At 63.0% G+C, this 114,659-nt stretch carries 99 protein-coding genes, 2 pseudogenes and 1 riboswitch (2 of these 102 cut by a window edge); of the genes and pseudogenes, 41 read left to right on the forward strand and 60 right to left on the reverse strand.

The window, feature by feature from the left end; all coding sequences use genetic code 11:
* Window positions 1–28, reverse strand: the 5' end (the start) of a protein-coding gene (locus tag P0D68_RS13805; RefSeq protein ID WP_408296954.1) for a hypothetical protein. It extends 524 nt beyond the left edge of the window; 28 of the gene's 552 nt are visible here — the first part of the coding sequence; its start codon is at window positions 26–28; its stop codon lies beyond the left edge, outside the window.
* A gap of 834 nt (window positions 29–862) precedes the next feature.
* The gene (locus P0D68_RS13810) at window positions 863–1,810 is read right to left on the reverse strand and encodes an ABC transporter substrate-binding protein (RefSeq protein WP_408296952.1); all 948 of its coding nucleotides are present in this window, start codon (window positions 1,808–1,810) and stop codon (window positions 863–865) included.
* 223 nt (window positions 1,811–2,033) lie between these two features.
* Between P0D68_RS13810 and P0D68_RS13815 the strand changes: the two genes are divergently transcribed.
* Window positions 2,034–2,945, forward strand: coding sequence for a LysR family transcriptional regulator (locus tag P0D68_RS13815; protein WP_408297014.1), 912 nt, complete (start codon window positions 2,034–2,036; stop codon window positions 2,943–2,945).
* 92 nt (window positions 2,946–3,037) lie between these two features.
* Here P0D68_RS13815 and P0D68_RS13820 read toward each other — a convergent pair whose 3' ends face one another.
* Together P0D68_RS13820 and P0D68_RS13825 are read right to left on the reverse strand one after the other, a co-directional pair.
* Complete coding sequence (locus P0D68_RS13820; RefSeq protein ID WP_408296950.1) at window positions 3,038–4,639, reverse strand: rhodanese-related sulfurtransferase; 1,602 nt, start codon at window positions 4,637–4,639, stop codon at window positions 3,038–3,040.
* Window positions 4,636–4,965 (reverse strand): annotated as a pseudogene (locus tag P0D68_RS13825) (cysteine dioxygenase family protein); the annotation flags it as partial. The pseudogene P0D68_RS13825 and the gene P0D68_RS13820, both read right to left, overlap by 4 nt.
* A 130-nt stretch (window positions 4,966–5,095) precedes the next feature.
* Here P0D68_RS13825 and P0D68_RS13830 point away from each other — a divergent pair.
* The gene (locus tag P0D68_RS13830; protein ID WP_091795055.1) at window positions 5,096–5,461 is read left to right on the forward strand and encodes a tlde1 domain-containing protein; all 366 of its coding nucleotides are present in this window, start codon (window positions 5,096–5,098) and stop codon (window positions 5,459–5,461) included.
* Complete coding sequence (locus tag P0D68_RS13835) at window positions 5,458–5,799, forward strand: hypothetical protein (RefSeq protein ID WP_286161952.1); 342 nt, start codon at window positions 5,458–5,460, stop codon at window positions 5,797–5,799. The genes P0D68_RS13830 and P0D68_RS13835 overlap by 4 nt, the downstream gene beginning before the upstream one ends.
* A gap of 62 nt (window positions 5,800–5,861) precedes the next feature.
* Here the strand turns inward: P0D68_RS13835 and P0D68_RS13840 are convergent, their stop codons facing one another.
* The gene (locus P0D68_RS13840) at window positions 5,862–6,695 is read right to left on the reverse strand and encodes a class II aldolase/adducin family protein (protein WP_408296947.1); all 834 of its coding nucleotides are present in this window, start codon (window positions 6,693–6,695) and stop codon (window positions 5,862–5,864) included.
* Window positions 6,696–6,706: 11 nt separating this feature from the next.
* Complete coding sequence (locus tag P0D68_RS13845; protein WP_408296945.1) at window positions 6,707–7,786, reverse strand: LLM class flavin-dependent oxidoreductase; 1,080 nt, start codon at window positions 7,784–7,786, stop codon at window positions 6,707–6,709.
* A 307-nt stretch (window positions 7,787–8,093) separates the two neighbouring features.
* On the opposite strand from P0D68_RS13845, the gene P0D68_RS13850 reads away from it, so the two are divergent.
* A complete protein-coding gene (locus P0D68_RS13850; protein ID WP_408186201.1) occupies window positions 8,094–9,089 on the forward strand; it encodes an LLM class flavin-dependent oxidoreductase in 996 nt (331 codons plus the stop codon).
* Between the two features lie 260 nt (window positions 9,090–9,349).
* Here P0D68_RS13850 and P0D68_RS13855 read toward each other — a convergent pair whose 3' ends face one another.
* The 3 genes from P0D68_RS13855 to P0D68_RS13865 all read right to left on the reverse strand — a co-directional run bounded on the left by P0D68_RS13855 (window position 9,350) and on the right by P0D68_RS13865 (window position 11,905).
* On the reverse strand, window positions 9,350–9,838 hold the full coding sequence (locus tag P0D68_RS13855) for an SRPBCC family protein (protein ID WP_408297012.1): 489 nt from the start codon (window positions 9,836–9,838) through the stop codon (window positions 9,350–9,352).
* A gap of 1,004 nt (window positions 9,839–10,842) precedes the next feature.
* Window positions 10,843–11,067: a hypothetical protein gene (locus tag P0D68_RS13860; RefSeq protein ID WP_408186202.1), complete on the reverse strand. Its 225-nt coding sequence runs from the start codon at window positions 11,065–11,067 to the stop codon at window positions 10,843–10,845.
* 226 nt (window positions 11,068–11,293) lie between these two features.
* Window positions 11,294–11,905: an NIPSNAP family protein gene (locus P0D68_RS13865; protein ID WP_091795067.1), complete on the reverse strand. Its 612-nt coding sequence runs from the start codon at window positions 11,903–11,905 to the stop codon at window positions 11,294–11,296.
* Window positions 11,906–12,023: 118 nt separating this feature from the next.
* Between P0D68_RS13865 and P0D68_RS13870 the strand changes: the two are divergent.
* Window positions 12,024–12,197 (forward strand): annotated as a pseudogene (locus tag P0D68_RS13870) (helix-turn-helix domain-containing protein); the annotation flags it as partial.
* A gap of 102 nt (window positions 12,198–12,299) precedes the next feature.
* Complete coding sequence (locus tag P0D68_RS13875) at window positions 12,300–12,890, forward strand: LysR family transcriptional regulator (protein WP_408468605.1); 591 nt, start codon at window positions 12,300–12,302, stop codon at window positions 12,888–12,890.
* A gap of 134 nt (window positions 12,891–13,024) precedes the next feature.
* On the opposite strand, the gene P0D68_RS13880 is transcribed toward P0D68_RS13875, so the two are convergent.
* Window positions 13,025–13,987, reverse strand: a complete 963-nt coding sequence (locus P0D68_RS13880; RefSeq protein WP_408296938.1) for a LysR family transcriptional regulator — start codon at window positions 13,985–13,987, stop codon at window positions 13,025–13,027.
* A gap of 130 nt (window positions 13,988–14,117) precedes the next feature.
* Here P0D68_RS13880 and P0D68_RS13885 point away from each other — a divergent pair, with 130 nt between their 5' ends.
* Window positions 14,118–14,837, forward strand: a complete 720-nt coding sequence (locus P0D68_RS13885; RefSeq protein WP_408296936.1) for an SDR family NAD(P)-dependent oxidoreductase — start codon at window positions 14,118–14,120, stop codon at window positions 14,835–14,837.
* Between the two features lie 92 nt (window positions 14,838–14,929).
* On the opposite strand, the gene P0D68_RS13890 is transcribed toward P0D68_RS13885, so the two are convergent.
* Window positions 14,930–16,093, reverse strand: a complete 1,164-nt coding sequence (locus P0D68_RS13890) for an alpha/beta fold hydrolase (protein ID WP_408296934.1) — start codon at window positions 16,091–16,093, stop codon at window positions 14,930–14,932.
* A gap of 510 nt (window positions 16,094–16,603) precedes the next feature.
* On the opposite strand from P0D68_RS13890, the gene glgC reads away from it, so the two are divergent.
* The 5 genes from glgC to P0D68_RS13915 all read left to right on the forward strand — a co-directional run bounded on the left by glgC (window position 16,604) and on the right by P0D68_RS13915 (window position 22,791).
* Window positions 16,604–17,869 carry a glucose-1-phosphate adenylyltransferase gene (glgC, locus tag P0D68_RS13895; RefSeq protein WP_091795080.1) on the forward strand — a complete coding sequence of 422 codons (1,266 nt, stop codon included), beginning with the start codon at window positions 16,604–16,606 and terminating at the stop codon, window positions 17,867–17,869.
* A gap of 55 nt (window positions 17,870–17,924) precedes the next feature.
* Window positions 17,925–19,385 (forward strand): glycogen synthase GlgA, encoded by a 1,461-nt coding sequence (gene glgA / locus P0D68_RS13900; protein ID WP_408296932.1) that lies wholly within the window; start codon window positions 17,925–17,927, stop codon window positions 19,383–19,385.
* Between the two features lie 275 nt (window positions 19,386–19,660).
* Complete coding sequence (gene pdxY / locus P0D68_RS13905) at window positions 19,661–20,527, forward strand: pyridoxal kinase PdxY (RefSeq protein ID WP_091795086.1); 867 nt, start codon at window positions 19,661–19,663, stop codon at window positions 20,525–20,527.
* A 160-nt stretch (window positions 20,528–20,687) separates the two neighbouring features.
* Window positions 20,688–21,149: a hypothetical protein gene (locus tag P0D68_RS13910; RefSeq protein WP_091795089.1), complete on the forward strand. Its 462-nt coding sequence runs from the start codon at window positions 20,688–20,690 to the stop codon at window positions 21,147–21,149.
* Window positions 21,150–21,639: 490 nt separating this feature from the next.
* Window positions 21,640–22,791 carry a branched-chain amino acid ABC transporter substrate-binding protein gene (locus P0D68_RS13915; RefSeq protein WP_091795092.1) on the forward strand — a complete coding sequence of 384 codons (1,152 nt, stop codon included), beginning with the start codon at window positions 21,640–21,642 and terminating at the stop codon, window positions 22,789–22,791.
* Between the two features lie 75 nt (window positions 22,792–22,866).
* On the opposite strand, the gene P0D68_RS13920 is transcribed toward P0D68_RS13915, so the two are convergent.
* Together P0D68_RS13920 and P0D68_RS13925 are read right to left on the reverse strand one after the other, a co-directional pair.
* Entirely contained in the window at window positions 22,867–24,768 is a 1,902-nt protein-coding gene (locus P0D68_RS13920; protein WP_408296929.1) for a DUF3857 domain-containing transglutaminase family protein, read from the reverse strand.
* A 38-nt stretch (window positions 24,769–24,806) separates the two neighbouring features.
* A complete protein-coding gene (locus P0D68_RS13925) occupies window positions 24,807–25,472 on the reverse strand; it encodes a hypothetical protein (protein WP_091795098.1) in 666 nt (221 codons plus the stop codon).
* 334 nt (window positions 25,473–25,806) lie between these two features.
* On the opposite strand from P0D68_RS13925, the gene P0D68_RS13930 reads away from it, so the two are divergent.
* Window positions 25,807–25,944, forward strand: a complete 138-nt coding sequence (locus P0D68_RS13930; protein WP_177204991.1) for a hypothetical protein — start codon at window positions 25,807–25,809, stop codon at window positions 25,942–25,944.
* A gap of 261 nt (window positions 25,945–26,205) precedes the next feature.
* Here P0D68_RS13930 and hutG read toward each other — a convergent pair whose 3' ends face one another.
* The 8 genes from hutG to P0D68_RS13970 form a co-directional block, all read right to left on the reverse strand.
* On the reverse strand, window positions 26,206–27,021 hold the full coding sequence (gene hutG, locus P0D68_RS13935) for an N-formylglutamate deformylase (RefSeq protein ID WP_408296927.1): 816 nt from the start codon (window positions 27,019–27,021) through the stop codon (window positions 26,206–26,208).
* Window positions 27,022–27,089: 68 nt separating this feature from the next.
* Entirely contained in the window at window positions 27,090–28,517 is a 1,428-nt protein-coding gene (locus P0D68_RS13940) for a formimidoylglutamate deiminase (RefSeq protein WP_408296925.1), read from the reverse strand.
* A gap of 10 nt (window positions 28,518–28,527) precedes the next feature.
* Window positions 28,528–29,751, reverse strand: a complete 1,224-nt coding sequence (gene hutI, locus P0D68_RS13945) for an imidazolonepropionase (protein ID WP_408296923.1) — start codon at window positions 29,749–29,751, stop codon at window positions 28,528–28,530.
* 85 nt (window positions 29,752–29,836) lie between these two features.
* The gene (locus tag P0D68_RS13950) at window positions 29,837–30,469 is read right to left on the reverse strand and encodes a HutD/Ves family protein (protein WP_408296921.1); all 633 of its coding nucleotides are present in this window, start codon (window positions 30,467–30,469) and stop codon (window positions 29,837–29,839) included.
* 2 nt (window positions 30,470–30,471) lie between these two features.
* On the reverse strand, window positions 30,472–32,160 hold the full coding sequence (hutU, locus tag P0D68_RS13955) for a urocanate hydratase (protein WP_408186214.1): 1,689 nt from the start codon (window positions 32,158–32,160) through the stop codon (window positions 30,472–30,474).
* A 61-nt stretch (window positions 32,161–32,221) separates the two neighbouring features.
* Window positions 32,222–32,917 (reverse strand): histidine utilization transcriptional repressor HutC, encoded by a 696-nt coding sequence (gene hutC, locus P0D68_RS13960; RefSeq protein ID WP_091795112.1) that lies wholly within the window; start codon window positions 32,915–32,917, stop codon window positions 32,222–32,224.
* A gap of 24 nt (window positions 32,918–32,941) precedes the next feature.
* Window positions 32,942–34,465 (reverse strand): histidine ammonia-lyase, encoded by a 1,524-nt coding sequence (hutH, locus tag P0D68_RS13965; RefSeq protein ID WP_091795115.1) that lies wholly within the window; start codon window positions 34,463–34,465, stop codon window positions 32,942–32,944.
* Between the two features lie 366 nt (window positions 34,466–34,831).
* On the reverse strand, window positions 34,832–35,728 hold the full coding sequence (locus P0D68_RS13970; protein WP_408186215.1) for a LysR substrate-binding domain-containing protein: 897 nt from the start codon (window positions 35,726–35,728) through the stop codon (window positions 34,832–34,834).
* Between the two features lie 106 nt (window positions 35,729–35,834).
* Between P0D68_RS13970 and P0D68_RS13975 the strand changes: the two genes are divergently transcribed.
* A complete protein-coding gene (locus tag P0D68_RS13975) occupies window positions 35,835–36,758 on the forward strand; it encodes an NAD-dependent epimerase/dehydratase family protein (protein ID WP_408296916.1) in 924 nt (307 codons plus the stop codon).
* 109 nt (window positions 36,759–36,867) lie between these two features.
* Window positions 36,868–37,050: a hypothetical protein gene (locus tag P0D68_RS13980; protein WP_091795123.1), complete on the forward strand. Its 183-nt coding sequence runs from the start codon at window positions 36,868–36,870 to the stop codon at window positions 37,048–37,050.
* Between the two features lie 85 nt (window positions 37,051–37,135).
* Here the strand turns inward: P0D68_RS13980 and P0D68_RS13985 are convergent, their stop codons facing one another.
* Together P0D68_RS13985 and P0D68_RS13990 are read right to left on the reverse strand one after the other, a co-directional pair.
* Window positions 37,136–38,491, reverse strand: coding sequence for an APC family permease (locus P0D68_RS13985; protein ID WP_091795126.1), 1,356 nt, complete (start codon window positions 38,489–38,491; stop codon window positions 37,136–37,138).
* Between the two features lie 195 nt (window positions 38,492–38,686).
* Window positions 38,687–39,523: a carbon-nitrogen hydrolase family protein gene (locus P0D68_RS13990; protein ID WP_408296914.1), complete on the reverse strand. Its 837-nt coding sequence runs from the start codon at window positions 39,521–39,523 to the stop codon at window positions 38,687–38,689.
* Between the two features lie 338 nt (window positions 39,524–39,861).
* Here P0D68_RS13990 and P0D68_RS13995 point away from each other — a divergent pair, with 338 nt between their 5' ends.
* The gene (locus tag P0D68_RS13995) at window positions 39,862–40,707 is read left to right on the forward strand and encodes a helix-turn-helix transcriptional regulator (protein WP_408296912.1); all 846 of its coding nucleotides are present in this window, start codon (window positions 39,862–39,864) and stop codon (window positions 40,705–40,707) included.
* A 53-nt stretch (window positions 40,708–40,760) separates the two neighbouring features.
* Here the strand turns inward: P0D68_RS13995 and P0D68_RS14000 are convergent, their stop codons facing one another.
* The 4 genes from P0D68_RS14000 to P0D68_RS14015 form a co-directional block, all read right to left on the reverse strand.
* On the reverse strand, window positions 40,761–41,498 hold the full coding sequence (locus P0D68_RS14000) for a DUF899 domain-containing protein (protein WP_408296910.1): 738 nt from the start codon (window positions 41,496–41,498) through the stop codon (window positions 40,761–40,763).
* An 86-nt stretch (window positions 41,499–41,584) separates the two neighbouring features.
* Complete coding sequence (locus P0D68_RS14005) at window positions 41,585–41,923, reverse strand: SRPBCC family protein (RefSeq protein ID WP_408186220.1); 339 nt, start codon at window positions 41,921–41,923, stop codon at window positions 41,585–41,587.
* A complete protein-coding gene (locus P0D68_RS14010; protein WP_408296908.1) occupies window positions 41,920–42,402 on the reverse strand; it encodes an ArsR/SmtB family transcription factor in 483 nt (160 codons plus the stop codon). Before P0D68_RS14010 ends, P0D68_RS14005 begins: the two co-directional genes overlap by 4 nt.
* A 213-nt stretch (window positions 42,403–42,615) precedes the next feature.
* Window positions 42,616–43,998 (reverse strand): NCS2 family permease, encoded by a 1,383-nt coding sequence (locus tag P0D68_RS14015; RefSeq protein WP_408296906.1) that lies wholly within the window; start codon window positions 43,996–43,998, stop codon window positions 42,616–42,618.
* Between the two features lie 463 nt (window positions 43,999–44,461).
* Between P0D68_RS14015 and P0D68_RS14020 the strand changes: the two genes are divergently transcribed.
* Both P0D68_RS14020 and P0D68_RS14025 read left to right on the forward strand, forming a co-directional pair.
* A complete protein-coding gene (locus P0D68_RS14020; RefSeq protein WP_091795146.1) occupies window positions 44,462–45,451 on the forward strand; it encodes a PRC-barrel domain-containing protein in 990 nt (329 codons plus the stop codon).
* Window positions 45,448–46,701: an MFS transporter gene (locus P0D68_RS14025; RefSeq protein WP_091795149.1), complete on the forward strand. Its 1,254-nt coding sequence runs from the start codon at window positions 45,448–45,450 to the stop codon at window positions 46,699–46,701. Before P0D68_RS14020 ends, P0D68_RS14025 begins: the two co-directional genes overlap by 4 nt.
* 864 nt (window positions 46,702–47,565) lie before the next feature.
* On the opposite strand, the gene P0D68_RS14030 is transcribed toward P0D68_RS14025, so the two are convergent.
* Complete coding sequence (locus P0D68_RS14030; RefSeq protein WP_408296904.1) at window positions 47,566–48,939, reverse strand: MFS transporter; 1,374 nt, start codon at window positions 48,937–48,939, stop codon at window positions 47,566–47,568.
* Window positions 48,940–49,004: 65 nt separating this feature from the next.
* Window positions 49,005–50,177 carry a M20 aminoacylase family protein gene (locus P0D68_RS14035; protein WP_408296902.1) on the reverse strand — a complete coding sequence of 391 codons (1,173 nt, stop codon included), beginning with the start codon at window positions 50,175–50,177 and terminating at the stop codon, window positions 49,005–49,007.
* Between the two features lie 117 nt (window positions 50,178–50,294).
* Here P0D68_RS14035 and P0D68_RS14040 point away from each other — a divergent pair, with 117 nt between their 5' ends.
* A complete protein-coding gene (locus P0D68_RS14040; RefSeq protein WP_408296900.1) occupies window positions 50,295–51,245 on the forward strand; it encodes a LysR substrate-binding domain-containing protein in 951 nt (316 codons plus the stop codon).
* Window positions 51,246–51,280: 35 nt separating this feature from the next.
* On the opposite strand, the gene P0D68_RS14045 is transcribed toward P0D68_RS14040, so the two are convergent.
* Entirely contained in the window at window positions 51,281–52,726 is a 1,446-nt protein-coding gene (locus P0D68_RS14045) for an aldehyde dehydrogenase family protein (RefSeq protein ID WP_408296898.1), read from the reverse strand.
* 212 nt (window positions 52,727–52,938) lie between these two features.
* Between P0D68_RS14045 and P0D68_RS14050 the strand changes: the two genes are divergently transcribed.
* On the forward strand, window positions 52,939–53,307 hold the full coding sequence (locus P0D68_RS14050) for a cupin domain-containing protein (protein ID WP_408296896.1): 369 nt from the start codon (window positions 52,939–52,941) through the stop codon (window positions 53,305–53,307).
* A 137-nt stretch (window positions 53,308–53,444) separates the two neighbouring features.
* Here P0D68_RS14050 and P0D68_RS14055 read toward each other — a convergent pair whose 3' ends face one another.
* The 3 genes from P0D68_RS14055 to P0D68_RS14065 form a co-directional block, all read right to left on the reverse strand.
* Window positions 53,445–54,836: an NAD(P)/FAD-dependent oxidoreductase gene (locus P0D68_RS14055; protein ID WP_408296894.1), complete on the reverse strand. Its 1,392-nt coding sequence runs from the start codon at window positions 54,834–54,836 to the stop codon at window positions 53,445–53,447.
* A 68-nt stretch (window positions 54,837–54,904) separates the two neighbouring features.
* Window positions 54,905–56,506 (reverse strand): purine-cytosine permease family protein, encoded by a 1,602-nt coding sequence (locus P0D68_RS14060; protein ID WP_408296892.1) that lies wholly within the window; start codon window positions 56,504–56,506, stop codon window positions 54,905–54,907.
* 269 nt (window positions 56,507–56,775) lie between these two features.
* The gene (locus P0D68_RS14065; protein ID WP_408296890.1) at window positions 56,776–57,747 is read right to left on the reverse strand and encodes a LysR family transcriptional regulator; all 972 of its coding nucleotides are present in this window, start codon (window positions 57,745–57,747) and stop codon (window positions 56,776–56,778) included.
* A gap of 207 nt (window positions 57,748–57,954) precedes the next feature.
* Between P0D68_RS14065 and P0D68_RS14070 the strand changes: the two genes are divergently transcribed.
* From P0D68_RS14070 to P0D68_RS14085, 4 genes are all read left to right on the forward strand, one after another.
* A complete protein-coding gene (locus P0D68_RS14070) occupies window positions 57,955–59,301 on the forward strand; it encodes an NAD(P)/FAD-dependent oxidoreductase (RefSeq protein WP_408297010.1) in 1,347 nt (448 codons plus the stop codon).
* A 281-nt stretch (window positions 59,302–59,582) separates the two neighbouring features.
* Complete coding sequence (locus tag P0D68_RS14075; RefSeq protein ID WP_408296888.1) at window positions 59,583–59,957, forward strand: hypothetical protein; 375 nt, start codon at window positions 59,583–59,585, stop codon at window positions 59,955–59,957.
* Window positions 59,958–59,980: 23 nt separating this feature from the next.
* Window positions 59,981–60,664, forward strand: coding sequence for a heavy metal response regulator transcription factor IrlR (gene irlR, locus P0D68_RS14080; RefSeq protein WP_091800626.1), 684 nt, complete (start codon window positions 59,981–59,983; stop codon window positions 60,662–60,664).
* Between the two features lie 47 nt (window positions 60,665–60,711).
* Window positions 60,712–62,154: a heavy metal sensor histidine kinase gene (locus P0D68_RS14085; RefSeq protein WP_408296886.1), complete on the forward strand. Its 1,443-nt coding sequence runs from the start codon at window positions 60,712–60,714 to the stop codon at window positions 62,152–62,154.
* Between the two features lie 62 nt (window positions 62,155–62,216).
* Here the strand turns inward: P0D68_RS14085 and P0D68_RS14090 are convergent, their stop codons facing one another.
* Window positions 62,217–63,110, reverse strand: coding sequence for a LysR family transcriptional regulator ArgP (locus tag P0D68_RS14090; RefSeq protein WP_408186561.1), 894 nt, complete (start codon window positions 63,108–63,110; stop codon window positions 62,217–62,219).
* Window positions 63,111–63,207: 97 nt separating this feature from the next.
* Between P0D68_RS14090 and P0D68_RS14095 the strand changes: the two genes are divergently transcribed.
* Window positions 63,208–63,825 carry a LysE/ArgO family amino acid transporter gene (locus P0D68_RS14095; protein ID WP_408296884.1) on the forward strand — a complete coding sequence of 206 codons (618 nt, stop codon included), beginning with the start codon at window positions 63,208–63,210 and terminating at the stop codon, window positions 63,823–63,825.
* Between the two features lie 8 nt (window positions 63,826–63,833).
* Here the strand turns inward: P0D68_RS14095 and P0D68_RS14100 are convergent, their stop codons facing one another.
* The 6 genes from P0D68_RS14100 to P0D68_RS14125 all read right to left on the reverse strand — a co-directional run bounded on the left by P0D68_RS14100 (window position 63,834) and on the right by P0D68_RS14125 (window position 69,013).
* On the reverse strand, window positions 63,834–64,052 hold the full coding sequence (locus P0D68_RS14100) for a DUF6566 family protein (RefSeq protein ID WP_091795184.1): 219 nt from the start codon (window positions 64,050–64,052) through the stop codon (window positions 63,834–63,836).
* Window positions 64,052–64,411 carry a hypothetical protein gene (locus tag P0D68_RS14105; RefSeq protein WP_408296882.1) on the reverse strand — a complete coding sequence of 120 codons (360 nt, stop codon included), beginning with the start codon at window positions 64,409–64,411 and terminating at the stop codon, window positions 64,052–64,054. The genes P0D68_RS14100 and P0D68_RS14105 overlap by 1 nt, the downstream gene beginning before the upstream one ends.
* Window positions 64,412–64,580: 169 nt before the next feature.
* The gene (locus P0D68_RS14110) at window positions 64,581–65,405 is read right to left on the reverse strand and encodes a hypothetical protein (protein WP_408296880.1); all 825 of its coding nucleotides are present in this window, start codon (window positions 65,403–65,405) and stop codon (window positions 64,581–64,583) included.
* Window positions 65,406–65,567: 162 nt separating this feature from the next.
* Window positions 65,568–65,969: a hypothetical protein gene (locus tag P0D68_RS14115; RefSeq protein ID WP_091795193.1), complete on the reverse strand. Its 402-nt coding sequence runs from the start codon at window positions 65,967–65,969 to the stop codon at window positions 65,568–65,570.
* A gap of 377 nt (window positions 65,970–66,346) precedes the next feature.
* Entirely contained in the window at window positions 66,347–67,333 is a 987-nt protein-coding gene (locus P0D68_RS14120; RefSeq protein ID WP_408296877.1) for a hypothetical protein, read from the reverse strand.
* 681 nt (window positions 67,334–68,014) lie between these two features.
* A complete protein-coding gene (locus P0D68_RS14125) occupies window positions 68,015–69,013 on the reverse strand; it encodes an NAD(P)H-quinone oxidoreductase (RefSeq protein WP_408296874.1) in 999 nt (332 codons plus the stop codon).
* A 184-nt stretch (window positions 69,014–69,197) separates the two neighbouring features.
* Here P0D68_RS14125 and P0D68_RS14130 point away from each other — a divergent pair, with 184 nt between their 5' ends.
* Window positions 69,198–70,094 carry a LysR family transcriptional regulator gene (locus P0D68_RS14130; protein ID WP_408296871.1) on the forward strand — a complete coding sequence of 299 codons (897 nt, stop codon included), beginning with the start codon at window positions 69,198–69,200 and terminating at the stop codon, window positions 70,092–70,094.
* Between the two features lie 281 nt (window positions 70,095–70,375).
* The gene (locus tag P0D68_RS14135) at window positions 70,376–70,831 is read left to right on the forward strand and encodes a hypothetical protein (protein ID WP_408296868.1); all 456 of its coding nucleotides are present in this window, start codon (window positions 70,376–70,378) and stop codon (window positions 70,829–70,831) included.
* A 144-nt stretch (window positions 70,832–70,975) separates the two neighbouring features.
* On the opposite strand, the gene P0D68_RS14140 is transcribed toward P0D68_RS14135, so the two are convergent.
* Window positions 70,976–71,134, reverse strand: coding sequence for a hypothetical protein (locus tag P0D68_RS14140; protein ID WP_408468554.1), 159 nt, complete (start codon window positions 71,132–71,134; stop codon window positions 70,976–70,978).
* A 193-nt stretch (window positions 71,135–71,327) separates the two neighbouring features.
* Between P0D68_RS14140 and P0D68_RS14145 the strand changes: the two genes are divergently transcribed.
* Window positions 71,328–72,473, forward strand: coding sequence for an aromatic ring-hydroxylating dioxygenase subunit alpha (locus tag P0D68_RS14145; RefSeq protein WP_408296865.1), 1,146 nt, complete (start codon window positions 71,328–71,330; stop codon window positions 72,471–72,473).
* A gap of 223 nt (window positions 72,474–72,696) precedes the next feature.
* Here the strand turns inward: P0D68_RS14145 and glmS are convergent, their stop codons facing one another.
* The 11 genes from glmS to P0D68_RS14200 all read right to left on the reverse strand — a co-directional run bounded on the left by glmS (window position 72,697) and on the right by P0D68_RS14200 (window position 90,861).
* A complete protein-coding gene (gene glmS, locus P0D68_RS14150) occupies window positions 72,697–74,514 on the reverse strand; it encodes a glutamine--fructose-6-phosphate transaminase (isomerizing) (protein ID WP_408296862.1) in 1,818 nt (605 codons plus the stop codon).
* Between the two features lie 63 nt (window positions 74,515–74,577).
* Window positions 74,578–75,600 carry a UDP-glucose 4-epimerase GalE gene (gene galE, locus P0D68_RS14155; protein ID WP_091795207.1) on the reverse strand — a complete coding sequence of 341 codons (1,023 nt, stop codon included), beginning with the start codon at window positions 75,598–75,600 and terminating at the stop codon, window positions 74,578–74,580.
* Between the two features lie 45 nt (window positions 75,601–75,645).
* On the reverse strand, window positions 75,646–76,566 hold the full coding sequence (locus tag P0D68_RS14160; RefSeq protein WP_408296859.1) for an endo alpha-1,4 polygalactosaminidase: 921 nt from the start codon (window positions 76,564–76,566) through the stop codon (window positions 75,646–75,648).
* 38 nt (window positions 76,567–76,604) lie between these two features.
* The gene (locus P0D68_RS14165; protein ID WP_408296856.1) at window positions 76,605–77,789 is read right to left on the reverse strand and encodes a glycoside hydrolase family 191 protein; all 1,185 of its coding nucleotides are present in this window, start codon (window positions 77,787–77,789) and stop codon (window positions 76,605–76,607) included.
* A gap of 138 nt (window positions 77,790–77,927) precedes the next feature.
* Entirely contained in the window at window positions 77,928–79,301 is a 1,374-nt protein-coding gene (gene pelG, locus P0D68_RS14170; RefSeq protein ID WP_408186572.1) for an exopolysaccharide Pel transporter PelG, read from the reverse strand.
* Complete coding sequence (gene pelF, locus P0D68_RS14175) at window positions 79,301–80,953, reverse strand: GT4 family glycosyltransferase PelF (RefSeq protein WP_408186573.1); 1,653 nt, start codon at window positions 80,951–80,953, stop codon at window positions 79,301–79,303. Before pelF ends, pelG begins: the two co-directional genes overlap by 1 nt.
* Complete coding sequence (locus P0D68_RS14180) at window positions 80,950–81,960, reverse strand: hypothetical protein (protein WP_408468558.1); 1,011 nt, start codon at window positions 81,958–81,960, stop codon at window positions 80,950–80,952. Before P0D68_RS14180 ends, pelF begins: the two co-directional genes overlap by 4 nt.
* A complete protein-coding gene (locus tag P0D68_RS14185; RefSeq protein WP_408296851.1) occupies window positions 81,953–83,365 on the reverse strand; it encodes a PelD GGDEF domain-containing protein in 1,413 nt (470 codons plus the stop codon). The genes P0D68_RS14180 and P0D68_RS14185 overlap by 8 nt, the downstream gene beginning before the upstream one ends.
* A 78-nt stretch (window positions 83,366–83,443) precedes the next feature.
* Window positions 83,444–83,995, reverse strand: coding sequence for an LpoB-related protein (locus P0D68_RS14190; RefSeq protein WP_408296848.1), 552 nt, complete (start codon window positions 83,993–83,995; stop codon window positions 83,444–83,446).
* A 37-nt stretch (window positions 83,996–84,032) separates the two neighbouring features.
* Complete coding sequence (locus tag P0D68_RS14195; protein WP_408296845.1) at window positions 84,033–88,088, reverse strand: tetratricopeptide repeat protein; 4,056 nt, start codon at window positions 88,086–88,088, stop codon at window positions 84,033–84,035.
* Complete coding sequence (locus P0D68_RS14200; RefSeq protein WP_408296842.1) at window positions 88,078–90,861, reverse strand: polysaccharide deacetylase family protein; 2,784 nt, start codon at window positions 90,859–90,861, stop codon at window positions 88,078–88,080. The genes P0D68_RS14195 and P0D68_RS14200 overlap by 11 nt, the downstream gene beginning before the upstream one ends.
* 617 nt (window positions 90,862–91,478) lie before the next feature.
* Window positions 91,479–91,558, forward strand: a riboswitch (cyclic di-GMP riboswitch).
* A 56-nt stretch (window positions 91,559–91,614) separates the two neighbouring features.
* Here P0D68_RS14200 and P0D68_RS14205 point away from each other — a divergent pair.
* A complete protein-coding gene (locus P0D68_RS14205) occupies window positions 91,615–92,493 on the forward strand; it encodes a spherulation-specific family 4 protein (protein WP_408296839.1) in 879 nt (292 codons plus the stop codon).
* Window positions 92,494–92,659: 166 nt separating this feature from the next.
* Here P0D68_RS14205 and P0D68_RS14210 read toward each other — a convergent pair whose 3' ends face one another.
* The 3 genes from P0D68_RS14210 to P0D68_RS14220 all read right to left on the reverse strand — a co-directional run bounded on the left by P0D68_RS14210 (window position 92,660) and on the right by P0D68_RS14220 (window position 95,887).
* Window positions 92,660–92,953 carry a GYD domain-containing protein gene (locus P0D68_RS14210; protein WP_408186580.1) on the reverse strand — a complete coding sequence of 98 codons (294 nt, stop codon included), beginning with the start codon at window positions 92,951–92,953 and terminating at the stop codon, window positions 92,660–92,662.
* 248 nt (window positions 92,954–93,201) lie between these two features.
* On the reverse strand, window positions 93,202–94,557 hold the full coding sequence (gene dctA / locus P0D68_RS14215; protein WP_408296836.1) for a C4-dicarboxylate transporter DctA: 1,356 nt from the start codon (window positions 94,555–94,557) through the stop codon (window positions 93,202–93,204).
* A 163-nt stretch (window positions 94,558–94,720) separates the two neighbouring features.
* Window positions 94,721–95,887 (reverse strand): mandelate racemase/muconate lactonizing enzyme family protein, encoded by a 1,167-nt coding sequence (locus P0D68_RS14220; protein ID WP_408186582.1) that lies wholly within the window; start codon window positions 95,885–95,887, stop codon window positions 94,721–94,723.
* Window positions 95,888–96,017: 130 nt separating this feature from the next.
* On the opposite strand from P0D68_RS14220, the gene P0D68_RS14225 reads away from it, so the two are divergent.
* From P0D68_RS14225 to P0D68_RS14245, 5 genes are all read left to right on the forward strand, one after another.
* Complete coding sequence (locus P0D68_RS14225; RefSeq protein ID WP_091795239.1) at window positions 96,018–96,977, forward strand: LysR family transcriptional regulator; 960 nt, start codon at window positions 96,018–96,020, stop codon at window positions 96,975–96,977.
* Window positions 96,978–97,216: 239 nt separating this feature from the next.
* On the forward strand, window positions 97,217–97,378 hold the full coding sequence (locus P0D68_RS14230) for a DUF1328 domain-containing protein (protein ID WP_091795242.1): 162 nt from the start codon (window positions 97,217–97,219) through the stop codon (window positions 97,376–97,378).
* Between the two features lie 266 nt (window positions 97,379–97,644).
* The gene (locus tag P0D68_RS14235) at window positions 97,645–98,697 is read left to right on the forward strand and encodes an aliphatic sulfonate ABC transporter substrate-binding protein (RefSeq protein ID WP_408468562.1); all 1,053 of its coding nucleotides are present in this window, start codon (window positions 97,645–97,647) and stop codon (window positions 98,695–98,697) included.
* A 54-nt stretch (window positions 98,698–98,751) separates the two neighbouring features.
* Complete coding sequence (locus P0D68_RS14240; protein ID WP_408296828.1) at window positions 98,752–99,618, forward strand: ABC transporter permease; 867 nt, start codon at window positions 98,752–98,754, stop codon at window positions 99,616–99,618.
* On the forward strand, window positions 99,615–100,382 hold the full coding sequence (locus P0D68_RS14245; RefSeq protein WP_408296825.1) for an ABC transporter ATP-binding protein: 768 nt from the start codon (window positions 99,615–99,617) through the stop codon (window positions 100,380–100,382). Before P0D68_RS14240 ends, P0D68_RS14245 begins: the two co-directional genes overlap by 4 nt.
* A 97-nt stretch (window positions 100,383–100,479) precedes the next feature.
* Here P0D68_RS14245 and P0D68_RS14250 read toward each other — a convergent pair whose 3' ends face one another.
* Entirely contained in the window at window positions 100,480–101,109 is a 630-nt protein-coding gene (locus tag P0D68_RS14250; protein ID WP_408296822.1) for a GNAT family N-acetyltransferase, read from the reverse strand.
* A 104-nt stretch (window positions 101,110–101,213) separates the two neighbouring features.
* Window positions 101,214–102,119 carry a LysR substrate-binding domain-containing protein gene (locus tag P0D68_RS14255; protein WP_408186122.1) on the reverse strand — a complete coding sequence of 302 codons (906 nt, stop codon included), beginning with the start codon at window positions 102,117–102,119 and terminating at the stop codon, window positions 101,214–101,216.
* A gap of 102 nt (window positions 102,120–102,221) precedes the next feature.
* Here P0D68_RS14255 and P0D68_RS14260 point away from each other — a divergent pair, with 102 nt between their 5' ends.
* On the forward strand, window positions 102,222–103,112 hold the full coding sequence (locus tag P0D68_RS14260) for an EamA family transporter (protein WP_408296818.1): 891 nt from the start codon (window positions 102,222–102,224) through the stop codon (window positions 103,110–103,112).
* 47 nt (window positions 103,113–103,159) lie between these two features.
* Here the strand turns inward: P0D68_RS14260 and rfbC are convergent, their stop codons facing one another.
* Together rfbC and P0D68_RS14270 are read right to left on the reverse strand one after the other, a co-directional pair.
* The gene (gene rfbC / locus P0D68_RS14265) at window positions 103,160–103,711 is read right to left on the reverse strand and encodes a dTDP-4-dehydrorhamnose 3,5-epimerase (protein WP_091795259.1); all 552 of its coding nucleotides are present in this window, start codon (window positions 103,709–103,711) and stop codon (window positions 103,160–103,162) included.
* 108 nt (window positions 103,712–103,819) lie between these two features.
* Window positions 103,820–104,815 (reverse strand): GlxA family transcriptional regulator, encoded by a 996-nt coding sequence (locus P0D68_RS14270; RefSeq protein ID WP_091795262.1) that lies wholly within the window; start codon window positions 104,813–104,815, stop codon window positions 103,820–103,822.
* A gap of 750 nt (window positions 104,816–105,565) precedes the next feature.
* On the opposite strand from P0D68_RS14270, the gene P0D68_RS14275 reads away from it, so the two are divergent.
* The 6 genes from P0D68_RS14275 to P0D68_RS14300 all read left to right on the forward strand — a co-directional run bounded on the left by P0D68_RS14275 (window position 105,566) and on the right by P0D68_RS14300 (window position 114,050).
* Window positions 105,566–105,940 carry a hypothetical protein gene (locus P0D68_RS14275; protein WP_408186124.1) on the forward strand — a complete coding sequence of 125 codons (375 nt, stop codon included), beginning with the start codon at window positions 105,566–105,568 and terminating at the stop codon, window positions 105,938–105,940.
* Window positions 105,941–106,259: 319 nt separating this feature from the next.
* Window positions 106,260–107,183 carry a LysR family transcriptional regulator gene (locus tag P0D68_RS14280; protein WP_408468566.1) on the forward strand — a complete coding sequence of 308 codons (924 nt, stop codon included), beginning with the start codon at window positions 106,260–106,262 and terminating at the stop codon, window positions 107,181–107,183.
* A gap of 16 nt (window positions 107,184–107,199) precedes the next feature.
* Window positions 107,200–107,874 (forward strand): response regulator transcription factor, encoded by a 675-nt coding sequence (locus P0D68_RS14285; RefSeq protein ID WP_091795272.1) that lies wholly within the window; start codon window positions 107,200–107,202, stop codon window positions 107,872–107,874.
* 243 nt (window positions 107,875–108,117) lie between these two features.
* Window positions 108,118–111,363, forward strand: a complete 3,246-nt coding sequence (locus P0D68_RS14290; RefSeq protein ID WP_408296810.1) for an efflux RND transporter permease subunit — start codon at window positions 108,118–108,120, stop codon at window positions 111,361–111,363.
* Window positions 111,353–112,567 carry an efflux RND transporter periplasmic adaptor subunit gene (locus P0D68_RS14295; protein ID WP_408296807.1) on the forward strand — a complete coding sequence of 405 codons (1,215 nt, stop codon included), beginning with the start codon at window positions 111,353–111,355 and terminating at the stop codon, window positions 112,565–112,567. The genes P0D68_RS14290 and P0D68_RS14295 overlap by 11 nt, the downstream gene beginning before the upstream one ends.
* Entirely contained in the window at window positions 112,560–114,050 is a 1,491-nt protein-coding gene (locus P0D68_RS14300) for an efflux transporter outer membrane subunit (RefSeq protein WP_408296804.1), read from the forward strand. Before P0D68_RS14295 ends, P0D68_RS14300 begins: the two co-directional genes overlap by 8 nt.
* An 85-nt stretch (window positions 114,051–114,135) precedes the next feature.
* Here the strand turns inward: P0D68_RS14300 and P0D68_RS14305 are convergent, their stop codons facing one another.
* Window positions 114,136–114,659: the 3' end of a porin gene (locus P0D68_RS14305; protein WP_408186129.1), read on the reverse strand. The gene runs 655 nt beyond the window's last position; the window shows 524 of its 1,179 coding nt (coding positions 656–1,179); the start codon falls outside the window, past its right edge — the gene reads right to left on this strand; the stop codon is at window positions 114,136–114,138.

The raw sequence follows: 114,659 nt of genomic DNA on the forward strand, positions 1-114,659 counted from the left end.
TGGCGACAGTAAGCAGTTTCAGGCTCACAGCGGATTTCCTGTTCGGATGTGGCCCGCGAAGGCCCGCATCCTGTTGTGTAGTGTCCGCTACAGGATAACCGCGCACGGGCAAAACCGCGAGCGGGCGCCGCACGGCGGTGTGCGCAGTCGCACAGGGTGCGCAACGGTGACGTAGGCAGAGGCGGAGACGGATGCCGCGGAGGCGAAGTTAGAAGCTGCGGAGTTAGAAGCCGTGAGGCGAAGTCGGCGGCGGCGGAAGGCCACGCGAAGGTGAGGCTCCGGCCGTACGGGCGACGCGCGGGCCACACGCGAAAATCGCGCGCGAAAACGGTGGCCACAAGCAAAAAGGCGACGCTGTGCAAAGCGTCGCCGGGTCGGTCGATACGGTCGACCGGGAAAGTAAAATCGGCCGTCCGGCCGACTAAAAACGAAGCGCCACGGACGACGCGCAGCGGTCTGGTCCCGGACGAAGCGGTGAGCAACCTTGGCTGCTCACCTCGCGCCATCGCCGGAATGGCAAACCGCTGCTTGACTGGCCGCCCTGGTCCCTCGATAAGCCTTCCAAGTGCAGCTAATCTAAACGGATTGGCGGATTTAGACGAGAGCGCGTTTACACCGAATCGGCAGATGATTTGCTTTGAGTGGCAGCGCTTTCATAGGAATGCCGACCGCGCACGCGCAGCGCGCGAGATTGGCGTGCGGGAATTCAGCCTTGCGGTCGCGGTGCGCGACGCTTGCGGCGAACTCGTTCATGAGTTGCGTCAGCAAGCGTCGAATGCATGGCTATCGAGCGGGCGATGACGCCGTGTCACGGCGCTGTCGGCAATCACGGGCATTCATGCGCAAATGCCTGTCGGCCGCATCAAGGCAAAGGGAAACTGCGGTCGAAGCTCGGCCGCACGTCCAGATGCGCGCGGATCACATTGGCCGCTTCGTAGGTGTCCGCCGTGCGCTGCTGCGCGGCCACGACGCTGTCGTCGATCGCCACCGGATGCACCTGGCCGCGCTGATAGACGGTCTTCAGCACATCGGTCGGCAAACCCGTGACGCGCGACTGCATCGCCGCGACCTCGTCGGGATGCGAGAGCGCCCAGCGCTGGCCGATCGCTACGCGCCGCAAAAAGTCGGCGAGCTGCGTGCGCTTGTCGGCGATCGCGCGTTCTGTCGCCACCTGATAGCTGAGACCTTCCGAGAGGCCCACGCCGTTGGCGATGATGCGGTCGTGATCGCGCGCTTCGCCGAGCGCGGTGTACGGGTCCCACACCGACCAGGCGTCGACGCTGCCCGAGGCGAGCGCCGCTTTCGCGTCGGCCGGCGCGAGGAACACGAAGGTGACGTCGGCGAGCGGCACGTTGGCTTTCTTCAACGCGGCGAGCGCGAGGTAGTGGCCGATCGAGCCGCGCGTCGTGGCAATGCGTTTGCCCTTCAGACTCGCGGCGTCGTTCAGCGGCGAATGCGCGCCGACCACGATCGCCAGATCCAGCGGCGTCGAGCGTGTCGCCGCGACCGCTCTCACCCGCGCACCCGCGGCAAGGGCGAACACCAGCGGCGCATCGCCGAGACCGCCGACGTCGACCGCGCCCGCATTCAACGCTTCGCCGAGCGGCTGCGCGGCCGGAAAGTTGAACCATTCGATCTTGTACGGCAGGTCTTTCAACTGGCCTGACGCTTCGAGAATGCCGCGCGTTTGCAAGGACTGGTCGCCGACCTTGAGCACGGGGACATCGGCCGCATAAGATGGCGCGGCACATAGCGACGCTGACACCGCAAGCGCGGCAGCGCCAGCCGGCAGCAACTTCACGCGTTGCATAACAGATCGGATTGCAGAAGAAAAACGAGAAGTCGTCATGGCAGCGCGTACATCGTCGCATCGAGTGGATTTGCAACGACGATAAGGCACGCCTTTGTATAAGACAAACGCATTATTCTGCTAAGCAAATATGCGAATTTTCTTCGGCGACAAGCGGTGAGCGCGAACCGATACGGGTATGATCGAGCGCATTCTTTCGCGCCATCATTGGTCACCGCTCATCATGAAGATCGACGAAATCGACGCCTACGTCACCGTGATTCGCTGTGAGTCGCTGCAGCAGGCGGCGCTCTCGCTCGGCCTCACGCAACCGGCCATCACGCGCCGTCTGCAAAATTTCGAAGAAGCGCTCGGCGTCGAATTGCTCGACCGTAATACGCGGCCGCTGAAGGCAACGGCCACGGGACGCATCGTCTATGAGCAATGCCGTGTGATCCAGCGCGAACTCGACGTGCTGCGCGAGATCGTCGCCGCCGACACGCCGCCGGTCGGCACGCTGCGCCTCGGCGTCGCGCAAACGATCGCCGATATCGCGCTCAGCGAAGCGATACGCGGCCTGAAAGGGGACTATCCCGGCCTGCAGGCGCGTGCCTCGACCGGTTGGGGCGGCCAGTTGCTGCAACGCGTCGAACAGGGCGAACTCGACGCCGCCGCGATCCTGCTGCCCAGCAACAAGACCTTCGACGTGGCGCTATCGGCCCGCTCGCTTGGCCGCATCAAACTGGCCGTCGTCGCGCAGAAAGGCCTGCTGAAAAAACGTGCGCACACGCTGACGGAATGCCAGTCGATCGGTTGGGTGTTGAATCCGGACGGCTGCGGATTCCGCGATGGTTTGCAGCGCGCACTCACCGGCCTCGGGCTCGCTCTCAAGCTGAACCTGGAAACGCCCGGCACCGAGTTGCAATTGCAGCTCGTCGCCGACGGCAACGGCCTCGGTCTCGTGCCGCTGCCGCTCCTGCAGGCAAGCGCTCATGCGAATGCGCTCGATCTCGTCTCGATCAGCGACTTCAAGCCACTCATCGACATCTGGCTCGTGCAGCCGCGCGTGCTCGGCAAATTGCAGCAGCCTGTGGAGCGCTTCGGCGCCGCGATCGAGCGGCAGTTCAAGGAAGCGCGAGCGCAGCGCGCGGCCTGAAACGCGCGCGGCGCCCTGCTGTTTCGATTATCTGACTCAACTGCTGCTGCGAGCGTTGCGAGCACTTCGAGCACTCGCTGCAAGCCAGCCGCTCAGATCACGCGGAACCCATGCGTACCATCGCGCCCAAGCTGCGCGACAAGACCATATTCCCACTCCAGATACGCATTCATCGCCTCGCGCGCGTTATCCGTGCCCTCATAAGGACGCCGGTAGCGATCGATACGCGGTGACGCCAGTCGCGTCTCGCCGCTCTCGACGGGCAAGCCGGCCTCGATCCACGCCGCCGTGCCGCCGCTTAGCACCTGCACCGGCTTGCCGGTCAATGCCGCGACGTCAGGCGCCGCAAAACGCGCGAGCAGACTACTTCCGCAGGTCACCACGTAGCGCTGCGCATCGGGAAGCTTGAGCAGCGCCTTTTCCAGTTCGCCGCGAATCACGAACCACGCGCCGGGAATATGCCGCTTCACGTAATTGGCGCTGGTAGTGAAGTCGAGCACCGCCGTGCCTGGCGATTGCAACAGCGTGACGAGTTCAGCCGCGGCAATTTCGTCGGCATCGGGCGGCGTGGGCGCATGACGGGCCGTGGGCGCCGCGCCTTTTTCGCCGAAGTCGGCGGCCGTCAAACCATCGACGACATACACGTCGACATTCATCTGCGCGAGCCACGACGCGGTCATGTTGGCACGCACGCCGTCGTTATCCGCAAGGATCACGCGCGCGCCGCGCACCGGCGCGAACATATCGGTTTCCTGCACGAGCTGGCCGCCCGGCGCGCTACGAAAACCGGGCACGTGACCCGCTTCGTATTCTTCCGGCGTGCGCACGTCGAAGCGATACACGGTGCGCACGGCTTCGCCGGCCCAGCGGCGCGCTTCGTCGCGTGAGGTGCGGCCCACCCTCGCGCGATCCGCCACCGCGCGCGCGGAGTCGGCGGCGGCCAGACGCACCTTATCGTCGACGATCGGCTCGAAGCGGCGCGAACTGCCGTGCGCAAGCGCCTGCCCGGCCAGCGTCCAGCCGATCGTGCCATTGCGCAGCGCCGCAACCGGATTCGGCACGCCCGCATTGATCAGCGACTGCGCGCCGATAATGCTGCGCGTGCGCCCCGCGCAATTGACAATGATCCGCGTAGCCGGATCCGGCGCGAGCTGGCGGGCGCGCAGCACCAGTTCGGCGCCCGGCACGCTGACGCTGCCGGGAATATTCATGGTGTGATATTCGTCGAAGCGGCGGGCGTCGAGCACCACCACGTCGGCTTCATGGTCGAGCAGCGCCTGCACTTGCGGCGCGGCGAGCGACGGCGTATGGCGCTCGCTTTCCACCAGTTCGCCAAATGCCTTGCTCGGCACGTTGACGTCCTGGAACAACTCGCCGCCGGCCTCGCGCCAGCCTTGCAAACCGCCTTCAAGCAGGGCGACGTCGGTATAACCCAACTCGGTCAAACGGCGCGCGGCGCGCTCGGCGAGCCCTTCACCGGCGTCGAACACCACAATCGGCACGGCCTGGCGCGGCAAACGCACCGGCGCGTCGAGTTCGAGCCGCGAAAGCGGCAGATTCGCTGCAAACAGCGGATGACTGCGGGCGTGCGGATCTTCCTCGCGCACGTCCACGAGCGCGATTTCCTCGTGCTCGAGCAGTGCGTAGCGCACATCTTCGAATGATCGGGTACGAAATGCCTGAACGAAACTCATGAGATCGGAGACTCCTTCGCTACATTCCAGATATTCGGCAACACGTCGTTTGCGTAGCCGGAAATAAACAGCTTGCGGGCGGCGCCGCCCGGATAGACGGACCGTTTCACCGCGCCGATATTTGCACCGTACACGTGAATGCTGATCGACGTACGGTCACCAAAAGCGTTACTCACGCGATGGATATCGCCAATGCTCGGCGACACCGCATCCACCGCGCCGGCATCGAGCCGTTTTGCCGCACCCTCTTCCTCTAGCGCGCCGTCGGCGGTGACACGATACCCCTGCGCAATTTCCGCGCCACGTAGTACGCCGATCAGCCCCCAGCCGACACGTAGCGGGAAATTGCTCAAACAAATGAGCGACACATGTTTATTCCCAACCTGCATACCAATTCGATTTTGAGACACCGGAGTCAGTAATATCTCGATCCTTACATGCCAATGAGGTGAACGAATGCCTTGGATCTACCGTCAGAACACCGGTCGAATCGAGCACGACGGCACTCTTGCCGGAGTCGGATATAGCGGACGCGGGCGAGGAAAAAATAACCCGTCGCGACAAAATGAGGCCATGATCGGACCCATTCCGCGAGGAACCTGGACGATCGGCGCGCCATTTACTCATCCACATGCCGGTCCTTACGCAATGCGACTCACACCTTTACCTGGCACTGTTACCTACCGCCGCTCAGGCTTCATGATTCACGGCGACAGCACCGCTCATCCGGGCGCTGCGTCCGACGGCTGCGTGATCGTCAATATCGTCACGCGCCGGTGCATCTGGGAAAGCGGCGACCATACGATCGCGGTGACCCTGTGAGGGCCGCCGCCATTGTGGCCATGCTGACGGCCCCTGCCCTGTGTTTCGCCGGCTCGCCTTCGCAATGCGCGAGTTGGCCAAAAAATATAACGCCGCTCATTCTGAAAAACGTCGGTATCACGGATCCGGTCAAAATCGACGACTCGAAAACCAAGGCAGTGCGGATCGCCTCGGAAAAAATCGGCAAAGACCTTTGGCGCGATGTCTACGACATCACCTTTTACGAACAAACCGGACACGCAATTGAGGTCATCACGTCAAGCGAAGCCAGTTCGGCAGAGTGCTCAATGTCCGATCCCGTCGTGTGGGTCGTGACGCAAAAAATCGACATCAAGTAGTCTGATCATTTCAGCCCTTTGCCAGTGCCGCAGACATGCTGCGAGCGCGCATCGCGAAAGGTTCAGGTAAGCACCTCGGGTTCGTGCTCGACCAGTCCCTCCAGCAGGCTCTGGAACGCGAACAGCGCGCCGCCCGGGCGGCCGACCTGCTCATGCGTGAGCGTGGCGATGTCGTGTGGAATCGCTTGCGGCGTGCCCGCGGCTTCAGCGAGCAGTTGCGCGTGGCACGCGTTGTCGAGCGCGATATACCACCACGCCGCGGCTTCCACGCTCGGACCGGCCGTGAGAATGCCGTGATTCTTCAGGATCACCGCCTTGCGCTCGCCGAGCGCGGCGGCAATGCGCGCGCCCTCATCGGTATCGAGCACGACGCCGCGAAAATCGTCGAACAACGCGTGGTCCTGATAGAACGCGCACGAGTCCTGCGTCAGCGGATCGAGCGTGCGGCCGAGCGACGACCACGCCTTGCCATACAGCGAATGCGTATGGGCCGCCGAGACCACGTCGGGGCGCGCTTCGTGAATCGCCGCGTGAATCGCGAACGCGGCCTGATTCACCGGGCCCTCGCCGACCACGATCTCGCCCTCGGCGTTTACGAGCAGCAGATCCGACACACGAATGCGGCTGAAATGCTTGCCAAACGGATTCACCCAGAAGTGATCGGGCCACTCCGGATCGCGCGCGGTAATGTGGCCGGCGAGCCCCTGATCGAAACCGTAGCGCGCAAACAGCCGGAACGCGACGGCGAGCCGCTCCTGCCGGTGGCGGCGTTCCGCTGCGAGGCTCTCGCGCGGCGCAACCTCGTCGAACCAGAATTTGCGCAGCGGCGCGTGACGCTGGATTGCCGGCGGCTCGTCGGCGGTCTTGGTGGCAACGGTGGGAGAAAGGTCGGTCATCGCGCCTCCGTTCACGCCGCCACGCGCTCGTCGCGCGCAATCCGTTCACGCGTGGCGGGAATCAGTTCACGGCCGTAGTCGATGGCGTCTTCCAACGGATCGAAGCCGCGCACGAGGAACGTCGACACACCGAGCGCGTAATACTCGGCGAGCGTATCGGCCACCTGTTCCGGCGTGCCGACGAGAGCCGTCGAATTCGAGCGGCCGCCGATTTCCTTCGCGACGCCGGTCCACAAGCGCTCGTCCACACGATCCGAGTCGCCCGATGCCGCAAGCAACCGCCGCGCGCCTTCGCTTTGCGCCGGACCGCCCCGGCCAATCCCCTGCGCCGCGCGCAGCCGCCTTGTTTCTTCGAGGATGTGTTCCGCGCGCTCCCAGGCCGCCGCTTCGGTGGCCGCGAGAATGGGCCGGAACGACACCGAGAATCGCACCGTGCGGCCGTGCTTCGCGGCTTGCGCGCGCACTCGCGCGACCTGCTCGCGCACCTGCGCCTTGGACTCACCCCATAGCGCATAGACATCCGCGTGACGGCCGGCGATTTCGAGCGCAGGCGCCGACGCGCCGCCGAAATACACTGGAATATGCGGCTGCTGCACAGGCTTCACTTCGGAGAAGCCCTGCTCGAAGCGGTAGTACTGGCCGAGGTGATCGAAGGGTTTGGCCTCGGTCCAGATGCGCCGCAGGATATGCAGGTACTCGTCGGTGCGGGCGTAGCGTTCGTCGTGCGACAGGAAGTCGCCGTCGCGGCGCTGCTCGGCGTCGTCGCCACCCGAGATGATGTGAACCGCGAGCCGGCCGCCCGAATAGTGGTCGAGCGTCGCCAGTTGACGCGCGGCGAGCGTCGGCGCGACAAAACCCGGCCGATGCGCGAGCATGAAGTGCACCTTGCTGGTCACGCTCGCCGCATGCGCGACCGTCAACAGCGCATCGGGACTCGTTGAATGATGCGGTACGAGAACGCGGTCGAAGCCGGCGGCCTCATGCGCGCGCGCAAACTGTTCGACATAGTCGATGTCGATGACCGGTCCTTGCGCCGCGTGCGTTTCGGACACCTTGCGGGTCTGGATCATGCCGATGAATTCGATGGACACGTGCGTGTCTCCCTGAATGGTTGCTGCCCGGCGGGACGGTGACGCGGCTGGCCGGATGCATGGTTCGCTTCGAGGCGTTTAAGGTAGCAGCGCGGCATGCGCATGTTAAATATTGATCGGCCATATCTATATCGGATTTGCATGTAACGGTCCGGGCTTCGATCTATGCGTCTCGCCTGCCTGGCGCCGCGCGCTAGCAAACCCCCTTTCGTGAACGTGGACATCGCGGCACCGTCAGCAGGAAAGCGGAACCTTTGCGAGAATGCCCCATCGCGCGAAAGCGCCGGAAACAACAAGTGAACAGACAATGATCCCCTTCTCGGTCCTCGACCTCTCGCCGGTTACCGCGGGCGCCACGCCGGCGGACGCGTTCAGGAATACGCTCGACCTCGCCCAGCATGCGGAAAACTGGAACTACCAGCGTTTCTGGCTGGCGGAACATCACAACATGACAGGCATTGCCAGTGCGGCGACCTCGGTGGTGATCGGCTACGTGGCGGGCGGCACCAAAAAAATTCGCGTCGGCTCGGGCGGCATCATGCTGCCGAACCATGCGCCGCTCGTCATCGCGGAACAGTTCGGCACGCTTGCCTCGCTGTACCCCGGCCGGATCGATCTGGGCCTCGGCCGCGCGCCCGGCACCGATCAGAGCACCGCTCGCGCGCTACGCCGCGATCTGCAAAACAGCGCGGACTCGTTCCCTGACGATGTGGTCGAATTGCAGCGTTATTTCGCCGACCCCGTGCCGGGCCAGCGCATTCGCGCGGTGCCGGGCGCGGGGCTGAACGTGCCGCTGTGGCTGCTCGGCTCGTCGCTCTTCAGCGCTCAACTCGCCGCGGCGCTCGGCCTGCCGTTCGCGTTCGCGTCGCATTTCGCGCCGGATTACATGCTGACCGCGCTGCAGGTGTATCGCGCGCAATTCCGTCCGTCGGCGGCGCTGGAGAAACCGTATGCGATGGTCGGCGTCAATCTGTTCGCCGCCGATACCAACGAAGAAGCGCAGCGTCTTTTCACCTCGCTGCAGCAGCAGTTCATCAATCTGCGGCGCGGCACGCCGGGTCAGTTGCAGCCGCCGGTCGAGCGGCTCGAGGCCTCGGAGATGGAATTGAATAACGTGGCGCACTCGCTCGCCTGCACGGCACTGGGCGATCGCGATACGGTGCGCGAAGCGTTGAAGTCGATCATCGATCAAACCGGTGCGGACGAGTTGATGCTCACCGCGCAGATCTACGATCACAAGGCGCGGCTGCGTTCATTCGAGATCGGCGCGCAAGTGCGTGAGGAGTTGGCGGCCGGTAGGTAAAGGCGTCGCACGGATGTAGCGTGAGCATCGGGTGTCAGATGTGAAACGCTCGTGTGAATGCCCGCATAACGGCAATGGCAACGGCGAGGGGCTGCTGCTGGCCGAACAGCGACCGATGGGTCGATCGTCATCTGGCGGCGCCCAGCTTCAGATTCCGTTCCGCCCGACCGTCTGAAGCACATCATTTGCATCGATGCCAGGAGACGCCATCGAGGTAAAGGCGAAACGGCGCAGCGCATTCAGTCTGCGCCGCGCTGGCTTCATCCATGTTCGATACCAAGCAGCCGTGCGTCCAGCCTCCGCGCTAGCGCTGCGCCGCCTTCGCGCATCACGGCGTCGTGGTTCCATTGAAAAGCGGGCCGCAACAACGGTGCCAATGCATTCATCCACGCGCGGTTCGTGCGCACACACCAGTCATAGCGGACCTTCGTATGGTTGCGTGCGTCGGTCGAAAAGCTCCACCTGCCGGCGCCGTCGACGTCGCCACTGGCTTTTCCCTCCAGCGCGACTAATGGGTCGACGCGCGTCACCCGCATATCGAACACGAGGCGATACGGCAAGCGGCCTTTCCATGTATAGCGTTGTACAAGGCCCACGCCCTGATCGGAGCCTGCTTGAAGCTGTTCCACGCGCTCGACGCTACTCCACCACTCAGGCCAGCGCGCAGAATCCTGGATTGCCGCCCAAACTTCCTCCACTGGCGCGTCGATGCGCCAGATGGTGGAAAAGCGGTATTCGACCGTCCGCAAACTGCCTCCGTTCTTAGTATTCTTCTCGTCCACCGCGCTCTGACTTCCGGCGCCGCCCAGCCTGCCGCCCCGGAGCCGCACTATCATCGAGAGCGCGAGGGCGCCCGACGCGATACGGATCGACGTAAAACTCGCTGCATCGATGCCGGTGCCCTTGAGGGCCAGCCGGCATAGCAACGAATTCGCTGCAAACGCGACCATTGCAAGCAGCGTCAGCACAGTGACACGCACGGGCGACACAGCCCTCCAAAAACGCTGAATCTTCCGCCAGTATCCGGTCATTGCGCCGCCTGTACGAGCGTCAGTGACCGGTCGTCTCTGCCCGAGCGCGGCCTTTTGCAACCGGCCCATGTCGCCCCGTTGCAGCGCTTCGCCCCTCGAAACCTGAACGATTGCTTCCTGGGCCGCCCTGTCATTCCTGAAGGCGAAGCGCACGTAACATCAATGTAATGTGAGCGTCAGCGTGCATCAACCTTCGCTGTACAGAATAAGGGTACTCACTCCCGTTTCCACGCGGTGGTGAGATCGAAGGCTTCCGTCACGGCGGCGTGAAGCTGACCAAAACCAGGTTCGGGAGGTAATTCACCTTCAAGGCCGTTAGATATGTAGCGCTGATCTTGAGTCGCTGGCCGGCTGAGGGTGGGCGATCGAAGGTGCGCCCCGGATCGCGCGCCCCTTGATGATCGGCCCGCTGGCCGTTCTACGACGCGCCGGACAACTTCGACGTGCAAAGGTTCGTCAACCCAGCGAAGGCGCCATTCGAACGTCCGTATGAAGACGCGGCCCAACGGCCGTCGATGACCGGTCACTGCCCGAGGCGGTCGATAGAAGTCGACCCCGAAGCAGACATCGCTCGCGGCTAAATGCAGGCACAGTAGGAAGGTTCTCGAAAAAGCAAAAGACGCGCAGATTGACCTGCGCGCTTCGATCCATTGCAACTACAGAATGCTCACGGCCTAAAGCAAGAACGACAACAGTGGCCTGCAGCATTCGACACCGGTGATTTACGAACCGAAGTAAATCGGCTTCATCCCATGGTTTGCATCCGGACGAATTGAGCCTTGGATTTTGTGCCCCAAGCGAGAAACATCGTTACGGAGCGAATGCAGATGTTGATGGGTTCCCGACAGAGAATTGACCGGCGGAGCCGCTTCATTCGATTGAGCGAAAGACGATACAGCCGGAATAGCGAGAGCGGCGGCCACAACCAGTGATTGAACAAGTTTCATGATCCTTACCTCCAAGACTTGATTTTCCGCAAACACCCGTTTGCGTTTCAGTGCTTTCAGTCTAGGCCGGAGGCGGCTTGTGATTAAGCTCTTGTAGAACAATTGACAGTTGCCGGAATAGGTACAAACCCTTGGTGATTCAAGGGCTGCCTGTCGGCGAAGTCCGGTTGCGCCGCGCCGCTGCTCTGTCCAAACATCGTCCTAAGCGCTCCTCGTATAGTCAAACTCATCGGAGCGGAGAATTGTTTGCAGGTATCCAGATCGTCGAGGTCGCTTCGGAAAATTGCTCCGGGCCACCTTTCGGTGGCCAGATACCATCGGCGTACGACTTGGCGCGAATCGCAATGCGCTCGTCCAGACTCTCCCAAGGCCAGATATGAGTGATGCGTGGCGCGCCATCGAGCGCGTACATGTTGACCGTTAAGCGCGAGCGCTTCGAACGTTCGGGCATTGCGGATTCCCATGCTTTCATCGTCGGCACGAGTCCACCCGGCCGCAACCAGTAAGTCCGAAACTCATAGTATTTGCCGAAGGCCCCCGGCTCTACCGGGGGAAGAAAAGGAAAGGCGGCGTAGCTTTCCATCTCGATTGCGCACTCGCTCGTGGCTGCCCCGAAAGGGTCGTCGTGATGCAGCGCGCGCCTTCTCTCACGTGCGAGTTCCTCCGCGTCTTCGAATCTTCGCAGCATGCGCACGCTTCCGAGCGTTCCGTTTTCCGAGGTCCAGGTGCCAAGCCAACGGCCGAGCGCTACACGCTGATGGAGGTATGTCTGCGCGTTCGCAATGACCTGAGGCACTTTGAGGATGTGAGACGAAAGGGTAGTCAGTTCATACAGCACGTCATTCTCCAGAGTGATCCGAATCTTCGCGGGGTACCTGTCTGCGAACTAGATTAGACTCATCCGCTGCCGCAGCGGTATTCCCTGTTCGTTCACAGCCTCTGGGAAAAAATTCACCATGTTCGACTGGCAAGATCTGCGCTACTTTCATGAGCTCGCGCGCGCCGGGTCGCTCTCCAAGGCAGCGACTGAGCTGTCGGTTGAACACGCAACGGTCGGGCGTCGCATTGCGTCACTGGAGGCGACACTTGGATTGAAGCTCGTTCATCGGCTACCCCGAAGCATTCGGTTGACCGAAGATGGACTGGTCGTCGCCGACTTTGCCGCCACGATCTCCGAAAGCGCACAGGCCATCGAGTCGTTTGCGCTACGGGCGAAGTCGGCATTGTCTGGCGTGGTGCGGATAAGCGTTCCGCCCACAGTCGGCAACTTTTGCGTCGCGCAGTACATGCAGACATTTCACGAGGCGCATCCGTCTTTAAAGATTGTCATGGCGAACACGCCAGACATCGCAGCACTCGACCGGGGCATCGCGGATATAGCGATTCGCATGGTGAAGCCAGAAGAGCCGAGCCTTTTGACGCGCCGGATCGGCATGATTCGCTTTGGCTTGTATGCGAGCCGTGCCTATGCGAGCCGGCCCGCCGCGCAGTGGTCATTCATAGCTTACGATGCGTCGCTGAATCACGTGAAGCATCAAACATGGCTGCGACGATTCGTGGATGGCAGGCCGATCGTTTTCGAAACAAGCGATGTGATCGCCCAGCAGATGGCCGCACGCAACGGTGTTGGCGTCGCGGTTTTGCCAACGGTGCTCGGCGAACGTGACGCTGAACTCGTCAGGCTCGACGTCGAAGGCGGGCCTCCGGAAACAGCACTGTGGCTGGTAACCTACCCCGACCTGCGACGCGCGCGAGCTATCAAGGCTGTCATGGCGTTCCTCGTGGATTGCATCGACCGCGAACCACTGCTGAAGTCGGCGTGAATGAGGTTGAGGTTCTGGAGTCGGAAAACAGAACACGGCCACCTATGCGCATTGACGGGAGAGCGCCATACGGAACTGTCGCGTCGCCAATCACAACGAGCGAATGACGCACAGCCGCGAAGCGTGCAACAGTACTAGCGAATGGATTGCAGCGGGTCTGCCGCGTTCGGCTCTCGCGGATACGCCGCCAGGCACAAGTCGAGCACCTCAGCGCGCAGCCACCGATGGGCCGGATCCCGGTCGAGGCGCGGATGCCAGATCGCCGAGACGTCGAAAGCGGGTGTCAGCACAGGCAGTTCGAAGCCCTGAAGCCCGTTTGCGGCGGCATGATCAGGCGTGAACGGGTTGCCGAGGCAGGAATGCGGAATGACGGCGAGCAGGTCCGAGTGGCGGGCTAGTTGCATGGCACTCGTATAGGACGGCACCACCATCACCACCTTCCGGCGCAGGCCCGGTGCCTCCAAGGCCGCGTCCACCGGGCTGACTCCATCTTTGATACGCGAGGTCGCCACATGGCCGCACGTAGTCCAGTGCTCCGCACTGATGCCGGTGCCGCTCATGTTGGGATGGCCGAGTCGGCACACGCCCACGTATCGGTCGCGAAAGAGCAGGCGTGTACGGATCTCGGGGGCCGTGGTCCTGACAGTGCCGATCTCGAGATCAACCGTGCCTTCGCGTAGTGGCTGCGCGTCCCAGTCAGGCTTGGGCGTGAAGCAAAGCCGCACGCCAGGCGCTGTGCGGTGGATCCTCTTCATCAAGGGTGCGCCGAGCAGATCGATGAAGCCTTCCCCCGCTCGCAGCGTGAAGCTTTGCTCCAGGGTGGCGACTTCGAATGTATGGTCGGCGGGGCTCAGTAAAGCCTGCGCTTCGCGGGCCAGGCCGGGAAGACGCTGGCTCAACTGCTCCGCGTAAGGTGTGAGCACCAGCGTGCGGCCGGCCTGCAGCAGCAGGCGGTCGCCCGTGGCCGCACGCAGACGCGTGAGCGTGCGACTCATGGCGGAGACGCTCAGGTTCAGTCGCCGCGCCGCGCCCGTAATGCTGCGCTCGGTCAGCAGCGCATCCAGCGCGGTCAGGAGGTTGAGGTCGACGCGTGACATCCCTCCAGCATAGCCGAAGCTGGTCAGGTATGGCGTTTGACGCAATCGTGGATTGTAGGCGGAGCGTCTGGTGCAAAGGTGGAGCGATCCCCCAGAATTCACTGCATCACCCGACGAAGAAGGAAAGCTCATGCCCCAAGCACGCAACCCGGCTCACAGTCCCACGATTCTGCTCATCGGCGCCTCGCGCGGCCTTGGCCATGCGATGGCGGCCGAGTTTCTGAAGAAGGAATGGAACATCATGGGCACCGTCCGCGCCGGCAGCGGCCGGACCCTGCTGCACGCCCTGGCCGATGCGCATCCGGACAGGGTCGAGATCGAGACGCTGGACATCACCCGGCCGGATGAGATCGACGCCCTGCACTCGCGCTTGTCCGACCGGACGTTCGACATTCTGTTCGTCAACGCCGGCACGACCAATCCGGATCCAACCGAAACCATCGGCGAGGTATCGACCGGGGATTTCGTCAACCTCATGGTTGCCAATGCACTCAGCCCGATGCGGGTGGTGGAGCGCCTTGCCGATCTTGTCCCGCCCACCGGACTGATCGGGGTCATGTCGTCCGGGCAAGGCAGCATCGCGGACAACGAGTCCGGTCAGCGAGAGGTCTATCGCGGCAGCAAGGCGGCGCTGAATCAGTTCATGCGCTGCTTTGCTGCGCGCCAGGCTCGAACGCCCCGCGCCATGCTGCTAATGGCACCGGGCTGGGTGCGCACCGACCTGGGTGGACCGGAGGGAAGACTGTCGATCGAGGAAAGCGTGCCCGGGGTCGTCAATGTACTGCTGGCCAAGCAGGGCCGTCCCGGCCTGGAATATCTCGATTATCGCGGCCGCACCGTCCGGTGGTGACGGAGATACGCCGGTATACTCAGCCAAACCCTGATCGAGCGGACCGCCGCGACCTAGCAGCGCCGTGACGGCACGGAAAGCCGTTTGGATGCCTACCGATTCGTCGGCACCGCCGCCAGCCCCGCCAGCAAGGCCCTGTGAAACGCCTTCGGGTCCTGCATCTGCGGCGCGTGCCCCAACTCCGCGAATTCGACTAGCGTCGCGTGCGGAATCGCCTTCGCTGCCGCTTTACCCAGTTCCGGATAATGGCCGATCTTCGCCCGCACCTCGGGTGGCGCCGCGTCCTTGCCGATCGCGGTGGTGTCCTTCTGGCCGATCAGCAACAGCGTCGGCATGCTCAATTGTCCCAACTCGTACACCACCGGCTGCGTGCAAATCATGTCGTACAGCAGCGCGGAATTCCACGCCACGATCTGTTTGCCAGGACCGCGGTACATGCCCGCCAGCATCTGCACCCACGGCTCGTAATCCGCGCGCCATTGCCCCGCGTAATAGGTGGCCTGCTCGTAGCGACGAATGCCGTCGGCGGTCGTCTTCAGTTCGCGCTCATACCATTGGTCCACGGAGAGCGAGGGCACGCCCTTCGCCTTCCAGTCCTCCAGACCGATGGGATTGACCAGTACCAGTTGCTGCGTCTCGTGCGGATACATCAGCGCGTAGCGGATCGCCAGCATGCCGCCCGTGGAGTGGCCGATGACGGTCGCGTCGGTCACGCCGAGCGATTGCAGCAGCGCGTGCGTATTGCGCGCGAGCTGTTGAAAGCTGTACTGATAGTGCTCGGGCTTGCTCGATTTGCAAAAGCCGATCTGGTCCGGCGCGATGACGCGATAACCCGCGTCGCTCAGTTGATGAATGGTCGCCTCCCACGTGGCTGCGCAGAAATTCTTGCCGTGCAGCAACACCGCTGTGCGGCCGTTCGGATGCGCCGGTTTGATGTCCATGTAGGCCATGTGCAGCGCCACCCCTTGCGAGGTGAAGTCGTACTGGCCGACGGGCGCCGGGTAGTCGAAGCCCTGCAGCTCGGGGCCGTAAGCCGGCCCGGCATCGCCGCCGGTGCTGCCGGCATTAGTGGCGTTGGTGGCGTTATTGGCGTTAGCGGTGACCACAGCGGCCGCACTGGCCTGACTGTCCGTGGTCTGCGCGGTGGCGGCGTTCGCCGGCGTGGCGTCAGAAGCAGCGAAAACGGCGGACGCGCAGGCGCAAGCTAGCGTGCAAACGCCTACGGTGGCGAGCAAGGAAAGGCGGCGAAAACTCATCGAGGTTTTTTTACAAAGGAAAAGCAACGGGGAGCCTGCGAGGCAGGCGCACGGCGAGGCCAGCGCCCCAACCAGCGGCCGGGAGCGGACGATTCTACGACGCCCCGCCCGACCCTGCCGCCGCCAGCGCAAGCTCATGCCGCCTCGGGCGGGCGTGGCACGCATATTGCGGCGGCTCACCTTGCGCTCTATGTGTCGTGGCGCACGGATCGCCGGGATGCAAGGGGCGATCGTGCGCAAGGTGGGCGCGTGAGCGGCGTCGGCACAATTCAGACTATTCGCCCACGGCAAATCAGTGCTAGAACTAGCAGACGGGCCCGCGAAGACGGAGCCGCCTGGCAGCACGAATGATCGGGGGAGCAAGCGACCCAAGCATCCGGGGCATACTAACCAGCAATCATCTTGCATGGGACCGGAGCAGGTGCTTTAGCTGTCGACCAGCGTTCGCGCGCAAGCGCGCTACCCGGGTCTCCTGCAAAGCGCCAAGCCCGGTCGACAAAGGAGACAGACATGGATACTCCGGCACGGCTGAACGATCTGCAGCGCACCACCCTCGCCATCGTCCTCGCGGGCGGACGGGGCACGCGGCTCGGCCCGCTTACCAACAAACGCGTCAAGCCGGCCGTGCACTTCGGCGGCAAGTACCGGATCATCGACTTCGCCCTCTCCAACTGCCTGAACTCCGGCATTCGGCGCATCGCGGTCGTCACGCAGTACAAGGCGCACTCGCTGTTGCGCCATCTGCAGCGCGGCTGGAGCTTTCTGCGCGGCGAATTCGGCGAGTTCATCGACCTGTGGCCCGCGCAACAACGGGTGGAAGGCGCGCACTGGTATCGCGGCACCGCGGACGCGGTGTTCCAGAACCTCGACATCATCCGTTCGATCCGGCCAAAATACGTGGTGGTGCTGGCGGGCGACCACATCTACAAGATGGACTACACGCGCATGATCGCCGACCACGCGGAGAGCGGCGCGGATTGCACGGTCGGCTGCATCGAGGTGCCGCGCATGGACGCCGTGGCGTTCGGCGTGATGCACGTCGACGAAAACCGCCGGGTGACCGGCTTCGTGGAAAAGCCCGCCGACCCGCCGGCCATTCCGGGCCGTCCGGACACGGCGCTCGCCAGCATGGGCATCTACGTGTTCAGCGCGGATTACCTGTATTCGCTGCTCGAAGAGAACATTTCCTCCATCGACACCGATCACGACTTCGGCAAGGACATCCTGCCGCGCGTGGTCACGCAAGGCACGGCGATCGCGCATCCGTTCAGCATGTCGTGCGTGTCGTCGGACCCGAACGTGGAACCGTACTGGCGCGACGTCGGCACGATCGACGCCTACTGGGCCGCCAATCTCGACCTCGCCTCCACCATCCCGACACTCGATCTCTACGATCGCACCTGGCCGATCTGGACTTACCAGGAGCAGTTGCCGCCCGCCAAGTTCGTGCGCGACCTGAAAGGGCTGCAAGGCTCGGGCAACAATCTGATCGTGTGCGGCGGCTGTGTGATCTCGGGCTCGCAGATTTCGCGCTCGGTGCTCTCGTCGAATGTGAAAGTGAGTTCATTCTGTAACATCAATGAGGCAGTCTTGTTGCCGCAAGTCACCGTCGGCGCGAGTTGCCGATTGCAGAAAGTGGTGATAGACCGCGGCTGCGCCATACCGGACGGCACGGTGATCGGCGAAGATCCGGTAAGCGACGCCGAGCGCTTTTACCGAACCGACGACGGCGTCGTGCTGGTCACGCCGGAAGCGTTACGGCAGACGGTGAAGTAAGGCCGGTGCCGGTGTCAGACTCAACCCGCATTCACACAGGATAGAGACGGAGCCTATGACGATTCGCGCCCTGCACGTCGCAAGCGAGCTGTATCCCCTCCTCAAAACGGGCGGTCTCGCCGACGTCGCGGGCGCGTTGCCGCCCGCGCTGATCGAGCGCGGCGCGGACGTGCGGGTGCTGTTGCCCGGCTTCCCGGCAGTGCTCGCCGGTTTGGCCGATCTCGCGCCGGTCGCGCAACTGGGCCGCCGGTTCGACGCACCGGGCGTCACGCTCGAGCGGGGCACGCTGGCGTCGAACGGCCTGGTCGTCTACGTGATCCGCGCGGACACGCTGTACGACCGTCCCGGCAATCCCTATCTCAATGACGAGCACGTGCCCTACGGCGACAACGCCCAGCGTTTCGCGCTGCTCGGCTGGGTCGCCGCGCAGCTCGCCCAGCAGTTGGACCCCACGTGGTCACCGCAGATCGTCCACGCGCACGACTGGCATGCGGGGCTCGCACCCGCCTATCTGAAAGCGGCGGAGCGCCAGCACGGCCGATCTTTCGCGCGCAGCGTCTTCACGGTGCACAACCTCGCCTATCAAGGCGTGTTTCCCGCTCATCAGTTCGGTCAATTAGGGCTGCCCGCCGATTACTTCAGCATGCACGGCGTGGAGTTTTACGGGCAACTGTCGTTTCTCAAGGCAGGCCTCTACTACAGCGACCGCATCACCACGGTCAGCCCGACCTACGCGCGCGAAATCCAGACGCTCGCCCAGGGCGGCGGACTGGACGCGCTGCTGCGCCATCGCTCGCACGATCTGAGCGGCATTCTGAACGGCGTCGACTACTCAGTCTGGAATCCCGCCAGCGACGCGCTGCTCGAAAACCACTACAACGCCACGCGCCTCGCCGGCAAACTAACGTGCAAGGAGGCGCTGCAAAAGCGCTTCGGCCTTGCGCAGAAAAGCGACGCATTGCTGTTCGGCGTGGTGAGCCGCCTGACCGAACAGAAAGGCCTCGATCTGCTGCTCGAGGCAGTGCCTGAAATTATCCGGCACGGCGGGCAACTGGTCGTCTTCGGCACCGGCGACCCGGCGTTGGAAAACGGCTTGAAGCGGGCCGCGCAGGCGCATCCGGAATCGGTGGCGGTGGAACTGGGATTCGACGAGACGCTCGCGCACACCATCGTCGCGGGCAGCGACGTGATCGCGGTGCCGTCGCGCTTCGAGCCTTGCGGGCTGACCCAGCTGTATGCGCTGGCTTATGGCTCGCTGCCGCTCGTGCATTGCGTAGGCGGCCTGGCGGACACGGTGGTGGACGCATCCCTCGAAAATCTCGCCGACGACCTCGCCACCGGCTTCGTGTTCGAACGCTTCGAGCTGAAGGGGATCGGCGCCGCGATCCGCCGCGCGTTCGCCCTGTATGGACGCCGCACCGAATGGAAAGCGACGCAGCGGCGCGCAATGCGCCAGGACTTCGGCTGGGGCGCCTCGGCGGAGCGCTATCTGGCGCTGTATCGTGAGCTCGTGTGAGGTTGGCTTGAGGTCGGCTTGAGGTCGGCTTGAGGTTCGCTCACGGCCGCCCTCGCCGCCCGCACGTTTGATGGTTCGACGCAACAACACGGGGACGGATCGACTCGCGCGCGGCAAACTCATGTATTGTTGCCTGACGATGCACAGTGTGCCGATTTCCCGCATCATCTGAAGCAGTCCTGCCGCATGAGGCGTCCCGCACCCGACGGATCGCCACCGCGGCGCAACCTTCCCGTTTTCTTTGATCGCGCCTATCCGTTCGCGCGGGCCATACCATGACGAAAAACGTTCTGAGCATCCAGTCACATGTCGTCTTCGGACACGCCGGCAACAGCGCGGCTGTGTTTCCGATGCGTCGGCTCGGGGTCAATGTCTGGCCGCTCAACACCGTACAGTTTTCCAACCACACGCAATACGGACATTGGACCGGTGGCGCGATCGACGCCTCGGAAATGGAGGATCTGGTCGACGGCATCGGCGCGATCGGCATGCTGCCGCGCTGCGACGCCGTGCTGTCCGGCTATCTGGGCACGCCCGAGCAGGCCCAGTCGGTGCTGGAAATCGTCAAGTCCGTGAAGGCCGCCAATCCTCGCGCGTGGTACTTCTGCGATCCGGTGATGGGTGCCGCGAGCGGCTGCAAGGTCGAGCCGGGCATCCAGGAGTTTCTCGTGCGCACCATGCCCGAGTTCGCCGACGCGATGGCGCCGAACCACACCGAACTGCAACGTCTGGTGGGCCGCGAGATCGAGACGCTGGAAGAAGCCGTCACCGCATGCCGCGAGATCATCGCTCGCGGGCCGAAGCTGATCCTGGTCAAACACCTGCTCGATCGCAACAGCCTCGCCGACCGCTTCAACATGCTGGTCGTCACTGAACGCGAAGCGTGGATGGGTCAGCGCCCGCTCTATCCGTTCGCACGGCAGCCGGTGGGCGTGGGCGATCTGACGAGCGCGGTGTTCGTCGCGCGTACGCTGCTCGGCGATTCGATCCGCGCCGCCTTCGAGCACACGCTCGCCGCCGTGAATGCGGTGGTGAAGGCGACCTGGCAGGCCGGGCGTTACGAACTCGAACTGGTGGCCGCGCAGAACGAAATCGCGCAGCCGCGCGAGTGGTTCGATGCGTGGGTGGCGGAGACGGCGTAAGTAGCGTGAGTCACCCGTTTGACGTGTCGTGCGCGGAACGCGACGCGGCTCGTTGGGCTCGGCCTCGGCCACCCGTCCTATAATGCGTGCCGCGTGGACGAGGTACCTGCCCGCCCGCGCCGCATTTTCAGGCATCCGGCATTCAGCAGACGAGGCATCGATGGACGGTTATATCCGCAGCGAGCGGGAAGAATATTTTGAGCAGTTGTGCATCAGCGTCGACGCTGACGAAGCACACGAACAGGAAGCGATCGAGTTCTTCGAGAATCAGTTCGACCAGGCCGACTTCGATCCCGCGCAATGGCTCGACATTGCGCTCTACTATTCGCCGGCCGTGGCGCGTGGCATCGTCGATATGGTCACGGCGGACGACAAGGCGCGTAGCAACATCGCCGAAGTGATCGCCGACAATCTCGACATCTCCTACGGCGAAGACGAATGCCAGCAATTCGCCGAGACCATCGAATTCGCGCTGAACAACGGCGTGCCGGTGGACCTCGACCTCGTGCTCGACGGTTGCCAGCGCGCAATCGACGATCTCGACACATGGGCCGACGACGACACCAAGGCGCCGCTTCTGCGTCTGCGTGAAGAGTTGTTGCGCCAGCAGGGCGAGCATTGAGCGTCCCGCTTTAGTTCGCAAGACACACTCTCCGCGGCGCATGCCTGCGGGTTCATTCCCGCCGCTGCGCCGTGGACACCCGGCCGGCGCATTCGCGCCGGTCTCTTAAGCATGTGCCGCAATCCGCACTCTCGCGACGGCATCCACACGCTATCAGCGAATGCGCTGTGCCCGCTGTGCCGAAATGCTCATTCAAAACGCCTTGAACTGCCAAGACGACAGTAAATTGGCTTTCTATATTCGGGCCAGATTGACGGACGGATGAACGCGACTGTGCGCCGGCAAAAGGAATGGGTTCGGGAAGCCCCCTAAGGGACTTCCTTCAGGCGCCTCGAAGGGAGCGTCCTCTGGCGTATTCCACTATTGTTTATGGCGCCGGATCATCCGTAGTCTCTCGATGCGCGCCGTGAGATGACCACGCTCGCGCGTCGATCCAGCGTTACTGCCTTGCCGCTTTCACAACCTGAAACTGTCGATGGAAGGAGAGACCATGAGTCTTCGCAACACGCTGAAACCGCTCGCCCTGTTAGTTGGCGCTATCTTCGCCGTCGCGCCGCCGGCCACGTTCGCCGACGATCTGCCGGTGAAGATCGGTTTTGCCGCGCCGCTGACGGGCGCCAACGCCGGCTACGGCAAGGACCTGGAGAACGGCGTCCGGCTCGCGATCGAGGAAGCCAACGCGCAGAAGATCAAGATCGGCGACAAGGTCGCGCAATTCCAGATCGTCTCCCAAGACGACCAGGCCGACCCGCGCATCGGCGTGCAGGCCGCCCAGAAACTGGTCGACTCGGGCGTTTCCGTCGTGGTGGGCCACTTCAACTCCGGCACGACAATTCCGGCCTCGCAGATCTACGAGCAGTCCGGCATTCCGGTGATCGACCCGGCTGCCACGAATCCGGTCATCACGGGACGCGGCTTCGCGAACACCTTCATGGTGATTTCCACCGACGCGCAAAACGCCGGCAACGCGGGCGTGTATGCCGTGGAAGTAACCAAGGCCAAACGCATCGCGATCATCGACGACCGGACCGCGTTCGGCCAGGGCGAGGCCGACGAGTTCGAGAAAGCAGTGAAAGCGCACGGCGGCAGCATTGTCGCGCGTGAGTACACCGACAATAAAGCGGTCGATTTCAGCACGCAGATCACCAAGCTCAAATCGACCAACGCCGATCTGATTTTCTTCGGCGGACTGGACACGCAGGCCGCCGGCTTTGCGAAGCGCATGAAGCAGCTGAACATGACCGCGCAGTTGGTGGGCGGCGGCGGCGTGATGGATCAGGACTTCATCAAGCTCGCCGGCGATTCGGCTGAAGGCGTGATGGCCTGGGAATACGGACGCCCCCTCGCGCAACTGCCAGGCGGCAAGGATTTCTCGGCGAAGTTCAAGAAGCGTTTCGGTGTGGATATCCTGTCCTACGCACCGTTTGGCTATGACGGCGCATGGGCCGCGATCAAGGCCATGCAGCAGGCCAAATCCAGCTCGCCGAACGACTACCGGCCCGTGCTGAAGGCGATCGATTTCGAAGGCGTGACAGGCAAGATTTCCTTCGATGGCACTGGCGCGCTGAAGAGCGGCGCGTCGACGCTGTACCAGGTCAAGAGTGGGGCCTGGGTGCCGATCGTAACGAAGAGCGGAAGCTAAGACAGGTTCCGGCACGGGTTCCAGGGCGGTGTCCCGCTTTTTGCGTCCGCTTTTTCCCCCGTGCCGGCGCCATCGCTACCGGTTCTTCGAATCGGCAACCTTGACCACCAGGCCGGCATCGAGATCCCGCTCGATTTTCACCAGGTCGTCGTGCATTTCGGCGAATTCATTGGCAGAACACATCTGATGTCCAAAGGCGGCGCGCAGGTGCCGCCTGACCTGCAAGAGGCGCGACACGGGATCGAAAACGTAGCTGGATGAAAACGTCAGAAACCGGTCTTGCACCGCTGTGTCCGCCGGCAAATCCGTCACTCGCACGAAGCGCGGCAGCGTCATTTCCAGCGTCTCGTCGAACTCTCCGCCAATGCACGCCCACGGCTGAGTCCTCGCAGGCTCCGCAAGCCACGCCTGCACCTGCGAACCCATGCCGCCCGCGAAACTCGTCAACGCCGGTATTGCCGTCGTGCCCTCGGTCCAGACGAAGTGCTCCACTTTCCCTTGCATCGATGTCGCAAACGGTCCCGTCGTCGTAGTGAGATCCGCCGTGCGCAATTGCGCGGTGCCGTGCAAACCCGTCTGCAATAAACGGTTCGCGGCGATCTGCTGCGTGCGTTGCCGCGTCGCGCGACGAAACGTGTTGCGTTCGATCTCTGCCGTGAAACCCGTGTCTTCCACGCGGTAAGCGTAGTGCGCCGCCCCGCTTTCATCGACGTCGATCTGCACGCGCGCATTGCGTTCGCGCAATTGAGTGGCCGGCGTGCGAGACAGGACGCCCTCGCCCACCAGCAACACCGGCCTGTCCATCACGCTCGGCGGCAGATAACCGAATGCCGTGCCGCCGGCTGTCGTATCCGCGAACAACGACAACTCAGGAATCCAGATAATCGCGTGATTGATCGCGCTTGCGCCGTAGCCGGGCACGTCCGGCAAACTGTAGTACGGCCCGAGATTGAGGAGCACCGCTTCGCTGCGGATGCCGAGCGCGGCCAGCAACGCGCCATAGAGCGCGACATGATCCTTGCAATCGCCATAGCGATTGCGCAGGATATCGATCGCCTTGTGCGGGATCGCCGCCGTCTCGCCGAGAAACAAGGCCACGTAGCGGATATTCAGGCGCATCCAGTCGTACAGTAACTGCGCCTTCACGCGTGGGTCGGCGGTGCCGGCGCTCAGCGCTTGCGCGAGGCGGACAATCGCCGGGTCGCTCATCGTCGCGTCGACCGCGGGCCCGCGATATCGCGCGGCAAAACTCGCGAAGTCCGGCACCGTCGATACCATCAACCGGTCGCCCCAGTTGGCGTAGCCCACCGCGCCCGCTTCGAGCGGCGCATACGGCCCGTGTTGATAGTCGAACTCGTAGCGCGTACGGCCATTTTCCGTGACCGGCGGCACGGCAACGTAGCCGCGCGCGTCGGCATAAAGCGGCACGTCGGCGGGCAGGTCGAAAATCAGGCGTTGCAGTTCGATGGGGTCGCGAGTCGGCTCTACCAGGTACGCGAAGGTGCCCACCTGCAACGGCTTCGTGCGGGTCTTACGAAACGCCAGATGCACGCGCGAGCCAGGTTCCACGCCCGGGAAGATCACCGTGCGCAACACGCCGTCCTCGAAACTCGGCGCGCCGGCGGAGCGTGGCTCCTGCACGTCGCGGATCGCCTCGGGACCGACCGGATGCGCGACGCCGCCCGCGTCGATGGTCTCGGCGGCCAGCAACTGCACCTGCTCGATGTCCTTGTTGAACCACACGTAGCGTTGCGCGATATCGTCGACGCCGCTCGTCGTGTTGGCGCGCAAGACCGTGTCGTCGTGCTCCTCGACGGAGCCGTCTTTCTGGATCGTGAAGAGATGAACGTCGCGCTCGATCGTGGAGGGTGCGCGATCGTCGCCGGATGCGGTGGACGCGCTATCGTCGGCGAACGCGATGGACAGCAGACACACACCCAGCGCCAACCCGAAGGCCAGCCTGAGAAAGTACGCCATGCTGGCGACGTTGCTACGCCACCTCCTCGCGCGCAGCATCACTCCGTTTCGCCGAGTTGCCCGAGTAAAGCCTGCAACCGCTCCACGTGCCTGAGCAGAAGATGGCGATGTTTTTCTATCTGCTCCAGCCGTCCCGCGAGATCGGCCTGAATCGGATCGTCGAGATCGGCGGCGGCGATCACGTCTTCCACCTTGGCGCGCATCGACGCCAGTTCCACCGGCGCATGGCTCAGATGCCGCTCGAAACGCCGCACTTCCTGAATCGCCACGTCGCGCACTTTGCGAAAGTGCGCCTGACGCCGATGCGTTTCGGCGTCGAGAATTTCTTCTTCGACACGTTTGGCCGGTCCCGGCTGGCCGAAAATCGGCTCGGGCGGCCGCAGCACCGTCTTCTTTCGCACGGGATGCGCCGTGCCGCGAAACCGCGCGAGCGGCTGTTCGTTATCGATCGCCTCGCGCGCGTTGGACGGTATGTCATGCTCGGTGTGCGGTGCGTTCATCCAGCCAGCCGGCAATCCGGTGACCGCTTCGATCCCGCGCACGAATTCCTCGCTGAATTCGCGCTGACCGGACAACATCAGCTTCAGATAGCTCGCGGAAAAGGTCATCATGCGCGCGAGGCGCGACGCCGCACCGACCTCGCGGGTCAACAGCACCAGGTTCGCTCGCCAGACCGGGAGCAGCAATTCGTCGGAATCTTCCATCGCTGGGTCTTCCATTTTTTTGCCCGATGTGAAGATCACGCGCTTAGGCGCGTCATCGTTTTGAAAGGGTAGCCGCTTCAAGCCATGACGCGCAATCCCGGCATCACATCGCATGCGCGTCGATCTGTCGTTTTTACACGCCACTGCGCGATTTCACGCCGTCGCACGCCAGTCACCGCCAGCGGCCGCTCGCGGCGCTCGTCGTTGTGAATTGACCAGCGCATTTGTCCAGCGTTCCTCCGCTCTGAACGCGCAATGTGGCATGCTTGCGAACCGTTGCGGCACGCGCCGTGCTTCAACGCTAATACCCCAACACCGAATTAAGGATTCTGTAATGAAGAAGTTTGTTCTCACCATCGCCGCTGCCGTCGCCGCTCTGAGCGCCATCGCGCCCGCACAAGCGTATGAGCATCATCACCGCGAATGCCACAAGGTGCACGTCCATCATCATTGGGAAAAGCGCTGCCATTAATGGTGCTGCCATGCCCTAACCGGCGCGGCACGTGGTGAAGCCCCGCTACTCGCGGGGCTTTTTTTCGCCGGCAGGTAGAAGACAGCGCAACGTGTTGGACGCGCTCTATACGTTCTGCGCGAAAACGGCAGCATGCAATCACGGACACATGCTGTTACACCTTTGCGGTGTCAGCCGACGCGGACACGGCTTTGCGCACCTTGCGCAGCACCGTGAACCGAGTGGAAGGAAAGATAAAACGACCGCGCGATAACGCGTGCGTCACGCCGCCTCGACGAGCTCCAACGCTTTGACGACGAGCGCTTCCAGCAAAGGCTCGACTTTCGCAGCCAGCGTTTCGTCATACGCATAGGGCATGTGCTCTTCCATATACGTGATCTGCGACAGTTCGAGCTGCAATGCATGCACGCCTTGCGACGGCTGCCCATACTCGCGCGTGATATACCCACCCTTGAAGCGACCATTGGCAACAGCCGAATAGCCGCCGTCATGTCGCTCGACGAGCGCAGCCATTTCTTCGGCCAATCCCGCCACCGCGCTCGCGCCATTGGACGTGCCGAAGTTGAAATCGGGCAGACGTCCTGCGAAGAAACGTGGCACATGCGAGCGGATCGAATGCGCTTCCCACAGCAGCACCTTGCCGTGTTTCGCTTTCAGCGCTGCAAGTTCTCCTTGCAACGCCTCGTGATACGGCTTCCAGTACGCTTCGCGACGGCGCGCGACTTCAGCTTCAGTCGGCAGTTGGCCGTCGGGATACAACGGTTCCTTGTCGAAGGTATCGACCGGCAGCAGACCGGTCGTGTCCTGCCCCGGATAGAGGTTCGCGCCATCGGGCGGACGGTTCAGGTCGATCACGTAACGCGCGTAGGTCGGCGAAAGAATCGACGCGCCCATGCGTTTTGCGAACGCGTAGAGACGGTCCAGATGCCAGTCGCAATCGTCGGTGCGCCGCGCGACGGGCGTCATCGTCGCGGCGATGTCGGCGGGGATCTGCGTACCCAGATGCGGAATCGAAATAAGGAGCGGCAGGCTTCCCTGATGCAGCGAGAAAACCGGCGTTGGGTTCGAATCAGTCATATCAGTCCGGAATCGATAAGATCGAAGAATCAGTTCAGCGGATCATGCAAGGCGCGCCGGCAGCCGCGTTATTTGAGCAGGTCCGCAAGCGCCACACGATAGCGTGCGTACGCGCCCTCTTCATCGCGATGCCGACGATTGTCCACGACCTTGTCGCCGCCTGCATACACGTCGCGAATCGGTGTTTCGCCATGCTCGCAGAATACAACGCCCGAGAGCCAGGCGTGCGGCGCATGCTCGGCAATGCTCGAATGATCCACGTCGAGCACGAGCCAATCGGCACGGCAACCCGCCTGCAAGGCGCCAACCGCGCGGCCCGTCGCGCGCGCGCCGCCTTCGAGCGCAGCGTCGTACAGACGGTCGGCGACATGCGTGGTCTGCGCCGACGCCAGCACATTGCGTTGCCGGCGCGTGAGACGCTGGCCGTATTCGAGCAAGCGCAGTTCCGCGCGCCAGTCGACGCCGATATGGCTATCCGAGCCCACGCCCATGCGTCCTTGCGCGTCGAGATATTCCTGCGCGGGAAAAATGCCGTCACCGAGATTGGCTTCGGTCGTCAGGCATAGCCCGGCAACCGCGCCACTCTTCGCGAGCGCCAGCGTTTCGCTCGTGTCGACGTGAGTGGCATGCACGAGGCACCAGCGGCTGTCTACGACGAAACGATCGAGCAGCCACTGCACCGGACGCGCGCCTTCAGTTTCGAGGCACGCGTCGACTTCAGCGGTCTGCTCGGCAATATGGATATGAACGGGCGCAGTGCTGTCGATGCCGCCGAGCAGCGCGCGCAATGAATCCGCGGATACGGCGCGCAGCGAATGCGGCGCCACGCCGTAGCGCAACGCGGCGCTTTCGGGGCGTGCCGCGCGCAACGTGCCGAGCAGATCGAGCAGACTCTCCGGCGTGTTGATGAAACGCCGCTGATCGTCACGCGGCGCGCGCGAGCCGAAGCCGCCGTACTGATACAGCACCGGCAGCATCGTCATGCCGATACCGCTCGCCGATGCCGCATCCACGACACGTTGCGCGAGTTCCGCCTGATTCGCATAGCGGCCGCCCTCAGGCGTGTGGTGCACGTAGTGAAACTCGCATACCGACGTATAACCCGCCTTCAGCATTTCGATGTACAGCCACTGCGCGACGCTCGCCAGGCCTTCCGGCGTGATGCGCGCGGCAAAGCGATACATCAGGTCGCGCCAGCTCCAGAAGTTGTCCGTAGCGCCCGCGCCGGACGCCGCGCGATATTCGGTGAGACCGGCCATTGCGCGCTGAAACGCATGCGAATGAAGGTTCGGCATGCCAGGCAATACCGGACCGACGGCCTTCTGCACACCGGCGGGCGGCGCGGACGTATCCGGCGTGACGGACGTCAACGTGCCGTTCGTGTCCCACTCCAGCAGCACGTTGCGACGCCAACCGTCGGGCAGATAAGCATGCTCGGCGAACAGCGATCGTTTCGATTGTGTTTGTGTCTGCGGTTCTGTCTGCGTTTGTGTCATCTCTCAGGTCCTAGCTCAATTCGCGCCGCTTATAAACGGTTTCACCCGCGCGTACGACTTGCGCGCACAACGGACGTCCAATCCAGTAAGCCAGCTCGGCCAGCGAATCGACCGACCACACCGCGAAGTCGGCCGCTCGTCCGGCCTGCAGCGAGCCGTGCCGATCCGCCTTGCCGAGCGCGCGCGCCGCGTGCGAAGTCACGCCTTGCAGCACTTCGGGCACGGTCATGCGGAACAGCGTGGTGGCCATGTTCATCATCAGCAGCAGCGAGGTGGCGGGCGACGTGCCGGGGTTGCTGTCGGTCGAAATCGCAATCGGCACCTCATAGCGCCGCAGCAATTCCAGCGGCGGCAACTGCGTCTCGCGGATGAAGTAATACGCGCCCGGCAGCAACACGGCCACCGTGCCGGCTTCTTTCATCGCAGCCACGCCGGCTTCGTCGAGAAATTCGAGGTGGTCGGCGGACAGCGCATGGTGGCGCGCCGCGAGTGCCGTGCCGCCGCCGTTCGACAGTTGCTCGGCATGCATTTTCACGGGCAGCTTGTAACGCTCCGCCGCCTCGAAAACGCGCTCGCTTTGTTCCAGCGAAAAACCGATGCGCTCGCAGAACACGTCGACGGCGTCGACGAGACCTTCGTCGGCAAGCGCGGGCAGCATGGTGTTGCAGACTTCGTCGATATACACGTCGGCGCGGCCGGCGAATTCGGGCGGCAACGCATGCGCGCCGAGAAACGTCGTGTAGACCGTTACCGGATAGCGCTCGCCCAATTGCCGCGCAACGCGCAGCATCTTGCGCTCACTGGCGAGATCGAGGCCATAACCGGACTTGATCTCGATCGTCGTCACGCCTTCGGCAAGCAAGGGTTCGAGCCGCGCGGCCGACTGACGCAGCAGCGAGGCTTCATCCGCGGCACGCGTGGCGCGCACCGTGGAGACAATGCCGCCGCCCTGGCGCGCGATTTCTTCGTAGCTGACGCCCGCGAGGCGCTGCGCGAATTCGTCCGCGCGCTGCCCGCCGTACACGAGGTGCGTGTGGCAATCGACGAGACCCGGCGTGACCCACGCGCCGTGCAGATCTTCGCGCGGCCATGCGGCGTATTCGGCGGGTAAATCGGGGGCCGCGCCGAGCCACACGATCGTGCCGTTTTCAACGGCGATCGCGGCATCCGGCAGCGTGTGTTGGGGATCGCCCTGCGGGCAAAGTTTCAGGTGATGCCAGACGGTTTGCTTCATCGCGTGCTCTTTGCAGCTTGTTGCGTGTCTGTGGTGGTTCGCGTGCGCGCGCCGTGACGCATCTGGGCGTGCATACGAATCGTCGTCAGCCTTGTGCGTAGCGGATACTGATGGCGAGCAAGGCGCCCTCGCCTTCTACCACGCATGACAGCGCGTTCGGTGTGTCGATACGCAGCGTGTCGCCCGCTTCGAGCGATAGCGGTTGCGCGGCGCCCGGCGTGACCCGCACGGCGCCTTGCGCGCAGTACAGCAGGACCACGTCGGCGCAAAGCGTGCGCCGCGCTGCGCCGCGCCATACTTCCACCTCACCCTGCGCCGCATCGCGACGCACCATCAGGTTGAAGTCGCGCGTCGCGCCGTCGACAAGGCGCGCGTCGATGTGCGCTTCGCCGGCGAAGCGCGCCATGTCGAGCGCTTGCGTCAACGCGTGTGTCTTCTCGCCGCCGGCTTCGTCGAGCAGCATGCCCGCACCGGACAACAACACGAGTGTGCGATCGATACCGGCAAAGCGCGAGAACGGCCCGGCTTGCGCGACATCGGCAACGCTCACCCGCCACACGAACGCGTCGAGCCCCGCGCCTTCGGGAAAAGCCGCCACTTCGCGGGTGACGCCGCCGCCGTTCTTCCACGGCGCCGCCACGAGGTCGGCGCCGCGAATCAGCGTGAGGGTTGCCCCGCTGCCGATTGGCGTGCTGTGAAGCGTGCCGTGAAGCGTCACGATCAGCGGCCCAGCATCGGCAGATTGAGACCAGCCTCGCGCGCTGTTTCCTGCGCGAGTTCATAGCCCGCATCCGCGTGACGCATCACGCCGGTTGCCGGATCGTTGAACAGCACGCGGCCGAGGCGCTCTTTCGCGGCATCCGTGCCGTCCGCAACGATCACGACGCCCGAGTGCTGGCTAAAGCCCATGCCCACGCCGCCGCCGTGATGCAGCGACACCCACGAGGCGCCGCCCGCGGTGTTCAGCAGTGCGTTGAGCAGCGGCCAGTCGCTGACCGCGTCCGAACCGTCCTTCATCGATTCGGTTTCGCGATTCGGGCTTGCCACCGAACCGGTGTCGAGGTGATCACGGCCGATCACGATCGGCGCCTTCAGTTCGCCGTTCCTGACCATTTCGTTGAACGCCTGGCCCAAACGATAGCGGTCCTTCACGCCGACCCAGCAGATTCGCGCCGGCAAGCCCTGGAACGCGATACGTTCGCGCGCCATGTCGAGCCAGTTGTGCAGATGCGGATCGTCGGGAATCAATTCCTTGACCTTGGCATCGGTCTTGTAGATATCCTCGGGATCGCCCGACAGCGCGACCCAGCGGAACGGCCCCTTGCCTTCGCAGAACAGCGGCCGGATATACGCCGGCACGAAGCCCGGGAAATCGAAGGCGTTTTCTACGCCCATTTCCAGCGCCATCTGACGGATGTTGTTGCCGTAGTCGAGCGTGGCAGCGCCGCGTTCCTGCAGCGTCAGCATGGCTTGCACCTGCTTGGCCATCGACTGCTTGGCCGGCAGGATGATGCTGTCCGGCGCGGTCTTCATCCGCTCACGCCAGTCTTCAACGCTCCAGCCTTGCGGCAGGTAGCCGTGAATCGGATCGTGCGCGCTGGTCTGGTCGGTCACGCAATCCGGCGTGATGCCGCGCGTCACGCACTCGGCGAAGACGTCGGCGGCATTGCCCAGCAGGCCGATCGACACCGGCTTGCCGGCCTGCTTCGCTTCGTCGAGCATGGCGAGCGCTTCGTCGAGCGTCTTCGCCTTTTTATCGACGTAGCGCGTCTTCAGACGGAAGTCGATGCGCGTCTCGTCGCATTCCACCGCGATCATCGAAAAACCAGCCATGGTGGCCGCGAGCGGTTGCGCGCCGCCCATGCCGCCCAGACCGCCGGTCAGAATCCAGCGGCCCTTCGGCTCGCCGTTGAAGTGCTGGTTCGCTACCGAGAAGAACGTCTCATAGGTGCCCTGCACGATGCCCTGGCTGCCGATGTAAATCCAACTGCCCGCCGTCATCTGGCCGTACATCATCAGGCCCTTGCGATCGAGTTCGTGGAAGTGTTCCCACGTCGCCCAATGCGGCACCAGATTCGAATTCGCCAGCAGCACGCGCGGCGCGTCGGCATGCGTGCGGAACACGCCGACCGGCTTGCCCGATTGAATCAACAGCGTTTCGTTTTCTTCCAGATCCTTCAGCGACTTGAGAATCTGATCGAAGCAATCCCAGTTGCGCGCGGCACGGCCGATCCCGCCGTACACGACGAGCGCATGCGGATGCTCGGCGACTTCCGGGTCCAGATTGTTCTGGATCATCCGGTACGCGGCTTCCGCGATCCAGGTCTTGCAGGTCTTTTCCGCGCCGCGCGGTGCGCGGATCGTGCGGGTGGGATCAAGACGCGGATCGATGTGTTTCGGGTTGTTCATGATGGCCCTCGGAATGCTTGTAGATAGTCGAAAAAGAATCGGATTCGGAAAAGACGGCGTGTTAGAAGTGTCCGGTAAAGCGATAACGGCTGCCGGGATGCCAGAGATTGGCGATCGAAGCGACCTGGCTTTGCGACCATGTGCGCCGATGCAGCACAAGGCACGGTTCGAGTTCGTCCATGGTCAGCAACTCGCGCGTATCGCCGTCAGCGGCGAGCGCTTCGATGCGATACTCGACGCGCTGCAACGGCGCCACGCGCACGAGATACTGGTTCGGCGTGGTGTTCGTAAAGTCCTGCAACGCGTATTCGGGCGCAACCGCCGGATTGACCCAACGCTCTTCGAGCTGCACCGGCTCGTCGTTTTCAAAATGCAGCACGCGCGAATGAAACACCGGGCTGCCCGCGCTCACCTGCATTTCCTCGGCGAGCGCTTCGTCAGCGATACTCGCGCCGATGTGCAGCACGTTCGCCTGATAGCGATGACCGCGCGCGACGATTTCGTCGGAAATGCTGCGGATCGCCACCAGTGTCGATTCGTACTTGGGACGGGCCACGAAGGTGCCCGAACCTTGCACACGCGTGAGCACCTGCTCCGAAGTCAACTCGCGCAATGCGCGGTTGACCGTCATGCGCGCAACGTTGAATTCGCGCGCCAACTCGTTTTCGGAGGGCACCTGGTCGCCTTCGGCCCATTCGCCCGCATGGATGCGCGCGAGGATGAAGTCCTTGATGCCCTGATAGGCCGGTGCGTTCATTGGCTTGATATGCGTGCTTGAGACTTACTGTTCGGACACGAAAGAGAACGGGCTCAGCTTCGCGATCGTGCCGTTCTGCACGAGACGCGTGACCGCCGCGATATCCGGTGCGAAGTAGTGGTCGAGCTCGTAATGCGCGACGTCCTTGCGCACTGCGTCCATCGCTTTCTGCAGGCTCGGGCTGGTCTTGTGCGGCGCGCGCAGATCGACGCCTTGCGCGGCGGCGAGCAACTCGATCGACAGAATGTTCGCGGTGTTTTCAGCAATGTCGCCCAGCTTGCGCGCGGCGAACGTTGCCATCGACACGTGGTCTTCCTGATTCGCCGACGTGGGCAGCGAGTCGACCGATGCCGGATGCGCGAGCGTCTTGTTTTCCGAGGCGAGCGCGGCAGCCGTGACGTGAGCGATCATGAAGCCCGAATTCACGCCACCGTCGCGCACGAGGAACGGCGGCAGGCCCGACAGCGTCGCGTCGATCAGCAGCGCGATGCGGCGTTCGGCGAGTGCGCCGATTTCAGCGGCGGCGAGCGCGAGGTTGTCGGCCGCGAAGGCAACCGGCTCCGCGTGGAAGTTGCCGCCCGACAGCACTTCGCCGGTGTCGGGGAAAATCAGCGGATTGTCGGAGACGGCGTTCGCTTCGAGCAGCAGCACGTTGGCGGCGTGGCGCATCTGATCCAGACACGCGCCCATGACTTGCGGCTGGCAGCGCAGGCTGTACGGGTCCTGCACCTTGTCGCAATCGGCGTGCGAGACGTTGATGCCGGAGCCTTGCAACAGCGAGCGGTATGCCTCGGCCGCGTCGATCTGGCCTTGATGGCCGCGCAGTTCGTGAATGCGCGCGTCGAACGGCTTGACCGAACCCATGGCCGCATCCACCGACAATGCGCCCGACACCAGCGCGGTGCGGTACAGGTCTTCAATGGCGAACATGTTGTAGAGCGCGAGCGCGGTCGAAGCCTGCGTGCCGTTCAGCAGCGCCAGACCTTCCTTGGCTTGCAGCGTGAGCGGCTTGAGGCCGACGAGCGCGAGACCTTCGGTGGCCGGCATGCGCTCGCCCTTCGCGAACACTTCGCCGACGCCGAGCAGCACCGCCGACATATGCGCGAGCGGCGCGAGGTCGCCCGATGCGCCGACCGAACCCTTGACCGGAATCACCGGCAGCACGTCGGCGTTGTACAGCGTGATCAGCGCTTCCATCACTTCACGGCGAATGCCCGAATGGCCGCGGCCGAGGCTCGAGAGCTTCAGCGCGATCAGCAGACGCACGACCGGACGCGACATCGGCTCACCCACGCCAACCGCGTGCGAGAGCACCAGATTGCGCTGCAGCAGTTCGAGCTGGTCGTGCGGAATATGCGTGCTGGCGAGGCGCCCAAAACCCGTGTTGATGCCGTAGGCCGGCTCGCCCTTCGCGGCGATGTCGGCAACGGCTTGCGCGCAGGCGTCGATCGCGGCATGGCTGGCGGGATCGAGTTGCAGCGCGACGTGTTCGCGTGCGATCTGGCGCAGTTGCGGGAGGGTCAGGTGGCCGGGCTTCAGATTCATCATGGTTGTCGTCCTGTCTATACAATTTGAAAGAAGTCTAGCGGCGTCGGCTTGTATATACAACTTGTTTTTGGAGGTTTCGGCCCAGGGGTTTCCATTAGGGCGAGATGCAGGCTTGGCTTGGATCTTGCCTTTGCGATGTCTTCAATTGACCACCCGATGTGTAGCGCCTCTCCGCTTCGAAGATCTCAACTTGTATATACACGTTCAAAAAGCGAGGCGCGAGGGGGACAAAAAGATTCCGGCCCCGACCGGCGACGACTCCGCGCCATAAGAGCGTTATAGGCGAGGCGGCTCGCGGCGTAAAAAAGCCCGCGGACTCTGGCAAGCCGCGGGCTTCGTATCAGGCCGATGAAGGGAATAACGCGGCTAAAGCTTCACGCGCGCCGCGATAAAGTCCAGAAAGCACTGCACGCGCCCCGCCAGTGACGCGCTCTGGTAATACACCGCGCTCACCCGCTGCCGCTCGTCGGCGAGCACGTTGCCGAGAATCGGTACGAGACGCTTCTCGCGCACGTCGGCGGCACTCATGAAGTCGGCCAGACAGGCGATGCCCCATCCCGTCAGCGCCAGTTGCCGCAGTGTCTCGCCACTCGACGCGGTGATCGCCGGTTCGATCTTCAGCGTTTCGGAGCCGCCCTTGCGCCCTTCCCGCAACGGCCAGCGATTCAGATGCTCCGGTGCCGTGAAGCCGATCAGCCGATGTTCCCGCAAGGCTTCCACCGATCTGGGTTCGCCATATTCGGCCAGATACGCCGGGCTCGCGAGCACCCGCAGCTTGCTGGTCCCCAATGCACGCGCATGCAAGGTCGAATCCTGCAACTCGCCGATGCGGATCGCGATATCCACCTTCTGCTCCAGCAGATCCACGATCCGTTCGTTGCTGGTCAATTCCAGCCTGATTTCCGGATATAGCGCCGAAAACGCCGTCATATGCGGCGCCACGCAATGCAGCATGAAGGGCGACGCCGCATCGACACGCAAACGCCCCGAGGGTCGCTCGCGGCCGCGCGTGACGGACTCCTCGGCCTCTTCCATCGCGTGCAGGATGGCCCGGGCGCGCTGCAGGAAAGCTTCGCCCTCTTCGGTGAGCTGCAAACGGCGCGTGGTGCGCCGCACCAGCGCCGTATCCAGCTTCTTCTCCAGGCGCGTGAGCGCGCGGCTCACGCCCGAGACCGTTTGACCCAGTTTTTCCGCAGCCGCGGTGATCGAGCCGCTGTCGATCACCGTGACGAACACCAGCAACTCGTCAGTCGAAGTTTTCATTGTTGATTTCAAATCAAGTTTGATTTGAGACTAACACGCTTTTTGCGAGAATCAAGTCGGTGGATACTGCCTGCATGTCATCGTGTTTCTCAACAAGGAGAACGACTTGAAGATTTTCATCACTGGTGCAAGCGGTTTTATCGGCGGGTCCATTGCAGCGCATCTTGCGCGCGCCGGCCACTCCGTCCGCGGTCTGATCCGCAACCCCGAACAGCGCGCCGAGCTGCAACGGCTAGGCATCGAACCCGTCATCGGCACGCTCGACGACAGCGCGTTGCTGATCGCCGAAGCAAAAGCCGCCGACGCCGTCATCAACGCCGCGAGCAGCGACCATGAAGGCGCCGTGAAAGCGTTGATCGAAGGACTCGCCGGGTCCGGCAAAACGTTCCTGCACACGAGCGGTTCGAGCATTGTCGGCGATGCATCGGGCGGCGAAGCGGGTCAGGCGCGTATCTATCACGAAGACGCGCTGCCCACGCCGAGCGCCGACAAGGCCGCGCGCGTGGCCATCGATCAACTCGTGCTCGACGCCGCGCAGCAGAACATCCGTTCGGCCGTGCTGTGCAACACGCTGATCTACGGCCACGGTGCGGTGTCCGGCAGCGCGAGCGTGCAATTGCCGCGCCTCGTGCGTCAAACACTGAAGAGCGGCGTGGTGCGCCACGTGGGCAGCGGCGGCAATATCTGGTCGAACGTGCATATCGACGACGTCGCCGAACTGTATCGCCTCGCTCTCGAAAACACGCCCGCGGGCACCTTCTACTTTGTGGAAAGCGGCGAGGCGTCGTTCCGCGACATGAGCGCCGCGATTGCGCGCACGATGGAGCTCGGCGAACCGCAAGACTGGCCGCTCGAAGAAGCGCAAAAGGAATGGGGCTACGAAATGGCCTCGTATGGCCTCGGCTCGAACAGCCGCGTGCGCGGTGAGCGCGCCCGCAAGCTGCTTGGCTGGCAACCGAAGAGAACTTCCGTGATCGACTGGATCGAGCACGACATGATGTCCGCGAAGAAGGCTTCTACCGCGGCGTAATCCATGTAAGCGCCGCCGTTGCGAATCCGTAAGCTCAACTCGATAGAATCGCGCTCACCTGATCGCGCGGCTCGACAAACCGGGTCGCGCATGAGCCCGGATTTGATCGATGACTATGGCGCTGAATTTCGATTGGCTGACCAATCTGCTGGCGATTCTTTTCGTCGTGGCGTGTCTCTACGATGCACGCTACGACGAATACGGCACGTTGACGCTGTCGGCGGCAGCGATGGGGCTCGTCGTGATGGCGATCGAAGTTTTCCTCAAGCCCGCTTTCGACATGTCGCTTTGAAGCGACAGCGCTTCGCATGTGACGCCGTGCATCGCGACGTCACACCTGTCGCGGTTGCGCGCACAACGAGCGCGCAACCGTTTGATCACACCGCGACTTCCGGCGGCGCCTGGCGAAAGCAGCGCGTAATCCAGCCGAGATAGCACAAGCCCAACACGAACCACACCGCGCCTAGCACCAGCGCCGTCTTCTCCAGACTCACCAGCAGCCACACGTCGGCGAGCGCGCCGGCCAACGGCAACAGCAGCCCGCCGATCACGCCTATCGCGTTCGCACTGCCCCGCGCGTTGAAGAACTGACGGATCACGCACAGATTGACGGCCGTGAACGCAAGGAACGCACCGAAGTTGATGAACGATGTCGAAGTGGCCACATCGAGCTTCAAGGCGACGAGACCGACAGCGCCCGCAATCGCGATGTTCAGCGCCGGCGTCTTGAACTTAGGATGCACGAAACCGAAGATGCGTTTGGGCAGCACTTCGTCACGGCCCATTGCATACAACAGACGTCCCACGCTCGCCTGCGCCGAGATGCCCGAGGCAAACTGCGCGAGAATCAGGCCCGCCAGAAACACCGTGACGAATATATCGCCACCCACTTTGCGCGCGACTTCGAAAGCCGCCGAATCCGGGTCCTTGAACACCGCGCCCGGGTGCGCGAGCTGCACGGTATAGGCCGCGATCACGAAGATCGCGCCGCCGATCAGCGCAATCAGCACGATGGCTCGCGGCATGGTCCTTTCGGGGGCGATGGTTTCTTCAGTCAGCGTCGAGACCGCGTCGAAGCCGAGATACGAATACGCGGCGATCGCCGCGCCCGCCATCGTCGCCGAGAACGGCACGTGCGGTTTGAAGAACGGCTCGGCCGACACGAGACCGCCAGGTCCGGCGGCCGCCGTCACATAGTGGCAGCACAGCACGACGAACAACGCGACGATCGCCAGTTGCACCACCATCAGCACGATGTTGAAGCGGTTCGCGAGTTCGATGCCGAGAATGTTCAACGCACTGGTCAGCACGATAAACGCGACGATCCAGATCCACGCCGGCACGTGCGGGAACGCGGCGCTCAGATACGCTGCGCCGATCAGCCAGATCACCATCGGCAGGAAGAAATAATCGAGCAAGGTGGCCCAGCCGATCATGAAGCCGAGATGCGGGTTGAAGGTCTTGCGCGTGTACGTGTAGGCCGAACCGGCCACCGGAAAGAGCCGCGCCAGTTTGCCGTAGCTGAGCGCGGTGAATACGATCGCGATCAGCGCGATCAGATAGGCGAGCGCCGCGGTGTCCTGGCTGGCGCTCGCCAGCACGCCATAGGTGCCGTAGACGATCAGCGGCGCCATGTAAGCCAGACCGAATAGCAGGACCGACGGCAGGCCGAGTGTGCGCTTCAGGTGCGCGCTGCGTGGGGCCGCGGGTTCGGCGGCGGATGATGAAGTCATACGGTGTCTCCTCTTGCGAATGGGCGAGCATCGTCCCGGGCGCGGCATGGCACGCGCCCCGGTCGAGCCGGGTCGATCGGACTTGCTGGCGGCGCGCGATTCGCGCCGATGGTCTTTGCCTGATGCGCCGGGCAGGTCCGCACCGCCGTTCAGGCGGCATGCCGGCCCGGTCGCGTGTCGGCCTGAACGTTCGCTTCAGCGCGCGCGAATCACGCGCGCACGTTGGCCGTGCGCGCCGTCTTCGGTAGCGAGATCGAGCGCAATGCGCGCGTCGTGCAGATAACGATAATGTTCGCGAGCGCCTTCGAGGCGCGCGCGCTCGAGCGTTGCGCGCAGCACGACTTCCTGCCGGCCCGCGTCGCACACCACGTCGCCGAACGGATCGATCAATGCCGACTCGCCGGGAAACGTGAGGTTGTCGTCGCCGGATCCGATGCGATTGACGAGCGCGGCGAACATCTGGTTTTCCATGGCGCGCGCCACGATCGCCCGGCGATGCACCGGCCCGAACGGGTCCATGTTGCCGTTGGTCACAACCAGCAGATCGGCGCCCAGCGACGCAACCGCGCGTGCCGTTTCGGGAAATTCAATGTCGTAGCAGATCAGCAGACCGACCGTCATGCCTTTGAAGCTGCACACTTCGAAACGGTCACCCGGTTCGAACACGCCGACGTCCGACGCCCACAGGTGAGTCTTGCGATAACGCAGCGCGATCTCGCCGCGTTCGTCGATCAACACGGTGGTGTTGAAAAAGCGGCTGCCGTCGCGTTCGGCGAGGCCCACCGCAACCGCCACGCGCGCTTCGCGCGCCGCGTCGCGCACGGCGCTCAACGAAGGGCCGTCGATCGGTTCTGCCATTTCGGCAACGTTATGCCGCGTCGGAAAGCCCGACAACGTGGTTTCGGGAAACACGATCAGATCGGTTTCGGCCGAACGTTGGCCGATGATTTGCAGCACGCGTTGTACATTCGCGCCGCCGACACCTACCGCGCCATCCACGACGGGAATTTGCGCCAGTTCGAGTTGAAGCATTCTGTCTCCTGTCGACCAGAGTTAGTGCTTTAGCACTTACTCTGGTCCCATGCAAAGCGGTCGACCAGAGTTAGCGCTTTAGCGCTTACTCTGGTCCCATGCAAAGCGGTCGACCAGAGTTAGCGCTTTAGCTGTCGACCAGAGTTGGCGCTTTAGCGCTTACTCTGGTCCCATGCACAGCTCTTACTCCGGTCCCATGCAATATTGCTATCCATCCCGATTACCTTCGCGTTGAATGACAGCCGTTCTCGACCACCCCGCGATCAGGTTGGGCCTATTATTACCAGACATATTTTTGTCCGTAATTACCCTGCTGGGTTACCCTCATCGGAGCACGCATGGAACTCGAATGGCGCGATCTGGCCTTTCATCGCGAGATCGGCGCGGTTATCGAAGCCCTCGATAGCACGCAATTCTGGACTCGCCTCACGCGCGCGCTCGAACGTTATGTCGCCTTCGACAATTGGGTCGCATTGCGCTTCACAGCGGGCGAGGCACCGCTCGTGTGCGCCGAATCGCCGATGCCGGACGGCACCGTCGACACGATGTTCCAGGACTATCTGGCTGCGCTCTATCAACTCGATCCGTTTTATATCGCCGCCACCGAGAAACCCGCATCGGGCTTCGTCACGCTGGCCGATGTCGCACCGGACAACTTCTCGATGACCGATTACTACCAGCGGTACTTCAGAAAAAATATCGTCGGCGACGAGGTGCACTTCAACTACATGATCGACGCGCAACACACGCTCGCCTTTTCGCTCGGCGCGACGCATCGTTATGCCGAGCGCGATCTGGCCGTGCTCGCGCTGTGCGCGCCGTGGGTAATCGCGCTGCTGCGGCAACGCTTGCCCTACGAAGCATTCCACGCTGCGCAGCCAGCCTCCAACGAAGCAGTCGCCGAGACGGTCACGGAATCGCTCGCCGCCACCGACGCCCCCGCCTACGCGGCGCGCTTCGAGCAGGTCGCGTCGGCGGGCGGCCGCGCCTCGCTCACCGCGCGCGAAGTGGAAGTGGCGATGCTGACCTTGAGCGGATTTTCGACGCGCGCCATCGCGGAGAAACTGGCGATCTCGTTCGAGACCGTGCGCGCGCACAAGAAACACATCTATACGAAACTGAACGTCAATTCACAGTCGGAACTGTTCGCGCTGTTCTATGAAGCGGGACGCCAGGGCGCATAACGTCCCGCTCTTTTCTCGAAAGGTTGCGCTAGCGCTGCGTTCTCCGCGCTCTATCAGGAACCGCATGCAGCGCAGCCGCCTTGCGCCTTTTCTTCATAGCGGTCGTGATGCCTGACCCAGTCGGTCAGATTGCTGTCTTCATTGCGGCCCTTCGGCGTGACGTCGAGATGCGCATAGGTATTGATGAAGCGTTCGTCACCGCGTCCATAGCAGGAATACGTGTGATACACGTCGCCGTTCTCGTCCTTGTAGAAGACACTATGGCCGTGTTGTTCGTCGATGCCGACATCGTCCTCGGTGAAGTTGTAGAACGCTTTCTTGCTCGCCAACTCTTCCGGGGTGAACGACACGTGATAATCGAAATTGAAATCACTGCCGTTCGAGGACACCCAAGGGAAGGTCCAGCCCATGCGTTTCCTGAAGCTCTCGATCTTCGCGAGCGGCGCACGCGACACCGTCACGTAAGACACATCGTGATGTTCGAGATGCGTGACGATCCCTGTCATGTGATCCGACAGGAACGAGCAGCCGACGCAGCCCTCCTCCCAATCCGGGCCCAGCATGAAGTGATAGACGATCAACTGGCTGCGCCCGTCGAACAGATCGGCAAGCGTCTTGCGGCCTTGCGGCGTATCGAAGGTATAGGTCTTGTCGATCCTGACCCACGGCAGCGCGCGGCGTTTGCGAGCAAGTTCGTCGCCGGCGCGCATGTGCGCTTTTTCTTCGGCCAGCAATGCCCGGCTGGCAGCCAGCCATTCCTCCTGCGAGCCAATACGGTGTTGCGGTTCCATCTGCGTCTCCTTTGCCTGCGTCGTGCAGGTCAAACAGCACACCCCGAAGGAATTCCCCGTGGGGACTTTGGGGACATGCAAACCACTCAGGCCACGTAGCGTTCGAGCGAATCGATCCCATCTGTCCAGCCGCGACGATGATCTTCGCGCTGAGCTTCGTCGGCAAGACGTTCATGTGTGAGCGTGAGCCACGTGCCGTCACCGTCCGGCTCCAGCAGCAACGTGACCTGCGATTCATGCTCCGGGCTATAGCGCCATACCCACGAGAAAACCAGCTTGCGGTCGGGCACCACCTCCAGATACTGACCGTTGACCTCGACTTCGTTGCCGTCCGGCTTGCGATACACGATCGCGTAACGCCCGTCGACGCGCACATCCAGTTCCGCGCGCACGACGTCCGCGCCGCCCGGATGCATCCACGTCATGAATTGCGCCGGTTCCGTCCACGCGCGGAAGACTTTGGCGGGCGCGGCGTTGAGACGCCGCTGGAGGGTGAGGCTGGGCTGGGCGGACATGGGCTTTGCTCCTCTTCGACGAAAGCGGCCAGACGATCGAGTGATTCGGACCAGAAGCGCTGATAGCGGCCAAGCCACTCCATGGCTTCCTCCATCGGCCCGGCGCACAGGCGGCACGCGACCGTGCGGCCGGTTTTGCTGCGCGTGATGAGACCCGCCTCGGACAGCACGTCGAGGTGTTTCATCACCGCGGGCAAGGAGATCGCAAACGGCTCGGCGAGTTCGCTGACCGACAGATCTTTCGACGACAGACGCGCGAGCAGCGCCCGCCGAGTCGGATCGGACAGCGCGGCAAAGGTGCGATTCAATAACGCTTCATCAAACTTAACCATGAGGTTAACTATAGAAACGAAGCGACGAATGTCAAGGACAGGTACGCGTTTTCGCAAAAGCGCACCGCAAGCGGCGTGGGGAGTACGATAAAAAAGATACGCGGCGCACCGCAGATGAAGCCTGCCGCACGCCGCGTCAAGGTGGAGAACAACCGACTACAGGCTCGAGCAATGCGGCCGGTATCGCGCCACGTTGCTCTCGCTTTCCAGCACGAATTCAATCGCTTGAAGCGCGGCGTCAAGCAACGCCCCGCTCACTGCCTGCCACGGTCAGATCGCCCAACCGCCGAGATAGAAGCCGACCAGCACGATAGCGATGGCAACCGTGCCCACGTTCAGCTTGCGGTACTCGCCGCTGACCACACGGCCGATCACGAGCGTCGCGAAGCCGAGCATGATGCCTGTCACGATGTTGGCGGTCAGCACGATGAACACCGCGCACATCAGGCCCGACATGGAGTCGACCATGTCGTCCATATGCAGCTTGCTGACGTTCGAGAGCATCAGCAGGCCGACGTACATCAGCGCGGGGGCCGTCGCATACGAAGGCACGAGGCCGGCGAGCGGCGAGAAGAACATCACCACGAGGAACAGCAGACCGACCACCGCGGCCGCCATGCCGGTCTTCGCGCCGGCGGCCACGCCCACCGTCGATTCGATATACGCCGCCGCCGGTGCGCCGCCGAGCAGGCCCGAGAAAATCGAGCTCAGCGAATCGGCCGTCAGCGCGCGGCCACCGTTGATGATGCGGCCGTTTTCATCGAGTTGCCCGGCTTGCCCCGCGACGGCGCGGATCGTACCCGTCGCGTCGAACACCGCGGTCATCACGAGAGCCAGCACGCTCGGCAGCACTGCCATCGACAACGCGCCCTTGATGTCCATCGCGCCGATCAGCGAAGCGTGACCCGGCGCGCTCAGCGACGGCACGGCGAACACGCCGTGGAACGACACGGCCGGATCGATGGCGAGCGCGATCGCCGAAATCGCCACGATCACGATCAGGATCGAGCCCGGTACGCGGCGGCGCACCAGACCGAAGATGGCCGCGAGTCCCGCCACCGACATCAGCGCCGGCAGCGCCGTGATATTGCCGAGCGACACCGGCAGACCCGCGCCGGGATTCTTCACGACGAGACCCACGTCGTTGGCGGCGATCAGAAGCAGGAACAGGCCGATGCCGATCCCCGTGCCGTGCGCGATGCCTGTGGGCAGATTGCGCAGAATCCATGAACGCACGCCCGTCACCGAGATCGCGGTGAATACGACGCCCATCAGGAACACCGCGCCGAGCGCGACGTTCGGCTGCAGCCCCTTGCCGAGCACGAGGCCGAACGCGGTGAACGCCGTCAGCGAAATCGCGCAGCCGATCGCGATCGGCAGACGCGCCCACACGCCCATCAGCAGCGAGCCGAAGGCCGTGGTCAGACACACGGCGACGAACACCGCACTCGTGTCGAAGCCCGCTTTGCCGAACATGCCCGGCACGACGAACACGGAATAGACCATCGCGAGGAAGGTCGTGATACCCGCGACGATTTCCTGACGCTGCGAACTGCCGCGTGAAGAGATTTCGAAATAGCGGTCGAGAAAGCCCTTTCCGTCGAATGATTCGGCGCCGACTTCAGAAATCGGTTGGGCGTGGGGTTCCATCATGATGAGTGCCTCCTTTATCAGCGTGCTGAAACGGCCGTCGATACGGCCGCCATCAGGTTCGTCTCGTTGCGTTGATTTAATGTGGGATGTGATCTTTTTTTGCTGTCTCGAAATGTAGGGCAACACAAATATGTCTCCCATCGCATGATTGGCATGCCCGACATGTCGCGACGCTTATATCGTTCAGGGGACGGCAAACCCGCTTCATAGCCCGCGCGTTTACACCTACGGTCTGTCACAAAGATGTGAAAGGGTTTTGAGAGGTTCGACGCGTCTCAATGGACCGCGGCCATGCGACCGTGCGAACAATCGGCCCGGTGCGGCATGAACCATGCTTGGGGCAACCTGTCAGACTGCCTGCAAAACCGGAGCCGCCCAACGTCGCGGGTTACACTCTGGCCCGTACCTGTCTTAACTGCGGCGGCCCACGGGCCGTTCGCACCGGCCCATGGAGTCCTTCTTGATGAGCGGCGGTTTTTCGCGTCCTGCCTGGCGTCTCTTGCTTCTTGCTGTGTTCGCGCTTTTCGCGCTGTCCGGTTGCAGCAGCTTGCTGTGGGGTCCGCAGCAGGCGCCGATCGTGGACGCCACGGTGATGCCGGTCGAACCCGCGAGCGCGCCGGTGGCCGCCTCCGCGCCCGAACCGGTCGAGACCGAAGCGGCCGAACCCGAGCAGCCGAGAAAGCCGAAGAAACCGGTCGTCAAGCCGCACAAGGTCGAGCCTCCGCCGCCGGTTGTCACGCCTGCGCCACCGCCTCCCCCGCCCGCGCCGCTGATCGTGCTGCGCACCATCGAGCGCAACGAGGCGCGCGCGCTGCTCGACAGCGAAGTGCAGAAGCCCGACGGCAAAGTGGTCGGCCGCGCGGTCGATCTGATCGCGGACGCCGGCGGCAAGCCGCGCGAAATGGTCGTGAATCTGCAGGGTTTCCTGGGGGTCGGCGACCGCAAGGTGAACTTCCCGTGGGGCGCGTTCCGCTTCACGCCGACTGCGAAAACCGCGCCCATCACGCTCAACGCCGCCGCGATTCCGGCGAATGCGGCCAAAGCCGCTGCCGTTTTGCAATTGCCGCTGATCGACGCCACCGTCGAGCGCTCGAACGGCGCCAAGGTCGGCCGCGTGATCGACGTGCTGATCGACGCCAACGCACAGCCGCAGGCGGTCGTGCTCGACGTCAACGGCATGGTCAGCACCGAACGGCGCACGATTGCCGCCAGTTGGTCGGCGCTGCGCTTCGTCACCAAAGACAAGGAGCTGCATCCGCTACTCGAGTTGAGCGATGCGCAGATAAACGCAACGCCGCCTTATGCGAGCGACAAGCCGATCCGCGCGGTGTCGCCGGCGCCGCCTCCCGCGCCGGCGCCTGCCCCTGCTCCGGCTTCCGCGCCCGCCGCCGTTGCGGCGCCTGCGGCCGCGGCCACGACCACGGCGGTTTCCAACGCACGGGCGGCCCGATGACAGGCCGCACACTGGTAACAGCGCGCAGCTTGCGCGCGCTCGATTGGCTGAATTTTTTCGTCGCCAACGTGCAAACAGGGTTTGGACCGTTCATCGCGTCCTACCTCGCCTCGCATAAGTGGACGCAGGGCGAGATCGGCATGGCGCTGTCTGTAGGCACGATCAGCGCGATGGTGAGCCAGGTGCCTGGCGGCGCCGCCGTCGATGCGTTGCGCAACAAGAAAGGCGCGGCCGCCTGGGCGATTTTCGCGATCATCCTGAGCGCGGTGCTGCTGGCTGTCAGTCCGACGGTGCTGCCGGTGATCGCCGCCGAGGTGTTTCACGGCTTCGCGAGTTGCATGCTGACGCCGGCGCTCGCCGCGATTTCGTTCGCGCTGGTGGGACGGGCGAATCTCGGCGACCGGCTGGGGCGCAATGCGCGCTGGGCGTCGATCGGCAGCGCGGTCGCGGCCGGACTGATGGGCCTGTTCGGCGAGTACTACTCGCCGCGCGCGGTGTTCTGGCTGACCGCCGCGCTCGCCGTGCCCGCCCTCTTCGCGCTGACGATGATCCAGCGCACCGACACCGTCGAATTACCGAAGGCCGCGCCGACGCCGCAGCAGATCGAGCGGCGCGAGAGTCTGCGCGAGTTGCTGCGCGACAAGCGGATGCTGCTGTTCGCGGCGTGCATCGTGCTGTTCCATTTGTCGAATGCGGCGATGCTCAATCTTGCCGCCGGCGAAGTGACGGCCGGCATGGGCGACAACGTGCAACTCGTGATTGCGGCGTGCATCATCGTGCCGCAGGCGATCGTGGCGATCATGTCACCGTGGGTCGGGCGCTCGGCCGAACGTTGGGGACGTCGGCCGATTCTGCTGCTCGGGTTTTCAGCGCTGCCGATACGGGCGTTGCTGTTTGCCGGAATCAGCAGCCCTTATTTGCTCGTGCCGGTCCAGATGCTCGACGGTTTGAGCGCCGCCGTGTTTGGGGTGATGCTGCCGCTGATTGCCGCCGATGTGGCCGGCGATAAGGGACGCTATAACCTGTGTATCGGATTGTTCGGGTTGGCGGCCGGGATTGGGGCTACGTTGAGTACTACGGCGGCTGGGTTCGTGGCCGATCATTTTGGGAATGCCGTGAGCTTTTTTGGTCTCGCCGCGGCTGGGGCGTTGGCTGTTTTGCTCGTGTGGGCGGCCATGCCGGAGACTCGCGAGGCGGCTGCTGACGGGGAAGCGCCGGTGGCGGATGGGGAGAAGTCGGCGGCTCGGTGATGGTGGTGCTTTTTTGCCTGGCGGCGGTTTGTTTTTTTGTTGTGGTTTTTGGGTGTTGGCCTTTCCTTGCTTTGTTAGTGGTCTATTGGCGTTGCCCCTGTGCGGGGCGGCACCTCCTTTCTTTGCCGCGGCAAAGAAAGGAGGCAAAGAAAGCCGCTTTACACCGCCAGCTCATAAGCGGGTCTCCCGCACAGCCACGGTAGTGGTGCATCTGGAATCCGTGCTCTCGCACACTCCGCGTTTGTGACAAGGCCGTCATTCTTCCGGCGGCGCTGCGCGCGCCGTCGCGGTAGTTCGGCAAAACGTTTGTAGTTCAGGGATCGGTCTGCGATGCGCGGCCGCGATTTTTTGATCTCTTTCGGCGGCCACAATAGTTAGGAGAACTGAGCGCGAATAGAATTCATCGCTTCTTTCCTAATCGGATTCGCCATGGTGGCTGCCGTCTCCGCGGCAGTCGCCAGCTTGGCAAGAGGATCTGGATTGACGACGCTCGCAAGGAAAACTGACGAGATTCTGGCTGCTTCGCGGGCTGATCGCGGGCCTTCAACCGATGGCGCCTGCATCGGTATAGGCACGAATGACCGCGACGGCGCGCGCAGCGCCGCCGGAAGAATGACTGCCTTGTCACAAGCGCCGAATGTGCGAGGGCACGGATTCCAGATGCACCACTACCGTGGCTGCGCGGGGGACCCGCTTATGAGCTGGCGGTTCAAAGCGGCTTTCTTTGCCTACTTTCTTTGCCGCGGCAAAGAAAGTAGGTGCCGCCCCGCACAGGGGCAACGCCAATAGACCACTAAGAAAGCAAGGAAAGGCCAACAACCAGAAGCCCACAGCCCCGAAAACCAAAACCAAAAGAAAAAACCACTACCCAATATCCCGCCCAGCAGTCTCCCGCATAAACGGCAACGGCAACAAGGAAACCACCCCACACCCAATCAGATACCAAGCCGGCGCGAGATTACTCCCGGAAACCTGAATCAACCAGGTAGCAAAAAACTGCGCAAACCCACCAAAAATAGAAACCCCGAGACAATAAACAATCGACATCCCGGTAGCACGAATCTCACGCGGAAACATTTCCGGCAACATGACGATATTAGGCACCGCGGTAAACGCAACCAGCACACCCAGCACCGCCACCACCGACAACAAAACCGGCACCGTAGGCGAAGCATTGATAATCATGAACGCAGGATAAACAGCCACGATCAGCAGCACACGAGAAACCCACAACACGCGCTTACGCCCAACACGATCCGACAACGCGCCAGCAAAAGGCGAGCAGATCACCGTCACTACCGCAGCACTCCACGCGGCCCAGAGCGCCGACGACATCGGCAAATGCAGAATCCGGATCGCGTACGTGGACAGATAAAACAGCACGATATAGTTCGCCGCCGTACCGCCGATCGTCGTCAGAACGCCCGTCGTAATCACGCCGGAATGCTCGCGAAACAGCTTGCGCACCGGCTGCGAGGCGGGCTGTAAAGCCGCCGCACTCCCGCCTGAGTGCGGCGCCGAGCCGTCTTCGATACCCGGCAGCGTCTCATCCAGATGCCGCCGGATATAGATGCCGATCGGCCCCATCGCCATGCCGATCACGAACGGCACGCGCCAGCCCCAGCTCTCCAGCGCCGCGGTCGAAAGCGCCGCCGCCAACGCGACACCCAGCAGCGATCCGCACACCGTGTTCAAGCCCTGGCTCACGAACTGCCAACTGCCGTAGAAGCCGCGCGTTTTATTGCTACCGTATTCAAGCAGCAGCGACGTCGATGCACCAATCTCACCACCCAGAGCAAAGCCCTGAATCAGCCGCGCGAGAATCACCAGCAGCGGCGCAGCGACACCAATCGCCGCATAAGTCGGCGCGAACGCGATGATCGCGGAACCGAGCGTCATCAGCCACAGGGTGAGGCTCATCGCGGCCTTGCGGCCCGCGCGATCGGCATACGCCCCGAGCACGATGCCGCCCACCGGCCGCATGATGAAACCCACGCCGAACGTGCCGACCGCAAGCATCAGTTGCGCAAGTTGCCCTTCCACCGGGAAATACAGCTTGCCGATGATCGTCGCAAAGAAGCTGTAGATCGTGAAGTCGAAAAACTCGAGACCGTTGCCGAGCGTAATCGCGGCAATCGCTTTAGCGTGGCTCGCGCGCCTCGCCGGTTGCGCTGCCGTCGCACTCTGCATGCTCAACGCTTCGGTGCCCGCGGGTTGCGGTGTGGCGGAATAGTCCATCTGTGTCTCCGTGATGTGCTTCCTGCAGATGCGCGGCTTGACCCGCCCATGCAAACGCTGCTGCGTCAGACCAGAAACGCCTGCGCGAGTCTCACCCAGTAAGCCGCGCCAGTGGCGAGGCAATCGTCGTTGAAGTCGTAGCCGGGGTTGTGGACCATGCAGCCGCCCTCGCCGTCACCATTGCCGATGATGAGGTAGCTGCCGGCGCAACGCTCCAGCAGGAACGCGAAGTCTTCGCTGCCGGTGAGCGGCTGCATATCGGCGATCAGGCCGCCTTCGCCGAGCCAGTCGAGCGCGACTTGCCGCGCAAGACCGGTCATTGCCGCGTCGTTGACGAGAACCGGATAGCGGCGCTGATAATCCACATGCGCCTGCGCGCCGAACACGGCCGCCTGGCCGCACGCCACCGCCGTGATGCGCTCCTGCAAGTAATCACGTACCTCGGGTTTCAACGCGCGCACCGAAAGACGCATCTCGGCCGTCTCCGGAATCACGTTCGGCGCTTCGCCCGCGTGAATCGCGCCGACGGTAATGATCGCCATATCGAGCGGCGCGATGTTGCGCGAGACGATGGACTGCAACGCGAGCACGATTTGCGCGCACACCACCACCGGATCGACCGCCTTATGCGGCACCGCGCCATGACCGCCGCGCCCGGTCACCTTGATGATCACCGTATCCGACGAAGCCATGAAAGACCCGGGCAGGAAGCCGAACTTGCCGGTCGGGAAACCCGGCATGTTGTGCATCGCAAACACGGCGTCGCACGGAAATTTGTCGAACAGGCCGTCTTCGAGCATTTTTTTCGCGCCGGCCAACCCTTCTTCAGCGGGCTGGAAAATCAGATTCAACGTACCGTCGAAGCACTTTTCCTGCGCCAGATGTTTGGCCGCGGCGAGCAGCATGGCCGTGTGACCGTCATGGCCGCATGCGTGCATCTTGCCGGGCACCTTGCTCGCGTACGGCAGTCCGGTGGTCTCGTGAATCGGCAGCGCATCCATGTCGGCGCGCAGCCCCAGTTTGCGCGTGCTGGCGCCAACTTTCAGTTGCCCGACAACACCCGTTTGACCCAGCCCGCGGTGCACGGTGTAGCCCCACTCCTGCAAGCGTTCGGCGACCAGATCGCCGGTGGCGAACTCTTCGTAAGCCAGCTCGGGCTGCGCGTGAATGCGGCGGCGCAGCGCGATCATTTCGTCTTCGAGTTCGGCGATGCCCGCCGGAATGGCCATGGTGTTCACGTCGTGTCTCCATCAATGAAAGCGTGAACCCAGCATAACGACGCCGATTTTCCAGCGGCAGGCGTAGAATCGTTGCGGCAGCAACCGCTGGTTGCCACCCTATTCGCTCATTGTCAGATGAAACTGCATCAACTCAGCACATTAGCGGCGATTGCCGATACTGGAAGTATCCGGGCCGCCGCCCGTTCGCTCGACCTGTCGCCCGCTGCCGTGACCAAGGCCATGCGCGAACTGGAAGCCGATCTACAGGCGCCGCTGGTGGTGCGCAGCGCAAGCGGCGTCGCGTTTACCGAGTTCGGCCGCGCGCTGGTCGTGCATGCGCGCGTGGTGCTCGGGCAATTGCAGCGGGCGCAAGCCGAGATCGAAGCGCTACGCGGCGCCGCCGCGGGCAAGCTGTCGATCGGCGTCACGCCGTGGGTCGCGCTGACGTTTCTGCCGCTTACCGTGCAGCGGTTCCGCCAGCGCATGCCGGAAGTGCAACTGGAATTCTTCGAAGGCTTGCTCGCGGTCGTGCAGCCGCGTCTGCGCGACGGCAGCCTCGATTTTTCGATTGGTCGGCCGCCGCCCGCGTCGCCGCAATCGGAGTTTCACAACGTGCCGCTGTTCTCCACGCATTCGGCCGTGGTCGCGCGGCGCGATCATCCGAAAGCCGGTTGCCGCACGCTGCTCGAACTGGAAGACGCGGAGTGGGTATTGAACTGGGACCCGGCAAGCCGCGAGTCGATCTCGGACAATGTGTTCCGCAAGCGCGGCATGCAGGTGCCGCACACCATTCATCTGGCGCACTCGCTGGCGGTCGTGCTGGGTTTGCTCGCGCGCACGGACATGCTCAGCATTTTTCCGTGGCCGCTCGTTGAAGTGACGCTCGCGAAGGAGCAGTTGTGGGCGCTGCCGCTGCGAGAGACGGTCGACGAAACCATTGTCAGCATCACGTCACGCCGCAGCGCGCCGACGAGTCCGGCGGCCGCGTGCTTTCTCGAATGCCTGCGTGAAGTCATAGACGAAGGAGCGCGCTCGCAAGATGCCGAGCAGCGCCGCTTGTTTCATTCGATCGAATTGCTGCTTTAGTCGCGGCATGCGTGGGAGCATGCCGCTGCGCACACTCAGGCGCCGTAACCGACCACGCCCTTGATCTCCAGAAAGTCTTCCAGACCGAACTCGCCGTACTCGCGGCCATTGCCCGATTGCTTGAAGCCGCCGAACGGCGCGTCGGGATTGTAGTCCGCGTAGTTCAGATAGATCGTGCCGGTGCGCAGGCGCTTCGCCACCGCGCGGGCGTGCTCGAGCGAGCCGGATTGCACGTAGCCGGCGAGACCGTAGAGGCTGTCGTTGGCCATCGCGATGGCTTCATCTTCGGAGTCGTATGCGAGGATCGACAGGACGGGTCCGAAAATTTCCTCACGCGCGATCGTCATCTCCGGCGTGACCTTGCCGAATACCGTCGGCCGCACGAAGTAGCCGTTCTTCGATCCTTCCGGACGGCCCAAGCCGCCGGCCACCAGCGTGGCGCCCTCTTCCATGCCCACGCCGATCAGCCGCTGGATCTTGTCGAACTGCTGCTCGCTGATCACCGGCCCGAGATCCGTATCCGCCGCATTGGCAGGACCGACGCGCAGCGCTTCGGCGGCCTCTTTCGCATAGGCCAGCGCTTCGGCTTCATGCGCACGCGGCACGAACATGCGCGTGGGCGCATCGCACGATTGGCCGCTGTTGTCGAAACAGGCACGCGTGCCACGCATGACGGCTTCTTTCAGGTCGGCGTCTTCGAGAATCAGGTTGGCCGATTTGCCGCCCAGTTCCTGATGCACGCGCTTGACCGTATCCGCCGCGGCCTTCGCGACCAGCACGCCCGCGCGCGTCGAACCGGTGAACGACATCATGTCGATGTCAGGATGCGACGACATTGCTTCGCCCACGGTGCGGCCCTCGCCGTTCACGAGGTTGAACACGCCGGCCGGCACGCCCGCTTCGTCGAGGATCTCGGCGAAGATGATCCCCGACAGCGGCGCCAGTTCCGACGGCTTGAGCACCATCGTGCAGCCTGCCGCGAGCGCGGGCGCAACCTTGGTGGTGATCTGCAAAGCCGGCCAGTTCCACGGCGTGATCAGCCCGCACACGCCCACGGCTTCCTTGCGGATCAGAATGCCGTTTTTCAGAGACTCGAACTCGAACGTGTCGAGCGTGCGGATCATCGTTTCCAGATGCGCGACGCCGGTCCACGCCTGCGCGTCGTTCGCGTACTGGAGCGGCGCGCCCATCTCGCGGCTGATCGCATGCACCATGTCGTCGTAGCGCTTGCGATAGACGTCGAGGATCGCTTGCAGCAGATCGATGCGCTCCGCGATCGTCGTTTCGCTATAGGCGGGAAACGCGCGCTTCGCGGCCGCGACGGCGCGATCGACATCCGCCGCGCTGCCGAGTGATATCTGCGCGAACGCGGTGGCGGTGGACGGATCGATAACGTCGAGCGTGGCGGCGTTGGCCTGCTCGATCGACCCGAGCGGCTCGACCCATTGACCGTCGATATAGAACTGCTTGGCGTGTTGCATGAGGCTTGTCCTTTACGTGAATGTTTCAGGTCAGACGGGGGGCCAATCGCACCCGCGGCGGCGTCACCCGCTTTACATCGACGCCGCTCAATCTGAATGTCTTCAAATCGAAATTCATCGCTACGCAGCTTTGGCTCAGACTCCGGCTTCGAATCCATTTTTCGCATCGACTCAACGATAGCGACATCGATCCATTCCACCAGGAGAGACACATGAGCACCACTTTCACCCGCATCGACGCTAAAGGCCCAGGCGCATCCGGCCTGAACCCGGCCCTGCACGATCCGGCCGACGTCATTCTCGAAGGCGCCAGGGCACCGCACGCCCTCAATGCTTACTCCGACGCCACCAACATGTTGTCCGCCGGCGTGTGGCAATGCGATGCGGGCACGCTGAAGCTGGCCGACCTGCCGATCCACGAAGTCTGCGTGCTGATCGAAGGCGAAGTCGTGATCACCAGCGACGACGGCCGCAGCGAACGCTATGCAGCCGGCGACGCCTTCATCCTGCACAAAGGCTTCTCGGGTACGTGGCACATGCCGGTGGCGACCAAGAAGTACAGCATCGTGTACTGCGGTTGATTCACACTGCATCGCTGCATTGCTTCGTTGCTTCACCTGCAACCGCACCCGCACCTGTACCCGCTAAGGTGCGGTTTTTTTATTCCGGCGGCAACACAAAAAAAACGCGTCCGCCACCACTGCGCGGAAGCCATGGGCTACATCGGAAAACCCAGCGCCTTGATCGAATTGATCCACAGACGCCGCCAGCCGCCGCGATCGTCCGCGCCGTCGAACGCATTGAAAGTGATCTTCGCGGCGATCCAGCGCACGGGTTCCGGCGGTATATACGACGGCCCCTTGCGCGAGATGTCGAGCGACGTGATCACCGTATCGCGATGCCATAGCATGTCGAGCCCCATCTTCGCGCCGAAGCGGCTGCCCGCCACGCCGAAGCCCGTATAACCAGCGACGAACACGCTCTTGCCGCCGTGATAGCGGCGCGCGAACACGGCTCCGCGCGAGCAGTAGTCGATCGGGCCGCCCCATGCATGCGTGAAACGCACGTCGTCGAGTTGCGGGAAGGTGCGGTAGAACGCTTCGGCGAGTTTGTAATAGGTGCTTTCGTCGCGATCGGCTGCGGGATTCGGGTCGCCGCCGAAGTGATAGCTCACCCGGCCGCCAAAGATGATGCGATTGTCTTGGGTGAGCCGGAAATAATTGAGCTGCGTGCGCGTGTCGTAAATGCCCTGGCGATTCTTCCTGCCGATGCGCGCCATCTGCTCTTCGCTCAATGGCGCGGTCGCGATGATGTGATCGCGCACCTGCATCACCCGGCGCTTGATGTCGGTCACGCCGACGTCCGCGGTGCCGGTGCCGAGCAGCACGCGCGGCGTTTCGATGCGGCCCGCCTGCGTGTGCACGATCATCGTCGCGCCGCGGTCTTCGAGGCGCGTGAGCGGCGAATGTTCATGCAGGCGCACGCCGAGTTTCAGCGCCGCGCCCTTCAGCCCCCACGCGAGCTTGGCCGGATGAATCGTGCCGCTGCGGTTGCGTGACCACATCGCACCCGCGAAGAGCGGCGAATCGAGCTGCTCGCGCGCGCCTTCGCTGTCGAGCAACACCACGTCATGTCCATGCGCGATATGCAGTTCGTAGTCACCCTTCAGGTGGCCCAGGTGGCCCGGGTCGACCGCGACGGTCATCTCGCCGTTCCATTCGACATCCGCTTCAATGCCGTAGCGCGTCAACGACGCCTTGAAGCCGTCGAGATTGTCCTGCCCCAGCTTTTCGAGCACGTCGAGGTCTTGCGGAAAGACCCGTGTCGCATTCGGCAGACCGTGCATCACCGAAGTCGAGATGATGCCGCCCGGACGGCCCGAAGCGCCGTAAGCCACCTTGCCCGCCTCGATCAGCACGACGTCGAGCGACGGGTCGGCTTCTTTCGCCTGAATCGCGGCCCATAAACCGGTAAAGCCGCCGCCCACCACGACCAGATCCGCGCAAGTCGGACCGATCAGTTCCCGTTCGACAGCCAACGCGCGCGGATTGTCCAGCCAGAACGGAAATAGCTTTACCCCTTCAAACGCGCGCTTTACTGACTCGCTCATGCTGTTTGCCTGCCTGATTTGAAAACCATTACTCGTACCGCACGATTCTGCACGCATCGGCGCGCGCTTCAACCTGCGTCCTGCGTGTCCAGCACCGCTTCTTCACGTTCCGCACGCGTGGCGCGCTGCGCTTTCGCCTGCCCTTGCGCGGCTGCTTTGAGCCGGCTCGCCGGGACCACCGGATGCACGTTCATATTGCGCTGCGAACCCGCACGCAACCAGCGTCGGCCTTGCGGTCCGTACACGCCGTCCGGCTCCGGGAAACACTGCAGCAACGTGAGGTAGAGCGTGCAGGCCAGCGTCAGCGAAACCGGCATGCTGATGTCGAGGCCGCCGGCGAGCTGCCCGAGCGGGCCCACGAACTGATCCGGCAGATTGACGAAGCACAGGCCGATCACCGCGCTCGGAATCCACGCGCCCATCGCGCGCCAGTTCCAGCCGTGCGTGAACCAGTAGTGGCCGCCTCGACCGCCGCGATTGAACACCTGCAAATCGTCGGACAGGTAGAAGCCGCGCCGGGTCACGAAACCGATGATCATGATCATCATCCATGGGGAACTGCAGACGTTGATCAGCACCGAGAACGTCGACACGCTTTCCACCAGATTGAACGCGAAGCGGCCGAGAAAAATGAAGCCGATTGCGAGACTGCCGATCAGCAACGTGGCGCGCACACGGTTCAGGAATGTCGGAAACATGCTCGACATGTCGAGCCCGGTGCCGTACAGCGCCGTCGTGCCCGTCGACATGCCGCCGATGATCGCAATCAGGCACACCGGCAGAAAGAACCAGTTCGGCGAGATCGCCAGCAACCCGCCCACGTAGTTATTCGACGCGATGAAATCCGGCGCCTTGCCGGCGATGATCGTCGCCGTGGCGAGGCCGAAGAAGGACGGCACGAAGGTGGCGAGTTGCGCGAGCATCACGGCGAGAATCGTGTTCTTTTTCGGCGTGTCCCGCGGAATATAGCGGGCCCAGTCGCCGAGCGTCGAGGCGAACGACACGGGATTGCTCATCGCGACCAGCACGGCGCTCACGAACGCCGGCCAGAAACCCGCCGAACCGAGCGCGACCTTGCCGGCATACGCACTGTCGAACGGACCGGCGAACGCGGCGATACCGACCACGAACAGCAGGCTCGCGGCCCACACCGCAATCTTGTTGACCCACAGCATGAAGCGGAAACCGTAGATGCACACCGTCAGCACCAGCACCGCGAAAAGACCGTAAGCGAAGCTCAACGTCATCCCGTTGACCGGCAGGCCGAGCAGATGATTCGCGCCGCCCACCAGCGCATCGCCCGAACTCCACACCGCCAGCGAGAAGAACGCGACCGAGGTCAGCAACGCGAGAAACGAGCCGACGATCCGCCCATGAATGCCGAAATGCGCGCCGGAGGAAACCGGGTCACTGGTGCCGTTACGCGGACCGAACAGGCTCATTGGCGCGAGGATGCACGAACCGATCAATACGCCGATCAAGATGGAATAGACGCCCGCCTTGAACGACAGGCCGAGCAGCACTGGAAAGCTGCCGAGCACCGAGGTGGAAAAGGTATTGCAGCCGCCGAACAGCAAGCGGAACAGATCGATCGGCCGCGCATATCGCGAGCGATCCGGAATGCGTTCGAAACCAAATGTTTCGACTTGAGTGATGCTGTTGCTGCTCATTGTCTCCGATTCCTGTAACGGCCAGGTCAATCACAATGGCTCGCCACAGGGGTGCGGCGTCCACTTTTCTCAGATGTCTGGACGCCACTGTAAAGACAATCGCCGCGGGCAAAAATATCGTCCGCCCAACCTTTACTTCGATCGCCGGCGATGTAACGGAAAAGCCTTTTCCCATAAGGCTCTACGGGTACGCCGGAAGGTCGCCTCGCGACTCGCCAGGCGGCACGGCCGGCGCAAACGTCGAAGCGAATAGCGAGAATCGATGCGTGTTACGCGCCGCCCGCCTGACGCGCCTGGCGGCGCTTTTTTGCCGCGGCGACGGTTGGCAGCGGCACCGGCACCGCGCCGGACATGCCGTGCTCGATCAAAAAATCGCGGAACAGACCGGCGACGTGCGGCAAGCGTTTGTCCGACATATGCATCACGTACCAGTCGCGTTCGATCGGATTGGCGGGCAGCGGCAGCAACGCGAGCAGGCCCGCCTGAAACTCCAGCGAACAGGCGTGCAGCGACAGGAACGCGATACCCAATCCAGCCTCCACCAGTTGCTTGATAGCCTCGTTGCTCGACAACTCGGAGCCGATGTGCAGCTTGTGCCCGGCGAGGCGAAACAGATTCTCGACGGTCGAGCGCGTGCCCGAACCTCGCTCCCGCACGAAAAGATTCGCGCTTTGCAGGTCGTCGAGCGACAAACGTTTTTTCTTCATCAACGCGTGCGCGGGCGAGGCGACGAATGCCATTGGATGCCTCGCGAACGCGGTCGCCGCCGTGCGCAATTCGCGCGGCGCACTGCCCATCACCGCGAGATCGATTTCATGCGTAGCCAGCATGCGGATGATGTCGGCGCGATTGCCGACCTTGAACTGCACTTTCACTTGCGGACGCGCTTCGGTAAAACGCACGAGAAACGGCGGGATCAGATACTCGGCCGTGGTGATCGCGCCGATGCGCAGCGTGCCGCCCTGCTCGCCGTGCAACGCGGCCAGATCGTCCGCCGCGCCGTTCCACAGGTCGAGGATTTCCAGCGCATAGCGGGCGAGAATCTCGCCGGCCGCGGTCAACTGCACACCACGCCCCACGCGCTGCAAGAGCGGCGCGCCCGCGGCCTCTTCCAGCAAACGCACCTGGAGCGAAACGGCCGGCTGTGTGAGCCGCAATTCCTCGGCCGCGCGCGACACGCTGCCGAGCTTCGCAACCGTATGCAAGGCCTTCAACTGACGAAACGTGGCGACTTTTAACATAAGTGAAAACCTATATGTTCTTCATAAACATTAAATTGTGCTGCGGTTTCCGCCGATTTTATACTGGCCTCACAGATCAACCGGAAATCTTCGGTATCGCGCTCCACGCAGCGCCATCACCGGCCCGGCAGGAATAACGTTCGGAGGAAAGCGATCATGGTCGGAATCGATCAGCAGGCAGGCGCAACAACGCAGCGTGCGCAGCATATGCAACACGCGCAACGGACGGACAACACGGCGGCGCATCGGATCGTCATCGTCGGTGGCGGCGTGGGCGGACTCGGGCTCGCCACGCGACTGTGCGAATCGCTCGGGCGCGCCGGTCTCGCGCACATCGTGCTGGTCGACCGCTGGCCCACGCACTTCTGGAAGCCGCTGCTGCACGAAGCCGCTTCGGGCCAGCTCGATCCCGCCACGCATCAACTGCAATATGCGGTACAGGCGCAACGGCACGGCTTCGAATTCGAACAGGGCGAGCTCACTGCGCTCAATCGCGCGCAGCGTCATATCACCCTGAGCGCGCTGCGCGATGCCAACGGCCGCGAAATCCTGCCGTCACGGCAGATCGCCTTCGACACACTGGTGCTGGCCATGGGCAGCGTCACGCAGTATTTCGGCGTGCCCGGCGCCGCCGAACATGCATTGCCGCTCGAATCGGTCGCGCATGCCGAAGCCTTCCGCCGCAAGCTGCTCGACGCCTGCCTGCGCGCCAACCACGCACGCCGGGCACGGACCGCGCAAGCGGACACGCCGGTGTCGATCAACATCATCGGTGCTGGCGCGACCGGCGTCGAACTCGCCGCGGCGCTGCGCGACACGGTGCGCTTGCTGAATCGCTACAGCCCGTTTTCGCTCGATCCGGTGCGCGACTTTCGCATCCGCCTGATCGAAAGCAGCGGGCGCGTACTGCCCGCGCTGTCCGAAACGATTTCGGCGCGCGCGCAGCGGATGCTCGACAGCCTCGGCGTGGAAGTGTTGAGCGCGACACGTGTCACCGAAGTACGCGCCGACGCCGTGCTGACTGAAGGCGGTGCGCCGCTCGCCAGCGACATCGCGATCTGGACAGCGGGTATCGCGGGGCCGCCGGTATTGCGCACGCTCGACGGCATCGCGGTGAACCGCAACGCGCAGGTGAGCGTGAATCGCACACTGCAGTGCACGAACGACGCGAACGTGTTTGGTCTGGGCGATTGCGCGGCCTGCCCCGCCGACAACCCAGGCGCGTTCCTCGCGCCGCGTGCGCAGGTCGCGCACCAGCAGGCGATGTTTCTCGCGCGCGCATTGAAGTGCCGCGTGGCGGGTGAAGCGCTGCCGGAGTTCATCTATCGGGACGCCGGTACGCTGGTCGGCTTCGGGCGTGAAGGCGCGATTGGCAGCCTCAGCAGCAGCCTGCTGACGCAGCCGGTGTTCGTCGACGGTTGGCTCGCTACTGCCGTCTACAAGCTCATTTATCGGCGCCACGTCATGTCGCTGACCGGTTTCGCACGCATGGCGCTCGACACGGCGAGCCACTGGCTGCGCAGACGCGTGCATCCGGTGATCCGTCTGCACTGAGCGAAACGAGGCGACTCACGGGTATCGTGAGTCGCCACAGGCCATCGTCCACCGACACCCTTCACCGTGGCGCAATCCGGCGCCTACCGCGCAAGCCACTCCGCGTGCCACGCGGAAGCCACCATGCGCATCAAGTACCGCAACCGAGGATGCATGCGCGATATATGACGAAATTGTCATCTTGCTCTCATCTTGAAATCGAGCAGCAAATCGTACGATGAGGCCGTTTCACTTTCGACTCGTACCGTATGCGGCATTTTCAAAGAATGCGAAGCCTGACAATGCGCATCGCCCATTTCGGCGCGGGCTTCCCGGCACAATGGGAACGGCTTCAGATCGAACGGCCGGTCTCGCTGGCGGCCGCCCTGGTTGTCATTGCGATCAGCTCCCTGGCGTTCTGGTGGAATCAGCCTGACGGGTTGTTCGACGGCGGCCAGCCGTCCTGCGCATCCTCGTCCGCATCCGCATCATTATCCGGGAAGCCGGGTGGCCAGGACGGCGCGTTGTTCACGCGCGGCCTGCTCTCGCTCGAAGTGTTTTCCGCCATGGCGCGCACGTCGACCCGCCCGTCGAACCCTCTGCCCGCAGCAGATCAGAGCCTGGAGGCATCTCATGCCTCCCTGTCATGCAGTCCCGTCACGCGCATGGGCCGCTGAAAAGCGTCACCGGAGAAAACACCATGCGTATCCTGATCGTCGAAGACGAAATCAAAACCGGCACGTACCTGCGAAAGGGATTGACCGAGGCGGGCTTTACCGTCGACTGGGTGGAAGACGGCGTGACGGGCCAGCATCGCGCGCTGACGGAAGACTACGACCTGATCATCCTCGACGTCATGCTGCCCGGCCAGGACGGGTGGACGGTGCTGAAAAACCTGCGCCGCACGCATTCGACTTCGGTGCTGCTGCTCACCGCGCGAGACGAGGTGGACGACAAGGTGCGCGGCCTCGAAATGGGCGGCGACGACTATCTCGGCAAACCGTTCGACTTCGCCGAACTGCTGGCCCGTGTCCGCAGCATCCTGCGGCGCGGACAAGCCCGCGACGCCGCCTCGTTGCAAGTGTCGAATCTGGTGCTCGATCTGACGCGCCGCAAGGCCACGCGCCAGGGCGACACGATCCTGCTCACGGCCAAGGAATTTGCGTTGCTGTGGCTGCTGATGCGTCGTCAGGGAGAAATCCTGCCTCGCTCGACCATCGCCTCCCAGGTGTGGGACATGAACTTCGACAGCGACACGAACGTCGTGGACGCCGCGATCCGGCGCCTGCGCGCGAAAGTCGACGACCACTACGAACCGCGGTTGATCCACACCGTACGCGGCATGGGCTACGTACTGGAAGAGCGCTACACGTCCCTGCCATGATGCGAAGTCTATTCGCGGCAATGCGTCCGCGCGCGACAGCGCGGATCATGAAGCCGCCTGTGCGACTCCTGCCACGCACCTTGCGCGGCAGGCTGTCGATCCTGTTCGCCCTGTCGACCTCGGCAGTGCTGGTTTTCAACGGCCTGTTGCTGTACCACGGCCTGAAAACGCGCCTCGAAGCGACGTCGGGTCACGAGATGGCCACCACCCTCGCCACGCTGCAAACGCGCCTGCGCACCATGCCCGATCTCGCGACGGTCAGCGCCGATCGTGCGACCTGGCACAACCAGTTGCACGGTCACAAGAACCTCGATATCGCATTGTTCGACACGCGCAGCGCACCGCTCATCCGCACCAGTGGCTATTGGCCGAATGCGGAAACGATGACCGTGCGCGCCGGCGCCGCTCCCGTACCCGTGTCAGCGAGGACACAGCCGCTGCGCTTTCTGGTGGCGACGGCGCCGCTCGGCGACCTGTCCGGCACCGAGGTGCGCGTGGTCGTGCAATACGATGCGACTAGCGAACACGCGTTATTGCGCGCTTACGCGCTCAACGTGCTGTTTGTCATCGCGACCGGGACGCTTGTGAATGCGCTGCTCGCGTGGTCGATCGCCCGTTTGGGCCTGCGGCCGCTAGCCTGTTTGACGGCGCGTGCCGAACGGATTTCCAGCAGCCATCTTGCGCGGCCGTTGCCCGAGCACGACATGCCGGGTGAACTGAAGGAGTTGAGCCGCGCCTTCAACCGGATGCTGGCCCGCCTGCACGAGTCCTTCACGCGCCTCACGCAGTTTTCTTCGGATCTCGCGCACGACATGCGCACTCCGCTCACCAACTTGCTGGCCGAAGCCCAGGTGGCGCTATCGCAACCGCGTTCCGCGGATGAATATCGCGGCGTGATCGAATCGAGCGTGGACGAATTCCAGCGCCTCGCGCGTCTGATCGACAGCATGTTGTTTCTCGCCCGCGCGGATAGCGGTCACCACCGGCTGGCGCTGCAGTCTGTCGACGCGCGCAGCGAGGCGATGCGGATCGCCGGCTACTACGAAACCATGGCTGCGGATGCCGGCGTCGAGATCGTCGTATCGGGCGATGCACACTTTCAAGGCGATGTGCCGCTGGTGCAACGGGCGCTGAGTAATCTGATTTCAAACGCGTTGAGCCACGCGCCGCGCGGCAGTGTTGTCAACGTGCAGTGCGACGAGCGCCGGCGCTATGCTCTGCTGTCGGTGTCGGATAGCGGGGCGGGTATCGCCAGTCCGCATCTGGAGCGGATCTTCGACCGGTTCTACCGGGTCGATCCATCACGCCATAACTCGGCGAGCGGCACCGGTCTCGGACTTGCCATCGTCAAGTCGATCATGGACGAACATCAAGGCGAATGCAGCGTGGAAAGCGTGGCGCATGTGCGCACCACTTTCAGTCTGCGCTTTCCGAAGCACCCGCCTCATCCCTTTTATCCCTCTCATCCCCCTCATCCGCCTGGTATTTGAGCGAAACGCAGGTCGGCTTGCGTCGGCGATTCGCCGCGAGTCGGGTTACGCCGGGCGGACTTTCAGTCCAGAAACTCTGCCGCCCGCTTGCGCAGCACCGCGCCGAAGTCGTCGAGCCAACCGATCGACAAACGCCAGCTCTGCCAGTACAGGTCGACATCGATCGGCTTGCCGGGCGCCATTTCCACCAGTTCGCCGTTGGCCAGATGCGGGGCGATCATGCGCTCCGGGCACATGCCCCAGCCGAGGCCCGTCACGCAGGCGCGCAAAAAACCGGCGACATGCGGAATCCAGTGCAACGGCGGATCGAGTTCCGCGCGCGTGATGCGGCGCATGAAGCGCTTTTGCAACTGGTCCTTGGGATTGAAGTCGACGCACGGCGTGTGGCGCAAGCTCTCGCGCGTCACGCCGCCTGCAAAGTGACGTGCGAGAAAGTCCGGTGAACAGACCGCCAGATAACGCATCCGCCCAAGACGCGTGGAGCGGCAACCTTGCACCGGCTCGGCTTGCGTGGTGACCGCGCCTTGCACGCTGCCGTCGCGAATCCGCTCCGCTGTATGGTCCTGATCGTCGATTACCAGATCGAGCAACATCTCCCGCTCTACGCAAAATTGCGCGACCGCATCGATAAACCAGGTGCCGACGCTGTCGTCGTTGACGGCCACGCGCAGCGCCGGCCATGGTTCGACCAGCGCGCCGGGCAGCGCCGGCAGGCGGCCGGTCAACTCCGCTTCCAGCAATTGCACGCGTTCGGTGTGCCGGCACAGCAGCGCGCCCGAAGTGGTCGCGACGCAGGGCTGGCCGCGTTTCACCAGCACGCTGCCCACGCGCTCTTCGAGCAGCTTGACCCGCTGCGACACCGCGGACGGCGTCACGTTCAGTTCGCTGGCGGCGCGGTCGAACGAGCCGTGACGCACCACGGCGGCCAGCGCGTCGAGCAACGCATAGTCGAGCATTAGCGTTCCTTAATCGGCGTTAAGTAAATTAGCTTCTCTTATTCCAAGCAAACCCGCAGACTAGCCCCGTTCGCTTCTCCCGTCTACTGGATCGATTATGAACTGGCTGTCTTTTTCCCACGGCGCCGCCTTGTGCGCATCCCTGATCGTCACCATCGGCGCGCAAAACGCCTTCGTGCTGCGTCAGGGCATCATGCGTTCGCACGTCGGCAAGATCGTCGCGCTGTGTGCGCTGTCGGACTTCATTCTGATCGGCGCGGGCGTCGGCGGCGCATCGGTGCTGGTCGAGCGTTATCCGGTGTTCGTGCACGCCATGCTGTATGTCGGGCTCGCCTATCTGGCGTGGTTCGGATTCAACGCGTTGCGCCGCGCGGTGCGGCCGGAACACGCGGTGCTGGAAAGCGACGGCGGTGGCGCGGCACCTGTGCAGCGCGCCGTACCGATCATTCTGATGACGCTCGCCTTCACGTGGCTCAATCCGCACGTGTATCTCGACACGTTCCTGCTGATCGGCACGGCCGGCGCACGCGAACCCGAAGGCGCGCGGGTTGCCTTCGCGCTGGGCGCGATGGCGGTCAGCGGAATCTGGTTCATCGGGCTGGGTTACGGCGCGCGCGCCCTCGCGCCGCTCTTCAAGCGGGCGACGGCCTGGCGTGTGCTGGATGGCGCGATCGGCAGCATGGTGTTGCTGCTCGCGGTGACGCAACTGCGGTGAAGGCCGGGTTACCCGTGACTGTCGATCCAGGCGCGCGCCCATTCCAAACCTGCGCGTTGCGCTTCTTCTTCAGTATCGAAGTGGGCGAGAATGCCCGACGCCTCGATCAGCTTGCCGGCTTGCGTAATGGTTCCGCTCGCTCCATACCGCTCGGGCTGCAATATGCCCTCCTGCTGCAGGATGGCATGCCCCCAGACGGTGTAGCCGTGATAAGTCTCGGATTCCATTAGCGCATGACCTCAGCCGTGGCACCGCGCGAATCCACACGCAATACATTGCCCTCCGGCGTTATCTGCCGTGGAATCTCGGTCATGTCCGGTACGTGCACGGGCACGTTTTCTCGCGTATCCGTCTTCGCGGCGAGCTTCGTCACTGCTGCCGGCGCTGCCGGCGAACGCCGCGCATGCACCGCCACGGCATGCGGACCAACGTGTCTGCCCGCTGCCGGCTTGCGTGCTCCAGCCGGGCGATGCGGCATGCTCGCTCGCGCTTCTGGCGGGTTCCAGATCTCGACGTAGTGCTCCCCGGCGATTCCCGTCGAAGCCACCGTGAGCAGCATTGCGCCCAAGCCGAAAATTCGAAACATGTTCTCTCCGTATGCTCTTTCGCGCGGTTCACGCCCGGCGTGAAGAATATCGCGAAATAGTACCTGCTCGCCGTGACGAAACGCACTGCGAGCTACTGTACATCCATACAGGTATTTGCGCAATCGGATGAGTGTGCGAACTTTTGAAGCTTGTGAAAACGCGTCCGGATCAGATGGGTTTGTCGCTCGCCGGTTTGCCGAAACGGGTCGGCGCTTTCTCGCCGTCTTTTTCGAAGTCGCTATAGGTCCAGTCGAATTTCGCGGTCGACGTCGCGAGCGAACGGCTCACTCCAATACCGTATTCGGTCAGATACGTACGACGCGTCTTGTTCTGGATGATGCCGTCCTTGGTGTCCTCGCAGTCGAAGTCGATCGCCTTGCCGGTAAGCGTGGCATTGACCTGCGAAGCCGGATAGTAGTGGCCCGTGTGACAGCGCGACACGGTCGTGCGGAAGTTGGTGATCTGCACCGTCGTGCCGACCTTGAAGGTTGTGGTGTACGTCGTATCTTCCTTCGGCGCATCGAACGCGAACTGGTTGTTGTCGCTGTCATGCACGACGAACGGAATGAACGCCATTGTCTGCGAGTAGGAAGCCGTCTCCTGTTTCAGGCTGTACACGTTCAGGTACGAAAGACTGAACGTCGCGCCGCTCGGTACGTCGTTAGACGACGTCTCGAGCACCTGCTGGACCAAACCCGTGTCCTTGGCGTTGATCAGTGTGGCTTTGAAATCGCTCTTCATCGCGACGGCGCCGACGTGCCCTGACAGCGTGCCCGACATCGTCAGAATCTTGAACGGCAGCGTGTGCTCGCCTGGAGCGGGCAGTTTGTCGCGCACCCCGGAAGGCAACGATTCGATGCTGAAATGCGTTGCGAGATACCCCGGCTTGTCCCGGGCTATGTCCTTGACCGGCACGAACTGGGCGCACCCGGACAACAGGGCGATGGACGCCAATGACACGCCGGCCAGCACGCTGGTCTTCTTGATCTGCATACTCTTTCAATCCCCTATCGACTTATCGCAACCCGAGTGTTCCCGTGCCCGTCGGCTAACGCGCCGCAAGACGAGCGTGCCGATCTGCATATCGGCGCCCGGGAATGAATCTTTAGCGCGTATTCGGTTCGAGCGTGAGGATTCAGAGAGCCGACGGACAAGCTATCCGACAACCCACGCCCACGCCGCCCGCAGGCGACGCGCGCGGTTTTCGAAGAGATAGGAGGCAATCAACGCCAGGAGACCGGAAATAGCACCCGTCACGATGTGCTCGACATACGGGATGCGGTAATGACTCGCGTGCGAATAAGCGTCGCCTATCGTCGTCAGGACGCCGACGACAAGCGCATTGCCGTATCGATGCGTGTAGAGCTTCGCCGCAGGTGTGAAGGTCAGGAGTACGGCGAGGAGTCCGGTGAGCAGACCAGTATGGAATGCAATTGCCCAGTGGGCAAAACTCATGACATTGCCCCAACTCCCTGGCATGCAGGTCATGCACGCGCTGGTCGGCTGCCAGAAACGCTGGATAAAGAGCCTGGCGCGGCGCTTCCACTCGGTTGACATGATGTTTCCCCACCGATGTCGTTGACATGGCCGACGCCGCCATGCGTTTCGTTGGAGCGGTGTCCAGACCGTTTAACCAGATTGCCGTCAACGTCATGGATGCATGAAATCCGCAAGCCGTCGAGGCCGGGCGAGAACGCCCGCATGGTCGAATACTACACCGCGACTGAACGGCCGGCGTTAGGTCCGGAACCAGAATCCGGCGCTTGCGTTTATCGCTGCGACTCTGCAGCCAATGGGGTTTGGCGACATGGGTTTGGCGACATGGGTTTGGCCACATGCGCTTGGCCACATTTCCTGCTTGGCGGAAAAACAGCCAGGCGCTAGCGCGTGGCTACGCGCAACCAGAATCCGCGCACCGTGCGGTCCGCAAAAAGCTAAAAACTCATTGCAAACCCGAGCGACACACCGTGCACGTTGTGTCCGAACACGTATCGCACCATCGCACGCGTGCGAGTGATGAAGATCGGATATTTGCTGCTATCGAGTTCCAGTCCGACGCCCAACGACGTGAGGTCGTTGAACCCCAGCACGCCAGCGCTGTCGCCAAAGTAGTGGGAATAAGCGGCTTCCAGCACATAGCGGATCGGCCGGTCCAATGCATGCCAGCCGGTAGGCGCGCGCCAGCGGGTCCACAGGCTCACTTGCTGCGCCATGGCCGAACCCTGAACGGCCTCCGACGAACCGCCGAAGCTGCACAGGTAGATGTCGGTGGCACGCAGTTCGGCATCGATTTCATAGTTCTCGCGGTAGTGCTCGTAGTCGAGCATTAATGAGCCACCGTAGCCGTACGCGTCAAGCGAGCCGTTTTCGAGGAACTGCAGATTGCGGTCAGTGACGTGATTGAAGACTGACTGCCCCACTTTCAGATCGCTTGAAACACGCCCGATCGTGCCATTCAGGATCGGACGGAACACCAGTTCATCCGTGATCCGGAAATCCCAGCCGATGCCCACCGTGCCGCTGAACGTGTTCCATCTTGTCGGCACCGCACGCTGCTCGGCGCCATTCGTAGCGATAAAGATAGGATCGTAACGGCTGTAGGCGAGCGTGCCCTCCATGTACAACGGGACGGATTTGCTGATGGTGAAACCGCCGCCAAACTGCGTCTGACCGAAACCTGGATTGCCGGTAGTGCCGCTATTGACCGACAGGTTACTGGTCGTAACGTCCGGGACCGTTGTGTAGGTCATGATCGCGAGCACGGCGTTGGCATGTTGCTTCACATCGCCGCCGACCACGGTATTGCGCGTCGATTGGCCCGGCCCGGCCTGTGCATTCGACAGACAGGGCAACAGGGTGAAGGCCAGGGCGGCGCACGCCGATGACGCGCCGCACGACCAATGCATCCGGAGCGCGGGCATGGTCAAACGACCTCGTCATTTGTCTGCGCGACTGCAAGCTGCCACACAGCGTACCGAACGCACATGACCCACTCCTGTCGATCTGATCGCTTTGTTTGTCTTCCACGAGACTGGCATTGCGTGCCAGTACAACACTTCCGGACAACCGATCTGGCGCGTGACGACCGCTCCACCTTTCGCGGCACTTCGAGTGGATTACATTGAGAGCCGCCCAATTGTATCGTTGATACGCGGCGATACTTTTCGGCGAAGTTCTACTGTAGTCGGTGAAGATGGTTGAGCGACAGCGGTGACTGCCGATCTGCGATCGGCGGAAACAGTCAAACTACTTCGTTCTCTCGCCACGAGATAGTGGCAGGGGCCATTTTCAAACTGTATGGACCGCCGGTGCCGGCCTTCGAGTTCAGCCATCGCTTCACGGTCTGCCCGTGGCATGGGCTTGCAGCGGACCCTCATTGGTATCGAATGACTGCGGTCCGTGGCGCCTTGCCAGAAGAATGCTGGGCGCTTTGTTCTGGTGGCGCTTCAACACTATCTTCTGGAGCCGGCCAGACTTCGTCCTCCTGAAGACCCGTCCGAGTCATTCAGATGCGATCCACCTCCCTCCCGTTACAAACCCTCTTCGGCCGATCGTCGAGGACGATCATGAGACCGACCGCGACCTTTAAAAACAGCGCTCCTTCAGCCAATGAGATCGGCGCCTGTCGTAAGAACAATTTTTCCGAAGTGTGTACCGGAATCGATCAGCTCGTGAGCGCCGCGAGCGTCGGCAAGCGCAAAAGTCTGGTAGACAACCGGCTTGATCATGCCGCTCTCGATGAGCGGCCAGACCTGCCGCTCCAGTTCATTGATGATGGTCGCCTTATCCGCGGACGTGCGTGATCGCAAAGTCGAGCCCATATGCGTCAGACGCTTCGTCAACATCGGCACGAGGTTGAGATCCTTCGCCGGCCCCTTGATCACGCCCACCTGGAGGATCCGCCCATCCATCGCCGCGGCGTCATAATTTCTGGCCACGTAGTCACCGGCAATGATGTCGAGGATCACGTCGGCGCCTCTTCCGTCGGTAGACCGCTTCGTTTCGGCGACGAAATCGTCCTCGCGGTAATTGATCGCGACGTCCGCACCCAACGCCAGGCTCGCCTCCCGATGCGCCTCGGAACCCACCGTCGTGATGATTTTCGCAGCGCCGAATGCCTTCGCCAGCATGGTCGCCGTGGTGCCGATACCGGACGCACCGCCATGGATCAGCACCGATTCGCCGGCAACCAGCTTGCCGCGCTGGAACAGGTTCAGCCATACGGTCATAAACGTTTCGGGCATCGCCCCCGCTTCCACCAACGTCAGGCCTTTGGGAATGTGCATCGTGTTGCAGGCGTGCGCGACCGCGTATTCTGCGTAGCCACCACCGGGAATCAATGCACACACCAGTTCGCCGATCTGGAATTGGGACACGTCGGAGCCTAGTGCAACCACCTGACCTGCCACTTCCAGCCCCGAAATGTCCGACGCGCCGGCGGGCGGATCATAAAGCCCCTTGCGCTGGAAAACATCTGGGCCGTTCACGGCCGCCGCGTGGATGTGAATCAGAACCTGATCGGAGGCCGGCATCGGAACCGGGCGCGTAGTCGGCACGAGGACCTCAGGACCTCCGGGCTGTTTGATCTCGATGGCCGTCATCGACGACGGTACGCGAAAAGTTGAAGCAGACATGGATACCACCCCTTCTATGGATGAGGCTCGTTTAATCCGGGAGGATCAGCGAACGAGCAACGCCTGAAATCAGTATAGGCCTCGACATTGATGAATTCGCGCAGCATTATTCACACTGACAGATGCAAATTTGCATCAGGAGAGCAGCACGATGAACTGGGATGACGCGCGAGTGTTTCTCGCGGTGGAGCGCGAAAAAACGCTCCGTGGAGCGGCCAGGACACTCAATCTCGATCAGGCCACGGTCGGCAGACGGATTGCGGCACTGGAGCACGCCCTACGTGCAACGCTCTTCCTGCGCACCTCTGAGGGTTACGCGTTGACCGCCGCAGGGGAGGCAGCGCTGAAATCGGCGGAGAAAATGGAGCACTCCGCACACGAACTCGTCAGACGAACGCAAGGCACGGATACGCGCCTTGCGGGGGATGTAAGAGTCACCAGCACCGACTCGATCGCGCTCGAATTCCTGTTGCCCGCCATCGAACGCCTGCATGCCTTGCATCCCGAAGTGCGCGTCCTGCTCGACACGTCGACGCGCATGCTGAATCTGGCAAAGCGTGAAGCGGATATCGCGGTCCGCTCAGTCAGGCCGGATAATCCCGATCTTGTTGCGCGGCGCCTCGCTCGCTGGCCGATGGCGCTCTTTGCATCGAACGCTTATCTGGAGCAGCACGGCAAGCCGGTTGCCGGCTTCGCATTCGCGGGCCACGATCTTGTCGTCTATCAGGGAAGCTGGACAGGTAGTCGCTCACCGACGCTTGCTGGCGCTCTTGCTGGCGAACCGATACATGCCGGGCGCATTGTATCGACCTTCAATTCCAGCCTGATGCTGCGTACCGCGGTAAAGGCCGGCCTCGGCATCGGTGAGCTTCCGATACATCTGGCTGAACACGACGGCCTGGTCCAGCTATGGCCTGAACCCGCACGTGGGGCGGTCTACGAGATCTGGCTCGTCACGCATCAGGACCTTCGGCATACCGCGCGCATCGCAGCGATGATTGACGGCATCGTCTCCGCATTCGAAGATCACACAACCCACACGAGATAGCCATCCACGACCTGGCTCCGGCGTCGGCGTGTCGCGTTACGTGCCCGAGCGGCCATTTTATGCAGACCGTCAGCCCTTCAATGCACCACCGCGCAACACCGCGGCCGTCGCCGTTTGGCACGACAAAACTCCTTTAGCCGCGGCTCCTTCAAAATACTTTCGTAATTTCCGTCTTGCTTTCGGAAGGGCATCGCGCCGTGGGTCCAGCACCTTCCAGATGGTGCACCTATCACGAGTGCGTCGGAATCGTCGCCCACTTCCGCAGGTAGGAGAGAACGGCAATGAAGCGCTCAAATCGACGTGCCGCAATGATCACGGCCACCCTGGCAGCGTTGATGTCTGCAACGTATGGTCAGATCACTTTCGCCGCCACCGACGGCGAGCCCGCTCATGAAGCAAGCATAGCGACCACGACGGGGTACGACGCGGCGGCGCCCTGTAAAGCGCAGGCGAGCAATGCGAATTCCCCGCTCACCCTGCTCGTCCAGCCTCCCGCAGGCGGCACCATGCGGCTCACGTATGTTCCGGCTGACGGTTGGAAGCTCGACGCCGCAGATGCGGCGCCCAAGGCGGCCAAGGGCCGGGTCACACCAGTGGGAACGTCGCGACGTGAGGATAACCGAGGTACGAGCCAGCCGATCACCGTGTTTATCGACGGTCCAACCGGCTATACCTACATCTGGAGACAGGACCTGGGCTGGACGTTTGCCGGCCGGGTCACGGACCGGATTCAATGAGCGATGCGCAGGATAGAGACTTGATGGGCCACGCCGATGGGACAATCCGGCTAAAGTCTCGCCCTCAGCGGTAGGGCTACCGAGGAATACATATCGCACGAAACCCCGCTGCAATGCGGGGTTTTTCGATTTTGCGATGCGGCATTAGTGTCTGTGCCGGTGCAGCCAGCCCATGTGGTGCGAATCAAGCCAATGGGTCATTCCATCCGCAGGGTGATCACGCCTGTATCGTCGCGCAGCCATCAACACAGCCGCCAACACGACCGCCAGGCCGACAACGAAGTAGATCATGGACTGAGTCATGGTAGCCTCCTTATCAGGTCGCGACCATCTTTATATTGTAGGTCAGTGATTACCGAAATGGAGTGCGGTGCAAGCGCACGATTTCACCGCTTGCATCAACACGCGAGCTTGCGTCGATACACGCCGTTGGCTGCCATTCGGAATTCCGACCGACCTCCACGGCACCATGTGGTGCTCTGACGAAACATTGCTCATGCTAAAGAATCTCTGGTACGTCGTCGCCCCTTCCACCCAACTGACCGACGCGCTGATGCCGGTGCGACTGCTCGGCCAGCCTTTCGTCGCGTTTCGTGACGCCGCCGGCCAGCCGCGCCTGCTCTCCGACATCTGCGTGCATCGCGGCGGCTCGCTGTCGGCGGGCGTCAAAGTCGGTGAGACAGTTCAATGTCCCTATCACGGCTGGCGCTTCGGTGGCGACGGCGTCTGCAGCCACATCCCCGCGCAGCCCGACTTGCGGATTCCCGCCAAGGCACGTGTCGACGCGTATCCCGTGCAGGAACGCTTCGGCTGGATCTGGGCGTTCATCGGCGATCTGCCGGAACAAGAACGGCCGCCGCTGCCTGCGCTGGATTGGGTCGATGATCCCGCTGTGCGCGTCGTGCGCGGCCATTTCGACTGGGACGCCAGTTGGGACCGGGTGGTCGAAAACGGTCTGGACTTCGCACACGCGCCATTCGTTCACGGTTCGACGTTCGGCGACCCGGATCACCCGGAGATCGCCGCGTTCGACATTGAAAGCCACGAATGGAGCGCGATCGCGCGAATGACGATGCGCCGCCCGGTGCGTAGCGGCTGGCTGCGCCGCAAGCCGACCGGCGAACATGTCGAGGTCGCGACGACACCCGGCTTCCACCTGTCCGGACCGTGCGCAACGCTCGAACTGAAGCCGCGCGACGGCTGGACGATCCATATCGTCTCGGCACACGTCCCCGTCGACGCGAACCGCACGCTCACCTGGTGGATGATGGGTCGCACCTTCCTGCGCTCGCCGCTGTTCGACCGGAACACCATCACGCGCAATCTGCGGATTTTCGAACAGGATCACGAAGTCCTGAAGCGCGTGCGTCCCGAGCGCGTGCCGGATACGTGGCAGCAGGAAGTGTCGGTCAAATCCGACGCCTTGCAGATCGCGTTTCGAAAGCGCGTGAAAGAACTCGAAGCGCGCGGCTGGCGGATCGACGAAGAACGGCTGGCGCGCGAGTACACGGGGCGCGTCGCGTGCGCGGTGCCCGGTCCGGCGCGCCGCGAGGTGGTCAGCTGGGCAATCGATGCGATTCCGTTGCGCCCCGCTTCATCGCGCGACGCGGATAGCCAGAACCGTCAAACAGAAACCGCCTGAAGGCGGGTGCGGCATTGAACGAATTTCGTGAGCCAAACCGAATCCGTTGACCGCGCGCCGTGCGTCAGTCGAAACGAAAAAGGCAACTGGGCTACAGGAGTTGCGGACACGCGCCATTTGGCAGAGAGTCAAAGCAGTTCGCAGCAGCCCTATCCAGACCGGGACAAGCTCCGTGCTCCAATGATTCAGGAAGCAACAGAACCCCGCCCCGGTCAACGGCGCCCTACTCCACCGTAACGGACTTCGCCAGATTTCTCGGCTTGTCGACATCGGTCCCACGCGCGCACGCCGTATGGTAAGCAAGCAACTGCAACGGCACCACATGCAGAAGCGGTGACAACGGCCCATAGTGCTCCGGCATTCTGATGACGTGAATGCCGGGTTCACTGCCGATGCGCGTGTCGGCGTCGGCGAACACATACAGTTCGCCCCCACGCGCCTTCACTTCCTGAAGATTCGACTTCAGCTTTTCGAGCAGCGTGTCGTTCGGTGCGATCGTCACGACCGGCATCGCATCCGTAACAAGCGCCAATGGCCCATGCTTCAACTCACCGGCCGGATAAGCCTCCGCATGAATGTACGAAATCTCCTTGAGCTTGAGCGCTCCTTCCAGCGCGATCGGATAGTGCGAACCGCGTCCGAGGAACAGCGCGCTTTCCTTCCCGGAAAACTTCTCCGACCACGCGATGATCTGCGGCTCCAGCGCCAGCACGGCGTTCAACGCAGCCGGCAGATGGCGCAACTGGCGCACATAGTCGGCTTCCTGCGCGGCGCTCACCGTGCCGCGGATCTTGCCCAACGTCGCGGCAAGCACGAACAGGCCGACCAGCTGCGTGGTGAACGCCTTCGTGGATGCCACACCGATCTCGCGGCCCGCGTGCGTATGAAACGACAGTGACGTGAGGCGCACCATCGCGCTCGTCGCCACGTTGCAAACCGACAGCGTATGGGTATGCCCCAGCGATTGCGCATGCTTCAAGGCTGCGAGCGTGTCGGCCGTTTCGCCGGATTGGGAAATCACCACCACCAGCGCCTTCGGATTGCGCACCGAATCCCGGTAGCGGTATTCGCTGGCAATTTCGACTTGCGTCGGAATCTTCGCAATCGATTCGAGCCAGTACTTGGCCGTCAGTCCCGAGTAATAGCTCGTGCCGCAAGCGAGGATTAACAAGCTGTCGATATTCGCAAACACGTCCGCCGCCTGTTCGCCGAATAGCGAGGCATCGAGCGACTCGCCTTGCGGCACCGTGTCGGCGATCGCGCGCGGCTGCTCGAAAATTTCCTTCTGCATGAAATGCCGGAACGGCCCGAGTTCCACGCCGCCGCCATAGGCTGCGACCGTGCGCACTTCACGCTGCACGTCGGCGCCTTCGCGGCTCACGACCCGCACGCCTTCAAGCGTCAACTCGCACACGTCGCCCTCTTCCAGGAAGATGAAGCGCTCGGTCTCGCCGGCCAAAGCCAGCGCGTCGGAAGCGAGAAAATTCTCGCCTTCACCGAGGCCGACGACCAGCGGCGAACCTTGCCGCGCGCCCACCACGAGATGCGGATGAGCCTTGTGCTCGACCGCGATCGCATACGCGCCGTCCAGCTGCTTCACGGCTTCGCGAACCGCCTCGAACAGATTGCCGCGATACAGGCTGTGCACGAGGTGCGCGACCACTTCGGTGTCGGTCTGCGAAACGAACACATAACCCTTGGCGCGCAGCATCTCGCGCAACGGCTCGTAGTTTTCGATGATGCCGTTGTGCACCAGCGCCAGTTCGTCCTTGGAAAAGATCGGATGCGCGTTGTCCGTGACCGGCGCGCCGTGCGTCGCCCAACGGGTGTGCGCGACGCCCGTGCCGCCTTCGAGATGCGTCTCGCGCGCCTGCGTATCGAGGTCCGCGACCCGCGCGGTGCTGCGCGCGCGGCGCGGACCGGCGGCGGCCAGCACGGCGACGCCGCACGAGTCGTAGCCGCGATACTCCAGACGACGCAGTCCTTCGATCAGAACCGGGACGATGTTACGTTGCGCTACCGCGCCGACAATGCCACACATAAAATTGCTTTCCCACGAGATGTTGTATCGGATGGGGCGAGCCGCCCCGGATCGAGCTGAGCCTCAGGCGTAACCGGCAGGATTGGTCGACTGCCAGCGCCAGTGGTCCGCGCACATACGTTCGATGCCGTACTGCGCGCGCCAGCCGAGCAGCTTTTCAGCGGCGGCCGGGTCGGCGAAACAGGACGCCACGTCGCCTGGACGGCGCGCCACGATTTCATAAGGCACCGGTCGCGCCGACGCCTTTTCGAACGAACGCACCACGTCCAGCACGCTATAGCCCTGCCCCGTGCCGAGATTCACGACGAAGCTCGCATCGCGTTCGACCAGCGCGTCGAGCGCGGCCAGGTGTCCGCGCGCGAGATCCACCACGTGGATGTAATCACGCACGCCGGTGCCGTCCGGAGTGTCGTAATCGCCGCCGAACACCCGCAGCTTCTCCAGCTTGCCCACCGCCACTTGCGCGACATACGGCATGAGGTTGTTCGGAACGCCGCCCGGATCTTCGCCGATCAGACCGCTTTCGTGCGCACCAACCGGATTGAAATAGCGCAACGTGGCGATACGCCACGACGGATCCGACACTTCCAGATCGCGCAGCACCTGTTCGGCAATCAGCTTGGTCTGGCCGTACGGATTGGTGGCCGACAGCGGAAACGATTCGTCGATCGGCGAGGTCTTCGGCACGCCGTACACGGTGGCCGACGAGCTGAACACGAACTGCTTCACATTGCGTGCACGCATGACCGCGAGCAGCGTCAGCAGACTGCCGAGATTGTTGTCGTAATACTCGATCGGTTTCGAGACCGACTCACCCACCGCTTTGAGCGCCGCGAAGTGAATCGCGCCGGTCACGGGATGGGCGTCGAAAATGCGTTGCAACGCGGCTTCATCGCGCGAATCCGTTTCGTAGAACGCCACGCGCTTGCCGGTGATCTGCTCGACGCGCTGGAGCGATTCGCGGTTGCTATTGACGAGGTTATCGACCACGACCACGTCGTAGCCGCCGTTCAGCAATTCGACACAGGTATGCGAGCCGATAAAGCCGGCGCCGCCGGTTACCAGAATCGTGCCTTTCAAAGCCATGCGAAATTCCCCTTTATATCGATTCAACTCGGGCGGCTCGACCGCTCATTGCCGTTCGGCCGGACCCACGCCGACGGTTGCGAGTCCGCCGTCCGTCACGTAAGGCACGATCCCGGCTTCGGTAATACGCGCGGCAGTGGCGGCCGCGCATGATTCGTCGGCGGGATCGCAATAGTCGATGGCGAGCACCGGCAGCCTGTACTGATCGCGGATGATCGCCGCCTGCTTCAGCAGCCAGTCGCGATCGGCCTGCGGCACATCCGTATAGCGCTGCTTGCCTGCATCCCAACCGCGATACAGCGATTCGAACGCCACCACGTAGGCGAGGTCATGGACCTGAGGCAACACCTCGAAGCCGCGGTTGAAGATCAGCTTCGCGCGCGGATAACGCGCCTTGATCGCGCGGATGACCCGCACCAGCCCCGCTTCCTGCGCGGCTCGCGTGGCGTCGGTTTTGGCGATCAGGTGGTAGGAGTCGAGCGTATCGAGGAAAAAGCCGCGATAGCCTTTTTTCCATAGCGGCGCGATCACCTTGTCCACGAAGAACGCCGGCCATTCGGCCGCCGTCTGATCGACCACATGCGAAGCCCACGCCTCATTGACACCCGGCATCCACGCTGACGGCATCGCGCTGTAATACGAGCGATGCGGGTTCACCTCCCCCACGCTCACATACGCGAACCACGCCGGATGCGCCTTCGCATGCGCACGTGGATCGAAGCGCGCGTCGGGTTCGATCACCACGACGTCGAATGGCGCCAGGTCTTCGACGGGCGGATTCGCGCCGTAGTACAGCGCCACCGAAGGCCCCACGGGCGCGTTCGCCGCGCCCTGCGCGTGCGCCACCGAAGCCAGCGCGCCGAGCGCGGCCATGCGCGCGAGCCGGCTCACACGCCGCAGCAGTGCGCGCAAGGGAGAACAACGTCGGTCGTGATCGTGCTCAGGCAAAGCCAGGTCCTCTTTCATGTTGTATGGGCAAAGCCGCCCGCATCAGGTGGCGGGCGTTAGCTGCCTGACGGCAGGAACGACCACCAGCAGATGCTGTCGAGCGACACCGTCGAGATCGACGGACTGAACCCCGCCTGCAGCGCGGCCGTCCACGCGGTTTGCGCGGTCGAACTCGCCGTGCATGACGACGTGTAGTCGAGCGATCCCGCAAAGAACCCGCTGCGCCCAAGGTTCTGCTCGGTGCTTTGCCACGACTTCAACTGTTGCACCACCGACGTGCTCGTCGACGGCAGGAAGACCTGCTCGGCGATCACGCCGTCGATCAGCCACGGAAACGATATGCCTCCGGTGGTCCCGCCGATAGCCTGCACCGGCGCGGCGTTGGGCACCAGCGCGAGATCCGGAAAACGGTCGCGCAATTGCTTGACGAGATCGAGCCCGCCCTGCGCACACGTTGCATCGCATGGAGCGGCGGACGAACTGGCGCCGTGTCCGACGATCTCGAAGTTATCCAGCATGAACCCGTCGACACCGGTTGCCGCAAGACGAGCCGCCACGTAGTTGACGATCAGATTCTGATAGTCGGCGTTGGCGGGGTTCATCCAGTATTCCTGGTAACCCTGATATTTGCTGATTTGCGCCGAGGTATTCGCGCCGCACGACACGAAGCCCGAGGGCACCGTGTTCCAGTATGTCCGGGATTTCTCGCAGGCGCCGAAATTCAGATAGCTGAGGACTTTCGCGCCGTTCGCCTTCAACGCCGCGATCTGCGCGGCGGAAAAGGCAGGCGTGCCGGTGCCCGGATCCGCATCGATCACGATCAGCTTGAACATGGCCGCGGCCTGCGCGATGTCGATCGCGCTGCCCCACCCGTAATAGACCGCCCAAACCGGCGAGACCGGCAACGCGCGGGCCGACGAGATCACCGGCGCGGGACTCATCGGTTGGGTGGTGGTGCCGGTATTGGTATTCGCGTTCGTCGAACCGGTCGAGTTGGCCGAGTTGGTCGAGTTGGCGGCGTTAGTCCCACTGCCGCTGGCCGGCGACGCCGATGCCGCAGTCGAGCCACCCGAGCCGGACGCGCCGCCCCCGCCTCCGCCGCAAGCGGCCATCAAGCCGGTAGCGGCGACGACGGCAGCCGTGCTGATCCATCGGCGCGCTACAAGATCGCTAGAATGGGCATGGAAGGCAAGGCGCGCGCGGGCGGCCCGCAGAAGCGGGCCAAGGTGATACTGATGCATGGTGGAATCCGGAGTCGAACGGTGTCAGCCTGAGGGTGCGGGCGCGCCGGCTCGACTCGCGAAGCGCGCCACGTTCTCACCGTTTTGCAACAGCAGGCCGAGCGCGAGGCCGAGTCGAAAACAGCAACGCCTTTTTCTTCAACCCCGCAACATATACGTTTCGTATTCCAAAGACATGAATTTGCGGTCGAGCACCTTCACGGCTGCCACCACCACGACCAGCAACGCCAGTGCAAATCCGTAGCCGTAGAAGTCCGGCCCGAGTCGCAGCGTAATGCCCGTGAACAGTCCGTTCAGCACGACGAATGCGCCGGTGAGCCGCAGCACGACGCGCCGCCCGTCGAGATAGAAGAACACGTTGAGCAAGCCCAGCAGCAGCACCTGCAAACTCGCCGACACCACGTCGACGACCAGCAGCGGCATATACAGCGGTGAAATGCCGAGCGAGCCCAGCACGCGCTCGCCGAAAGCGATGATCAGCAACAGCACGACTGCCTGCACCTTGATGATTTCGTACAGACCGGCACGCACGCTGCCCACCATCATGTCGCGCATTTCGTTGATATGGCGCAGGGTCGCGCCGCTGCGCACCGCGTCGTAGAAGGCGTCGTAGTACTCGACGAAATCCGCCTCGATACGCACGAGGAACGTCGCCATGCCGGGCATCACGCACACGTAGGCGATAAAAATCGGAATGTCGTAAATCACCGAGGCGCGCAGCGGCCCGATGACCGCGGCGCCCGTACCCGGCGCATACCAGAACATGAACTTGTCGAGCCACACGCCGATGTTGAACAACAAGCCGACCAGCGCCAGGCTCGGATAGGCGAAGCGCCGCTCGAACACTTCAAACGAAACGAAACGCTCGCTGCGGTAATTGCGGTAGATGAGGCCGGACAACCCGGCGAGCAGAACGATGTGCCCCGCCACGAAGCCGCCGAGCAGACCAACCAGTCCATAGCCGTTCAACGCGAGCGCGAGGCACACCACACACGCATAGCCCACGGCGAACACCAGCAGGATTTGCCGATACTGCTTCACGCTCGACAAGAAGATCACGGCGATCCAGATATTGCTGACCACCACAAAGCCCGTGATCATCAGCAAGCGGTAGATCAGCGGCTCCGCGCGGAAGCCCACCAGCATCGCGATCACCGCGACCACGCTGGCGAGAATCGACGACACCAGCACCACGCCGTTATAGTTCGACAGCACGAGGTCATCGCGCTTTTCGAACAGGCGATCGGAAATGAACCGCGTGAACGACAGTTGCAGCGGCCCGGTCAGAATCAGGCTGAGCGCGATCAGATACGTGACCGACACCTGAAACTGCACGATCGCGAAGGTCGGAATCACCGAGGTGAGACTGATCAAGCCGATGATCAGGATGCCGAAGATCGACAGGATCAGCGGTCCGGAGCTGATCAGGCCCGCGTACGCATAAGCGCGCGCCACGCCCGCGAGCGTGTCGCGGCGCATGATCTTGCGCAATTCGAAGCCAATACCCGCCATCAGCGTGTCTCCTGCGATTGAACGGGCTGCACCGGCTGCACGCGCGGCTCGGCCTTGGATTGATTGCCATGGTGCATCGGGCAGCGCGCCGCGTCGGCGGCCTTGCCGTTGCGCTCGCGATCCGGCATGGCGGCAAGGCGCTCATACAGCGTGCGATAGCGGTCGATCATCTGCTTCTTGGTGTAATAACGGCGCACGCGCGCCAGTCCTGCCTGCTGCGCGGCATGCCAGCGGGTCTCGTCGGCGAGCAGCGACAGCACCGCCTGGGCGAATGCCGCCGGATCCGCGAGTTGAACCACCATGCCGGCCGAACCCAGCGCGCGGTCTTCCGGATCCATGCCTTCGATCAGTTGACGGCACGAACCCACATCCGTCGTGATGGCCGGCACGCCGGCCGCGAAGCCCTCCAGCACCACCAGCGGCAGCGCCTCGCTGATCGAGGTCAGCGCGATCACGTCGACTTGCGGCAGCATGTCGTCGATACGCTGAAAGCCGAGGAACTTCACATTGCGGCCGAGCCCGAGACTCTCCACGAGCGCACGGCATTCGAGCGCATACGCGGGATCCTCTTCTTCCGGTCCGATGATCCAGCCTTCGAGATCCGGCATGGTGCGCGACGCAATGAAGATCGCGCGAATGAAAGTCTTGATGTCCTTGATCGGCACGACTCGCCCGATCAGCGCCACCACGCGGTGCGAACGCGGCTTGCGTTGCGCGACCAGCGGGCCCAGAGCGTCGACGTCGATCCCGTTCGGAATGCATTGCGTACGCTCGGCGCGCGCGCCGTCGGTGACCTGGCGCAGACGGTTCGCTTCGTACAGCGCGACGATGTCGTCCGCGGCGTCGTAGGCGAGCTTGCCGATCGCTTCGAAGAAGCGCACCCACAGTTCGCGGAAATAGCTGACGCGTGAAATATCGCGTTCGAACACACCCCGGTTATCGCGAATCCACTGGCTTTGCAGCAAGTCGATCTTGCGTTCCTTCGTATAGATGCCGTGTTCGGAGATCAGCAACGGACGGCCCGTGCGGTAATGCATCAGCGCGCCGAGAAAACCGCCATATCCTGTCGATACCGTGTGATAGACACGCGCGGGCAGCAACTGCTCGGCGACGCGCGCGAGTTGCCACAACGGCTTGTGCATGATTCGCACGGTCCAGAAGTAGTCGGTAAACGACGGATCCGTACAGTACTTCTGATACTGATCGACGATGGTGTCCCATGCCGCGCGGCTCGACAGGAACTGTTCCTCGTTCAGCGCGCCGTGCGCGCCGAGCATCGGGATCATGCTCGCCATCAGTTCGCCGGCGTCGTGGGCCTTGCGCGGATCGCGCAGGGCGTCGTGCAAGGCCTGCGAGCGCGCGAACGCGGCGGCGTCGCCAGCCACCGCGCGCGGCTGAAAGTCCGCCACGGCCTGCTCGTACAGGTAGTGCGTTTCGAGATGCACGACGTTGTCCGGCAGCGCATACGCCACGCCGTTGTAGTCCTGTTCCCGGCTGCCGATAAAGACAATCGCGAAGCGCGTCTCGGGATACGAGCGGATCATTTCATTGACCCAGCTCGACACGCCGCCCCGCACGAACGGGAACGTGCCTTCGAGCAGCAGGCAGACATCGGCATCGGCGGCACGCCGGATCGGGAGTTCTTTCATCATGACCAGTACTTCACAACCGGTTTGAGTGTGGGCAACGCGGCAGCATTGCCCAGCGATGCGAGAAGCTGCGAAACACGCGCGTAGTCGCCGCGCAGGAAGTCGGCTTCCGCGAGCCACGGCACCAGCCGTTCACGCGGAAAGCCGAGTTCGAGCGCATGCGCGATGTATTCGTGCGCGGCATTGGGCAACGCGTTCGCCAATGCGAGACGGCCGCGGATCAGCCACAGCGCGGCATCGGTCGGATCGGTTTCTAGCGCCGTCTGCGCATAGCGGTCGGCCTGCTGCAGCGTGTGGCGGTAGACCGCGCCCTGCACCAGGTTCTGGTACACGAGTTCGAAATAGAGCTCGGCCAGCATGCGGTTGAGCGCGTGGCGCTCGGTGTCGTTGCCGGTCACTTCCAGCGCTTTGCTGGTGCGGAAGATCTTCTGCATGATTTCGTTTTCGGCGTGATCCAGCGTGCCGTAAGCGATCAGGCGAATGTCTTCGAGCGGGTCGGCCAGCAACTCACGCAGCAGCGTGCCGGTGGTACGGGTCGGCATGCTCTGGATCGCCACGAGGGCGGACAGGCGGTCGGTCGGCGAGACCTGGGTATTCGCGAGGCGCGCCTGCAGGCGCGCGCCGCCGCCATGCGACACGCGCGACACCAGGTACGTGACGAATTCCGGGCGCGGCACGTCGGTGAGTTGATCGCTCTCCTTGCCGGCCGGAAAGAGCGCCGCCCAGATGCAACTGGTCAGCACCACGAGGCCGCCGAAAACCGGCACGAACGTGCAGGCGAACCACAGGAACAGCAACGACAGCGCCCGCGGCTCGCGATAATTCAGCGGCAACCACAAGCGGAACGCGACCGCCTCGGCGAGTCCGGCCACCGCCTGCAGCGCCAGAAAGCGCAGCAGCGGATCGATCGCGCCGGCCGGTTGCAGCAGGCTCGCGATCGCCAGGTATTGCACGATCATGGCCACCACGGCCGCCAGCACGCTGACGATGAGAGAAAGTGTCTTAGACATCGAGGCCGCTTCGTTTGAGAAGACGCACCAGCGCTGCGCCCGGATCGTCGCCCTCGAGGTGGAGCGTATGAACACCCACGCGCGCGCGTTCCAGGTCGGTGTTGAACTGTGCCGTCAGGCTGGCTTCGATACGGGCCAGATAGCCGTCGATACCGGTCGTGTCGGTGGCGGGCATCAGATTCACCAGCACCGACTGCTTGGCCGTTTGCACCGGCCACATCACGTCGAGCGAACGACGGCGGCGCATGACGTGCTCGAACAGCGAGTCGCCCTCTTCATCGCGCGGGAACGCCAGCGCGACGAGCGACGACGCCACGCCCGCCTTTTGCTGCAGACGTGCGAGACGGCTCAGATCGAGCGCGAATTCATACGGGCAGTTCGGCACACGGTCGAGAATGCGCTGCACGAATGCCGAATGTTCGACGCCGTCCGCGTAATAGCCGAGCAGCACCAGCAACAGTTGCAGGTTGTCGAAATTGAGCGACAGGAACGGCATGCGCTTGACCACCAGCAGCGCGCGCAGCTCGCCGTCCGCCGAGACCAGCGGTGCGCAGACCAGGTACTGGCTGACCGGCACGACCGTGTCTTCGTTCTTCAGGTGCGCGACGCTCAGCGTGTTGAGCGCGTGCATGACGAGTTCGTCGTGCATTTCGAGTTCGAATGCGTCGCCGATCCGTGCGATCGCCTCGGCGCCAAGCTTGCCGTCACGCACCGGATACAGCGCCGCGACCTCGATCTGGCAGGCTTGCGCGACGAATTCGAGCAACCCGCTCGCGCCGCCCAGCGGGTGGCCTTCCTTGGCGACCGCCGGCACGGCGAGCGCCGTATCGTTGGAGACGGACAGGCGGCGCAATTCGGTAATCGAGTCGCGCAGCGTGGTCGGGCGCGAAAGCAGGTCCTTTTCGAGCCGCTCGTGGGACAGCCGCATCAGATAGTGACTGTTGGTCAATGCGACGAGACGGTCGTTCAGGTAATCGTTCAGCGAGGACGCGCGCTCGGCGCGGCTGCCCCACGTATCGCCGAAGTGCCCGGCGAGAATCGTCTGGATCAGGCCGCCCGCGAAATACAACGCGGGGAACGGCCCGCCATGCGGGTAAAAGAGCGCCCATGCGCCGAGCATAAAGGCCCCGGTCAGCAGGCCGAGCAGGCTGCCGTAGCGCAGCGCTACCAGCAGCGACACCAGCCACAGCCACGGAAAACCGGAGTGCAGCAGCAACGGGTCTTCCGGATGAAGCCAGCGGGCCACGGCCAGTACGACCAGCACGAGCACGACGGTCTCCACGATCGCGAACGGCCGCGCCACCGCGGGCGCCAGAAAGCGGCGCACGCGTCCGAGATTGCCGAACGGATGCGCATGGCGCGGCTTGGATGCGCCCGGGTTGTTTTCCACGGCTGCGGTATTCACGGCCATTTCCTTTTATACAGGTCGGGTTTCAGCTTGCGGCCTGCATGTCAGGCGCAAGCCGAAACCTTGGGAATAAGCTTACTGACGCGCTTGCAACGGCGACAGAACCTTGGCGATCAGCGAGGTCGCCACGCTCGAGAGACCCGAGCGGCTCCAGCCCGTACGCGTGCCCGTCGCGCTCCACACCACGGCGCCGTTCGACACATCGATCAGTTCGAAAGTCACGCCGACCACCGGCTCGCCATCCACGCCGGTCTTGTAGCGCCATTCTTCGACCGCGCCCGAGAGGACATAGCGGGCGTTCTGCGAACGCGCCCATTCCAGCGACTTGTCGCTGTCGGCGCGCTGCGTCGTGTCGAACAGCGAATTGCGGTTCGCGTCGGCCGGCGCGATGCGCACGTCGGCGATACCGCCCGCGCGCAGTGTGTTGGCCGCGATCGATTCGGCGCTATGTCCGGCATCCGGCGTTTCAGTGTAGTTGGCGATCGACACCACCGCCACCTTGTCGCCGCGCGCGAGCGCGGGGCCCGAGGTCTGATGCACCGTGCCGCATGCGCTCACCAGCACCGCCAGGGCGGTTGCCGCGACACACCAGGCGCTCGCACGAGCCAATCGTTTAATGCCGTACATGAAGAATTCTCCTTGGGATATTTATGCGAAATCCGGGTCAATAAAACCAGCTATAGCGAGCGCCGATCTGGGTCACCGGCGTACCGAGACGCGAGACGCGCTGATGCGAGAAATAGAGCGCCGCATGATCGCCGCCGAACACCGTGCCCGCGAGGCCCAGACTGAGCGACGGCCCCCAGCCCTGGAACGAGTCGTGCAATACGCCGACGTCGAGGAACGGCCGCCACGCACGCGTGTACTGATCGATCAGATCGTTGCCGAAGCCGAAGAAGACCCCGTATTGCGAGTACGTCTGCGGGATGAACGTCGACGCGCTAACCGGACCGGCGCTCACGGGAATCAGCCGCGAAATCAGGCCGTCGGCCTCGCCGCTTGCGCTGTAGTCGCCATGCGCACCGATCAGCCGCAGCGTGTAGTCGGGATAATTCGTGCGGATGCGATAACCGATTTCACCGGTCGAGAGCACGCCGCTGCCCAGATAGTTGCGCGCCTGGCTATAGAAGCGATCGGCTTCGACCGTGCCCGTGGCATACAGACTCTGCGTCGCACGGTACGTGATCGTGCCGACCACGTTGTCCTTCATGCCGCCCACCTGCAACGCCTGCGACTCGCGCGCCGTCTGGTTGCGGCCTGCCTTCAAGGCCACCGACAGCGGCGAATTCCTGCCCCACTCCGCAGCCACCGCCACGCTATAGAAACTGTCGAGCGCTTCGCGGCGGCCCACGGTGACCATGAAGGCCGTGTCGTAGGTTTGACGCCGCGCGAAAAACTCCACCGAACGGTCCACCGACGGCACGTTGGTGAGCTGCCCCTGATCCGTGGAGTGCTGGAAGCGCTGCACACCGTTCACACCGACCATGTACAGATCCGCGATCTTGATGCTGCCCGCCAACGTCTGTTCGATGTAATCGAGCGGATGCTCGACGTAACTGGTTACGGTCGCGTCGAGCGATTGCGGCCACGTCAGCGCGGTCTGCTCCAGACGGCTATGCAACTCCGAATCGTAGGGCGCGCCTTCCAGCCCCTGGAACGCGAGGTTTTCAGCCGCGCCCGGACGGTCCACCGCGATCGACGCATCGATACGGTTGTAGATCGGCAAACGCGCGCCTTGCTGGTCGAGCAGCCGCTCCATGGCGGGCTTGTCGTTCTCGGCGAGCGCGATCGCGATCAGTTGCTCCGAAGGCTGCACGAGGACGTTGGCGTACTGGCGAGCCAGCCAGCGCTTGGCCAACGGATTCGCTTCGTGCGACATCGCCCAGGCGAGCGCCACGTCGCGCGCCACTGACGAGCTCAGCGTCGCCTGATCCGGCGACGCCACGGCGGCGTGCGCTTTCATGGGCTGCGCGGGCGGCAAGCCGGCCGCGTCGCCGAGCAGCGTACGGCGTGCTTCGGCGTTGTCGTTGCGGCCCGCGTCGCTCGCGAGCAGATCGATCAGGAAGGCCTTCGACACGTCCGCGTTTTCGAAGATCGATGCGAGCGTGACGCGACGGCCGAGCATCTGCTCACGCACTTCGCTGCCCTGCGAGGCGCGCGTGCGCAGCACGATCTGACCTTGCGCGCTGTTGGCGCGCACCTCGCCCTCTTCCTGCTGCATCTGACGCCAGACGTTGCGGCGGATCGACCACGCGAGATCGCTGCGCCCCGCCATTTCCTGCGCTTCCGCATAAGTCAGTTGCCAGAGCGGATCGCGCGACATGGCCGCCGATTGCAGACGCAAATACTTGAGCGCCGCTTCCGGCCGGTTCAGACGCATCTGCGCGGCGGCCAGCGGCCCCCACAAAGACGGTGCCTGCGCGGGCACATCGCGCCATTCGGCGACCGCCTCACGCAGTTGTGCTTCGCTGCCGTAGTCCACCAGCGTCCAGAGCAGCGCGGCGCGCAAGTCGAGCGTCGCGCCCGGCAACGCCACCGCGTGTTGCAGGTCGTGCAGCGCGTCGAGCGGACGGTCGATCTGCCGATAGTATTCGGCGCGCACGCGCAGAAAAGCCGGGTCGGCTTCAGCGGCCGCCACTTGCTCGGGCGTCAGGCTTTTCAGCAACGCATCGACGCGATCGTATTGCTCCGCGTCGGTGTAATAGTGGATCGCGCTTTGCAGCGCGCGCTGCGACTGGTCCCGGCGGAACTGCAACTCGGACGTGCGGGCCGCGTCGACGGGATAGGCGTCGTAGAAATACGTCATCGCGCTCAGGTCTTCGGGCGCGGCCTTGCCGCTCGCCAGCAGATGCTTGTAGGCGTCGTTCGCGATGTCGTCACGCTGCAACAGACGCGCGAGTTGCGCGGCATTGCGCCAGAACAGCGTGTCGTCGTCCTTGGCGCCCTTACGCGCGGCGAGCAGCGTGCCGAGCGCGCCCTTGTAGTCGCCGTGGCGATACAGCAGGCTCGCCGTGCGCATCGCGTATTGGGTGTTCGACGGGTACAGCTGGTTCAGCTTGCGGTAATAGGCCAGCGCTTCGTCGTCGTGGCCCGAGCGTTCGGCGAGCTGGCCCAGGCGCGAGTCGATCGCTTCCGCAGGCGAATTGCGTTGGCGGCTGCGCAGGAATGCGAGCGCGTCGTCCGGGCGGCCCAGACGTTCGTAGGCTGCCACCACCGAGTCGATCAGCTTGAGATCGCCGGGCGCCGCATTCGACGCCTGGATCAACGCGGCCAGATAGGCGTTGTCGTCGTTGAGCATCGGCGCGAGACGCATCACGTTTTTCCAGCCTTCCGGGTCGTGCGTGGCCTGGGCGTAAGTGAGCCACATCTGCAAGGCGAGCGGCGACGCGTGGTTCCATTCAGCAACCTGAGCGAGGCGCTTGGTCCAGACCGGCGAGCCCGGATTCTTGCTGACCTGCTCGGTCGCTACGCGCTGTGCGTTCGGCAGATCGTTCGATTCAAGGAACGATTGATAGAGCAGGCTCGGAACATCGTTCGACGCGGCTGCGGCGTTCGATCCGGCTGCGGGGCTCGACGCGCCCGTCGGTGCGGATGCCGCGGCCGTATTGGCTGCGGGGCTCGACGCCGCTGCGGCGGCTGCGGCGGCTGCGGCGGCTGCGGTAGATGCAGCAGATGCGGAATGCCCCGCTGCCACGGTGGATGCCGCGACGCGTACGAGATGCACGTCACCCGCGCCATGCGTGCGGGTGCGCAACGCACGCGCCGCGCCGGCTTGCGGGCCGTCCATATAAGCGTACTGCGCCGGCAAACCGCCTTCGTGCGCGCGTTCGCGGATGAAGTCGACAAGACGCAGCGCGCCGTCTTCGTCCGGCTGTGCCTGCGCATAGCCGGCCAGCGCCTTCGCGTAACGGTCGACCAGATCCGGACGATGCGCGGCGCGCGCCAGGTTCAGCAAGACGACGAGCGTCTCGTGATCGTGAGCAAACGCGGCGCCGTGTTCGTTGGCGGCGGCCAGCGCTTCGTCGAGCAGATTGCCCGATTGCAAGGCCCGAATGCCGGCGATGAAGCACTGACGCTGCGCATCGAAGGTCGCCGCGGCCGCTTGCAGGCGGAACCAGGCGTTCGCCGCGCCGCGATAGTCGCCGCCGTACATGGCGAAGCGCACCACTTCGCGGTTCCAGCGCGTTTGCTGCGCCGGATCCTGCGCGGCGAGGCGCGCATAGAGTTGGCCGGCGAGTTGTTGCGCGTTCACCGAGGCGGCTGCCTCAGCCAGCATCTGCAGATCGGCATTCGACCACGACAGGGCCGCCGCATTCGTGAGCTGGGTACGCAAGCGCGCGAGCGCGGCCTCGCGACCCGGATCATTGGCGGGCAGCGCGAACGTCTCGCGCGTGTCGACGCTCAGGCGCAACAACTGCGCCGCGCGATGCATCTGTTCGCTGGGAATCGCCTCCATGCGGGTGGCGATACGGCGCGCGTCCTCGTTGCGCCCCAGACGCACATATTGCGTGCCGAGCACCGAGAGGATTTCCGTGTTGTCGGGCTGCACGCGCAGCCATGCTTCGAGATAGGCAATGCTGAGATCGCTCGGCGCGTCGGTCGACGTCATCCGGCTGCGCAGTCCGCCGCGCGGATGCACGAGGTACAGCGTGATCAACACCACACCGGCGAGCAGCAGAACGAGCCACGTGGGCGCGATACGAGGACGATTATCGGCCACAGGCGACCTCGACTGACTTGTAGTTCAGCTTGTGGCCGATATCGGCCTGCGTATCGAAACGCAGGAAATCACCGTCGCGACGCGTGGCGACAGCCTGGTTGTTGACACTGACCTTGCACTGCTGCGCGTTGGCCAGCTTGACGAACGGCTGGTAATGGCCGGCGAATTCGAAACGCATGCCCTGCGGCGTGCGCCGGAAGTTGCGCACGAAACCGTTGGCTTCGCCGATATACGGCGACGCGCTCTGGGTCGCGGCGCCGCCGATCGCAAAGCGGGCGCTGCCGCCGTCGATATGGATATAGGTGCCGTCGGGGCCGTTCGCGAAACCGGTCACGCCCGAAGCGTTATCCAGCGACGGTTTGGCCGCCTGCGGCCAGTGCAGCTCGCGCACTTCGCCATTGCCGCGCACGATCCAGTCGCCCGCCTGCGGGCCCACCTCTTTCGCCACCGCGAACGTGTGCCAGTCGAGCACCTTGCGGATGTACTCGCTCACGTAGACCGGCATGACCGGCTGCTTGAGCACCGTCGAAAAGATCTGGTCGAGCGCGCGCAACGAGGCCACCTTGGTGCCGCTGTACATGTGGTAATAGATGTCGATCGGCTTGAAGCGCAGCGGCCGGTCGGTCATCGAGAAAGTTTCGAGCACGCGCGTGAAGCCATAGAACGGGCCTTGCCAGTCGTTCGTGTAGACGTTCTCGTCCTGGTTCGGCGCATACACCTGATAGGCGCCAGGGCCCTTGTCCACACCGATCGGCGCGATATTGGTCCAGCTATTGGCCGACTTCGTGATGACCGTGTCGCCGCCGTTGAAGTTGTAGACGCCCGCCTCGTACACCTTGCGCACCACGAAGCCCGGCGGCCGGCAATCGCCCGACCACTGCAGAATCACGGTCTTCTTGCCGGCCGGCGCGAGACGCGTGTTGATATAGTCGATCGAACCGGTGATCTCACGGTCGATATTGAAGTGATAACCCGGAATGTTCAGCGAGAACGCCGCGTCGCCGCCTCCGCGGTCCACTTGCGCGCCGGTCTTGCTGTCCACCTGCTCCCATTGGAACGGATGCGAATACGTGTGCGTGCCGATTTCGACGTGCGGCAGCGCGAACATTTTGCGGGCGATCTCTTCCAGACGCGGCGAGATCTCCGGATGCAGGCCCTTCGGACCGACCTCGCCTTCGATCACCGAGAGTGTCATCGGCACCTGGTAGCGGGTGAATATCTGCTGATACAGCGCTTCGCCCGAATAGTCGGGGCCGGGGAACTCGGCGCGCGAGGCGAAACCGTCGCCGTCCACGTGCGACATGAACAGACGCCGGCCGTTTTCGGTCGTGACGCTCGGCGACGGCATGTCCTGCAAATGCAGCGCCGCTTTCATGAACGCCATCGGTTGAATGGCCCAACGCTCCTGCTCGATGCTGTCGAGCGAGGTCACCGTGTAGGGACTCAGCGCATAGCCGCCCCACGGCGTGAGCGCGACCTGATCGAGCAGCACGCCGTTGGCCGACACGCGCAGCAACGGCTGGCTGCGCGAACCCACGCGCACGCCTTGCAGATCGCGCGGCTCCGGCTTCGGGCTGATTTCGAAGCCGACCATCGGGTCGCTCTTGACCACCGTGACCGGCGCGGCCAGCGTGCCGCCCACCGCTTGCAGATCGAGCGCCGCGCCGGCCGAACCGGCGGCGTCGAAGCCGAACTGGCCGAGGAAAGCGACCGGAATGTGATCCGCCATGCGGGCGGCGACCCAGCGTTGCCACGCCTCGGGATCGGGCACCGCGCCGCGCTGGATCCACGCGACCACGCCCGCATAACGGTCTGGCGTGATGGCGTCCGGCAGATGCGACGAGAAGTCGGCGTACTCGACGTCGTAGCCCATATAGTTGAGCGGCGTGGCCAGATCGCGCACGCCGGCGCTCAGGTCGAGCGGGTCTTTGGTGTCGCGGTCCTGCACGACGAGAATCTTGCGCGGCAGCACTTCGATCTTGCCGATGCCGACCACGTCGCGGGCCTTGCTCGTGACATACGGCAGCATGCCGGCCGACACGACGCGCGCGGCCGTATCACGGGCGCATTGCCGGTCGTTGCGGGCGCAATACTCCAGCGACACGACAGGCACGCTGGTTTGCTGCGTGAACGCGCGGGCCGCCGCAATGCGTTGCGCGCGCAACGATTCCGCGACTTCGAGAAGCTGGCCGCTGTCGTCCACGCCGCGAATCAGCGAATCGCCGACCACCGCGTAGAGCGACTTCGCATACGGCAGCGCGTTGCGCATGACGTCGGCGCCGCCCGCCACGAGCCGCGCGTCCGGATGCGCATCATGAATACGCCCGGCCGCGGCGATGGCCGCGGGCGTGTCGAGCAGGAAGCCGCGATAGCCGCGCTGCCACAGCGGCTCAATCTGACTGGAGAGGAAAGCCTCGGCCGAACCGGCGGACTCCGCACCGTTAGTGCGCGCGATCCACGTGGTATGGGCCAGCGGATGGGCCGCCGGATCAAAGCCGGTAGCCGGATCGACCACGACGGCGTCGAATGCCTGCAATTCGCCGACTGGCGGATTGGCCGCGTAAAAGAAGGCCAGGTTGGGCTGGGAGGAAGCAGAACTGGCGGCCGCGGCAGCGGACTGCAACGGCGCAACCTCAGCATGCGTCACGAGCGGTGCGATACCGGCCGTGCCGAGCATGACCGCAATCAAGGTGCGTGTAAGAAATCGTTCGCCCGCACTTTCGACAACCCCGCAAGAGTCCCAGCCGGCGCGCGCCCGGGTCCGCTTCTTCATCGCCAAAATCTTTTCCCCGTTCAGTCTGAACGCGAGCGGCGTTAACTCCGTATGGAGAAAATTTCCGCTAGCTGATTTTAAAGCCGGCCCAATCTGCATTATTTACACGACGCAAATTCGACGTTGCGACGGATGCGAAACCGACTCTTTGTTTGTTTCCTGCTAAGGCCGAGCAAGATAGCACATCAGATAGGACCGTCTCAAGCTCGCATACGCCAATGTCTGACGCTGGACAGTTAAACAATGAAAAACGCATCCACTTGAATTGAAAGGCAAACGATTGCGCGCCGAAGTGCGAACGCTATTGCCCGACCCGCTCCTCCAAAATCGATTCGTCAAGCGATTCGTGAATGTGTTGGTAAATCGCTGCAGCAAGTCCGATCGATACTCCGCCGAACTTCAATCTTCTGATCAATAATCGTAAAAAATTTGAACTGGCGTGCTTTTTCGTAAAGCGTTCGATTCATTTAAATGATTTGGACAACGCACGTGTGGTACAAAAATACCGAAAAGCAAATTCCCAAAAACGATATCGGAACATCGGTCACACGCCTCTCGCTTCAAACGCGGCAAAAAAAATCGAACGGCGCCCTAAAGAAATCCGAAGGGATGCCGTTAGCGCAGTTGGGCAAACCCGGAGCGATCCGGCGACGCAAAACTATAGGGACTCCCCTGCGGGAGTTTGCCAGTTGCCCGCCGTATCCACGGCGGGCCAATCGACAGCGGTTTCAAAAGACCGCGTCAGGAGGCTACATGCAAAAAAATCGGGGAATGGGTGCGGTTGCGGTTGAATTTGCATTTGCATTTGCTGCTTCGGAATCGGCGGAGAAAACCCGCCTCCTGGGCCGAACCGGCAAATGTTTGAAACGGGCCGGACTGATCGCGGGCCTATTAGTGGGATGCCTGAACGGCACTGCCTTCGCGGCCACCACCACAACCACCAGCGTCGTCGTCCCCTCCTACTTCAACGCCACCAGTAGCGTCGCGAACTGGAACAGTCTCACGACCACGGCGCGCAAAGTGCCGACCACCGCCATTCTGAATCCGAACAGCGGCCCCGGCGTCAAGGAAGATCCGAACTATGCCGCCGCCGTCGCCAAACTGCGCGCCGCGGGCGGCAAGGTACTGGGCTATGTGTCCACGTCTTACGGCAAGCGCTCGCTGTCGGCGGTCGTGACCGACATCAACACCTATGTGGCGCTGTATAAGGTGGACGGCTTCTTCATCGACGAGATGACGTCCGACAGCCAGATGTCGCACATCCAGTTCTACCAGTCGATCTACAACTACATCAAAGGGCTGAACGCCACCTATTCGGTAACGGCCAATCCGGGCACCAACATTCCTGAGTTGTACGCGAGCCTGCCGACGGCCGACCAGTTCGTCGTGTTCGAGAGCACCGCCAAGAGCTACGCGAAATACCAGCCGATGAGCTGGCAGGCCGCCTATCCGAAGAGCCGCTTCGTGCACATGGTGTACGGCGCGACCGCCGCGCAACTGCCGGGCGTCGTGCAATACGCGAAGGCGCACGGCGCGGGCGGCGTGTATGTGACGTCGCTGTCCGGTGGCAATCCGTATAAGGCACTGCCGCCCTACTGGAACGATGAGGTGACGGACGCCGCCAAGCCTTGATGCGTCAACTCATGGCGGCATGACTCATGCCGCCATGATGCTAGCCGCGGCGGGCGCGATGCGTTTCGTTTCAATGTCCGTCGGTTGAGAACTGTATGTGTTGAGCGCTTTGCCCTGCCGACGGTTTTCGTCTGCAGGGCTTTTGCGTTGCGCGCGGGGGCGCGTTTTATGGAAGTTTGCCGATAATCGCGCTGCACTCGTCCTTCGTAAAAGCGCGCAGCGTTCGTGTGCGGACGTTGCCGGCCGAGCCCAGCGCGTATCCGAATGACACAAAGCTTTGCTCGTCCGGTGCTTCGATCAGCGTGACAATGTCATATTCGCCCAACGTCCAGTAGATCTCTTTCATTTCACAGCCAAAGGTCTTGGCTAATTCCGCCGCTTGACCCGCACGCTGCGGGCTGTTTTTGATGTTACGGATTCCCTGATCAGTGAATTGTGCAAGTACCACATACGTCGCCATGACGATTCCCCTTACGATTGACACGAGACGGGATTCAGACGCGCAAGTCGGATCGCGAACGCTATTGCGCCGTTGATGCGCGAAAACGTTCTGCGCGCAATCCAAGTGTAGGTAATGGCAACGCGCGCCACCGGATGTTTGCTGTGATGCGCGCGACAATCATCTCTCGTGCCGATTCCTCACACGCGAATGCAACGCCCGGTGAATACACCGGCGCGAGGTCGCGCCGGTTGATCACGGAGGTCGATTCAATGCGTGCGGGGCCGGATAACGATGTTATCTGGAGGCGCCCGATCCGTCGGCGCCTGCGCGGGTAACTCCAGCGCATCGAGGCTCGTGTCGACCCTGTCGAGCATGGCGCGGGCGCGGTGCATATCGAGCGCACCTTCCCATCGCGCCACCACGATGGTCGCCACTCCGTTGCCGATCAGGTTCGTGACCGCTCGCGCCTCGTTGAGAAAGCGGTCGACACCTAACAGCAGCACCAGTCCGGACACGGGGATCTTGTGCATCGAGGCCAGCGTGGCGGCCAGTGCGACGAACCCGGCTCCCGCTACGCCCGCCGACCCTTTGGATGTCAGCAGCAGCACGCCGAGAAGCAGAAGCTGGTCCCAGATCGTCAGGTGGATGTTCAGCGCTTGCGCAACGAACATCGAAGCCATGGTCAGGTAAATCGCCGTACCGTCGGCATTGAACGTATAGCCTGTGGGCAGCACCATCCCGACCACAGGGCGCGAACAACCCAGCTTCTCCATTTTGATCATCATCTGCGGCAGCACTGCTTCGGTCGAAGCCGTACCGAGCGTAATGAAGATTTCGTCCTTGATGTAGCGGAGGTACTTCCACAGCGACAATCCGCTCATTCGCATGACCAGTCCAAGCACGACGACCACGAAGAAAATCGAGGTCAGGTAAAGGCACAGCATCAACTGACCGAACGATGCCAGCGTGCCGATTCCGTACTTCGCGATGGTAAATGCCATGCCGCCAAACGCGCCGACAGGCGCGACATACATCACGATTCGCACGACGCCGAACATGCCCTGAAGGAACATGTCGAGCATGTCGACGAACGGCGCGGTACGTGGACCCAGTTTGGCGAGAGCGATCGCGAACAGCAGCGAAAAGAAAATGATCGGCAGGATATCGCCATTCGCAAACGCGCCGACAACGCTGTTCGGCACGATGCTCATGAAGAACTCGAGCATGCCGTGCTGTTGCGCCGCATGGGTGTAGGTGGAAATCGACGAACTGTCGATATGGGCGGGATCGATGTTCATACCGCTGCCCGGCTTGATGACGTTCACGACAACGAGGCCAACGGCAAGAGCAATCGTCGAGGCAACCTCGAAGTACACGAGCGCCTTGACGCCCACGCGGCCGGCCTCATGAAGGTCGTTCATACGGGCAATGCCGACGACAACGGATGCGAAGATGATCGGCGCAAGCAGCATCCGGATCAGTTTGATGAACAGATCGCCCAGTGGCTTGAGTTGAGAACCGATGTCAGGGTAGAAATGGCCGACGAGCACACCGGCAACAATGCCAATCAGGACCTGTACGTAGAGCCTGGAAAGCGATTTTCCAATCTTTGAAACCCGCATGACTGTCTCCTATGCGTGGCATCTTCTAATGAAATTCAGGGTGAGCACTCGCTGCGGCATCCACCACCGCGGTGCGCACGGACCGAATTCTCCGGCGTTCTCTTTGTCTGTTTTTGTGAACGCCACGCCGACACACGTGCCGGCGTGTAGGGTTGCTAATGACTTATGCGGACAGCTTTTGCATCTCGGCAAAGAGATCGGCCTTTCCTTCGAAGCCGATGCCCGGCAGATCGGGCATGGTGATATAGCCGTTGTCCACTTTCACGCCGTCCGGGAAACCGCCGTAGGGCTGGAAAAGGTCCGGATACGATTCGTTGCCGCCCAGCCCGAGGCCGGCGGCGATGTTCAACGACATCTGGTGTCCGCCGTGCGGAATGCAGCGGCTCGGCGACCAGCCGTGCTGATGCAGCATATCGAGCGTGCGCAGATATTCGACGAGGCCATAGCTCAACGCGCAATCGAACTGCAGCCAGTCACGATCAGGACGCATGCCGCCGTAGCGAATGAGGTTGCGAGCATCCTGCATCGAGAACAGGTCTTCGCCGGTCGCCATGGGCTTGTCGTAGTAATTGCGAAGCGTGGCCTGCAATTCGTAGTCGAGCGGATCGCCCGGTTCTTCGTACCAGAACAGGTCGTATTGCGAGAGCGCTTTGGCGTACTGGATCGCCGTGTCGAGATCGAAGCGGCCATTGGCGTCGACAGCAAGTTTCTGTCCGTCACCCAGCACGCTCAGAATCGAGTCGATGCGGCGCAGATCTTCATCGAGCGAAGCACCGCCGATTTTCTTCTTCACGACCGTATAGCCCCGGTCAATGTAGCTGCGCATTTCGTCTTTCAGCTTTCCATGGTCCTGGCCGGGATAGTAATAACCGCCCGCCGCATAAACGAAAATCTTGCGGTCCGGTTGCCCATTACCGTAGCGGTCAGCCAGCAACTGAAACAGCGGCTTGCCTTCGATCTTCGCCACCGCGTCCCAGATTGCCATGTCGATGGTGCCGATCGCCACCGAGCGTTCGCCATGGCCGCCCGGCTTTTCATTCTGGAACATGGTGGCCCAGATCCTGTGCGGATCGAGGTTGTCGCCGGCGTCGTTGACGAGCGTGGTGGGATCGGCTTCGAGAATGCGCGGAATGAAGCGCTCGCGCATCAGCTTGCCCTGGCCATAGCGGCCATTGGAATTGAAGCCGTAACCGACTACCGGCTTTCCGTCGCGCATGACATCCGTCACCACGGCGACGAGGCTCAGCGTCATCTTGCTGAAGTCGATGTAGGCATTGCGGATCGGGGAACTGATCGGAACGGTTTTTTCGCGGATTTCAACGATTCTCATCGCGGGGTCTCCTGAGTTTTGGGCACGTATTGCATGCGTCAGGCTGCAATGGAAACTAGCTTATCCGCGAAACGCCGCGCTAGAATTCGCCTAAATTCATTTCATTTTTTACTTTAGGCGAATAACCAGAGTGGCCACTGACCCGGCATCCGATTTCGAGTTTTTCATCCTCCTTGCCAGACTGAAAAGCCTGTCGGGCGCGGCGCGCGCTCTCGACCTCACCCCGCCGGCGGCAACCAAACGTCTGGGGCTGATCGAACAGAAACTGGGCGCGCGGCTGGTCAACAGAACCACGCGCAGCGTCAGCCTGACGCCGGAAGGCGAGACCTATCTGCACTATGCCGCGCAAATTGTCGGGCAGATCCGGCAGATGGAAGACGAGATATCCGGGACTCGGTCGGACCCTCATGGCCTGTTACGGATCAATGCCACGCTGGGTTTCGGGCGTACGACCATCGCGCCGCTCGTGTCTGACTTCGCGAAGCGCTTTCCGAATGTCGAAATTCAGTTTGAAGTCACCGACCGGCCCATCGACCTCGTGGAAGAAGCATTCGACATGGCGATCCGCTTCGGCGAGCTTCCCGACAGCCGGCTTAGCGCGCGGCGCATCATGAGCAATCGCCGTTTTCTTTGCGCCTCGCCCAAATACCTCGAACGCTTTGGGACACCGGAACGCGTGGAGGACCTCGTTCGGCACCGTTGCATCATTCATCGGCAGAACGACGATGCCTATGGCGTCTGGCGATATATGCAGGGCGACCACACCGAAGCGCTGAAAGTCAAAGGAGCGCTGTCGAGCAATGACGGCGATATCGTGCTGCGGTGGGCGCTCGACGGGCACGGCATATTGATCCGCTCCGAATGGGATCTGGCGAAGTACGTTCAGAGCGGCAGATTAAAACTCGTCTTGCCGGAAACGGTACTGCCGTCGGCCGATCTGTTTGTCTACTATCCCAGCCAGCGGAACCAGACCGCGCGCGCACGCGCATTCATCGACTTTCTGATCGATCACTTTCAGGCGCCGTTTATCCCCGTCGAAACTGGCGCTTTGATCTACGCTCAAAAGAAGAAAACAGGCCGTAAGCCATGAGCCGTGCGCCGCAGCGGTGTGACTTTGTCTTTCAGAAAGGCTGAGGCACACGGAAGGCATGATGGGCTCGAACGCGCAACGCACCCACCCGCGATCCAGGGCAACGCACGAGATGCCCGGTCTGGGCACACCTATTGCTCTATTCCGCTCGCCGGCAAATAACCCGTCAAGGCACGCAGTGCCCACAACGAGTCGCCGTTTCTCATGATCAATCCAGCAATCCACCGGTGGGAGGCCCCATGCTTCGATACGCTGCAATCTTCTTCATTATCGCAATCATCGCCGCAGTATTCGGCTTTGGCGGCATTGCCGCAGGCGCGACGGAAATCGCCAAGATCCTGTTCTTCATCTTCGTGGTGATCTTCCTCGTCACCTTGCTGATGGGCGTGATGCGACGCTGATGAGCGCCTAGTCCGTTTAGGCGGAAACACCCCTATCCCGGCGCGAGAATCAGCACTACGTTGCAATACTTGCCACACGGTATTGCAATTATTGCTGCCCGTGCCGGGGTTCTTCCCTGGATTTCTTCCCTCCTTGCTCCGCCCGCCGCCCCCCTGCTCTGCAATAGCGCCAGAACTGCTTTGATTCTGAACTTTAATTGGTTCGCTTGCGTGAGCGCTTTCGCTACATTGAACGTCCAGATCAAGATCGATCACAAGGACAATCAATGGCACTGGTTCGGGGTTTTGCATTCTTCGCTGCGGCACACCAATCGCCCGCTCGCCGCGCGCGCGTTCTGCGCAAGTTCATGACGACAGCAGCGGCCGCGCTCGCGCTGTGCTTCGTTGGCAGCACGCAGGCTGCGCCGCTTGCCGAACTGAAGCTCGACTACGCGTATTACTCGCCGGAAAGCCTCGTCATCAAGCGCAACGGCTGGCTGGAACAGGAGTTCGCCGCCGACCATACCCCGGTCAAATGGGTGCTCAGCCTCGGCAGCAACCGCGCGCTCGAGTATCTGAACAGCGGCGCGATCGATATCGGCTCGACGGCGGGTCTGGCCGCCGTTCTCGGCAAGGCGAACGGCAATCCGATCCGCGCCGTCTATATTTTTTCGCGCCCCGAGTGGACCGCGCTCGTCGTACGCAAGGACTCGCCCATCAAGAGTCTCGCCGACCTGAAAGGCAAGAAGATCGCCGCAACCAAGGGCACCGACCCGTTCCTCTTCACGTTGCGCGCGCTGCATACGGCGGGACTGTCGCGCGACGACGTCGAACTCGTGAATCTCCAGCATCCGGATGGACGCACCGCCCTTACCAATGGACAGGTCGACGCATGGGCCGGTCTCGATCCGCACATGGCCGCCGCGCAGGTGGACGACGGCGCGCGCCTCTTGTACCGGAACGTCGACTTCAATACGTGGGGCTTCCTGAACGCGCGCGAGGACTTCATCCGCGAGCATGGGGACGCGCTCGCCCGCGTGCTGAAGGTGTATGAGAAGGCGCGCGTGTGGATCGCCGCGCATCCCGACGACACGGCGAAGATCGTCTCCGAAGAATCGAAGGTGTCGCTCGCGGTCGCGAAGCTGCAACTCAGCCGTAACGACTTCAGCCACCCGCAGCCCGGCGCGCAGCAGATCGCCGCGCTCAAAGCCGCGGCGCCGATTCTCGTCGATGAGCAACTGGTGAAGAGCGGCACGGATCTCAACCAGGTCATCGACGCGTTGATCGATCCGAAAATCGCCCAACCCGTCATCGCGTCCGCTAACACCAACGCGAAATAATGCGCTCAATACGAATCTCCCAAGCAGTCAGTGCATGCACCGGCGGTGGCAACCATGGCCGCCACTGAAGAGACGCTCGCGCTTGCGAGCCGCGCGTCGCAACGGCTGTCCGCGAACGAGCCAGTGCTGGATCAGCGCACCCGCGACCCGTTGCGCCCGTGGCGCTATGCCGGGCTTGCGCTGCCGGTTCTGTTTCTCGCAGCGATCGAAGCGCTGGTCCGGTCGTCCGTGTTGCCGGCGCATCTCGTGCCCGCGCCGAGTTCTATCGTAGAAACGCTGTGGGAACTCGGCGGCACACGCCTCGCGCGGCATGTCGGCGCGAGCGTCGCGCGCGTGTGTGCAGGCTTTGCGCTCGGCTCCGCGTTCGCATTGCTGATCGGCGCGGCCATGGGGCTGAGTCGCCGCGTCGATGCACTGCTCGACCCCGCGTTTCAGGCGCTGCGCGCGATTCCTTCGCTCGCCTGGGTGCCGATCCTTTTGCTCTGGATGGGTATCGACGAAGCCCCCAAAATCACGCTGATCGCGATCGGCGCATTCTTTCCGGTGCAGCTTGGCGTCGTGGCCGGCATACAGGGCGTCGACCGCAAGCTGATCGAGTTCGGTGAAGTCAACCGGCTGACGCGACGCGCGCTGTTCACACGCATCCTCCTGCCCGCGTCGATGCCGCAGATTTTCACGGGCTTGCGTACCGGCCTGAGCCTTGCGTGGATGTTCATGGTCGCCGCGGAGCTGATCGCCGCGACACGCGGACTCGGCTATCTGCTGAGCGACGGGCGCGAGACCGGCCGGCCGGATCTCGTTTTCGGCGCGATCCTGCTGCTCGCGCTGCTCGGCAAACTGAGCGACGGGGCCTTCAAGGCGATCGAGACGCGCATGCTGTCCTGGCGCGACGCACGCAATGGGCCGGGAGACGCACAATGAGCCACGCTCCCGCCCCCATGCTCGAAGTGCGCGGGCTAACCCGGCGCTTCGGGCAACGCACGGTGTTCGAACAGGTATCGTTTGAAGTGGCTCGCGGTGAGATCGTCAGTCTGGTCGGCCCCAGCGGATGTGGAAAAAGCACGCTGCTGCGCGCGATTGCAGGCCTCGATCGGGACACCGCCGGTTCGGTGCTGCTCGAGAAGCAACCGCAGCGCGGACCTTCCGGGAAGATCGGCGTGATCTTTCAGGAGCCCCGGCTGCTGCCGTGGCTAAGCGTTGCCGACAATATCGCGTTCGCCGCCGGACCGCGACAGGGACACGATCCACGCGTCGATGCGCTGCTCGCCGAGGTCGGCTTGCCAGGCATTCGCGATGCGCTGCCCAAGCGGCTGTCGGGCGGCATGGCGCAACGCGTGGCGCTGGCGCGCGGCCTGTTCGCGGAGCCCGACCTGCTGCTGCTCGACGAGCCGTTCAGCGCCGTCGACGCGATCACGCGCTCACGCTTGCAACACGTCCTGCTTTCGTTGACGCACGCACACAGGACAGCCGCGCTGCTGGTCACGCACGATCTCGACGAAGCGCTTTATCTTTCTGACCGCGTGCTGTTGCTGTCGCCGCCTGGAGATGGGCGCCCGAGCCGCATCGCGCGTGAGATCCACATCGCTGCGCCGCGCCCTCGAAACTTGCGCGATCCTGCGCTGGACGCGCTGCGCGATGATTTGCTCGAAGGAATCGCGCACAGTGGGCTGACAGTCGACGATTAAAGCCCGATCAAATTGACGATTCATCGCGCCGATACATTTAGATCGTTGTGAGCTGCGCCTCGCCAGCCATTGACTCACGCTCGGCGCGTCCCAGTGTTCACGCCGCTCGCGCAATCTGCGCTCGCGCGCTCAATCGATGCGACCAGTTGGCGAGCGTGCGCGTCGCCACCGGCGGCTTGCTCAGGATCGCGCTGTCGTAACGCTTGCCGTCGAAGCGCACGAAATCGACGATACGAAACCCCTGGCCACGGTAAAACGCGATCAGATGCGCGGCCGGTTGCGGCGTATCGAGCGCAAGCTCGGCATAACCTCGCGTCGCGGCCCAATGGTCGGCGAATGCGATCAGCAAGGTGCCGATCCCGCGCGCCTGCCACACCGGCTCGACCGCGAACTGCCGCAAGCTGGCGATATCGTCGCGACGGTAAAGCTCGCAGGCCGACTCACGGTCCGGGGCATAGAGCGTCATCGTACCCACGATGCGTCCGGCGCATACCGCCACATAGCAATCGCCGCGCGTTGCGCGCAGGCGTGTCGTCTCGACGGTCTGATCGACGCAAGTGCAATTGAGGCCCATCGCGCCGAGCGGCGTGAAGGCGCGATGCAACATTGCCGTCAGCGCAACGAACGAATCGCGCGCCGGATCGAAGCGGCGCAATTCGACACGGCCCACGCCGTGACACACGTAATCGATACGAACGGATTGTTGCGTCGTTGCACGTCGCTTCACGTTGAGCACCTCGCGGTATCAGGATGCCCGAAGTGTAGATTTCGAGTGGGTGCGTCTCAAGAAAAAATGTCGTAAAAACTCACATGGGAGCACCGGATGCGGCACTAGCCCACAGCCGACGCAAGCTGCGGCTCGCCTTCGCGCAAGCCGAGATGCAATTCCTCGCAGAGGAACGTTTGCAAAGTCTGCACGGCCGCCGCCTGCGCGCCGGAAACCTCCCGCATGAAGAGCCCGAAGTCCGCCGTGGGCGCATCGGGCAAACCCTCAGCCTGGCCCAGCACGCGCATCGATTCCGAACGGATGTTGCCGTCGAGCAGCACCGATACGCCAAGCCCGGCTTCGACGGCGGATTGCACGGCCGGCAAGCTGGTGCTCGTGCACACGATGCGCCACGCGATCCCCGCGCGCCGTAGCGCCGTCAGCACCTGCTGCTGCCACAGACACGCGTCGCCGAATGCCACCACCGGCAACGGCGCCCGCGCGTCGCGGCCAAAGCCGCGCGCGCCGACCCAGAAGAGGGGCTGCGTCCACGTAAGAAGCGGCGCGGCGTCGACCAGCGCGGGATCGCCGACCACCACGTCGAGGCTGCCGTCCGCGAGCCGGTTCGACAATGCCGCACTGCTGTCGACCACGATTTCCAGCGCCACTTGCGGGTATGCGATCGAAAAACGCCGCAATGCCCGCGGCAAACGGCCGACCGCGATGTCCTCCAGCATACCGAGCCGCACGGTGCCGGACACTTGCCCGGCGCCCAACGCGCGGCGCGCGTCGGCACCCGCGCCGAGGATCGTGTGAGCATAGGGCAGCAACAGATGCCCGGCTTCGGTGAGTTGCACGCCGCGCGGCGAGCGGTCGAGCAAACGCTGCCCCAGTTCTTCTTCGAGCCGGCGCAACTGCATGCTCACCGCTGCCTGGGTACGCGCGAGCCGCGCCGCCGCCACACCCACCGCGCCCGTCTCAGCCACGGTGACAAAGGCGCGCAGCAGGCTGCTGTCGAGATCTCGGGTCATAAAAGTTCTTGAAGTCGGCATAAGAAATATCAACTTATCTTAATACCGCACGCACCGATAAGATAGGGTCAACAGATTCCATCGAGCGGCACACCGACGACCATGCAGGACACGACTATTCAATCCCCGCTGAATTCCTCGCAGAACGACGTGAAGCCGGCCCGCGCCGCCGCCGGGGCGGCGTTGCTGTGCGTGCTGTCGATGTCGAGCGTGCAATTCGGCGCCGCCCTCTCCGCACCGACGATGGCCGCATACGGTTCGCTCAGCACCACGTGGCTGCGCCTGTGCTGGGCGGCGCTGGTGCTCGCGCTGCTGGTGCGCCCGCGCTTCAGAAGCTACTCGCGTTCGCACTGGATGGCCGCCGGCGCGCTCGGCGCGGCGATGGCCGGCATGACGTTGTGCTTCTTCACGGCGCTCCAGCGCATTCCGCTAGGGCTTGCCGTCGCGATCGACTTTCTCGGGCCGCTCGCAGTGGCGACCTTCGCGGTGCGCCGCGCGCGGGCATTGCTGTGGCCCGCGCTGGCGATTGCCGGTGTGATACTGCTTTCGCGCGATCGCGCCGGCTGGATCGGCGAACCGCTCGGCGTGCTGCTCGCGTGCGCCGCGGCGCTCGGCTGGGGCAGCTATATCGTGTTGATGAAAAAGACCGGCACCCTGTTCGCGGGACTCGAAGGACTGTCGGTGTCGCTGATCGCCGCCGCGCTCGTGGCCACGCCGTTCGGACTGGCGCAAAGCGGGCTGCACGTCGCGGGCGCCCAGGTCGCGGCGACGGCGGGCCTCGCGCTACTGGTCCCGCTGCTGCCGTATGCGCTCGAAATGGTGGCATTGCGGCACATGCCGGCCGGTTCATTCGGGATCCTGATGAGTGTCGAACCGGCAATCGGCGCGTTAGCGGGCTTCGTCGTGCTGAATCAGGCGATGGGGGTATTGCAGATCGCGGGTTCGCTGCTGGTGGTCACTGCAAGTGTCGGCGCCGTGGTCGCAAGCCGCTGATCGGAAGCGCAGGACAGCGGCACGCGCGGCTGCACTCCGCGCTGCGCTCAGGCGATGTTTTCCGCTTCGTAGAGACGCCGGCCCGCGGCATCCTTCGCGCCGAGGATCGGCTCGAAATCGATTGGCCACTCAATGCCAATGTCGGGATCGCGCCACAGGATGCAGCGCTCCAGTTCGGGAAACCAGTATTCCGTGGTCTTCCACAAACACTCGGCGACGTCGGACAGCACCACGAAACCGTGCGCAAAGCCCGGCGGCACCCAGATCTGCCGGTGGTTGGCCGCGCTCAGATGCGCCCCGCACCACTTGCCGAAATTCGGCGAATTGAGCCGTACGTCCACGGCGACGCCGAACACTTCGCCCACGACGACCCGCATGAGCCGCCCTTGAGGACGCTGCACCTGATAGTGCAGCCCGCGCAATACGCCATGCACCGCGCTCGAATGCCGGTCCTGCACAAACTGGAAAGCTTGCGAGACGTCACAGTTAAACTCGTCCTCGCTAAAGCTCTCGAAGCAGAAGCCGAATTCGTCGCAAAACACCTCGGGCTCGATGAGCTTGACCTCCGGCAATGCCGTCGCGATCACCTTGTTGCCCATTGCCGCTGTACTCGTAAGAAGCTAGACCGGCGAAAACGCGGCCGTCATGACGGCCGCGTCCAATTCGCATAAGGCGCGCGGCTAATGGCGCAGCCGCATTCACCAACACTACGCCTGCGTCACGACGCGGCTGCGGGCGCGATATTCCGTTGGAGATAACGCCATGCGCTTGCGGAAGATTTTCGCCAGACGATCGCCATTACCCGTACCACTGCGGCGCGCGATCTTGTCGACCGGTAATTCGGTCTCGGTCAGGAAGTTGCAGGCAATGCGCAGGCGTATCTGCAACAGATAGTCCGACGGGGTGACCTGCATTTCGTGCTTGAAACGCCGCAGAAAATTGCGCTCGCTCATCGCCGCCACCTGCGCGGCGTCCGCCACCGAAACCGGACGGTCGCAATTCGCCTCCATCCACCGCGCCGCGGCACGGATTTTTTCGGCCACGCTGAGCGTGCCACCTTCAGCCGGCAACGGCACCCAGGTGGCGGCCATGCCGGGCATCACACGGTCGGCGACGCTGCGGGCGAGTTCGGCGCCAAGGTCACGCTTGATGAACATGAGCGCGCTGCGCGCACAGTCATGCCGATCATTCGATGCGCTCAGTGCGGAGTCGTTGGTCACGCTGTTCAGATAGCGGTTCACCTGCGGTCCGTCGTGATCCGACGGGCAGGCCGCTTCCAGAACGAGCCGACCTTCACCGATCGTTTCGATCGCGCGAGTGCGCGATTGCACCGCGCGCAGCCAGCCAAGCACGCGCTCGTCGCGCGCCGCCACATGCGCACCGTAGCCACCGGCGATAAACAGTACGTCGAAGCCGCTGCCGAAACGCGCGTCGATCCGGTCAGTCCAGATGCGCGCCGAAGAGGAGCTGGCGACGCTGCCGCCGTCCATTGAAAGGAATTGCACTTCGTAAGGCTGTTCTTCGCCAGCGCGTGAAGCGGTGAGTTCATTGGCGGTCTGGAACATCTCCACCACCGTGCCCGGCCCCAAAAGCCAGAAGCCGTCGAAAAGCAACACGCCGATTCGCCGCGTCGCATTACGCGCGCTCAGTGTCGGCGTATGCAGCCAGGTGATCCTCGCAGTATCAAGGTGCATGTGCGGCATGATATTTCCCCAGGCTGTCGTACATTGTGGACCCCGATCCCGTTAGCGGCCGATATGAACGGAATGATTATGACGAGGAAGATTTCGGACAACGCCACTTAACGGATTAAGCGTGATGTTAGCCGAACCCCTCGCTATAGTAAATTTGAAAAACAAATACTATCGAAAAACGGAATGTATGAAGAAAACAGTTATCGCCTGTTTGATATGAGGCACGCTGGTCGTATCGGATCCGCTGCCAATCGCTGCGGCACTGAACTTTGGCTCCAGCGCCGGAAGTGGCTACCAGACGACCTTTTCGGTCATCGTGGCGTATCGCTCATGCCCCTGTCAAGCAAGCTGTTTTGTGACTTACGTATGTCGCAGCCACATTCAAAAGTGTTTCAAACCTGAAATCCAAACCTCGCAGATAATGACCGTTCCATAGCACCTTCATTCGCAAATCGGGAATTTAACGGCCACCTCGATGCAACCGGTCGTTATTTATCCGTTCAACTTCGATTTAAGGTTTTTCAGCGCATTTCCCGAACGACTAAAAATGTTTCTATATTGAAACATCGGGTCGGTTAAAAGTATGACTTAATCGATATTTGCAGCGCGCGGCGGTCGGAACTCTGGCGGACGCAGGGCCGGTGCGGTGCGCACGTTCCTTAAACAAAGTTTCATCCACGGATCGCACACTTTAAGGATTTCCCCGGCATGGCCGCGACATAATTCCTGCACCGTGATAGTTGCACAAGGAGCCAGGACATGTCGCGCCCCATGAGCATTGAAAGAGTCAACGAATATGGTCAGAACGCGGTTCGCATCGCCGTCGAAGGCGGCGTCGTACTGCTCGAGGCGGCCGATCTGGACGCGGTGATCGAACACCTCGGCGTCTTGCGCGCCGCCATGCGCCCGGAAGTGCCCACGGAGCCGTTGCGCACCCACCAGTATGTGATCGAGATCGACCCGTGCTGGCACACCGAAAAGCATCCGCTGCACGACGGCGCAGTGCTGTTCCTGCGTCATTCCGGTCTCGGCTGGGCCGGTTTCGCGCTGCCAGCCGAAAACCTCGCCAAATTGCATCACGCGCTCACGCGCCACCTGGAAGACTCGCTGGCAACCCACGGCATGCTCAACTGAAGCATCCGCGCGCGGGGGTTTGTTGCGCGTCGCGCAGCACTGCGTTTCAGATCACGCGCGCACCGCGCCATGCAGCCCCCCACTTCGGACGCACCCCGGCTGCCGTCACTTTCATTCAAGCCTCTTCCATAAGCGCGGCCTCGTCCGCGCGCTTTCTCCTTGCTTAGTTTTGCTGATCTTTATTTCCGGAACCGGAAGCAGTCCGCGCACGCAGTTCATGAACATTGCACGAAATTAAAAAAGACTTAATGCACCTAGCAGCGCGGATTTATCCACCATCGCCGATGATGCGTCCATCGCCCTTCTCTACCGTTCCAACATGAACCAGCTACAAGCGATGCGTGTCTTCATTCGGGTAGTCGATCTCGCCAGCTTCAATCTCGCGGCGAGACAGTTAGGTATGTCCGCGGCGGCGGTCACGCGCAGCGTCGGCACCCTGGAAGCGCATCTGAACATGCGCTTGCTGAACCGCACCACGCGCAGTCTTTCGCTGACGGACGTGGGGCGCGAATATCTGGACGGTTGCCGCGCGATCATCGAAAAGCTCGACGAAATGGAATCCAGTCTGCTTGAAACCACGCGCGACCCCCAAGGCACATTACGGATCGCCACGCCAATGACCTTCGCCACCACGGGGCTGGGCGCGCTGCTCGCCGCTTACCGCGCGCTGCATCCACGCGTGGACTTCGACGTGACCACGTTCGATACGCACATCGATCTCGTGGAGGGCGGCTTCGATGTGTGCTTCTCCGACGACCGGCGCCTCGCCAATTCCAGCCTGGTCAGCCGCACACTCACCAACGTCGACGAAGTCACCGTCGCCTCGCCCACCTATCTCGCACGCAACGGCACGCCTCGCGATCCGGCGGCGCTGAACCGGCACGGTCTGCTGACCGTGTCCGACGGTTCGTCGCGAGCCTGGGAGTTCGCGGATGCCGACGGCATCTATCGCGTCAGCACCGGCAGTGCGCTCACCGCCACCAGCAGCGCGATGGTGCGTGTGGCTACGCTCAACCACATGGGCATTGCGTTGCTGCCCATGCCGATCATCGCGGACGATCTCGCGCGCGGCGCGTTGATTCCCGTGCTCGAACAGTTCGAGATCAACGGCGGCTCGCGCCACGTGTCGATTCTCTACTCCGGCCGTAATTACCTTTCGATGCGCGTGCGCACCTTCATCGACTTCGCGGTCGGCCAGTATCGCGCGCCGGACCGCCCGGTCGCCCTGCGCGCGGTCGCCTGAATCGGGTCCGCGCATCATGCCGAGAATATTGACGATTGAAGACGACGAATTGATCGCTCACGACATCGTTCGCACGCTCAGCGCGAGCGGCTTTTCCGTCGATGTGGCGCGCACGGGCCGGGAAGGCATGGCCAAAGCAATGGCGGGCGACTACGACGTCGTGACGCTCGATCGCATGCTGCCCGATCTCGACGGCTTGACGATCGTCGCGACCATGCGCGGCGTGGGCATGGAAACGCCCGTGCTGGTGATGAGCGCGATGTCCGATGTCGATCAGCGCATACAGGGCCTGCGAGCCGGCGGCGACGACTATCTGACCAAGCCTTTCTCGCCCGAGGAAATGTTCGCGCGCGTCGAGGTGCTGTTGCGGCGGCGCCCACGTCATGCGAAAGCTGAAACCATGCTGCGCAACGGCGCGCTGGAGCTGGACCTGGTACGCCGCAAAGTCACCCACCGCCAGCGCGAACTCGATCTGCAACCCACTGAATTCCGTGTACTCGAATTCATGATGCGCCACACCGGCCAGGTGCTCACCCGCACGATGATTTTCGAAGCCGTATGGGGTTGCCGCTTCGACCCGGGCACCAACCTGATCGACGTGCACGTGGGGCGTTTGCGCAAGAAAGTCGAAATGCCCGGCGAGCGCCCGTTGATTCGCACGATTCGCGGCTCAGGTTATCTGTTCGGCTGACCGACACCTTCCCGTTTTCACAGACAGGCATTAGCGCTGCATGCAGCGCTAATGCCGTTTGCGCAGGCCTATCGAGGCAATCGCCGGTCAAACGCCGCTTCCTAAAACTAGTTTCATTTGTTTAGCCCGCGCCTGTTAGGCCCCGCTCCCCAGAATGCCGTTACCGGAGCGCGCCAACGGCGCGAGTCCTCTTGCCACACTCCCGCGCAGATTCAATCGCGCCTCTGAACGGAGCAGCCTTCGATGTTGAAAATAGTCCGGTTAGCGTTGACCCGGCCCTACACGTTCATCGTGCTCGCGATGCTGATCCTGTTGATCGGCCCGCTTGCCGCGTTGCGCACGCCGACGGATATCTTTCCCGACATCCGCATTCCCGTGATCAGCGTGGTGTGGAATTACGCCGGCCTGCAACCGGACGACATGTCCGGGCGCATCGTCACCTATTACGAACGCACGCTCGGCACCACCGTCAACGACATCGCCCATATCGAGTCGCAGTCGTTTCGCGGCTACGGCATCGTGAAGATCTTCTTCCAGCCGACCGTGGATATCCGCACCGCCACCGCGCAGGTGACTTCCGTCTCGCAGACCGTGCTCAAGCAAATGCCGCCCGGCACCACGCCGCCACAGATCCTGAACTACAACGCTTCCACCGTGCCGGTGCTGCAACTGGCGCTGACCAGCAATACGCTCGACGAACAGAAACTCGCCGACTACGCGACCAATTTTATTCGCCCGCAATTGCTGAGCGTACCGGGCGTAGCGATTCCGACGCCGTACGGCGGCAAGACGCGTGAAGTGCAGATCGATCTGGATCCGCAGGCCTTGCAGGCGAAGAAGCTTTCGGCAAACGACGTTGCCACCGCACTCGCGCAGCAGAATCAGATCATTCCGGCGGGCACCGAGAAGATCGGCCGCTTCGAATACAACATCAAACTGAACAACAGTCCGCTCGCGCTCGACGAACTGAACGCGCTGCCGATCAAGACGGTGGACGGCGCCACGATCTATATCCGCGACGTGGCGCACGTGCGCGACGGCTATCCACCACAAGGCAACGTGGTGCGCGTGGACGGACACCGCGCGGTCCTGATGAGCATCCTCAAGAACGGTTCCGCTTCCACGCTGGACATCATCTCCGGCGTGAAGGCACAACTGCCGCGTATCGAGGCCACGTTGCCAGCGGGACTCAAACTCGTCACGATGGGCGATCAATCGACCTTCGTGAAAGGCGCCGTGAGCGGTGTGGCGCGCGAGGGCGTGATCGCCGCCGCGCTCACCTCGCTGATGATCCTGCTGTTTCTCGGCAGTTGGCGCTCCACGCTGATCATCGCGGCATCGATCCCGCTTGCCGTGCTGGCGGCGATTGCCGGACTCGCGGCAATGGGCGAGACGCTCAATGTCATGACGCTGGGCGGCCTTGCATTGGCCGTCGGCATTCTGGTCGACGATGCCACCGTTACGATCGAAAACATCAATTGGCATCTGGAGCAAGGCAAGGACGTCAAGAGCGCGATTCTCGACGGCGCCGCGCAGATCGTCGCGCCCGCGTTCGTGTCGCTGCTGTGCATCTGCATCGTGTTCGTGCCGATGCTGCTGCTCGATGGCATTGCGCGCTTCCTGTTCGTGCCGATGGCCGAGGCCGTGATCTTCGCCATGATCGCGTCCTTCATCCTTTCGCGCACCTTCGTGCCGATGATGGCGCAATACCTGCTGCGCGCGCATGCGTCGGGCGGCCACGCTTCCGGCGAACTGGCCGCGACGATGGCCCCGCATGGCGGCGATGCCCACGCGGCGCCCTCGCGAAATCCGCTGGTGCGCTTCCAGCGCGGCTTCGAACATCGCTTCGAACGCGTGCGCGGCGTTTATCGGATCGTGCTCGGCCTCGCGCTCACCCATCGTAAGCGCTTCGTGACGGGCTTTCTGATCGTGGTCGGAGCGTCGTTCCTGCTCGCGCCGTGGCTCGGCCGCAATTTCTTCCCGGACATCGACTCCGGCGAAATCGCCATTCACGTGCGGGCGCCGGTCGGCACGCGGATCGAAGATACCGCGGCGCAATTCGATCTGATCGAAAACGCGGTGCGCCGCGCCATTCCACCAGACCAGTTGCGCAGCATCATCGACAACATCGGCTTGCCGAACAGCGGCATCAACCTGACCTATAACAATAGCGGCACGATCGGCCCGCAAGACGGCGACATTCTGATTTCGCTGAACGAAAATCATCGCCCCACCGCGGACTTCGTGCGCGCGTTGCGTGAAACCTTGCCACGCCAGTTCCCGGGCACGACGTTTGCATTTCTGCCGGCCGATATCGTCAGCCAGATTCTGAATTTCGGCGCACCCGCGCCAATCGATCTGCAGGTTGCGGGCCCGAACCAGGCCGGCAATCACCAGTACGCCAGCGAAGTGCTGCGCCGCATGCGCATGATTCCCGGCATTGCCGATACCCGTATGCAACAGGCGTCGACGTATCCGCAATTCACCGTCTCCGTGGATCGTTCGCGCGCCGATCAGCTCGGCATTACCGAACAGGATGTCACCAACTCCGTGGTGGCGAGCCTGTCCGGCACGAGTCAGGTATCGCCGACGTACTGGCTCAATCCGAAGAACGGTGTGTCATACCCGATCGTCGCGCAGACGCCGCAATATCGCATGACGTCTCTATCGAATCTGAACAATCTGCCCGTCACGGGCAAGAGCGGCCAGGCGCAGATTCTCGGCGGCATTGCGACGATTACACGCGGGGTGGGCAATGCGGTGGTCTCGCACTACGACATCGAACCGCTCTACGACGTGTTCGCGACAACGCAAGGTCAGGATCTCGGCGCCGTGGCGGCGAAGATCCAGCACATTCTGCGTTCGACCGCGAACGACGTGCCCAAGGGTTCCATCGTCACGCTGCGCGGCCAGGTCCAGACGATGAATAGCGCGTTCCTCGGTCTGTCGCTAGGTCTGGTCGGCGCGATTGTGCTGATCTATCTGCTGATCGTCGTGAACTTCCATTCATGGAGCGACGCGTTCGTGATCGTCACCGCATTGCCGGCGGCTCTGGCCGGCATTGTGTGGATGTTGTTCGCCACGCACACGCCGCTCTCGGTGCCTGCGTTGACCGGCGCGATTCTCTGCATGGGCGTGGCGACCGCCAACAGCATTCTGGTCGTGAGCTTCGCGCGTGAGCGGCTGGCCATTAACGGCAATGCCCTCGTCGCGGCCATGGAAGCGGGCTTCACGCGCTTTCGCCCGGTCCTGATGACCGCGCTGGCGATGATCATCGGCATGGCGCCCATGGCGCTCGGTCTCGGCGATGGCGGCGAACAGAACGCGCCGCTCGGCCGCGCCGTGATCGGCGGCCTGCTTTGCGCAACGTTCGCCACGCTGCTGTTCGTACCCGTCGTTTTCAGCATCGTGCACCGGCGCGACGCCGCGGTTCACCGCCCCTCTCCAGACCCCTCTTCTTCCGAACCCGGAGTGCATCATGTCCACTGAGATCGAGATCAATTCGCCGAAACGGCTGCGTCACCTGAAGCTCGCCGGTATCGTCGCGCTGCTGGCAGCGGCGGGCGTCGTGGCAAGCGGCATTGCCAGCCGTGTGCATGCGAAGCAGGAACTGACCACCTGGTCGGCCCAGCAAGCCGTGCCCACCGTGGTGGCCTATACCCCGAAGCACGATCTGGCCGCACCGACGCTGGTACTGCCAGGCCGCCTGTCCGCCTTCGTCAACGCGCCGATCTATGCGCGCGTGTCGGGCTATCTGCATGCGTGGTACGCGGACATCGGCACGCATGTCAGAGCCGGTCAGTTGCTTGCCGACATCGATACACCCGATCTCGATCAGCAATTGCAGCAGGCGCGTGCCGACTTGCAGAACTCGGTGGCCAACGAAAAACTCGCGGCGTCCACCGCGCGCCGCTGGACGCAGATGTTGCAGCAGGACTCCGTCTCGCAGCAGGAAGCGGATGAAAAGACCAGCGATCTCGTCGCCAAACAGGCGACCGTCGCCGCCAACGAGGCCAACGTGCGGCGCCTCGAAGCGCTCGAATCCTTCAAGCGTATTACGGCGCCGTTCGACGGAATCGTCACCGCCCGCACGACAGACATCGGCGCGCTCATCAATGCGGGCGGCGGCAATGGGCCCGAGTTGTTCTCGGTGTCCGACGCGCGCCGGTTGCGCGTCTACGTGAGTGTGCCGCAAGATGAAGCGGCCGCCATCCAGCCCGGCATGAACGCCACGCTGACCGTTCCTGAGCGTCCGGGCGTGAAATTCGATGCGAAGCTCGTCGATACGGACGACGCCATCACGCCCTCTTCGGGCACCCTGCTCGTCCAGCTCGCGGTCGACAATCACGACGGCGTCCTGATCCCCGGCGAGTACACCGAGGTGCACTTCGCCTTGCCGGCCAATGCGCACGCGTTGTCGATTCCGGCGAGTTCGTTGATCTTCCGGCAGAACGGTTTGCAGGTCGCCGTGGTCGGCAAGGACAATCGCGCCCTACTCAAACCCGTATCGATCGCGACCGATCTCGGTACGCATGTGGAGATCGCATCGGGTTTGAATGCCACTGATCGCGTGATCGACAATCCGCCCGACTCCATCGCGTCGGGTGATGAAGTGCGCCTGCAGAGCACCGCAAGCGGCACGAGCGACACTGCCCTGGCGGGCCGGCGCGCGACGGAGAGCACCCATGGATAAACGCCGTCTATGCATGGCACTGGCGGCCGCGGCGATGCTGAGCGGCTGCTCGTTCGCGCCGACCTATCACACGCCGGCGACCAGCATCCCGGCGAGGTTCAAGGAAAGCGGCCCCTGGCAACTCGCTCGCCCCGCCGACCGGGTGCCGCGCAATGCATGGTGGAGCGTGTACCGCGACCCCGTGCTCGACCGCCTCGAAGAACAGGTGGCGGCCGCCAATCCGGACGTGGCTGCGGCCATGGCGCGCCACGACGAAGCCACGGCCTACCTCGCGCAAGCCCGGTCGGGTTTGTTCCCGACGATCGGCGCCGAAGCGTCCGTGGAACGTCAGCGCCAGTCGGATAACCGGCCGCTGCGTGGCGCGGGACAACCTTCCGCGTACGGCGCCAATACCGTCGATGTCGGCATCGGCTACGACCTCGACCTGTGGGGAAAAATTCGCAATGAAGTTGCCGCCGGACGCGCAGCGATGCAAGCCAGCGAGGCCGATCTGGAATCTGTACGCCTCAGCCTGCAGGCGAACCTCGCGAGTGCCTATTTCAACTTGCGAGGACTCGACGCCCAACAACAACTGCTCGGCGATACGATCGACACTTATCAGCGTGCTCTCAAGCTCACCCTAAGCCGGCACGCCGGCGGCATCGCGTCGGACCTCGACGTGTCGCGCGCGCAGACACAACTCGACACGGCGCGCGCTTCCGCCGACGACATCGCCGCGCGGCGCGCGCTCTACGAACACGCCATCGCGAGCCTGACTGGCGCACCCGCACCGAACTTCACGCTCGGCGCCGCGACTGGTTCGGCTTACCTGCCGTCCATTCCGACCGGCGTGCCGGCGGCGCTTCTGCAACGGCGGCCCGACATCGCCGCGGCCGAACGACGCGTTGCCCAGGCGAACGCGCAGATCGGCGTCGCCAAAGCCGCGTTTTTCCCGGATATTTCGCTCGGCCTCGACGGCGGCTATCAGAGCGACACGCTCTCGCCCTGGCTCATGGCGCCAAACGAAATCTGGTCGGTCGGGCCGAGCCTCGTGTTCACGCTGTTCGACGGTGGCCGCCGGGCCGCGATGACCGAGCAGGCTCGCGCCAGGCTCGCGGAGAATGGCGCGAAGTACAAGGCCACCGTGCTGCTCGCTTTCCAGCAAGTCGAAGACAGCCTCGCGCAACTGCACCATCTCGGCGACGAAGCCACGCAACAGAACGCGGCGCTCATCGCAGCGCAACGCACCTTGACGCTTTCAATGTCGCGCTATCGGGACGGTGTCGTCAGCTATCTGGACGTGGTGACCGCGCAGACCACCGAACTCAACACGCAGATCGCCGCGCTGAACCTCGATACGCGGCGTTTGCAGGCTTCCGTGCGGCTGATCGAAGCATTGGGCGGCGGCTGGTCGACCGAGGGCGCCAAAAGCCCGCATGACAATGGGGCAACGCAAGCGCGAGTGCAGGCTGCCAGGGTAAGCGTTGCCGACGCCACGAGTTGACGCGAGCAACAGCGCATGAAGAAGTCGCCGGCTCGTTACCGGCGAATCTTGCGTTTCTGTCGAGGTGGTGATCCCCTCGCTACGCTCAGAACCTGTGCCGCATTCCGACCGCGACCACGGCCTGGCGATCATTCGAAGAAGCCGCCAGTGAATAAATCGAGGCATTGGATAGCACTGCGATGCCGTCCGCACCCGAGACGCGTTGATACACGCCCTCCAGATACAGATCGGTGCGGCGCGACAGCGCGTAGTCCGCCTGCAGCATGAACTGATTCCATCTCGGAGAGACACTCTTGCCGGCGTCACTGAAATGCCCATCGGTCAATGTATAAGAACCACCGAGCATAAACGCTGGGGTGACTGCATAGCGCGCGTTCAGTTCGTAATTATTGAAAGTCAGCAGATCGCCGTTGAGCGTGGAATAGGCACCGCCTTGCGTGATCTGGTGCGGGTCGTCGAGCATTGTGCGCGTGAAGACGAGGCCGACCGTCGCCGCGCCGAACGTGTACCGCCCCGCCGCCCCCAGAATGCGTTGACGTGCGCCGGTCAAGGTCGCATCGCCGTCGCTGCTGCTCAGCGCGCCGCCCGTATTATTGGGCTGATTGACAC

The organism is Paraburkholderia sp. RL17-380-BIE-A, from assembly GCF_046028085.1.
GTDB lineage: Bacteria > Pseudomonadota > Gammaproteobacteria > Burkholderiales > Burkholderiaceae > Paraburkholderia.

What these genes read in the sequence shown, in the direction of transcription:
- hutU (WP_408186214.1), bottom strand. Translation starts at nt 32,160, where the DNA reads ATGAACAACCCGAAACACATCGATCCGCGTCTTGATCCCACCCGCACG.
- P0D68_RS14030 (WP_408296904.1), bottom strand. Translation starts at nt 48,939, where the DNA reads ATGGACTATTCCGCCACACCGCAACCCGCGGGCACCGAAGCGTTGAGC.
- P0D68_RS13990 (WP_408296914.1), bottom strand. Translation starts at nt 39,523, where the DNA reads ATGCTTCAACTCGAACTGGCGCAAATTCCCGTCGTGGATGGCGCGGTA.
- P0D68_RS14120 (WP_408296877.1), bottom strand. Translation starts at nt 67,333, where the DNA reads ATGCCCGCGCTCCGGATGCATTGGTCGTGCGGCGCGTCATCGGCGTGC.
- P0D68_RS13820 (WP_408296950.1), bottom strand. Translation starts at nt 4,639, where the DNA reads ATGAGTTTCGTTCAGGCATTTCGTACCCGATCATTCGAAGATGTGCGC.
- P0D68_RS14145 (WP_408296865.1), top strand. Translation starts at nt 71,328, where the DNA reads ATGCTAAAGAATCTCTGGTACGTCGTCGCCCCTTCCACCCAACTGACC.
- P0D68_RS14275 (WP_408186124.1), top strand. Translation starts at nt 105,566, where the DNA reads ATGTCGCGCCCCATGAGCATTGAAAGAGTCAACGAATATGGTCAGAAC.
- P0D68_RS14235 (WP_408468562.1), top strand. Translation starts at nt 97,645, where the DNA reads ATGGCACTGGTTCGGGGTTTTGCATTCTTCGCTGCGGCACACCAATCG.
- P0D68_RS14240 (WP_408296828.1), top strand. Translation starts at nt 98,752, where the DNA reads ATGGCCGCCACTGAAGAGACGCTCGCGCTTGCGAGCCGCGCGTCGCAA.
- P0D68_RS13925 (WP_091795098.1), bottom strand. Translation starts at nt 25,472, where the DNA reads ATGGAAGATTCCGACGAATTGCTGCTCCCGGTCTGGCGAGCGAACCTG.
- P0D68_RS13885 (WP_408296936.1), top strand. Translation starts at nt 14,118, where the DNA reads ATGCCCCAAGCACGCAACCCGGCTCACAGTCCCACGATTCTGCTCATC.
- P0D68_RS14160 (WP_408296859.1), bottom strand. Translation starts at nt 76,566, where the DNA reads ATGAAAGAGGACCTGGCTTTGCCTGAGCACGATCACGACCGACGTTGT.
- P0D68_RS14100 (WP_091795184.1), bottom strand. Translation starts at nt 64,052, where the DNA reads ATGGAATCCGAGACTTATCACGGCTACACCGTCTGGGGGCATGCCATC.
- P0D68_RS14300 (WP_408296804.1), top strand. Translation starts at nt 112,560, where the DNA reads ATGGATAAACGCCGTCTATGCATGGCACTGGCGGCCGCGGCGATGCTG.
- P0D68_RS13880 (WP_408296938.1), bottom strand. Translation starts at nt 13,987, where the DNA reads ATGTCACGCGTCGACCTCAACCTCCTGACCGCGCTGGATGCGCTGCTG.
- P0D68_RS13995 (WP_408296912.1), top strand. Translation starts at nt 39,862, where the DNA reads ATGGAACTCGAATGGCGCGATCTGGCCTTTCATCGCGAGATCGGCGCG.
- P0D68_RS14190 (WP_408296848.1), bottom strand. Translation starts at nt 83,995, where the DNA reads ATGTACGGCATTAAACGATTGGCTCGTGCGAGCGCCTGGTGTGTCGCG.
- P0D68_RS14230 (WP_091795242.1), top strand. Translation starts at nt 97,217, where the DNA reads ATGCTTCGATACGCTGCAATCTTCTTCATTATCGCAATCATCGCCGCA.
- glgC (WP_091795080.1), top strand. Translation starts at nt 16,604, where the DNA reads ATGGATACTCCGGCACGGCTGAACGATCTGCAGCGCACCACCCTCGCC.
- P0D68_RS14135 (WP_408296868.1), top strand. Translation starts at nt 70,376, where the DNA reads ATGAAGCGCTCAAATCGACGTGCCGCAATGATCACGGCCACCCTGGCA.
- rfbC (WP_091795259.1), bottom strand. Translation starts at nt 103,711, where the DNA reads ATGGGCAACAAGGTGATCGCGACGGCATTGCCGGAGGTCAAGCTCATC.
- P0D68_RS13940 (WP_408296925.1), bottom strand. Translation starts at nt 28,517, where the DNA reads ATGACACAAACGCAGACAGAACCGCAGACACAAACACAATCGAAACGA.
- P0D68_RS14180 (WP_408468558.1), bottom strand. Translation starts at nt 81,960, where the DNA reads ATGTCTAAGACACTTTCTCTCATCGTCAGCGTGCTGGCGGCCGTGGTG.
- P0D68_RS13970 (WP_408186215.1), bottom strand. Translation starts at nt 35,728, where the DNA reads ATGAAAACTTCGACTGACGAGTTGCTGGTGTTCGTCACGGTGATCGAC.
- irlR (WP_091800626.1), top strand. Translation starts at nt 59,981, where the DNA reads ATGCGTATCCTGATCGTCGAAGACGAAATCAAAACCGGCACGTACCTG.
- hutI (WP_408296923.1), bottom strand. Translation starts at nt 29,751, where the DNA reads ATGAAGCAAACCGTCTGGCATCACCTGAAACTTTGCCCGCAGGGCGAT.
- P0D68_RS14295 (WP_408296807.1), top strand. Translation starts at nt 111,353, where the DNA reads ATGTCCACTGAGATCGAGATCAATTCGCCGAAACGGCTGCGTCACCTG.
- P0D68_RS14200 (WP_408296842.1), bottom strand. Translation starts at nt 90,861, where the DNA reads ATGAAGAAGCGGACCCGGGCGCGCGCCGGCTGGGACTCTTGCGGGGTT.
- P0D68_RS14270 (WP_091795262.1), bottom strand. Translation starts at nt 104,815, where the DNA reads ATGCCGCACATGCACCTTGATACTGCGAGGATCACCTGGCTGCATACG.
- P0D68_RS13985 (WP_091795126.1), bottom strand. Translation starts at nt 38,491, where the DNA reads ATGACTTCATCATCCGCCGCCGAACCCGCGGCCCCACGCAGCGCGCAC.
- dctA (WP_408296836.1), bottom strand. Translation starts at nt 94,557, where the DNA reads ATGCGGGTTTCAAAGATTGGAAAATCGCTTTCCAGGCTCTACGTACAG.
- P0D68_RS14045 (WP_408296898.1), bottom strand. Translation starts at nt 52,726, where the DNA reads ATGCAACACGCCAAGCAGTTCTATATCGACGGTCAATGGGTCGAGCCG.
- P0D68_RS13840 (WP_408296947.1), bottom strand. Translation starts at nt 6,695, where the DNA reads ATGACCGACCTTTCTCCCACCGTTGCCACCAAGACCGCCGACGAGCCG.
- P0D68_RS14245 (WP_408296825.1), top strand. Translation starts at nt 99,615, where the DNA reads ATGAGCCACGCTCCCGCCCCCATGCTCGAAGTGCGCGGGCTAACCCGG.
- P0D68_RS14095 (WP_408296884.1), top strand. Translation starts at nt 63,208, where the DNA reads ATGAACTGGCTGTCTTTTTCCCACGGCGCCGCCTTGTGCGCATCCCTG.
- P0D68_RS14090 (WP_408186561.1), bottom strand. Translation starts at nt 63,110, where the DNA reads ATGCTCGACTATGCGTTGCTCGACGCGCTGGCCGCCGTGGTGCGTCAC.
- P0D68_RS14000 (WP_408296910.1), bottom strand. Translation starts at nt 41,498, where the DNA reads ATGGAACCGCAACACCGTATTGGCTCGCAGGAGGAATGGCTGGCTGCC.
- P0D68_RS13930 (WP_177204991.1), top strand. Translation starts at nt 25,807, where the DNA reads ATGAAGAAGTTTGTTCTCACCATCGCCGCTGCCGTCGCCGCTCTGAGC.
- hutG (WP_408296927.1), bottom strand. Translation starts at nt 27,021, where the DNA reads ATGACTGATTCGAACCCAACGCCGGTTTTCTCGCTGCATCAGGGAAGC.
- P0D68_RS13920 (WP_408296929.1), bottom strand. Translation starts at nt 24,768, where the DNA reads ATGGCGTACTTTCTCAGGCTGGCCTTCGGGTTGGCGCTGGGTGTGTGT.
- P0D68_RS14055 (WP_408296894.1), bottom strand. Translation starts at nt 54,836, where the DNA reads ATGAGCGAGTCAGTAAAGCGCGCGTTTGAAGGGGTAAAGCTATTTCCG.
- P0D68_RS13810 (WP_408296952.1), bottom strand. Translation starts at nt 1,810, where the DNA reads ATGCAACGCGTGAAGTTGCTGCCGGCTGGCGCTGCCGCGCTTGCGGTG.
- P0D68_RS14075 (WP_408296888.1), top strand. Translation starts at nt 59,583, where the DNA reads ATGCGCATCGCCCATTTCGGCGCGGGCTTCCCGGCACAATGGGAACGG.
- P0D68_RS14005 (WP_408186220.1), bottom strand. Translation starts at nt 41,923, where the DNA reads ATGACGTGGATGCATCCGGGCGGCGCGGACGTCGTGCGCGCGGAACTG.
- P0D68_RS14070 (WP_408297010.1), top strand. Translation starts at nt 57,955, where the DNA reads ATGCAACACGCGCAACGGACGGACAACACGGCGGCGCATCGGATCGTC.
- P0D68_RS13860 (WP_408186202.1), bottom strand. Translation starts at nt 11,067, where the DNA reads ATGAAACTTGTTCAATCACTGGTTGTGGCCGCCGCTCTCGCTATTCCG.
- P0D68_RS14220 (WP_408186582.1), bottom strand. Translation starts at nt 95,887, where the DNA reads ATGAGAATCGTTGAAATCCGCGAAAAAACCGTTCCGATCAGTTCCCCG.
- P0D68_RS14165 (WP_408296856.1), bottom strand. Translation starts at nt 77,789, where the DNA reads ATGCATCAGTATCACCTTGGCCCGCTTCTGCGGGCCGCCCGCGCGCGC.
- P0D68_RS14260 (WP_408296818.1), top strand. Translation starts at nt 102,222, where the DNA reads ATGCAGGACACGACTATTCAATCCCCGCTGAATTCCTCGCAGAACGAC.
- glmS (WP_408296862.1), bottom strand. Translation starts at nt 74,514, where the DNA reads ATGTGTGGCATTGTCGGCGCGGTAGCGCAACGTAACATCGTCCCGGTT.
- P0D68_RS14125 (WP_408296874.1), bottom strand. Translation starts at nt 69,013, where the DNA reads ATGACGGCCATCGAGATCAAACAGCCCGGAGGTCCTGAGGTCCTCGTG.
- pelF (WP_408186573.1), bottom strand. Translation starts at nt 80,953, where the DNA reads ATGATGAAAGAACTCCCGATCCGGCGTGCCGCCGATGCCGATGTCTGC.
- glgA (WP_408296932.1), top strand. Translation starts at nt 17,925, where the DNA reads ATGACGATTCGCGCCCTGCACGTCGCAAGCGAGCTGTATCCCCTCCTC.
- P0D68_RS14050 (WP_408296896.1), top strand. Translation starts at nt 52,939, where the DNA reads ATGAGCACCACTTTCACCCGCATCGACGCTAAAGGCCCAGGCGCATCC.
- pelG (WP_408186572.1), bottom strand. Translation starts at nt 79,301, where the DNA reads ATGGCGGGTATTGGCTTCGAATTGCGCAAGATCATGCGCCGCGACACG.
- P0D68_RS14065 (WP_408296890.1), bottom strand. Translation starts at nt 57,747, where the DNA reads ATGTTAAAAGTCGCCACGTTTCGTCAGTTGAAGGCCTTGCATACGGTT.
- P0D68_RS14110 (WP_408296880.1), bottom strand. Translation starts at nt 65,405, where the DNA reads ATGCAGATCAAGAAGACCAGCGTGCTGGCCGGCGTGTCATTGGCGTCC.
- P0D68_RS14115 (WP_091795193.1), bottom strand. Translation starts at nt 65,969, where the DNA reads ATGTCAACCGAGTGGAAGCGCCGCGCCAGGCTCTTTATCCAGCGTTTC.
- P0D68_RS14025 (WP_091795149.1), top strand. Translation starts at nt 45,448, where the DNA reads ATGACAGGCCGCACACTGGTAACAGCGCGCAGCTTGCGCGCGCTCGAT.
- P0D68_RS13910 (WP_091795089.1), top strand. Translation starts at nt 20,688, where the DNA reads ATGGACGGTTATATCCGCAGCGAGCGGGAAGAATATTTTGAGCAGTTG.
- P0D68_RS14085 (WP_408296886.1), top strand. Translation starts at nt 60,712, where the DNA reads ATGAAGCCGCCTGTGCGACTCCTGCCACGCACCTTGCGCGGCAGGCTG.
- hutH (WP_091795115.1), bottom strand. Translation starts at nt 34,465, where the DNA reads ATGATGAATCTGAAGCCCGGCCACCTGACCCTCCCGCAACTGCGCCAG.
- hutC (WP_091795112.1), bottom strand. Translation starts at nt 32,917, where the DNA reads ATGAACGCACCGGCCTATCAGGGCATCAAGGACTTCATCCTCGCGCGC.
- pdxY (WP_091795086.1), top strand. Translation starts at nt 19,661, where the DNA reads ATGACGAAAAACGTTCTGAGCATCCAGTCACATGTCGTCTTCGGACAC.
- P0D68_RS14130 (WP_408296871.1), top strand. Translation starts at nt 69,198, where the DNA reads ATGAACTGGGATGACGCGCGAGTGTTTCTCGCGGTGGAGCGCGAAAAA.
- P0D68_RS14060 (WP_408296892.1), bottom strand. Translation starts at nt 56,506, where the DNA reads ATGAGCAGCAACAGCATCACTCAAGTCGAAACATTTGGTTTCGAACGC.
- P0D68_RS14255 (WP_408186122.1), bottom strand. Translation starts at nt 102,119, where the DNA reads ATGACCCGAGATCTCGACAGCAGCCTGCTGCGCGCCTTTGTCACCGTG.
- P0D68_RS13890 (WP_408296934.1), bottom strand. Translation starts at nt 16,093, where the DNA reads ATGAGTTTTCGCCGCCTTTCCTTGCTCGCCACCGTAGGCGTTTGCACG.
- P0D68_RS14015 (WP_408296906.1), bottom strand. Translation starts at nt 43,998, where the DNA reads ATGATGGAACCCCACGCCCAACCGATTTCTGAAGTCGGCGCCGAATCA.
- P0D68_RS14280 (WP_408468566.1), top strand. Translation starts at nt 106,260, where the DNA reads ATGAACCAGCTACAAGCGATGCGTGTCTTCATTCGGGTAGTCGATCTC.
- P0D68_RS14140 (WP_408468554.1), bottom strand. Translation starts at nt 71,134, where the DNA reads ATGACTCAGTCCATGATCTACTTCGTTGTCGGCCTGGCGGTCGTGTTG.
- P0D68_RS13815 (WP_408297014.1), top strand. Translation starts at nt 2,034, where the DNA reads ATGAAGATCGACGAAATCGACGCCTACGTCACCGTGATTCGCTGTGAG.
- P0D68_RS14205 (WP_408296839.1), top strand. Translation starts at nt 91,615, where the DNA reads ATGCAAAAAAATCGGGGAATGGGTGCGGTTGCGGTTGAATTTGCATTT.
- P0D68_RS14290 (WP_408296810.1), top strand. Translation starts at nt 108,118, where the DNA reads ATGTTGAAAATAGTCCGGTTAGCGTTGACCCGGCCCTACACGTTCATC.
- P0D68_RS14210 (WP_408186580.1), bottom strand. Translation starts at nt 92,953, where the DNA reads ATGGCGACGTATGTGGTACTTGCACAATTCACTGATCAGGGAATCCGT.
- P0D68_RS13980 (WP_091795123.1), top strand. Translation starts at nt 36,868, where the DNA reads ATGACTATGGCGCTGAATTTCGATTGGCTGACCAATCTGCTGGCGATT.
- galE (WP_091795207.1), bottom strand. Translation starts at nt 75,600, where the DNA reads ATGGCTTTGAAAGGCACGATTCTGGTAACCGGCGGCGCCGGCTTTATC.
- P0D68_RS14040 (WP_408296900.1), top strand. Translation starts at nt 50,295, where the DNA reads ATGAAACTGCATCAACTCAGCACATTAGCGGCGATTGCCGATACTGGA.
- P0D68_RS14105 (WP_408296882.1), bottom strand. Translation starts at nt 64,411, where the DNA reads ATGTTTCGAATTTTCGGCTTGGGCGCAATGCTGCTCACGGTGGCTTCG.
- P0D68_RS13850 (WP_408186201.1), top strand. Translation starts at nt 8,094, where the DNA reads ATGATCCCCTTCTCGGTCCTCGACCTCTCGCCGGTTACCGCGGGCGCC.
- P0D68_RS13830 (WP_091795055.1), top strand. Translation starts at nt 5,096, where the DNA reads ATGCCTTGGATCTACCGTCAGAACACCGGTCGAATCGAGCACGACGGC.
- P0D68_RS14285 (WP_091795272.1), top strand. Translation starts at nt 107,200, where the DNA reads ATGCCGAGAATATTGACGATTGAAGACGACGAATTGATCGCTCACGAC.
- P0D68_RS14020 (WP_091795146.1), top strand. Translation starts at nt 44,462, where the DNA reads ATGAGCGGCGGTTTTTCGCGTCCTGCCTGGCGTCTCTTGCTTCTTGCT.
- P0D68_RS13915 (WP_091795092.1), top strand. Translation starts at nt 21,640, where the DNA reads ATGAGTCTTCGCAACACGCTGAAACCGCTCGCCCTGTTAGTTGGCGCT.